Source organism: Thermosynechococcus sp. HN-54, from assembly GCF_023650955.1.
Lineage (GTDB): Bacteria > Cyanobacteriota > Cyanobacteriia > Thermosynechococcales > Thermosynechococcaceae > Thermosynechococcus.
In genome coordinates, this window is the sequence record NZ_CP098039.1 from 2,179,144 (window position 1) to 2,291,577 (window position 112,434).

Here is a 112,434-nt window from a genome sequence, read left to right on the forward strand (position 1 = left end):
CCCCATGGAAAATTGCCCGCCAGCGGAACCTACTGATTCAGCTCACTCTGATGCTGACACCGCAACTCATGGGCTTAAACGAGGCCTTGGCTCATCAGGGCAAAATTCTTGAGCAAGTCGTCACCCTCGTGGATCGCGGCGAGCTAAAAGTGGTTGTGGATAAAACCTTTCCCTTGGGGGCGGCGGCCGATGCCCATCGCTATCTCAGCCAACGCTTGGTGCAGGGTAAGGTGGTACTCATCCCATAGGTGGGAATTTGTTGATGGTGGCTCAGATCCTTGCCGCCCTTGTCATAGGGCTGGAACAGGCTCAAGGGGTGCCGGCACTGCTCAGCCAAACGCCCCCCAGCGATCTCTATCGCACCTGCCGCGTCTTTAACGGACGCCTGAGTTATTGTGGGCGTTGGTTTACGGGGGAAGCGGTGCTGCCAGAACCTCGGCGCTAACCTATTCTGGCGAAGAGGAGGGATACAATTCCGGTGGCATTGGCTCTGGTTGCAGGCTAACGGTTTGCCGGCGATCGCCGCGTTGAATCTCCAAAGTAAGGGTCTGCCCTGGTTTTGTTTGCTCGACCACGCTTTGCACCTGTTGGGGGGTAGGTTGGTTCAGATCGTTAATCTTGGCAATCCAGTCTCCCGGTCGGAGGCCCGCTCTGGCTGCAGGGGAATTGGGGGCAATGCCCACAATCAGGGTGCCTTGGCTTTGGTTGAAGCCCCAGTCGGGCTGATCCTGACGGATTTGAGCGGCCAGTTCGGGGGTCAGTTGCACCATGCGAATCCCCAAATAGAGATGCTGGGCGCGACCCGTAGTAATAATCTGCTCGGCAATGCGATAGGCCGTATTGATGGGAATGGCAAAGCCCAGACCCTGAGCTTGGGAGATCACGGCCGTATTCACCCCCACCACTTGCCCGGCGGCATTGAGGAGTGGCCCCCCCGAATTACCGGGATTAATGGCTGCATCCGTTTGAATGAAACTCACCCGCTTATCGGCAGCACCAATCTCATTACTGGCACGCCCCGTGGCACTAATAATGCCAGCCGTTACGGTGTTACTCAGCCCCAAGGGATTGCCGATGGCGATCGCCCACTCACCGGGGACGAGGGTATCCGAATTCCCTAGCCGCACCGTGGGTAAATTGTCGGCATCAATTTGCACCACTGCCACATCCGTCAGCGCATCGGCACCCACCACTTTTCCGTCGTATTGGCGACCATCGGGCAGTGTGACTCGCACAGCACTGGCTCCCTCGACCACATGGGCATTGGTCATAATCTTGCCATCGGGGGTAAATATAAACCCAGACCCTTGCCCTTGGCGTACCGGCACGTCTGGTATCGGAAAAGGATTGAGAAAACCATCCTCTTGACTGCGGCGCAGTCGTAGGGTATCAATGCTCACCACCGCTGGCCCTGCCTCAGCCACGACTTTGGCAATGAAATTCTCAGCGGCATTGGTGCGCTCAGGCGTCGCAAGCGGCGGAAGAGATGCCCCTGTATTGGGGGTGGTGGGACTGCGATCGGGCAAACGCAAAGGGCACCCCGTCAGTACCCCAAGGGCGATCGCTATCCCTGCCAGACTCAACCGCATGCGAACCATACTCAACCCAACTCGGCATCAGATCTACTCTAGCCTTATCTTGAAAATAGTGATTTTGTCGAACGTTTGCTGCCATGCTGACTGTGATTAGCTACCTCGAACAGCCCATGACCTTTGAGAGTTTCTTTGGTCCAGTCACCCTTCAGCCCGGTCGCAATGAAAATGTGGATGAACGCCGCTGGCGCAACTGCAAAACCCACAATGCTGACCTGCAAGCCTTGATCAAGAAGGGACTGATTGTTGTCGAAGAAGTGGAATAAGCTAAACTGAGAAGGCAAAACTCCCCTCCCACCCCACGTTTTCAGACCCACGTGCCTGCATGAGCTACCGCATTGATCGTCAAACCTATGCCGAAACCTATGGCCCCACCGTGGGCGATCGCCTGCGGCTAGCGGATACAGACTTAATCATCGAAATTGAGCACGACTATACCCACTACGGCGATGAAGTCAAGTTTGGCGGTGGCAAAGTTATCCGTGACGGCATGGGTCAGTCTCCCATTAGCAACGGCGAAGGCGCCGTGGATGTCGTCATCACCAATGCCGTCATTCTCGATTGGTGGGGCGTGATCAAAGCCGATGTCGGCATCAAAGACGGCAAAATTTACAAGATTGGCAAAGCCGGCAACCCCTATACCCAAGACGGCGTAGATATCATTATCGGTCCCGGCACAGAGGCGATCGCCGGTGAAGGGAGGATCCTCACCGCTGGCGGGATTGATGCCCACATTCACTTTATCTGTCCACAGCAGATTGCCACCGCCATTGCCTCTGGCATTACGACCATGATTGGCGGCGGAACCGGCCCTGCCACCGGCACCAATGCCACCACCTGCACCCCAGGACCTTGGAACATTTACCGTATGCTGCAGGCGGCCGATGCCTTTCCAGTGAATCTCGGCTTTTTGGGCAAGGGGAATAGCAGTCAACCCCAAGGGCTGATTGAGCAAATAGAGGCAGGCGTTGTCGGTCTCAAGCTGCACGAAGACTGGGGAAGTACCCCTGCTGCCATTGACACCTGTTTGAGTGTTGCCGAAGACTACGACATTCAGGTGGCCATCCACACCGACACCCTCAACGAATCGGGCTTTGTCGAAGATACAATCGCGGCCTTCAAGAACCGCACTATTCACGCCTACCATACCGAGGGCGCAGGCGGCGGACACGCGCCGGACATCATCAAGCTCTGTGGTCAAGCCAATGTCTTACCCTCTTCCACCAATCCCACCCGCCCCTACACCATCAATACCCTCGATGAGCACCTTGACATGTTGATGGTGTGCCACCACCTCGACCCCAGCATTCCCGAAGATGTCGCCTTTGCTGAGTCCCGAATTCGCCGCGAAACCATTGCTGCTGAGGATATTCTCCACGACTTAGGCGCTTTTAGCATTATCTCCTCTGACTCCCAAGCAATGGGACGGGTGGGAGAGAGTATTATTCGCACGTGGCAAACCGCCCACAAAATGAAGGTGCAGCGAGGGCACCTCAGCGATCCCAATCAGCCGGGGGTGGATCATGACAACTTTCGCGCCCGCCGCTATGTCGCCAAGTACACGATTAATCCTGCCATCACCCACGGCATTGCGGAGTATGTGGGATCCGTAGAGGTGGGCAAAATCGCTGATCTTTGCCTTTGGAAGCCCGCCTTCTTTGGCGTTAAGCCGGAACTGGTGATCAAAGGAGGAATGATTGCCTACGCTCAAATGGGGGATGCCAATGCCAGTATTCCCACACCGCAACCCGTGCACATGCAACCCATGTTTGCTAGCTATGGGGGCTGCCGAACCGCCACATCGGTCACCTTTATGTCCCAAGCCGGTATTGCCAACAACCTCCCAGAACAGCTAGGCTTGCAAAAAACGGTGTTACCCGTACGCCACATCCGTCAACTGCGCAAAGCCGATCTCAAGCTCAATGACTACTTACCCCACATTGAAGTGGATCCCGAAACCTATGAGGTGCGTGCCGATGGTGAATTGCTCACCTGTGAACCCGCCACTGTCTTGCCCCTTGCCCAACGTTACTTTCTCTTTTAGACCATGACGGATGCGGTAGCTGCCCTCTTTCAACATGGGCAACAGGCCTTCGAGCGGGGCAACTATCAACAATCCATTGCCCTTTTAGGACAGGCGGCGGCGCTGGCGGAGGGAAATACGGTGCGATCGGGGGAAATTAGCCTCTGGTTAGTCACGGCCTATAGTGCTGCTGGCGATCAAGGGGCAGCCATCAGTCTCTGCCGTCAACTCCAACGACACCCAGATCATCACACGCGGCAGGAAAGTCGTCGCTTGCTGGCAATTTTGGAGGCGCCCCAACTAAAACGGCGGCGCGAATGGTACAGCGAAATTCCCGACCTATCCCATGTGGGCGATCGTGCCTACACGTCCCCCTACAGCCGCTCCCCCAAAAAGTACTCGGCTCCCACCCCAAAACCCCAAGAACAACCGCCCTCCGCTACTCCTTTACCGAATGCCTTCATCTGGCTTTCCCTCACGGGCTTGGGCGTGGTCACGCTCTTGGCCGCTTGGTTATAGTGACCTTCTCAAACTAACATTGGATGATGAAAAAGCTGCAAAAAGATACGATAGAGAAGAGAGATGTCCGCTAACGAGCGATCGCGAATGCCCCAAGGCCTTGAGTCAGAATTTCGGCAGCAGGTGGATCGCCTGCATTGCTTCACCGTTGTCATGCGCTGGAGTGTCGTCCTCTTTCTTTGGCTCACCGTGGGCACCTTGAGTCTCTGGGGCTTCCGTTATGAAATTGGTTTGATGCGGGAGCATTTTACTTGGGCAGCATTGCGCTACGGCATTCTCTTCAACCGGCTGCCAGCAATCGGTTTAGCCCTATGTATTGGCATGACCTTGAGCGTTCTCTACTGGCAGACCCGCAACATTTTCTGGGGCAGATCCCCCAAGTGGCAACAGCGACTAGAAAAACAAGTCCTGCGTATTCGCCAACAGGGAGAACGTCATCCCCTATGGTATTGGGTGTGCCGGCAGTAGCAGATCCGCAAGCAGCGCTGGCACAGGAAAAATAATCAGCAGCAGCAAGACCAAGGCCATCAACCCCAAGGCATCGCGCCAGTTATCCAATTCGCTGACATCATTGAGAGCTGGTTCATCAAAAGCAGGCATGAAGAAAAGGATCAGCGCCCAGACAAAAAGCCATGGTTGAATAAACGAGAGAATTAGCACAAGCAAACGGCTGACTTGGCCAATGATGGCACCGGCGCGATGGCCGTACATGGCATGAACAATGTGACCCCCATCCAATTGACCCACCGGCATGAGGTTTAAGGCGGTGACGACTAATCCCAGCACCCCCGCCACTGCCATGGGATGTAAGTGCAGCGCACTGTCACTTTTAAGGGCCGCCCCAAAAACCGCTTTGGCAATCAGGGCAAAGAGAATCGAAATGCGCGGACTAAACACCTGAGGATTGAGGGTTTGCTCAGAAGCATTGCTGGGCAGTTGCACGACCTCAGACTGCTGTAATCCCCAAACTAGAACTGGCAAAGTCACCACTAACCCGGCGATCGGGCCTGCCATACTGATGTCAAAGAGGGCACGGCGGTGGGGAACGGGCGATCGCATCTGGATAAAGGCACCCAATGTTCCTATTGCAAAGGGCAGGGGAATAAAGTAGGGCAGTGTCGCCTTCACACCGTAGTACCACGCGGTGGCAAAGTGTCCCAGTTCATGGATGCCCAAAATCAGCAGCAGACTCACACTGTAGGGCAACCCCTGCCAGAGCAAACTCGGATTGAGGCGCAGTTCCGCTGCCGTCAGATCAGGCGCCACGAGTGCCAAGCCAGCAACCGTTGTGGTGAGAAACGTCAAAGCCAACAGTCCAAGGCTGAGGCCAGGACGAAAAAGCTGTTGGGGCTGGGGCAGGCGATCGCGGGGAATCAAGGCAAAAAAGGGCTTATTACTCAAACCCACTTGAAACATGACCAGAAAGCGATCGCCAAAGCGTTGGGCGATATTGCGCTCCACGGTTTCATAGACTTGGTTGGCATCCCCGCGCATTTGCCCCCGGCAGATCACCGCCTGCGGACGATACTCAATTTGTTGCAGATAGTACATACCCCAAGGGAAACAGCTCTGCAATTGCGTTTCTTCATCCTGATTGAGGAGCTTGCCATTTTCCGTCGGCGTTGTTGTCAACGTCGGAGGGTTGGGTGGCGGAGCCGGCAAGGGAGGTTGCCCTCGCCGCAGGAGCACAAGGTAGAGCACCGAACTGGTGACAAAGATGAAGATCAGCCATCCCGAAGGCACAGGCCTATTCCCTAGGAGCAGCATCCAACCCGCAATAAAAAACGCCGGCAGCATTAGCACTAGCCACAGGAGCCACCAAGGGGTTTGACTGACACGCGCAGCACTCTGGCGGACAATCAACACCAAGATCAAACCCAATACAATAAGGGAAATCCATGTCATGATTTCGATACCTGTGGCTCAACAACAGAAACCGCCCCGCCTTGTATTGCCCATGGTCTATGGGTTTCCGCCCAACCGCGAGACGCTGGGAGGCACTGCTTATCTCATTGTAGAAAATGATGGCAATACCCTTATTGATTCCCCCCCTTGGACAGATAGCAGCCAAAATTGGCTCAGGGAGCAGGGTGGCGTTCAGCGCCTCATCCTTACCCATCGGGGGGCGATCGCCCACGTTCGTGAGATGCAGCGCACCTTTAACTGTGAAGTGATCATCCATGCCCAAGAAGCCTATCTCCTGCCCCAAGTGACGGTAACCCCGTTTAACCACCATCTAGCCATCAGTGAAACCCTCGAAATCCTCTGGACACCCGGTCACTCCCCCGGTAGCGCCTGTGTCTATTGGTCTGGCCAAGGGGGCGTTCTCTTTAGCGGTCGTCACCTACTGCCTACGCCTACGGGAGAACTGGCACCGATGAAAACGGCGACCACCTTCCACTGGCCGCGACAACTGCGCAGCGTTGAGGCATTAAAAGCCTTCTGTCGGCAGAAGTCCCTGAGTTATCTGTGTCCGGGGGCGAATATTGGTTTTCTGCGGGGGACACTGGCGATCGCCAACGCCCAAGCTGTCTTGCAAGAACTCCCCGTTGATAGCCTTTTGACTAACAAAGTTTAATGTTTCCTTAATTTCCCCATGAGGATAATACAGGTTCGGAAAAAGGAACTTGGAGAGATCGTTAAACCCCACTTATATCAAGACTTGTATCCTCTATAGTGAAGGTAGGTAGAGGGAATAAGCCCAAGTAATACCAAGGAAAACAAAAACAAAGTTAATTGTTGGTGCTGTTCTCTCTGTAAATCATCCCGTGGGCAATCTCAAACCTTAGTGAAACAGGAGGATAAGCGTATGGCACTCGTTCGTTGGGAACCATTCCGCGAAATCGATGCGCTACAACGCCAAATGAACCGTCTATTCGATGAATTGATTCCCTTGACCGAACGTCGCAGTGATTTTAGCTTCTTGCCGGCAGCTGAACTAGAAGAAACCCCTGATGCTTTGCTTCTAAAAATTGAACTGCCCGGCATGGATGCCAAAGACTTAGATATTCAAGTCACGGCGGATGCGGTCTCTGTCAGTGGTGAACGCAAATCTGAAAGCCAAAGCGAAAGCAACGGTATCAAACGCACCGAATTCCGCTACGGTAAATTCCAACGGGTCATTCCTCTGCCAGTGCGGATTCAAAATACCGATGTCAAAGCTGAATACAAAGATGGCATCCTGCACCTGACCCTGCCGAAAGCGGAAGAAGAGAAAAACCGCGTCGTCAAAGTGAACCTTGGCTAATCCGCCACGCTTTAGGCCCAACGGTCAAGGTTGTTGAACAGATGAAGATCCCCCAGTAATGGGGGATTTATTTTGGGGCGTCAGTAAATGTGAGAAAACAGCTAGGAGGCCAAGGCCACCTCAACCAGTTGTTGCAATTCACCACTTTGATATAGCTCAATGAGAATATCCGAACCACCAATGAACTCGCCATTGATAAACACTTGGGGAATCGTGGGCCAGTTGGAATACTCCTTAATCCCTTGGCGAATCTCAAAATCCTCAAGGACATCCACCGTTTCATAGGGGACACCGAGGGCATTCAGGATTTGCACCGCATTGTTAGAAAACCCGCATTGGGGCATGAGCTTGCTGCCCTTCATAAAGACAATGATTTTGTTGCTTTTGACGAGATGATCGATTTTGGCGTGGAGTTCGGGTGTCATTGTTGGCTTTCCCTCTTGAGTTCACAAGTTACAAAAGAAGAGCAATAGATTGCATTCTAAATCACTGGCGTTGTGCCCATTGCTGGGGGGTATAGGTCTTGAGGGCAAGGGCGTGGAGTTCATTGCTGGCCATGAGATCCTTGAGGCTGCTATAGACCAATTGGTGCTGCTGCACCAGTCGCTTGCCCTCAAAGGCGGCAGAGACCACTACAGCTTCGTAATGATCGCCCCCCCCAGTCAAATCCTGCACCTGCACAAAGGCATCGGGCAAGCTGGATTGAATTAAGGTGGTCAGTTGTTCAGGGGTAACCATAGATGATCGTCTATTCCTGACTGGAATTAAGAACCAGTTAATCTATCTCCTTTAGTCTATCGCTAAATGTTAAGTTGTTGAGGTCTGGAGGGGCTGACACTGACGGAGGGCACGCACCAAGTCTTCAAGGTTAATGGGCTTGCTCACATAATCATCCATACCGGCATCGAGACAAAGCTGGCGATCGCTCTCCATGGCATTGGCCGTCATCGCAATAATCCGCGGGCGAGGTTGGTTCAGCCGTTGAAATAGATTAATCACCTCACGGGTAGCCGTGACCCCATCCATCTCCGGCATTTGCATATCCATCAAAATCACATCATAGGGTTGTCGCTGCACGGCATCCAGCACTTCCAAGCCATTAGCCGCAATATCACCGCGATAGCCCAATTTTTCCAAAATCCGTAATGCCACCATCTGATTCACCTTATTATCCTCGGCAACAAGAATGCGCAGGGGCGGCAAATCCTGCTTCAGACTGTCAATGGACACGGTTTTGCTCTTGTTTGTCTTGGCTTCAACGGGTTTCGGCGTATGGCTAAAGAGATCATTGAGGACATTGTAGAGGGTGGACTGCTTTACTGGCTTACTAATGAGCGCATGAAACAATGGCGATTGATCTGCCCCAAGGGAATTGCCGAGGGAGGTGAGTAAAATCAGCGGAATTTCTGGATACGTCTTGTGAATTTCCTTGGCTAGGGTCAAGCCATCCATTTCTGGCATTTGCAGATCTAAAATGGCCACATCCAGAGGCGATTGCGTTTTCAGCAGTGTCAGTGCCTGCTGGCCATTCTCAGCAATCAGGGGTTTCATCTGCCATCCCTTGGTTTGCAACGCCAGAATTTGGCGATTGGTGGCATTGTCATCCACAATCAGCACCGAGCGATCTTTCACGAAGGATTCTTGATCCGTGCCGTGCGCCTCAGCATTAGGATTCAGGAGCAGCCGCACCGTGAAATAAAACACTGACCCCGTCTCCTTGATGGGAATGGATTCGTAGTGGGGTGGTGGGTTGCCGCCAACAATCAAGGGCGTGTTCTGAGTTTTGCTCTCTAACCAAATGCGGCCATTCATGCGCTCCACAAGGCGCTGGCAAATCGCTAATCCCAAACCGGTTCCCCCATAGTGGCGGGTAATCGAAGCATCCACTTGGCTAAAGGGTTTGAAGAGTCGCTGCATCCCCTCTGGGGTGATACCCACCCCCGTATCCTGAATGGCAAAGAGAAATTCATAGTAGTTGGGCAAAAACTCGTACTGATGGCTGGGCTGCCCCTTGAGATGGAGAATCACTTCGCCACTTTGGGTAAATTTGATGCTATTGCCAATGAGATTCACCAATACTTGCCGCAGCCGTCCCATATCGCCGATGACATGAGCCGGAATATCAGGATCAACATGAGCAAGTAGCTCAATGTGTCGCTCAACGGCACGACTGGCCATGAGGTCAAGAACATCTTCGACGCAATTGCGCAAATTAAAGGGATAGGCCTCTAGCTCCAGCTTGCCGGACTCAATTTTAGAGAAGTCAAGAATGTCGTTGATGATTGTCAACAGTGCATCGCCACTGAGGCGAATCGTGTTGAGAAACTCCTGCTGCTGCGGATTCAGAGGGGTATCTAGCAGTAATCCTGTCAAGCCAATGATCGCGTTCATGGGGGTGCGGATTTCGTGGCTCATCGTTGCTAAAAACTCACTCTTGGCACGGCTGGCATCTTCGGCCGCTTTGCGGGCTTCCTCTAGGAGTTCCTGCTGCTGTATCATTTGCGAGATGTCTTCCCATGTACCGACGAAATTCATTACCTTGCCGTCTTCGATGATGGGAATGACACGGGCATTCACCCAACGCACCCTACCGTCAGCGTAGGAGAGGCGAAATTGCTCATTGAGGAGCTGGTGTTCTTTTTGGCAGCGCTCCCAAGCAGCAAGCAGGCGATCGCGATCCTCGGGGTGCAGTCGTTCAACCCATTGTTCTTGGGCTTCGGCCGGGGTTTTAACCTCTAGGAGATCCAACAGTGCCTGATTCATGAAGGTACTCTTGCCATCGAGGTCAGCCGTAAAAATGCCGACGGGTGCCATTTCACTGACACTGCGAAACCGCACTTCACTGGCCTCAAGGAGTTGATGCAACTTAAGCTTGCGGCGATGATCCACTGTGATAATGGCTAGGCCTGCACCACTGGCTGCCCAGAGAATGAGGAATAAAAAAAGAAACTGTAAACTCAAGGGGCGCAACTGCCGCTCAATCACATTGGGCGCGATGTGGGAAATCACCCACAACCGATATTCGTTTTGATAGAGGGGCGTACGGCTCACGGGATCAGCAGAAATATGATGCGCCTTCAGAGGCAGTACCGAGCGATAGGCAAAGAGGCCATATTGACCAATAATGCTGCCCGTGGGTTGAGATTGCATCTCCTGCCACAATTCAGGGTAGAGATGCTGCACGGTGAGATGCTGCCGCTCGGGGTAGCGGAATCCCCATTCATGGCTGGTGCGCTCTGCTAAAATCCAGTAGCCTTGACTATTGGCCAAAAGGCAACTGCCATAGACGCCACGACACCCATTAATCAATGTGTTGAGTAGGTTGGCTGCACGATAACGGACAACTAAAAAACCCACCAGTTGTTGCTGGCGGGTATAAACCGGTGTGCCGACATAGAGAATCGGGTTTGCCGCTACGGAAGGTGCCTCATTTTGCTGAACTTCAATGTCAAAGGGCGAGATAAACACTTCGTTGCGCACCAATTGACGAATCACAGGCCAATAGTTCTGCAACAATTCTGGTTCTTGAGATGGGTGATTTACCCTAATGCCCAAGTTATGACCCAAAGCAAAGCTCAGTCTGATGTCACCGTTGGGGCTCAAAAAATACAGGCGATCGTAGGTGCGCTTTGAGAGCAGCCAATCTTGGACATCCTGCTCCATTTCCCGCAATTGTGCTGTACTTGATGAGTTGACCCCAAGATCATCGAAGCCATGGATTGTGGCGATGGTGAGAACATCGGTAATTAACGTGTCTAAGTAAGTGGTGAGGATGAGGCTGCCCCGCTCGACTTTGCTTTCTTCTCGCAGTTGCAGATCGCTGAGAATATCTTGGCGCTGGGCGAGGTAAATGGGAGCAAGAATTGCAACTAAAACTGCCGTTGCTGGAACAAAAAGTTTCAAGAAGTACTGCAACGGTGATTTGGCCATAGCGTAGTGGGCTATCTGCGGGGGAGAGAGGGGGGAAATTCAACAGGGGTAGAAGCCAATACAGGCTTTAACAAATAGTGTATCGTGAGGAATGGAGTTCATGTGTAGAGTCAGACCATGATTGAACCTTTGTTGTGTGGCATTGTTCTTGGCTTGATTCCGGTCACCTTGGCGGGTCTTTTCTTTGCGGCTTACCAGCAGTACAAGCGGGGCAGCCAATTTGAACTCTAGTGATTGACTAGAACCTTATTTTTGCGAACGTCACTCCATATGGCATTACCGATTGTTGCTGTTGTGGGTCGCCCCAATGTGGGCAAGTCAACACTTGTGAATCGCCTTGCCGGGGAACGGGATGCCATTGTCCACGATGAACCCGGTGTCACTCGCGATCGCACCTACCGACCGGCCTTTTGGCAAGATCGGGAATTTTTGGTCGTGGATACCGGGGGCTTAGTCTTTGATGACGACAGTGACTTCTTGCCCTTGATTCGCCAGCAAGCAGAACTCGCCCTTCAGGAAGCAACGGCAGCGATTTTTGTGGTGGATGGTCAAGCAGGGCCTACAGCACTCGACTATGACATTGCTGCGTGGTTGCGACAGCTTCCCGTACCTGTTTTAGTGGCAGTGAATAAATGCGAGTCGCGCCAAATGGGTCAGGTACAGGCGGCAGAGTTTTGGTCACTGGGTTTGGGCGAACCCTATCCGATCTCTAGTATCCACGGCAGCGGCACAGGGGAGTTGCTGGATCAGTTGATTACCTACTTGCCGGCAGTGGAAACGCTCCCCGAAGCGCCAGAAATTCAGGTGGCGATTGCGGGGCGTCCCAATGTGGGTAAATCTAGTTTGCTCAATGCTTTGATTGGGAGCGATCGCGCCATTGTCAGTCCCATTTCAGGCACCACCCGTGACGCCATTGATACGGTGATTGAGCACAACGGTACCCAGTATCGTTTCATTGATACCGCCGGCATTCGTAAGCGGAGTCATGTGGCCTATGGGCCTGAGATGTTTAGTGTGCATCGCGCCTTTAAGGCCATTCACCGCTCCGACGTGGTGCTCTTGGTTTTAGATGCCCTTGAAGAAATTACTGAACAAGATCAACGCCTTGCGGGTCACATTGCCGATCAGGGACGTGCCTGTGTGCTGATCATGAACAAGTGGGATGCTGTTCCCGAAAAAGATACCTATACAATCAATACCTATCGCGATCGCCTGTATCAGCGGCTGAATTTCCTTGACTGGGCAGATGCCCTCTTTGTCAGTGCCCATACCGGTCAACGCCTTGACAAAATTTTTGCAGCGGTAGATGCAGCGGTTGAACAGCATCGTCGCCGTGTCAGTACAGCGGTAGTCAATGAAGTCATTCAAGAAGCTCTCCGCTGGCATACGCCCCCCGCGACTCGCCAAGGTCGCCAAGGAAAAATCTACTACGCGACACAAGTGGCCACCCAACCGCCAACGTTTGCAATTTTTGTCAACGATGCCAAGCTCTTCAAGGACAACTACCGCCGCTACATTGAGGGGCAAATTCGCCAACAACTGGGATTTCGCGGTACTCCCATTCGCCTCCTCTGGCGCAGTAAAAAGCCCCGTGAAGCTGCCGAATTAGCAGTCCGCTAAGCCTGTCAGATTGACTGTTGATTATGAGAGTCGCTTCAGAACAGCCGATAGTTGATCACTGTAAACAATTCTGTAATTTTTTGGCGCTTGTAGGAATGCAGCAAGTGCCTGAGAGATCTTGCCTGTAAAGGGATCGACTGAAACTGCTAAGTAGTCATAATTTTGTAAATTACTCTCTTGGGGCTTCCATGTTGCAGGTGAGCCTGCGTCAATTACCTCGTTGCCAAAAGGAAAATTGAAGAGTCCATAGCTGCGAAGGCCTGCATTGAGAATCTTTTGATTCTTTATATTATCCTGTACCCATTCATAAATACGACTCTCATAATTCGATGGATAAAATAATATGCCTGAAAATCCAGGCAAGCCCCTAGGGGGGGTGTAATTAAGTACCTGTATTAGCAATAAAGCTATGCAGGTAGCTGTAATAGAGCCAATAGACAGATGACTAATTTTATTCGTATATTCATAGTTTACATGAAGGTGATTAAATAAATCATCAATTATAACCAATAAACTTCTAAACCTTTTATTAAAGAAAAACTCCATGAAAGTAACAATAAAGTAAACGATTAAGATAATCATTGTAATAATATAAACAAGGCCATGACGTAATTGTGGATGAAAGTAGATGGCCTCTCCAGCATAGTAACCAGCACTGTAAGGTGTAAGTATCCAAGCAATAAAGCAAATAATGTTTATTTGAACTAAATACTTGAAGCGTGTATTTCTAAATCGATTGTTAAAAATTAGGAAAATAAGAGATAAAGTAACGAGAACTGAGAATAATAGGAGCTTTCCATTCGGTGCTCTGTAAATTTCCAAATTAAGTAAATTTTTAGATATTGATAAATTTATGCCACTCTTAACAACATTATCTTCAAATAAGCTACCTAAAAGATATAAATTTCTGAGATACCAAAAACCGCTAATAAAAGCTATAGGTAGTATCCAATCTAGCATTAATTTATAAAAGAGTTTTAGATAAATTTTTATTTTCAGCCTTGCTGAGTAATTATTTATTAAGTTATGAATAGTGATTATAAAGACACCAGTAATGTAATAGACAGCGTTAGGTTTAATACCCAAAGCGCACCCAAAACTAATCCCTGACCAAAATAAATATGGGTATCTGAAAGAAACTTTTCTATTTTTAAGAGACTTTATCGATGCCCATGAACCCATCAAAACCCAAAAAGCTAAAGTAATGTCGTTTCGACCAACGTCAAATAAAATAGCTTGAGTATCATTTATAGAAAGATAAATGAACAAGAAAAACAAGAAAGCGAAATATATTGATAGGCTATATTTCCATTGTTTCAGATCATATAATATCAGCAGTGCTACGAGCAAAGTACCAAGATTTAATGCTAGAGATGTTAAGCCTAGAGCAGCATCCTGTTTTAGAGGAATTAGACTCCACAAATTAATTAATTCATTGCCACCGGGGTATTGACTAAAAGTATTTCCGAGTTTCCACAAACCCATGCTTTGTAAATAAGTTACAGCACTAGGCAGGTGATAAGTAACAACATCCCAACTCAGGGGATGAACAAATATAACCTGTAGATATAAATCATAAACTAATTGCCTAAAGTAAAATAAAAATAGAAAAGTTAGAATGATAATTATTATCCAACCTTTGTGATTTGGCACAGCATACTTTTGCAAAGGCGTAGTACGTATGCTCAATAACCTATTTTTATTGAAATTCAAAAACAGAGTGATTAAAATGAACAATCCTAAAGCGAGACTTCCTATAAATAAAAAGCTAGGATATAACAGGTTAATAGCTCCTAAAATTAGGGTAATAATAGTAATTTGAAAAAGAGCTAAGCTAATAAAAGCAGCCAAGCAGTTAAGCAGTTGCTGAGGGAAAAGAATGGTGCTTGCGATCGCGCTCGATAAGATGACTACCAATGAGGAGCCTAAATAGGTAATCATTGTGCCTGTTGTGGTTGTCGCTCAACTTTTTTCACCAAATTAAACTTCCCACTTTGGCCATCCTCACTCATCTCAATCTGGCCAACATAGAAGAAGCGTTGCAGCACTTCGCCTTCAGGGGTAAAGCGAATTTCGCCAAGGGGGGTTTCATAAACTCCCTTGAGAATCTCTTGATTCAAGGCCTGACGCAAATTTGCAAGGGGCAATTCTGACAGGTTCTTTTCTTGGGACAGTCGTGCCAAGGAGTCCGCAAAGACTTGAACCGCCGTAAAGGCTTGGGCACTAAACTGAGAGGGAGGTTGGCGGTATTTGGCTTCAAAAGCATTGCGGAACTTGACATTCATTGGGTCAGGATTTTCTGGATTATAGGCCTGCGCCACAAGAACCCCATTACAAAGGCGACGGCAGACAGGGAAGAGGTTAACGGTATTGACGCCATTGCCCCCCAAAATTAACCCTTGGTAGCCCAATTCCCGCAGTTGGCGAATGAGATTGCCGCCGTCGGCTGCTAAGCCCGAGATAACAATTAAATCAGGTTTGAGATTGAGGGTGGCATTGATTTGGGCTTGGAAGTTGGTATCGGTGGTTTGGGTCTGCTGGACGGTGACCAATTCAAGCTTGGGGTTCTCGCGAATGGCTTTTTGAAAAATCTCGGTTTCGGAGCGACTAAAGGCATCGTCTTGGGCAAAGAAGACAGCGACACGGCGGATATTGGGATTAATCTCAAGAGCTGCCTGAATGGCAGTGGGAGCGACCACATCAACGCCTGCGGAGACGCGACTAATAAAGGCACCAATTTCGGGAATGCCACGGGCTGTGTTGGAGGGAGCGACTACGGGGACACCGGCCTGCTCGGCGATGGGATCGGCACTAAAGGCTTGCTGCGAGAGGGTGGGTCCAACAATACCAATCACACGATCGCGATTGATCAAGGTTTGAAAAACATTCACTGCCCCCGCTTCATCACTGCCCGTATCCTGAATCACGAGCCGCAGCGTATGTCCCTTAATCTGTCCCGCTTGGTTGAATAATTCGCCGGCAACTTGTACGCCTTGGAGTGCCTCCTGACCATAAAGGGCAGCATTCCCAGTTTGAGCGAGCGCAATCCCAAGGGATAAGGCATTCTCATTTCCTGAGGGGGACTCGGTTGCGGTGCAGCTACTGAGGGCGATCGCCCCCCATGCGAGAAATAGCCACCAATGTCTGGCTGCCAATTAGACCCGTGCCTCCAAGGATTTCAGGTACTCCGTATTCACCCCCGACTCGCGCACAAGGGCAATTTTTCCCGTGCGGGCAATCTCCCGAATCCCGAATTTATTCAGCATTTGCACAATGGCCACCATCTTGCCGGGGTCACCGGAGACTTCAATGATCAGGGAATCATCCGATACATCTACCACCTTGGCACGGAAGATTTGTACCAGCTCAAGAATTTCAGAGCGAGTGCTGGCGGTGGCATTCACCTTCAGGAGCATCAGCTCCCGTTCCACACAGGGAATCGTGGTAATATCCTGTACCTTGAGGACATTGATCAGCTTGTAGAGTTGCTTGGTCAATTGCTCAATGATGGCATCATCGCCGGGCACGACCATCGTAATGCGGGAGACACCAAGTTGCTCGGCAGGCCCTACCGCCAAGCTCTCGATATTGAAACCACGCCGCGCAAATAAACCGGCAATGCGAGTGAGCACACCCGCCTCATCTTCCACTAAAACCGATAGGGTATGTTTCATAACTGGGATTGAATCTTGCTGCCATGCTGGGATGCTGATTCTTTCCAGTTTAACGGACAATCCGACACTCTGCGAAGAGGCGATGGGCAATGCGAAAAAGTTCCTGCCCCGTGTGCAAATAGCGATCGTCGTAACTGTGGCTAAATTGCTCTAGCTCATCGAGACCATCCACCAGTTGATTCAAACAGTAATAGAGGTGGGCTGCCACCTTAGCCACGGCAGCGGGGTTGGGTTGGGCTTGGAACGTATAGCGGGCGCGAGTGAGGGCGCGGCGACAGTCCTGCAAGTAAGCAAGGAAATGATCCATGAGGTCATCATCAAAGGGATCGGCAGCAAGAGCATCAATCTGGCAGGGGAGCGATCGCAAGACCGCTTCAATAATCCGACTCACGGGGGTGTAGGTCAGTAATAGCCATTGCTCTAGCTCGCGATCGGCAGCTTGGGAACGTTGAATATCCGGTTGCGATGTTTTTTGGTGAATACGGTGCTGGGCATCATAGGCCTGCCGACACTGCTCATCCCCAAGAATTTCATAGGCCGCATTAATAGCCGCCATCCGCTCATGGGTCGAGCGATCGCTGGGGTGGTAGTCGGGGTGATACTGCTTGACCAACCGCCGATAGGCGGCCTTGATCTCAGCTTGGGTAGCTGTTACTGCCACCTGTAGCGTTGCATAGGGATTGAGCTGGGACATGGAAATTGTGAGAAGACCTCCATCTTTAGGGTAAAGTGCTGATTTGGCGGTGTCGAGAAATGGTTATCTATGGAACTGCAAGAACGCCTTGGGGGAGCCAATATTTATCTTGTGGGCATGATGGGTGCCGGTAAAACCACCACGGGTCGGATACTGGCACAACGCTTGGGCTATCGGTTTGTGGATACGGATGCTGTGATAACAGAGTTTCGTCAACGCCCCATTCGTGAAATTTTTGCCCAAGAGGGGGAGGCTGCTTTTCGGGAGTTGGAACAACAGGTCTTGGCACAAGTCTCTAGTTACCATCATTTGGTTGTGGCCACAGGCGGTGGGATTGTTCTGAACCCGATGAACTGGAGTTATCTGCGCCATGGTATTGTTGTGTGGCTCCATGTTCCCCTTGCTGTGCTCTGTCAACGCCTGCGCCAAGATCAGGAACGTCCTCTTTTGCAGGCACAACCCCTTGAGGAACGGTTGAGTGAACTCCTACAAGCGCGTCAATACCTCTACGCGCAGGCGGATCTAGAACTGGCGATTACGGCTGAGGATACCCCGGAAACAGTTTGCGATCGCTTGCTGGAAACGCTACCGCGTATCTTGAAACCAATCGAACCATGCTAGAGGTTTTGGCTATTCTTTCAGCAGCAGCGGCCGGTGGGCTACGGCTGGCACTTCCCCTCCTGTTGATCGGTCTATTGCAGGGGGAACAACTGTGGTCACAGGTGCCTTTGTTGCGCCATTTTTCCCCCTATTGGGTGGTGGCTGTGTTAGCTGCTTGGTCGTTTCTGGAGATCTTCCTTTCCCGCAATGTCTGGGGCTACCGCTTGATTGTTCTTGTACAACTGTGCTTCAGCCCCCTTGTCGGTGCTCTCCTTGGCATGACCGTAGCAACAGCAACAGATACGCCCCAATGGCTCATCGGCACCTTCAGCGGTCTCTTTGCCTTGGTTCTGCAACTCGTGCAGGTGGGTTGGTTTTATCGGCTGGGGAAGTTGCCCCGTTGGGTAATTGTTGCCCAGGATATCCTCTGCATGCTGTTGATTTTCTTTGCCCTCAAGGCACCAAAGCAGGGCGGGTTGATTGCCCTACTCCTATTGTGGTTGGCCGTTCGCAGTGCCAAGGATTGGCAGCAACGACATCAGCGCTCTCGTCAGCAGCGGCGAAGTCTCTAAAACTTGTGCTAAAGTCGCTCTAGCGTGGCAGGAGGATGTGGATTTGAAACGACAGGTCTTCATGGCAACCGCAATGATTGGTGCAGCGCTCACGAGTCCTACCACCTTTGCCATGCCTTCCCCCATGCAGCAACTTGTGCAAACGAATGCTTGTCCTGGCTGTGATCTACGGAATGCGGATTTGCGGGGCTATAATTTGGCAGGTGCAAATTTACGCGGTGCCAATCTTGAGGGAGCCAACCTACAGGACACGAACTTGATGTTAGCCAATTTGGCAGCGGCAAATCTGAGTGGGGCGAACTTAACGGCAGCTTATCTCGAACGCACCAACCTAGAACAAGCGAATCTCAGCGGCGCTAACCTTAGCCGTGCCATCTTACGCCATAGCCGTGCCCGCCGTGCCAATTTCAGCAATAGCAATTTAACGGGATCAGATGTCCGCTATGGGGATTTTCGCCGCGCCAATCTCAACGGTGCCACTTTTGAGCAAGCCAATATGCAGTGGGCACGTTTAAACAATGCCACGGTCAGTCAAACCAACTTTAGCGATGCTTACCGTCCTCGCATGCCCTATCGCCTCAATCTCTACTAAGCGCTGGGGGTAGTGCTCATCAGTTCATAGGGAACCTTTGTGCCCCCAAGGCCACAGTAGCCGTTTACATTGCGGTGGAGATACTGCTGGTGGTAGGGTTCGGCAAAGTAAAATTCAGGGGCAGGGAGAATTTCCGTGGTAATCGTGCCATAACCTGCGGCTTTGAGGGCGGCTTGGTAGCGATCGCGACTGGCCTCGGCAAGGGCTTTTTGCTCAGGGGAATAGTAGTAAATACCGGAGCGATACTGCGTCCCCACGTCATTGCCTTGGCGCATCCCTTGGGTGGGATCATGGTTTTCCCAAAAGACCTTGAGTAATTCCTCATAGGTCACCTTCTGGGGATCAAAGACGACGCGCACGACCTCGTTGTGACCTGTCATGCCGGTGCACACCTCTTGATAGGTGGGATTGGGGGTATAGCCGCCAGCATAGCCGACAGCGGTAACATAGACCCCCGGCACCTGCCAAAACTTGCGCTCAGCCCCCCAGAAGCAGCCCATGCCAAACATGGCTAATTCCATCCCTTCAGGATAGGGAGGGGTCAGGGGGCGGCCGTTGACCAAATGCGCCTCTGGAACTGGCATTGGTTCTGCCCGTCCGGGCAAAGCAGCACTGGGGCTAGGCATTGTCAGCTTTTTGAATCCAAAGAATCCCATGACTGATGTCCACTCAATAGTTCACTACGCTTTTATATTCTGACGAGCTTTTGGTGACTCGTGCCAGAATTCACAGTCATCTCAAGTTCTAGTTTGCTGCTTGCTGACGCTCCCATTCCTGCAAAGGGCGCTGGAGGGCATTTTTAAGATCAAGGGGAACGAGGGTCACCGTCATTTTTTCGCGCGGTTCCGCTGGTGGGTCAATTTCCGCATAGAGCTTGAGGCCATCAAAGGTGGTGTCGCCTAGGAGTAAACGGTGCTGTTGACCATCTTTGAGGGTAATGTCCACTGTGGCCATGGGGGGCGCTAGGCCATAATCCGCAGCACGCTCAGCAGAGACTTGCAGCGAGCGATCGCGCTGACCAGTGGTTAACAGGTTTAATAGGAACACGACTGTCCCCTCTTCTGCGGGGGTTTGCTTCTCCCGATCAATCACCCAGTTGCCTGTCTCGAGCTTTTTCAGGTTCAGGCTGTAGTCAGGGGCGATAATTTTCAGTGCCACAACATCCCCTTCTTGAAAGCCAAAAAGCGGTTTTTTCGTCTCTGTATCAGTGCTATTCGGAGGAGGTAGTTGTTGCTCAAAGAGGTATAGACCGCCACCCAAAATGGCCGCCGTTGCTAAAAGAACTAGCGTTTTTGTGCGGATGCCCGTTGCCATTACCTATCAATTATAGGCTCATTGATAGGAGAGACCTTCAAGCCCCTTCGCGCAACTTATCCAGGACTGACCGATCTTCCAGTGTTGACGTATCCCCAACGACCTCTTGACCAGCAGCAAGGGAACGCAGGAGCCGCCGCATGATTTTGCCTGACCGCGTCTTGGGCAGCGCATCCGTAAAACGAATTTCCGCCGGCCGGGCCAAGGCACCAATTTCATTGACAACGTGCTGCTTCAATTCCTGTTGGAGCGCCTCGCTAGGGGTTGCCGACCCTTCAAGGATAACAAAGGCAACAATTTCTTCTCCCTTGATCTCATCGGGTTTGCCGACAACGGCTGCCTCAGCAACGGCAGGATGGGACACCAATGCCGATTCAATTTCCATCGTGCCCAAGCGGTGACCGGAGACATTGATCACGTCGTCCACCCGTCCCATCACCCAAAAGTAGCCATCTTCGTCCTTGCGGGCACCATCACCAGCAAAGTAAACGTACTGGCCATCGCGAGGCGGAATGTGTTCCCAATAGGTGCGGCGGAAGCGATCAGGATCTCCGTACACGGTTCGCATCATCCCCGGCCACGGGTGACGAATGACAAGATACCCGCCCTCATTGACCCCCACGGGGTTACCCTCCAGATCCACCACATCGGCAAGAATCCCCGGAAAGGGCTTTGTGGCAGAGCCAGGCTTCATGGGAATCGCTCCCGGTAGTGGTGTAATCATGTGGCCACCCGTTTCTGTCTGCCACCATGTATCGACAATCGGGCAACGCTCACCGCCAATGACCCGGTAGTACCACATCCATGCTTCTGGATTAATGGGTTCACCCACTGTTCCCAACAGGCGCAAAGAGGAGAGGTTGCGTGCTCGAGGCAAGTGTTCACCCATTTTGATAAAGGCACGAATGGCGGTGGGAGCCGTGTAGAAAATGGTGACCCCGTACTTCTCAATCACATCCCAGAAGCAACCGGGGTTGGAGGCGCGGGGTGCCCCTTCATACATGAGGGTGGTGGCACCATTGGACAGCGGCCCATAGACAATGTAGCTGTGACCCGTAATCCAGCCCACGTCCGCTGTACACCAATAGACATCGGTATCTTGGAGGTCAAAGACCCATTGGGTGGTGATGTGGGTGTAGAGGTTGTAACCCGCTGTAGTGTGGACAACGCCCTTGGGTTTACCGGTGGAGCCAGAGGTGTACAGAATGAAAAGTAAATCTTCGCTGTCCATGGGTTCGGCAGGACAGTCAGCGCTGACTCCCTTTTGCAGATCGTGCCACCAGTGATCGCGACCGGGCACCATGGTCACGGGCTGTTGAGTGCGCTGCACCACCAAGACATTTTCAACAGTGGGAACCGCTTGATGGGCTAAGGCTTTATCCACTTGATCTTTCAGGGGAACAATGGCATCTTTACGCCAGCCACCATCAGCCGTGACAACGAGTTTGGCTTGGGCATCAATCAGGCGATCGCGCAAAGCTTCGGCACTAAAGCCACCAAAGACCACTGAGTGGGGCGCGCCAATCCGCGCACAGGCCAACATGGCAATCGCTGCTTCCGGAATCATGGGCATATAGATACCCACGCGATCGCCCTTTTTCACCCCCAGTTGTTTCAGGACATTGGCAAATTGGCACACTTCGCGGTGCAATTGGGCATAGGTGAGGGTACGGCTATCGCCGGGTTCTCCTTCCCAGATCAAGGCCGCTTTATTCTTGCGCCAAGTTTTCAGGTGGCGATCCAAGCAGTTGTAGGTGATGTTGATTTTGCCATTGACAAACCATTTGGCATGGGGAGGCTGCCAATCCAAGACCTGATCCCAAGATTGAAACCACTCCAACTCCTGCTGCGCCAATTCGCCCCAAAAGGCAGCGGGATCGGCTTTAGCCTTTTCGTAGAGGGCATTGTAGGCCTCAAGGGAATTGATCCGCGCCTTGGCCACAAAATCAGCGGGGGGATAAAAAAGGCGGTTTTCCTGAAGAATGGATTCAATCGTGGGATGACTCATCCGTTTTATCCGTGGCAGCAAGATCTATCATAGGGGCGATCGCCCCCCTGCTGAAGAGTGTTACCGTTGAATCCAATCCAGACCGATTCCCCGCGCCATCATCGCTGCTAAAAAGGGAATGGCACTGAGAAAGGCCAGTTCAGCGCGGATCACCCACGTCAAACGCTGCACAGTTGGCAATTCAAGGGTGGGGGCTTTCTCTTCCCGCAGCGGTTTAATCCAAAGTAAAAATGAGATCGTCGGATACAGTGACAATAGCCCCACCAAAATAAACAAGCCCACTTTGAGGTGAAAGACGGGGTTGCCCAAGTAATACTCAGTACCTTTGCCAAAATAGAGCACCCGCAAAATGCCGGTGACCAGAACCGTAACGGCAGCCAGCCCATAGAGGGCATCGGTAATCACCAATCGCCAAGCCTGTTTAAGGTCTAAATCCTTGCGCAGGGTCAGGTGCTCGACCACAAGAGCAGCAAAAGCTACCATGAAGCTGAGATAGTGGAGATAGGCGATCGCGGCACTGCTCCAAAGGGCGTTCATCCGAAGTGTTCCTTGGCGAGTGATAGACTTTGCAAAAAGGGCTGTATTCATCCTAGGGGGCGGCTTCGGGATGCGCAAGCGCCAACCCCCACAGGTTTTTAGGCTTTAGCCACGGCGTAGATCTTTGGCCATAGAGCGAAAGAGGTCTAAGCTGGGATCACTGCGACGGCGTTCCTGTTCTTCTACGGGGGGCGTCACCACATCACTGACACTAGGTTCCGGTTTACCTTTGTTTTCTGCCTCTGGATTCACCTTTTCAATGGAGGAGACCAACTCCACTACTTCTACTTCTTCTTTGGCACCGCCGGTCGCAGGGAACGTTTTTTTTACAACCTTGGCGGTACGCATGTACTCAATGTTGCCGTAGGTCTTGGCTTCATCGGGATCGAGAAAAAAGTCTTTGCTGGGTTGCGCGTCAGCTTGCTTGCCCCGACGGAAAAGGCCATCAAAGAGTCCCATAGCGGAATTGCTACCTTTTGTGAAGAAACCGCTGATCAGTTTACAATAAAATCCCTAGGGGGAGCTATCTCAAATTCCGCAAATGAGTGGCGATCGCCAACCCTAGTGGCAATTTTTGTCCCCTAGGTTTTCCAAGACTTGAATCCTCATGGTACGTTAACGGTGGAAATGCCACAGGATGCAGGATCATGCACGCCAAAACCAAAGGGGAATCGCTTGTCCGCTTACTGGATGTGGGTAAGGCCTACCGTCAGCCCAACGGTCAGGTCATTAGCATTATGGAAAATATTAACCTTGAGTTGCGCACCGGCGAAATTGTTGCGCTTCTAGGGCCATCGGGATCCGGTAAGTCAACCCTGATGCGCATTATTACGGGTTTGGTTGCGCCTACGTCTGGGCAGGTCTTGTACCGCGAGCAACCAATGCAGGGCTTGAATCCGGGAGCCGCCATTGTCTTTCAAAGTTCGGCGCTCTATCCGTGGCTAACGGTTTTGGAAAATGTGGAATTGGGGCTAAAGGCTTTGGGAGAAGGCCCGCGATCGCGCCGCCGCAAGGCACTGCGGATGATTGACATCATTGGCTTGGACGGTTTTGAAAATGCCTATCCCAAGGAACTGTCGGGGGGAATGCGGCAGCGAGTGGGATTTGCCCGTGCCTTGGCGGTGGAACCGGAACTCCTGTGTATGGATGAGCCATTTTCCGCTTTGGATGTGTTGACAGCAGAGAACCTGCGCTTTGAACTTCTCGATCTGTGGCTCGAGCACAAAATTCCCACCCAGAGCATTTTGATTGTCACCCACCACATTGAAGAGGCGGTCATTCTCGCTGATCGCATTATTGTTTTGGGGAGCAACCCCGGCCGGGTGCGGGCTGATTTTCCAGTGACGTTACCCCACTATCGCGATCGCAAGAATCCCGAGTTTCAAGCTACCGTGGATCGCATCTATAAAATCCTCACCAATCCCCATGTGGATGAATTGGAGCAATTGGAACCTAAGCCAGCTACCCTGCCCACGAGTCAAGAACCGCGTTATCCGCTGCTACCCCATGTGCGCATTGGCTCGATCGCCGGTCTATTGGAACTCCTAGAACACCGCAAAGAAGACCTCTACCGCATTGCCCAAGAGCTGCAACTGGAGTTAGATGATATTCTGCCCATTGTGGAAGCTGCCCAGATGATGGAACTGGTGGAACTCAAGGAGGGAGATATCAGCGTGACCCCCATTGGCAACGCCTTTATTCAGGGGGACATTGACCAGCGCAAGCTGATTATTCGCCAACAACTCCTCAAGCATATCCGCCTTGTGCAGCAAATCCACACTTTCCTGATGGCCAAGCAAAACCACCGCATTCCCGAAAGTTTGGTGCTGGATATTTTAGAGCGGCACTTTACGCCGCAGGAGGCCGATCGCCAGCTCAATACAGCCATTGATTGGGGACGCTATGCCGAACTCTTTAGCTATGACGAACCAGCCAAGGAAATTTTCCTTGAAGTTAATGAACCGGAAGAGCCACTGCCCCTTGAGACAACTGCCGTTTGAGGATCTCCTACTGAGCTTGCTCTTGACTAAATTCCTCTAGGGCTTCCATCACGTGGGTGGCATACATCAAGGCAGGGCCGCCATCCATGGCCACAGTTACCATGAGGGTTTCCATGATTTCCTCAGGGGTTGCGCCCGCATGCAAAGCGGCACGGGTATGGAAGGCAATGCACCCGTTACAGTGCTTGGCGACCCCAATGGCTAGGGCAATCAACTCTTTGGTTTTGGTATCAAGGGCACCGGGGGTTGACGAGGCTCGACTTAAGCTATAAAAGGCCTTCATGGCATCGGGCATCGCTGCCGTTAGCTTTGCCGTGTAGGATTTGATGTGGTTAATTTGCTCGGTGTACATCGCTGTTCTCAAACACTTCGTGTTACGCCTATGATCGCCGCTGAACGAGGCTACCCGCCTGAAACTTCAACGTTTTTTCTCCTTTCTGTTTCCTGTGACGGCAAGAACCAGTTAGGGAATAAAATAACTAGGGCAATTTCAATGTGTGCCTATGCGGTTCTATTGGCTAAGTGCGGCAGGTCATCTGAGTATGATGTGCTTGGCAGTGGGGTGTCAAGCGGCAACGGTGCCGTCAGCGCCATCAGCACCAGTAGAAGTAGCTGCAACGGTTACACCCTCCCCTGTGGCTGTATCCCCCCTGTACACCACGCTCGATGAGTTTGGCCAGCCTCAGTTTCAAGTGGATGGGCGGAAACTGTTTCGCGATCGCCCCCTGCCCTCGCACCGCATTAGCACCGCCCCCATGAAGCTGCTGCAAGTGTTGCGGAGCACTCGCCAGTATTTTCAAGACTTTAGTGACACAGACCCCATTACCCAACGGGAGGGCATTCTGGCGATTAAGGGGGTGACGCTGCCCCAAGTTCTCGATACCCTAGACTTTATGATTGCGACGCTCACAGAGGATATTAGCCGCAAGCGTCCGATTCGTTTGCAAGACCCCGCGTTTATTAATCGGTACTTTCGCGTCATCCAATGGCTGCCCCACAACCCCCGCAATCCAAAGCAAACTGAGGAATTGCGCCTGACCAAGTACGCCGTATTTACCCATCGCGGATCACGCACCCGCACGGAGACGTACACTACGGCGCTTTATGCGCTGCCACCTCGTGTTCCCGATCAACCAGAGGAGTTATTCTATAAGCAACTGACAAAACAACAAGTCCTCGGAGGCATTTTTGAACCGGGTGGCTCCCTCTATGGCCGGGTGAAGCCTTTGGCCTACTTGACAAGGCAAGGGCTTGAGGATGCCCTGATGCAGGGGACGATTCTGGTGCAATTTACCGATGGCACTGAAGCCTTTTTCAATGTGGATCGCAATAATGGGATTCCCTTCCTCAAGGGGGTTGATCCCTACGAGCAGCAGCGCTACTGGTATTTTCGTCAAGTCTCTTCTCTCAAGGGGTATGGCAGCACCATTGAAAATAAAATCAATACCCAACCTGAAGTGACCTTTGCGGGGGATATCTGGAACATTGGTCTGGGGCGAGTCATCGTGGTTGAAGATACCCAAGGCGGGCAACCTCAACTGCGCCTCGGCGTGATTGCCGATACCGGGGGCGCCTTTATGCCCAATCTCTATCAGTTGGACTTTCTGGCGGGAATTTTTCCGAACCGTGCTACCTACCAAGCCGCTGCCCGTCGCATACCGAATTACGTCCGTGCCTATATCTTGATTAAGAAATAAGCCTAGCGCTGGCCAAGAAATTTATGGGTTTGGGGAATGACGCGCACCTGGGTCAGCTGTGTCTTCAACTGCGCTTGCCATTTGAGGACTTGGTCGGCAGTGGGTGGGGAGGTGTAGCGGCCAGTGCCCACAGGGGTGACAGGTTGCAGAAAGACAGGAATGTGGGGATTAACGCTGGCTACTAGGGTACCTAGGCGCTCTAAATCAGCAGGATCAGTGGTTTGGGCAATAATTACCTTGCAAAACACCTCAACAGGGGCGCGATCGCACAGGCGCAAAAAGGCGTCATGGGCTGACCAATGGCATTCACCGCTGACACTGGGGAGCTTGATGTCCATGCCGACACTATCGAGATAGGGAAGAATCAATTGGAGCGCCTCTGGATGATGTCCGCCAGTTTCGAGGTAGAGGGGCAGCGAGGTATTGGCTTTAAGCAGGGGCAACCATTGTGCCAAGGTGGCGGCATGGAGGAGGGGTTCACCCCCAGTCAAGCTAATGCTGTCATGGATCGGGGGGGTGTTGAGCTGCTCCACTGCTTTGAGGATCTGAGCGGCACTGACTGGATTGGGAATCCTTTGAAAGGAGCGATCGCCTGCTCGGGTCTCAATCAGGGCATGGGCGGGAACAAACCATGTGTGGGCACTGTCACAATAAGTACAGCGCAAATCACAACCCGCCAAGCGGATGAAAATCTGCCGACACCCTACGTTGGCGCCTTCTCCTTGAATGGCTGAGAAGATCTCCACTAAGGGAAGCGTGATCTGCACAAAGGAGAAATGATCGTCTTTTACAGAAATCACAGGGGATGTGCAAGCCTGATCACAATCGGGCCTTCTTTCCGATAGTACCTTAAAGATAGTTAGCGTGTTCAGTAGGTAAGTGCTATGTCTGCCCACCGTTTTGGCCTTTCGTGGCTGCTTGTCGGTACCTTGGCCATAGGGATGAGTGCCCTGCCAGTGATTTTGCCATCGTTACCTGCTGTTGGCCAAAATTCCCCTAGCGAAGCCAGTGAGTTCGATCGCTACATGCAGCGGGGGTATCAACTCACCGCCAAACGCGACTATCAATCCGCCTTGGTGAATTTCCGCCGTGCCCTCAGTCTGCGCCCCGGTAACCGCTATGCCCTCACGGCGATTAGTAATGTAGAGGCCTATATTGCTCGCGATCGCTATGCTGCTCAAAGGAACCGTCTCACATTTGTGCCTACGAATCGTGGGATGCCAGGGCAACGGATTGCAGGTGCCACCCGCTTTGGGGAATGTACGCAAGGTTCGCTAACTAAAATTGTCGCCCTTGTGCCCGATAATAACTTGGGTATGACGGCTGCGGCGAATCCCAGTCTCTTTTTCTTTGTCCCCCAAAGCACGGCCAAATCGGCGGAACTGATGCTGCTCTCAGAAGCTGGCGAGCTGCTCCTCACCCAACAAGTGCCCCTGAATGGTAAAGCCGGCATTTTACCCGTAACGGTGAATGCCAGTAAGGCGAAGCTACAACCGGGACAAAAATACCAGTGGATCTTTTCCCTTACCTGTAAGCCCAATGAACCCGATGCCAATCCCTTTGTGACGGGGTGGATTGAGCGCACGGAGCTAGATAGCAACCTTGCCCAAGTGATCACCACAATGCCGCCGGCTGAGCGACTGCCCCTTTTGGCCACCAATCAACTCTGGAATGATACGCTGGCAACGCTGGTGGAATTGCAGCAACGCAACCCAAACGACCCCACGATCAAACAGCAGTGGCAGGATGTGCTCAAGAGTGCAGGGATTGATCCGCAAATTGTCAATATGCCGCTGTTGCAGTAGATTCCCCTGTGCCGGTATATCGGGCGGTTGGCTGACGACAAACCCTGCATAAAGTTGCACTAGGATAGAAAGTAGCCTGCATTCACAGGAGCGTGCGCCATGCTAAGGATGCCTCGATCGCCCTTCTCTATTTGCACAACTAGTCTTGTACTCCTTGGCGCGATCGCCCCCCTTCCTTTGACGATGTCTGCTGCCATGGCACAACGGGCAGCGGGTGATATTCTGATTGTTGGCAATTCCCCCTATGACTGGGGGCGCAACCAGCGCTACTGGAATCATTTGCTCAATCTCGCCGGCGCAACGGCAGCCGCCTCCACGCCCACGACGCCAGACAACAATCAAGAAGTCGATCCAAAAGTTCTAGAACAACAGCTCCTGCGCAATATTCGAGCTGGTCAGCCCCAACTCCAGCCTGTGCTCAAGTTACCAGGCTCCTCGGTTGTCACAGGCACGGTGACCAACAATAACCGCCAACCCGTAACCATCCAATCCGTTAATTATGAAGTTGTGGGTCCCAATGGCGAAATTCTGCAAACGGGTGCCGCGACTCCTGAACCAGCAACAGTGGCTCCCGGTCAGACAGTGACGTATCAGCAAATGCTCCCTACGGTGCCGCCAGATATTGGGGCACGGGTGCGGTTGAGCCGGCCAGCGGTGCTGCTCCAAGGGGGTGTCTAGTCCCTTTCGTCTCGGTATCACGGGGGGGATTGCCTGCGGTAAATCTGTGGTGGCCGCCTATTTGCAGCAGCAGTATGGCGTGCCCATTGTTGATGCCGACCAGTTAGCCCGTCAAGCGGTTGCTGTAGGCACACCCATTTATCAAGCCATTGTTGATCGCTATGGCGCTGAGATTTGTCGTAGCGATGGTACCCTCGATCGCCCCCGTTTAGGGGAAATTGTCTTTGCCCAACCCGAAGAACGCCGCTGGCTAGAGGCGCAAATTCATCCTTGGGTCATTGCCCAGATGCAGCAAGCCATTCAAAAGTGTGATCAGTCCCTGATTACCCTCGTAATTCCCCTCTTGTTTGAAGCCCACCTCGAAGGGTTAGTGGATCACATTTGGGTCGTTGCCACCACACTTGGACAGCAGTTGGCTCGCCTTCAGCAACGGGATGGTCTCTCTGAAAAGGCAGCCGCCCAACGCCTAGCCAGTCAACTGCCCCTAGAGGAAAAAACTCGGCGGGCAGACACGGTGCTCTGGAATACCGGTTCTCTTGAGGAACTTTACCGTCAGGTGGATCAGGCCTTTTCCCTACTGGGCAGAAATGGCAAGGGAAGTTAGCCCCATGGTCACCTGTTGCAGAAAACTTTCTGGATTGATCGGCAAAGGAATGTAGCGATCGACCCCTTGGTAATTGCCCTTTGACCCCAAAATGAAAATCTTCAGTTGCTCAGGGGTACAGCGTTGCCGCAACTGATCCACCAGCTCCTGCAAATCCCCAGAGCTAAAGGGTTCGGCCAAAAGCACAGCAATCGGAGTCAGTGCCAGTAACCGTTCCACTTCACCATCCACCAGCCAAATCACTTGATAGCCTGCGGTGGTCAAAATAGAACAGATCAGGGTGGCAGTGGCCTCATCCTCACTCACGAGCACAATTCGCCCCTCAGGTTCGACCAGTACATCCGTTGTTGCCAGAGGCGGCACATCCAGCTTGAGTTTCGGGGGTTCTGGCAGAGGGTCTGAAGCGATTGCCGGCAGCCCCACTGTGAACGTACTGCCTTTGCCTTCGGTGGAGTCCACATCAATCCAGCCATGGTGCAGATCCACCCACTGCTTGGTGAGGGCTAACCCCAAACCCGCCCCAGTATAGGCACGGCCAAAGGAGCTATCCAACTGCTGAAACTTCTGAAAGAGTAAGGGTTGCAGGTGTGCAGGGATACCGATGCCATTGTCCTTCACTTGGAAAATCAGTTCATCCTCTTTCCACCATGCCCGCAGGATCACTTCCCCCATGGCAGGCGTGAACTTAATGGCATTGCTGAGCAGGTTAATGAGAATTTGCTGGATGCGGCGATAGTCTCCCCAAAAGCGATCGCGACTAGGGGGAATCATCAGTTGGTGGTGCAGGTTGACCTGATGGCGATGGGCTTGGGGTTTGACGACTTCAATGCAATCCGTACACAGTTGCCGAATCGAAAAGGCGCTACGATGCAGGTGCGATCGCCCCAGTTCCGCTTCCGACAAGTCGAGAATGCTGTTAATCAACTCCAGCAGGTGCGTGCCGCTTTCATGGATAATTTCTAGGTACTCTCGCTGCTTTTCCGTCAACGGGCCAAGAGGCCAGCGCAAGAGAGTGGCCGAAACCCCAATGACGCAGGTAAGAGGCGTCCGCAATTCATGGCTCATGGTTGCTAGGAAGTCATTTTTAATGCGGTGGGCGGCCTCCATGGCACTCAGGGCTTCCCGCAGGGCTTGGGTGCGTTCGTTGACCCGCTGTTCGAGGGTGGCCTTCTGCTGTTGCAGCTCGCTGTAGAGTTGCGCTTGGTAAATGGCAATGCTGAGGTGTTGACTCAGATGGGTGAGAAACTCAATTTCTTGGGGGTGCCACTGGCGGGGGCGATCGCACTGGTGGGCAATGAGCACTCCCCAGAGCTTGTCTTGGACGATGATGGGCACAATTAACCAAGCCTTGATTTGCCAGCGCTCAGCAAAGGATTGAAGACAGGGCACCCCAGTGTAGAACTGCTCAATGTCGCTAACCACAATGGCCTCGCCATGACTCAAGCGCTGATAGCTACTGCTGGGTAAAGCGGACCACTGCCAACATTCATCCCATAGCCCTAGGACGGATGGAATGCTCCCATCGCGGCAGGACTCATAGGTAATTTGCCCGTGCAATTCCCCTTGGGTCTGACCAAATTGCCCCACCAGCAACCGATCCACGTCCAAAAACTCGCGAATGCGATCCACGGCTGTTTTCAAGAGTTCAGGTAGCTCAAGACTCTGGCGAATTTGGGTTGTCACCTGATGCAGCAGCCGTTCTTGGGCTTGGCGTTCATTGAGAGCAGCGGTCACCAAGGGTTGACAACTTTGACACTGATTAGCTGTTTCTTCGCTGAGAACATTCATCAGGGAGAGAGCCAAATCTGCTGGCAACAGCGGTTCCTTGGCGGTCAAGGGGGTCAGTTGCTGCAACACTGCCCGAATCAGGGGACGGTGGCTCAGGAGAGTCTGACTGCGGATTTTGCGGAGAAAGCGAGCGATCGCGGGGGGATGGGTGATAAGTTCAATGCGGTAGGCACCGAGTTGAGGCGTGGTTTCTGCTTGCAGCAGTAGGGCAAAGGTTTCTGTCACCAGTACTAAAAAAGGAGGCTCATCGCTAGGGGAGGCAACAATATCCTCACGGCTAAGGATAGTGGCTCCTCGGCGACTTGCTTCCGCTAGCAGTACCGTCGCCATTCGTTCATAGAACCAAGCTGGTAAAATCCGATCAAAAATGGGCTGAGGCATAGTAAGTTGAATTCGAGCCTTGATCGTTTCATCGCACCCAATGGCTTTACCCTGTTGAAAGCAATCGCAGTCGGTTGTTTCCATTATTGTCAGTTGTATCGGTTCACAGCGAAGGATAGGAAAAGCCCACGGGTTTCTTTAATAATCTCGACCAGAAGATGCATCGAATCCTTACATTAAGTAATCCGACTGTTGCCACAGATAACGAAAATGTTGCATTTCTACAGCAAAGCAGTGCCCCTATTGTTATCTTAACGGCAGCCGATACAGACATTGCCCTTCTAGCTCAAGCGTACAGTCAACTGCCCAAGGACTTTCCAGATCTACGACTAGCAAACCTGCTTCATTTACAAGCGGCAGCAGCCATTGATGACTATGGCGATCGCGTCCTAGCCAAGGCCGATGTTGTTGTGATTCGCCTCTTGGGGGGACGGGGCTATTGGAGCTATGGCCTCGAGGTGGCGCAGCAAATGGTCAACGATCGCAGGGGGCAGTTGATCTTGCTGCCGGGGGACGATCGCCCCGATCTAGAACTCATGAGTTTGTCTAGTTGGCCGCTGCCACAGGTGAATCGCCTCTGGCAATACTTCTGCGAGGGAGGACAGGAAAATATTCAGCGTGCCCTAGAGTTCATTGGCCACTACGGTTGCAGTTGGGGTCAAGCCCCGCCACCCCCCCAAAGGATTCCCCGCTGGGGCACCTATCCCATTCAAGGGAACGTAGCCACCGATTGGCCGCAGGTGGGAATTCTCTTTTACCGTGCCCATTACTTGGCGGGCAATACTGCGGTCATTGATGCCCTCGCTCAGGCCTTGATGCAGCGGCAGCTGGCACCTGTCCCCGTGTTTGTCTCCTCGCTGCAAGACCCGGAAATTCAACGGGAACTGCTGGCGGCATGGCAGGGTAGGGTGGAACTGATTCTCAATACCACGGGGTTCGCGATCGCCAAGCCCAACGAGGTCAATTTTTGGCAGCAGTTGGATGTCCCAGTTTTACAAGTGATTCTCAGCAGTAGCACCTACGGAACTTGGCAAGAACATCCCCAAGGGCTGACGCCCCGCGACCTTGCCATGCACGTGGTTTTGCCGGAGGTAGATGGGCGCATCATTACCCGTGCGGTGTCCTTTAAGGCGGTGGCGCAAATTCAACCCGACGTGGAAACAACGGTGACCACCTACGCCGCGGCGGGCGATCGCCTGCACTGGGTCAGCGATCTAGCAGCCAACTGGCTGAAACTCCGCCGCAAAGCCCCCCATGAGCGCCGCATCGCCCTGATTTTGGCCAATTACCCCTGCCGCGATGGTCGCCTTGCCAATGGCGTCGGTCTCGATACCCCCACCAGTACCGTGGAACTGCTCAAGGCACTTCAGGCGGCTGGCTATAATCTGGGTACTGAGCCTCTGCCCAAGGATGGCGATGCCCTGATTCAGCACCTCAGCCGCTACCGCACCAATGATCCCGAAGGCAATCAGTGGCGGCTGCCCCGCTACACCCTCCCCCTTGAGGCCTACCAGCGCTATGTTCAGGAATTGCCAAAGGCAGTACAGGAGGCGATTAACCAACGCTGGCGATCGCCCACCACCGATCTACCCATTGCCGGTGACTGTTGGGGCAATATTTTTGTTGGCGTTCAACCCAGTCGGGGCTACGATCGCGACCCCAGTTTGAACTATCATGCTCCCGATTTGGAACCCACCCCAGAGTATCTCGCCTTTTACTTTTGGCTACGCCATATCTTTGGGGCGGATGCCATTGTCCATGTGGGCAAGCACGGCAATCTAGAATGGCTCCCCGGCAAAGGGATTGCCCTCAGTGCCACCTGTTTCCCCGAAGTTGCCCTTGGCTCTGTGCCCCACTTTTACCCTTTTATTGTCAATGACCCTGGCGAAGGTGCCCAAGCGAAACGCCGTGCCCAAGCCGTGATTTTGGATCACCTGACACCGCCCCTCACCCGTGCTGAGCTGTACGGCGGCCTAGAGACCCTTAGCCACTACATTGAGGAATACTACGCTGCTGAGCAGTTCGATCGCCCTCGCTTGAGTGTGCTGCGGCAGCAGATTGAAACCCTCGTCAAAGAACTGGATCTGGATCAAGAAATTGGTGCGCCGAATCCTGAGGAAACCTGGACGGCGTGGCTGGCGCGCACCGATGGCTACCTCTGCGATCTGCGGGATGCCCAGATTCGTGATGGCCTGCACATTCTTGGCCAATGCCCCCAAGGACAGCAACTGCGAGATCTGATGGTGGCGATCGCCCGCACTCCCAGTTGCCAACACATAGGTCTCACTCGTGCCTTAGCAAAGGATCAAGGGGTTGATTTAGACCCCCTGACCGCTAACCCAACCGATCCGAGTCCTGTACGCGGATATCGTTCCGTTGGCGAGTGGCAAAACGCTCTTGAGGAAGCCGCAGCAAAACTGGTGGAGGGTTTACTGAAGGGCACCCCCGATCTCCCCTGTGGGTCTGCCACGCGGCAGGTACTGCATTGGATGCGTACGGTGCTCTACCCTGCCCTGCAACAGACGCGCCAAGAAATTGACCACTTTCTCCATGGCTTAAATGGCGGCTATGTCCCCAGTGGGGCTGCCGGTGCTCCCAGTCGCGGTCGTCCTGATGTCTTACCCACCGGTCGGAATTTCTATGGGGTGGATTTGCGTGCGGTGCCTACGGAGGCTGCTTGGGCATTGGCAGAGCGATCGGCGGCAGCACTCATTGAACGCTATTGTCAAGAGCAGGGAGAATTTCCCCGTACCCTGGGTCTCTCGGTATGGGGCACCGCGACGATGCGCACGGGGGGCGATGATATTGCCCAAGCCCTTGCCCTCTTAGGCGTGCGACCTGTCTGGGAGGGCGCTTCACGACGGGTCGTGGATCTGGAGGTAATTCCCCTGTCACTGTTGGGACGACCACGTGTGGATGTGATGCTGCGGATTTCTGGCTTTTTCCGCGATGCCTTTCCCAACCTGATTGCTCTTTTTGATGAAGCGGTACAGCGGGTGAGCCAGTTGGATGAACCCGCCGATCAAAATCCGTTGGCTGCCCAAGTGGCTAAAGAAACGGCCTATTGGCAACAGCAGGGTCTCTCCTTGAAACAAGCTCAACAACGGGCACGCTTTCGCATCTTTGGTTCCAAACCCGGTGCCTACGGCGCTGGGCTGCAAGGACTCATCGAAGCGCAAAACTGGCATGGGGATGCGGATCTCGCCCGTGCCTACATCCACTGGAGTAGCTATGCCTACACCGGGGAAGCCCACAGTCACAATGCTGCCGAAGCCCTAGAGCAGCGGCTGAGTCAACTGCAAGTGGTGCTGCAAAATCAAGACAACCGTGAGCATGACCTGTTGGACTCCGATGATTATTACCAGTTTCAGGGGGGCTTGACCGTTGCCGTGCGATCGCGATCGGGGCAGCAGCCCACGGTTTACTTTGGTGATCACTCCCGACCAGAGCAGCCGAAAATTCGCACGCTCCAAGAGGAACTGCTGCGAGTCTATCGCTCCCGCGTGATTAATCCCAAATGGCTAGCAGGGATACAGCGCCATGGCTACAAAGGTGCTTTTGAAATGGCCGCCACAGTGGATTATCTCTTTGGCTATGCCGCCACGGCTCGCTGTGTACCCGACTATGTGTTTACGGGCATCGCTCAGACCTATTTGCTCGATGCGCAAATGCAAGCTTTTGTTGCCCAGCATAACCCTTGGGCCCTGCGGGACATGGCCGAGCGGCTCCTCGAAGCAGCCCAACGTCAATTGTGGCAAGCAGCTGATCCGCAGATCTTAGACCGCCTGCAGGCGATCGCCCTTGAGGCCGAAGGTTTAATTGAAGGCAAGTTTTAAGGGTTTAGATTTAATACAGCAAAATCAGGCGCAGCACCCGCGCCACCGCTGCCACCAAGCAGACAATCACCAACTGCCCCGGCAAGGCAAAAAGCGAATACTGCTCTAGTAGCTCCACCAAAGGTTGACTCAACTGCCCTGCAAGAGCCAGACCACCGAGGTAGAAAGCACCGCAGACATGAATGAGCACCAGTCCCGCTAGGCCACTCAAGGCCAGCCATTCTAAACTCACTTGCTTGTGGGGGCGAAAGGCCAGCCAACCACAGACCCAAGCCCCCGGCACAAAACCCAACAGGTAACCAAATGTCGGTTCACGCCAATAGTCCAGACCCCCGCCTTGGGAAAAAACCTGAAACCCGCTGAGACCCAGAATCAAATAGGCCACCTGTGAGAGAACTGCGGCTTGCCGTCCCCCCATACAGCCGACCAAGAGAACCGCTGCTACTTGGTAGGACACGGGTAAGGAGTACACTGGAACCGCTGCCCATGAACTCGGTAAAACAAATTGCCCCTCCTCATTGAGGAGGTTGGGGATGGCGATCGCCGCCTCCATAAAGGTTCCGGCCACGGTTAGGAGGAGTCCTAAAATCGCCCACAGAAATTCATCGAGGGGTGACACGTTGGTTCTCAAGAGCGCTGCAACACATTCGGCGTGACTGATGGGGTCGGACTGGTATAGCGAAACGTGAGATCCGTATCCCCCATCATAATAATGTCCCCATGGTGTAGCACTCGCTCCTCCGACAGGGGTGTACCGTTAATTAATGTGCCATTGCGACTATTGTTGTCACGGATCAGGTACACTAGGGCGTTGCCCCGCGGGCGTAGTTCAATGGTTGCCTGGTGCCGTGAAATAAACGGGTCATGGATAATAATGTCACAGTCACTAGCACGACCAATTTTCCAGAAAGCTTTGCCTGCGAGGTGATATTTACCGATCACCGTGCCTTGGGAGCGGACAATCAGCCATGCTTGCTTGTCAGTGTCTGAGAACTGAGTCATTAGAGAGATATGGGCAATGGTTTAGATAACTAATGCATCGGGGCAGGAAATTACAATCTGTCCATCTCTATCTTAGTAAAGTTAAAAAATTTTTCATGGTGATGAGCGAACACAAAGCAAAATTTCAGGGTATCTACGGATAACTTCCCTCACTACTTATGGTTTGATTAGACTATAGATAGTTTTCAATCAATTGTTATCTGTACTGATCAGGAATTGCTCAGGATAAGCAACGAGTAAAGCCCTGTTTTCAGGTAGTAAAACTTTAGTGTTTTGGTTGAGTTCCCTGTTTTCAAAAATTAATTTACCGCTGATTACTAATGTCTGATACTGTTAGTTACTTACATTCTAGGACTGGCCGTGAAAAACAACTTTCAGCATCCCCAAAATATCACAGTCATTCATGAGCACACCAGTAACCCAATCTCCCCTTTTACCCAGCAACTGAAGCTGCGGCGATCGCTCCTTGCCAATCTGTTAGTACTCGCAGCTGGGTGTGGCATCCTTGCCTTTGCGGGAATCTTTCTCTATCGGCATTTAACAACCGTTCGCAGTCGTGACGCAGTCATTAATGGCGTCATTGTGAACGTACGTACCCCTGAAGAAGGAACCCTAGAGGAACTCAAGGCACGGGTGGGCGAGTTTATCGAACCCACAGACGCTCCCTTAGCCCTCCTAAAAAATGACTACCTTAGTCAGGGCAATCTCAAGGAAGTTGAAAAATGGCTGGAACGGCGGCGCGGCGAACTAGAAGCGGCTCAGGCAAAACTGGCTCAGTTGCAGGGACTCCTTGCTTCTGCCCAAGGGGATAACCGCAATCAACAACTCCTTGAGGTGGAACAAACCCATCGCCAAGTGGCGGCTGCCCAAGCGGAATTGGGGGCTGCTAGAGCAAATCTGGCTGATGCCAAGGCACGCTATCAATTAGCAAAAATTAACTACGGCCGCTTTAGTCAGTTGGCGCAGCAGGGAGCCGTTCCCCAAGCCCAAGCAGATGCTGCCCTGACGGAATTACAGCAGAGCCAAGCCCAAGTGGCTGCTCGCCAACGGGAAATGGAGGCTGCGGCTCGCAAGGTAGAGGCTCTTCAGGCCGATGCTCGCGCTGCTGAATTGGGACTGACCCTGCGCAACACCCGCAGCAACTATGACCCCCGCCTACGACTTCAAGAGTTACAAATTCAGATTGGGGAACAGCAAGCAATTGTCCAAGGGCTGAAACGAGAAATCGCAGCTCAACAACAACAGGTTGCCCAAGCCCAGCGCGAGGTTGCTCAGCGAAAAGTGGTGAAGGTGAAAGCTCCCCTTGCCGGCTATGTTTGGCGAGTGGATGCGCGGCCGGGGATGTTTCTCGGTAAAGGAGATCAGATTTTGCAGTTGCTAGATTGTCAGCGGCGTTGGATCGATGTGTTTGTGGATGAACAATCGCTGCGGCTAATCCATCCGGGCACTCGGGCAAAAATTGAACTCTATGGGGGCAAAGGAAAAGTGCTTCAGGGCACAGTCACCAACATTCGCTCTGGCTTGGGTCGCCTCAATCCAGGGGATGATCAGGTGATCCCAATTCCTGAAAACTATCCGCGTCAAAGTCAAGTGCGTGTCGAGCTAGATCTAGATTCTGAACACGATTGGGGTGAAGGTAACTTTTGCTATGTGGGCTACACGGCACGGGTGACCTTTCAGATTAGCCCCTAGGCTTTTATACCTATCCTAAAGGATGCTCAATCCTTCATAGTTGCCTTTTATCTAGGCAATAAGGGATATTGATGCAACTTTATTCTTGACCCTGTGAAGTGCAGTACCGTTCATAGATAAGATTAAATCTAATTAGTCTTGTCCATAGGCATAAGCGGGGTTTATGTTGCAATCATTTGCGGACACAGTATGGCTCGTTCCCCTCTACTCGCTGGCGGGAATGGTGCTGTCCTTGATTTGGTCACCGGGGATTACTCGGAAAACCGGACCTCGTCCAGCGGGCTATTTGAATATCTTGCTCACGTTTTTCTCCTTTGTTCATGCACTGTTGGCCACGGTAGCGATCGCCAACCAACCGCCGCAGTATTTACATTGGACGTGGCTGGATGTGGCGGGTCTGCACTTTGACATTCCCGTCGAGATTTCGATTTTGACCACCACCGCCCTCATGCTGATCACGGGCTTGAACCTCATGGCTCAGGTTTTTGCCATCGGCTACATGGAGATGGATTGGGGCTGGGCGCGGTTCTATGCCCTGTTGGCGCTCTTTGAAGGGGGGATGGCAGCGCTTGTGCTCCTTGACTCCCTCTTCTTTAACTACGTTGTCCTAGAAATTCTCACCCTTGCCACCTATTTGCTCATTGGCCTTTGGTTTAACCAGCCTTTGGTGGTGACTGGTGCCCGCGATGCCTTCCTCACCAAGCGGGTGGGAGACTTGGTGCTCCTGATGGGGGTGTTGGGGATTTATCCCCTTGCTGGCTCTTGGAACTACGACGATTTAGCGGCTTGGGCAGCTACGGCTCAGGTGAATCCCACGCTGATTACGCTGATTTGTCTGGCTTTGATTGCAGGACCAATGGGGAAATGTGCCCAGTTTCCGCTGCACCTGTGGTTGGATGAAGCGATGGAAGGCCCGATTCCCGCTTCGATTCTCCGGAATGCCATTGTTGTGGCTACGGGGGCGTGGGTACTGGTGAAGCTAACGCCCGTCCTGACTCTTTCGCCTGTGGCTCTGACGGCTCTGCTGGTGATTGGCAGTGTCACCGCCTTGGGGGGAACTCTGATTGCCATTGCCCAAGTGGATATTAAGCGTGCTCTGTCCTATTTGGTTAGCGCCTATATGGGCTGGGTATTTATTGCTGTCGGTCTTAAGGAGCCGGGCTTAGCCTTTGTCTTTATCCTTACCTATGGAGTGGCAATGGCACTGTTAATGATGAGTATTGGTGCCATTATCTGGAATAGCATTACTCAAGATTTGCGCCTGCTAGGTGGGCTGTGGTCACGGCGCCCCATTTCTGGCATCTCGTTCCTCGTTGGTTCAGCAGGACTACTGGCCTTGCCTCCCTTGGCGGGCTTTTTGCCCCAGGCGGAATTGCTGGATACCGCCTTTGCCCGACTGCCTTGGGTCGGGGTTGTGCTGCTGCTGGTAAATACGTTTGCTGCCTTTAGTCTAGGTCGCACGTTCTGTCTGATTTGGGGCGGTGAAGTCAAACCGATGACGGCGCGATCGCCCGAGGTCTTTTGGCCGATGATTTTGCCGATGACCGTTGATCTGGGGCTGGTGCTGCACTTGCCTATTCTCATGTGGCGCTTTGATTGGGTGATTTGGACCCATCCTTCGTTGACCACCGCCGTTGCCCTGACCGTAACTGCTCTTTTAGGCTGGGGTGCAGCCGCATGGGTCTATCTCGGCAAAGCAATTCCCAAACCGGTGCAGTTTCCCCTACCGTCGGTACAGGATCTGCTGGCCTACGATTTCTATACGCCGAAGCTCTACAGGGCCACAGTGGTGGGAGCAGTGGATATGATTTCCCGCATTACCGCTTGGTTTGATCGCACGTTTGTGGATGGCACTGGTAATGCCTTTGGCGTGGTGACGCTCCTAGGGGGCGATCGCCTGAAGTACAGTACAACAGGTCAATCCCAAGCTTATATCCTCACCATCTTGATGGGGGTCGCCATTCTGGTGATTGCCATTTGTTGGCCACTGCTGGCTTAGTGCTCCATTCCTTGAGGTTCTTGCCCTATGCTGACGCTGTTAATTGTTTTGCCCGTTATCGGTGCGCTGCTGATGCCGCTGCTCCCGGAGCGATCGCTGCGTTCGGTTGCTTTGGTTAGCGCCGGTGTCACCTTTGCCCTGTCCCTCTGGATGCTGACGCAGTTTGATGTCCAGCAGACCGCACTCCAATTTAGGGAATTTGTGCCGTGGCTGTCGCCCTTGGGATTGAACTATTCCCTTGGTGTGGATGGGTTGTCCCTACCGCTGATTGTCTTGGGGACGTTCTTGACCCTTGTGGTCGTGTTCACAGGTGAAAAAAGTGCCCATCGCCTCTTTTATGCCCTTGTCCTCCTCGCCAATGCAGGGGTTACCGGTGCTCTGGCCGCCCAAAATCTGCTCCTGTTCGTTCTTTTCTACGAACTTGAGTTGGTTCCCTTTTACCTGTTGATTTTGATCTGGGGTGGGCAACGCCGCGAACAGGCCGCCATTAAGTTCCTCATCTATACCGCAGTTTCGGGCATTCTTGTCCTTGCTGCCTTTTTGGGGATGGGCTGGCTCACCCATGCTCCTAGCTTTGATTATCAAGATATTCAGATTGGCGGATTGGCACCCACGACCCAAGGCATTCTGCTGTTGCTGTTGATCTTGGGCTTTGGCATCAAAATGCCCTTGGTGCCCCTCCACAGTTGGTTGCCCGATGCCTATGTGGAAGCTTCAACCCCGACAGCGATTCTCCTTGGGGGGGTACTGGCGAAGCTGGGGACCTATGGCTTGGTGCGTTTTGCCCTAGGCTATTTTCCAGAGGCTTGGGGGCAGTTTTCTAGCCTCTTTGCGATCATGGCGGCGGTGGGGATTACCTATGGTGCCCTTGCAGCCATTGCCCAAAAGGATATTAAACGGATGGTGGCCTACAGTTCGATTGGCCACATGAGCTATGTCCTGCTAGCGGCAGCAGCCCATACCCACCTCAGCATGGTGGGGGCGATCGCCCAAATGATTAGCCACGGCTTGATTCTGGCGCTGCTGTTCTATTTAGTGGGTGTCATTGAAGCCAAAGTGGGCACCCGTGAACTGAATGTGCTCAATGGTTTGCTCAATCCGCTGCGCGGTCTACCCACGACCAGTGCCCTCTTGATCTTGGGCGGCATGGCCAGTGCCGGTATCCCCGGACTGGTGGGCTTTGTGGCTGAATTTCTCATCTTCCAAGGCAGCTACGGCACGTTCCCAATTCCCACCCTGATTGCGGTTGTTGGGACTGGTTTGACAGCCGTTTACTTTGTGATTTTGATTAATCGCACCTGTTTTGGCCGCCTTGACAATGCGACGGCCTACTACCCCCGAGTGGTTTGGTCAGAAAAAATGCCCGCGATTGTCCTGACCCTGTTGATTCTATTCTTGGGCGTGCAGCCCACGTGGCTGGTGCGTTGGAGTGAAACCACTAGTGCCCAGATTGTTGCGGCAATACCGAGTGCAACTGAAATTGTGGCCAGTTTACCCCAATAGTTAGGAGAGTATCCCAATGGTTCAAGCGATCGAGCGCCCCAGTTCGGCAAAACTGCCCCCGCTGGATCACCCCCTAGCCGATATTATTTACCGCCTCGAGGCGGGGGGGGCCCTCATTCCCGACACGCCAGTGAACCTGATGAAGATCATCGGCATGTACAAAGCCTATTCGATTCCGATGGACTTCTACTGGCGGGATTTGCTCTACCTCGGCGAGCGGGTCTTTATTAATCCCTTCCCCTTTTTCAAATATTTCCCGACCAAGGAATACTTTGATCTGCCCAACCACTACGCCGGCGATACAGCGGATCTGCGGATTTGGCGCGGTCCCGCCCATGCCCACCCCGAACTGATGGCCTTCATCGAGAAAGGGGAAATCGGGAAGATGCCTCGCCTGCTGCACCACCTTTGGCACGATCGCATCAATATGGAGTTTTCCGAAGATTTGGCGCGAGCCATGATGTGGCACCGCATGGGGGGTGAGCTAGACATTTACCTTGACTCTGAGGAGTACAAAGCCGCCGCCGATAAGGCCATTCGCGCCTACTTCAAACGCAACCCGCTGATGCTCGGGCTATACAAGCTCTTTCCCGACCTCTTCTTGGAGCAGGCTCGCCAAGCCACGTACATGAACGTGCTGGGGCTATTTTGGGAAGTGATGGCACCCGTCTTCTTTGAGATTAGCGATCGCTACGACGAGGGCAGCATTACCAGCGTCAAGGATGCCATGAACTTCTTGGTCAATGGGATTTTTGCGATCGCCGGTCGCCCCATTTACCACCATGTCTATATTGATGACGAGGTGCATGTCCTTGTGCCCAAGGAAAAGGGCTTTATGTGGCTCTATGAAGCGGCCTTCCCCTATGTGGAAGCGGTCTTTTACCGCACGGCGCCCTTCCGCGGCACCAAGTCCTACAATGCCCAAGCCAATCAGGTGCCTACTGATCAGGTGGACTTCCACTATGGCATCCTCTTTGCGGATAAATTCCCTGTGGGGACGGCGGGGATTCCACCCACGTTGCTCCACCAAGACATGTATCACTTCCTTCCCCAATACCTGAAGGATTACTTCCACCAGCACTGTCGCGGTGAGGATGATATTTTGGTGCAGTTGGGGATTGCCTTCCAGCACTCTATGTACACGGTGACCTCTGCCGTTTTGCAAGCAACCCGTGCCGCCTTCTACTATCCTTTGGATGATCCGAATCCCGAGCACCTAATGGCAAACCGCCGCTTCTTTGTGGCGCAGATGGATCGCTTTATTCGACCCCAGTACGGGATTGCTGAAGCCTGCAAGATCCGCAATGTTCAAGATCCCAATTACTTATAGGGAGTTGTAGGACGCAAGGGGAAGGGAGTGCGTCTCTTCCCCCTTTTTGCTAGGCTGGAACCAAAGTGAATTTTTGTAACGAGGTGTCATCGCTGTGGCCAACGTCGAAATCTATACGTGGTCTCGTTGTCCTTTTTGTATTCGGGCAAAGCAATTGCTGACGCGCAAAGGGGTGAAATTTACCGAGTACGTCATTGATGGCGACGAAGCTGCCCGTGCAGCAATGGCTCAACGTGCCCATGGCCGGCGATCGCTCCCGCAAATCTTTATTAACAACGAACACATTGGTGGCTGCGATGATCTCTATGCCCTAGAGGCACAAGGAAAACTGGACGCCCTGTTGCAAGCGGCAGCTTAATGACGGTGGATATTGCCTTTATTATTGACCCGATCGCCAGCCTTGACCCTGGCCACGATACCAGTGTGGCCTTGATGGAAGCAGCGCAAGCGGCAGGCGCACAGGTGTGGGTAACGGAAATTTCCCAACTGCTGATCCGCGAAGGTCAAGTATGGGCGGCAGTTACCCCGATTCAGTTATCGCCCGTGCAACTAGTGGCTGGCCAGTGGCAGATTCCCCAACCTTGGTTTCAGACGGGCGCAGTCGAATGGCGACCCCTCAATACTTTTCGAGCGGTGTGGATGCGCAAAGATCCCCCCGTGAATACTGCTTACCTCTACGCCACGTACTGTCTCGATTTAGTTGATCCACAAACCACCCTTGTCCTCAACTCCCCAGCGGGGTTACGCCATGCCAATGAAAAGATGTATGCCCTGCAATTTCCGAGTGTCATTCCCCAAACCATTGTGACAGGGGATAAGCAGCGCATTCGTGAATTTGTGCAGCAGCAGGGCATGGCGGTGCTCAAGCCCTTAGGGGGCAAAGCGGGGGAAGGGATTCTCTTTTTGCAGGCGGGCGATCGCAACCTCAATTCAATGATTGAAATTAGTACCCAACGCGGACAACTCCCCGTGATGGTGCAGGAGTATCTACCCGCGGCCAAGGAGGGGGACAAACGGATCATTCTCCTCAATGGGGAACCCATTGGTGCTGTGAATCGGATTCCCACAGGGGATGAATTTCGCGGCAATATGGCCACGGGGGGACGGGTGGCCGCCGTCGAAATTACAGAGCGCGATCGCCAGATTTGTCAAACCTTAGCCCCTGCCCTGCAGCGTGATGGTCTCTACTTTGTGGGGATTGATGTCATTGGTGGCTATTTAACGGAGGTGAATGTGACCAGCCCCACCGGTGTTCGCGAGATCGATCGCCTCAATGGTACTTGCCTTGGTCAACAGGTGATGGCTTGGCTATTAGGTTAACATTGAGTCATGCTTAACCACTCAAGGGATGTGATCCAAGCCAGTAATCAAATTTTTATTTTTATAAAGCAATATGGTTCACAGCAAAGAACGTGCCCCTAGAAATAGAACAATTACGTTGACCGAACAAGAACAAGCAAAGTATCGACAGCGACTCCTACGATTGAGTCATCCTGTAAGTTTACCAGAAATCATTAACCGCACAATTAACCAAGATATATTTGAAGCAGTTAAATTTTTGCCAAGCCAATTTGTTGACCTTCTCTTTATTGATCCGCCCTATAATTTGAATAAAGTTTTTAACTCGATTAGCTTTAAGAAAAAGACTTTAGACAATTACACCAACTGGCTAGATGCTTGCTTATCTGCTCTTGAAAAGATACTAAAGCCAACTGCTTCCATTTACATTTGCTCTGATTGGGAATCCTCAATTGCTGTATTTGCGGTTATTAAAGATCGTTTTCAAATCCGCAACCGAATTACATGGGAGCGCGAGAAAGGACGTGGGGCAAGCAAGAATTGGAAAAATGCCTCTGAAGATATATGGTTCTGTACGGTTTCTAACGACTACACATTTAATGTTGATGCTGTTAAGTTAAAGCGCAAAGTCATTGCTCCTTACAGGGTGAATGGAAGTCCAAAGGACTGGCAAGTTACCGAAGAAGGCAACTATCGCCTGACGCATCCTTCTAACCTGTGGACAGACCTAACTGTACCCTTTTGGTCAATGCCAGAGAATACAGACCATCCTACCCAGAAACCGGAAAAGCTACTTGCCAAGGTGATTTTAGCGAGCTCTAATCCCGGAGATGTGATCTTTGATCCCTTCCTTGGTTCAGGAACAACCTCTGTTGTTGCCAAGAAGTTGTGTCGGCGTTTTTTGGGCGTTGAGCTAGATGAAATCTACGCTTGCATTGCTGAGAAGCGTCTTGAAATGGCTGACTTAGACTCTTCCATCCAAGGCTATGCAGATGGTGTGTTTTGGGAAAGAAACACATTGAATGAACAAGAACGTTCAACTCAGAAAAAACAGCACTGTGAAAATGGTCAGCCACCTCATCAGCAGGAGCTTTTTTCACTAGGAGAGATATAAGTATCGATGAAAAGAAGACATATTTTCTATAGCGATCAGATCAGCCAGATTGAAGACAACATTAAACAACTCTTGAACTCACAGGAAAACTTTTTATCTGATGTAACAGTGAATAGTCCAAGAGCGGTTGGCGATGCTATTCAGGAAATTCTGGCAAATCATCTACAAGATGTTCTTGGGGAAGATGTGTGCAAAAACTATTCAGCACAGTTTGCCCGCAGAGCAATGGCTGACTTAGCCTTTGAGGATGATCAGGAATTTTACTATGTTATTGATGTAAAAACTCATAGACTAAGCACAAAGTTTAATATGCCCAACTTAACTTCTGTAGAACGGCTGGCTCGTTTCTATGAATCAGATGAAAATGTTTTTGCAATTTTGATGATTGCATATGAAGCTCAAGGAACTCGCGTAGAGGTTGAGAGTGTCAACTTTTTGCCAATAGAGTTCTTAGGTTGGGACTGTTTAACAATTGGTGCTTTGGGTTGGGGGCAAATTCAGATTGCGAACTCTAATGCCATAACAATTAACCGTGGCTACTCGCGTAAGCAGTGGATGCTTGAGTTGTGTGATGCATTGGCTGAATTCTATCCCCGTGAAATGAGCAAGATTGAGGAGCGGTTGAAATACTTTACAAAGGTTCGGCAGCTTTGGCTTGATCATAGCGATTAAAGCTCTTGCCATCATAAACTCCGCAAGGGTACTGCAACTATAGAGATTAAGCATCATAAACCAAGCTGCAACACAGGGCGATCGCATGCTAGAAAAATAAGCCAATCCTTCGCCGATAAAACTTCGGAGGAGAGACTTCTTCTCCTTGAGCGCTCACCAAGAAACTGTTCAACCCCAAGTCAATGCCAGTGGCGCTTTTGATCTCGGATTTATCCTTGGGAACAGGCGTAGGTACAGTCTTGTCTTCTAGCGTGACACACACATAGCAGCCATCCGCTTTCTGGACGACAGTACAGGTTTTGGGCGTAAATCCCTCTGGCAAAGTGATGGTCATCTCGCCTATCTTGCTCAGCTTGATGGTCTGTCCCGTGATGTGCACACCCGTTTTTGGACAGTTGACTCTTGGGAACGTGAATGAGCGGAGTTCCCCTGCTTTCTTAAACTTGAGTGTGCCACCCCGTTTGCCAGTGGCATCAGGAAATAGCCAACGCTGTCATGCCTTCTCTAACCTGAGTCAGTTCTGTTGTTGTACCTCATGATAAATCTCCTTGTATTCAGGAAATAATTCTTTCGTCTGTTTCAGTTGTGCCAATTGAGAATAGTAGTTTGGACATTCAGGAATCTCACCAATGGGTTGAGAGACCAAAGAGCATCGGTCAATGAAGCAGCGAGTGCGATGTAACCAATCGAGTCTTTGTCGCCAGCAGGAGTTCCAGTGTCGCCGCCGCGGCTCTAGCCACTTTAAGAGTAGGGCTTCTTGGTGGTTGTTCGGTTGGATGCGGTACTCGTAGGTGAGAACCATGCTGTCGATTATCGTCTGCGTCTCAAGGACAGAACTGCAATTCCCCGTACCCCTAAGCTACGCTATCGTGGCAGTACCCTTGAGAAGTTTATGATGGAACCATGACTCCCTCGCTCGCCCCCTTGCCAGTGCCTGAGTATCCGTTTAACCTGCCTAGGGCACAAAGCGCAGGAATTTTTTCTTGCCCACTTGCAGTACTTGGTTGACATAGGGTTCGGGTGCGGTGAGGGTAAAGTCCACATCGGTAATTTTTTCACTGTTGAGGCGAACGCCACCCCCTTGGATTTGCCGCCGTGCTTCGCTGCTACTAGGGCAGAGCTTGGTGTGACTGAGTACATAGGTCAGCTTCACAGGAAACTGAAACTCCCCCAGAGAATACTCTGGAATCGATCCCGCCTGTGCTGTTTGCCCTTGGGTGACGATCGCGGCTAGTTCTGCTTGGGTTTGTAGGGCGAGATCGCGCCCATGGTATTGACTCACGACTTCTAGGGCCAAGGCCTTCTGGCGATCGCGGGGATGGGTGGGCAAACTATCGAGGGGCAAATCCGTGAGCAACTCAATGTATTGGTTCACCAAGGCATCGGGAATTTTTTCGAGCTTGGAGTACATACTGGCTGCCGACTCCGTAAGCGCCACATAGTTGCCAAGGGACTTGGACATTTTCTGTACTCCATCGGTGCCCACTAGAATCGGCATCAGCAGGCCAAACTGCACCGTTGGCAAGCGAAAGTGACGCTGTAAATCGCGACCGACAGCAATATTAAACTTTTGATCCGTCCCTCCCAACTCGACATCTGCCGCTACCGCCACTGAATCATAGCCCTGCATCAGTGGATAGAGAAACTCATGGAGAAAAATGGGTGTTTCCTTAGCGTAGCGTTCGGCAAACCCCTCCTTGGCTAGCATTTGGCCGACAGTCATCGTTCCGAGTAGCTCAAGGATTTTCCGCAAGTCCAGTTTGGCGAGCCACTCCGAGTTGTAGCGAATTTCTAAGCGGCCGGGGGTCTCAAAATCCAAAATGGGCTTCACCTGCTCAAGGTAGGTTTGCACATTGGCTGCCACCTCCTCAGGGGTAAGTTGTTTGCGCACTTCCGACTTCCCTGTGGGATCGCCAATTTGAGCCGTAAAGTCACCAATAATCAGCACGGCACAGTGCCCCGCATCCTGAAACTGCCGCAGTTTGCGCAGGACAATGCTATGACCGAGGTGAATTTCACTGCCCGTAGGGTCAATGCCAAACTTAATTCGCAGCGGGCGCTCCGTTTGCCGCAAATAGACCCAGAGATTTTCTTCGGGTTTGGTGGAATCAGGGACATGGGGAAACGTTTCGACAACGCCGCGCTGCAGCCGTGCAATTGTGGCTTCAAGGTCTGAAGACATCACTTGATTGGGGATTGGATTAGGCATTGGATTTGGGCAAGGACATTTTCTGGTCTAGGATGGCTATGATAGCAATCAATTGCGATCGCGCGGCAATTTTGCCATCCCCTACTTTTATCCCAATAAAAAAATCATATACGAAGCAAAAAATAACTGGCGTGAGGCAGCGACTGTCGTGTCCACCACTACCCTTGGCAAACACCCCTCCCAAACCCGCCCCCAAGATGAAAACTTCTGGCGTGGGGTACTGCGAATTGCTAACCGCACCTTCCTTGTGGGGATGACCTTTGGCTGTGCGGCTATCGGGGGGGGACTGCTGGGCTTGGCGATTAGCTTTCGGAATCTGCCCGATGTGCGATCGCTGCGGGGCTACATTCCCAGTGAAACAACGCACATTTATGATGCCAAGGGCACCCTCCTCGTGAGCCTTCACGATGAAGAAAACCGTGAAGTCGTTCCCCTCAACGAAATTTCGCCCAATCTGAAGCTGGCTGTGATGGCGATCGAAGACAGTAGTTTTTACCAGCATCGAGGGATTAACCCCATTGGCATTTCCCGCGCTTTGATGGTGAACCTTGCCTCAGGGCGAACGGTTCAAGGGGGTTCCACGCTGACAATGCAATTGGTGAAGAATTTATTTCTCTCCCAAGATCGCTCCCTTAGCCGCAAAATTGCTGAAGCCGTGTTGGCCATGCGCCTAGAGCAGATCTTCAGCAAAGATGAAATTTTGGAGATGTACCTCAATCAGGTCTATTGGGGACACAACACCTACGGCGTACAGACAGCGGCTCAGAGCTACTTCAAGAAAAATGCCGCAGATCTCAGCCTTGCCGAAGCGGCAATGATGGCCGGCATTATCCAAGCCCCAGAGGCCTACAGCCCCTTTGTGGATTTTCGCTTGGCCAAGGAACGACAGCAATTGGTCTTGGATCGGCTGGTGGAGTTGGGTTGGATTACCCCCCAAGAGGCTGCTGCCGCTGCTCAAGAACCCATCAAACTGGGGGAAATTACCTCGTTTCAGCGCAGCCGTAGTCCCTGGATTACGGATGCTGTGTTGCAGGAGTTGACCCGCCAATTTGGTCGTGAAGCGGTCATCCGTGGGGGAATGCGGGTACAAAGTAGTCTTGATGTCAAGGTGCAAGCAATGGCCGAAGAGGCAATCCAGCGCGGCTATCAAACCCTACGGGGCAGTGGTGTGCGTGCCGATCAGTTGGCCTTGGCGGCGGTGGATCCACGAACGCACTATGTCAAAGCCCTTGTCGGCGGTGTGGACTACAACCGCAGTCAGTTTAATCGCGCCACCCAAGCGATGCGGCAGCCGGGGTCTGCCTTTAAGCCCTTTATCTTTTATGCTGCCTATGCCAGTGGCAAATACACGCCCGATTCTGGAATTAGCGACTCACCCGTCAGGTATCGTGATGGCGATGGTTGGTATGTGCCACGGAATTACGATGGCTCCTTTATGGGTGGGATGTCGATGCGCATGGCGTTGGCCATGTCCCGCAATATTCCCGCGATTGTTCTTGGCCAAGAGGTGGGCATTGAGCGGGTCATTGAAGTTTGCCGTACCCTTGGCATTACCAGTCCAATGTTGCCGGTGGTTTCTCTGCCCTTAGGCGCTGTGGATCTGACGCCCTTGGAAATGGCAGCTGCCTACGCCACATTTGCCAACAATGGCTGGCAATCCCCAACCACGACGATTATTCAAGTCACCGATAACAACGGCCATTTGCTCTTGGATCACACACCGCGTCCTAAACTCGTGCTTGACCCTTGGGCCGCTGCCGCTATAAACAATACGATGCAGAGTGTGATCACCAGTGGGACAGGGACAGGAGCTAACATTGGCCGACCCGCTGCCGGGAAAACAGGCACCACCTCTTCTGAGCGGGACATTTGGTTTGTCGGTTATGTCCCTCAACTCTCAGCCGCCGTTTGGGCAGGGAATGACAACTATGCGCCCTTAGGACAGGGGGCAACGGGGGGTGGCTTCATGGCACCCATTTGGCGGGATTTCATGAGTCAGGCGCTCAAGGATGTGCCCGTCGAAGACTTTACTCCAATGTCGAAGTTCCAGCGACCCAAGCCGCAACGGCAAACAAATTAAAAATTGGTTTTTGAACTTGGTTCTGCGCCATTGAACCCATTGATGATTGCTTGGATTGTGCTTGGGCGTTGCAACTAATTTGCAGAAAGTTCAGTAAAACTATTGTAATTATTCTCAATAAGTTGCGGTTGTTGCAAATGACACTTGTTGTCGGCTATCATGCAAACCAATATCGGCAGATCAAGCGAATCTCCTATGCCACTTTATACAGCAGCAGCCTTGAAGGCAGAACTGAATGAGAAGGGTTGGCGGTTGACGCCACAGCGAGAAACCATTCTCAATATTTTCCAGAATCTGCCTAAAGGCAATCACCTGAGCGCTGAAGACCTGCACCATGAGTTGCGCAAACAGGGGCACTCCATTAGTTTATCCACTGTGTATCGCACTGTGAAGTTGATGTCGCGGATGGGTATTCTGCGGGAGTTGGAACTTGCCGAGGGACACAAGCACTACGAACTCAATACGATGTCTCCGCATCACCATCACCACATGGTGTGTGTGCAATGCAACCGCACGACCGAGTTTGATAATGACTCTATTCTCAAGCAGGCCTTGAAGCAAACGGAGAAGTATGGTCTGCAACTGATTGATTGCCAACTGACGATCTATACCATTTGTCCAGAGGCGTTGCGGCGTGGCTACCCCGGCTTGCCGGAAAACTGGGTCTGTAGTAGCGCGATCGCCCACGGCACAGAACCCCCCTCGCGGGGTAAATAAGGAATGCGACAAATGCTAGCGATCGCCCTTGTTGGCATAGCCGCTTTCACCCCTCAGAGCCTAGGGGTTGAGTTTCCTGATGGTCGGGTGGCCTTTGATCAGCCGCCCATTTTTGTTGAGGCCAATACCCGCTATCCTCAAGTGTGGCTGACGAATACCACCTACAACTTCATTGTGCAGCTGCCGACCACCGCCGGCGAACCCCTTGCCCGTCTTGACATTCAGCAACTGCCCGGCATTGAGACGATTTACTTTTTGCCCCAACGTACCCGTGCTTTTATCGGCGAGCGCTCCCGCCAGCCGATTTCCTTGGGCGAGGTGACCTTTGATGGCAATTCAGCCCGCCTCAACGTAACGTTTGATCCCCCTGTGCCACCGGGGTCGTACCTGCGGGTGGAGGTAGCTCCTGTGCGCAATCCCCAATGGGATGGAACCTATCTTTTTGCGGTGACGGCCTTTCCCCGCGGGGGCGATCGCGCCATGGGTCAACCTATCGGTACAGGGCGCTTACAGTTTTACCGCAATTCAAATTTTTTCTGAGGTGACAGCTTTTGCTACACTACCGCCTCCCCTTCAGCCGGGCGATCGCCTTGCCGTCGCCTTTCCCAGTGGTGTCCTCCGCCAAAGGGAACCTTTTTGGCAGGGAGTGGCCTGTTGGCAAGCTCAGGGCTATGAGGTGATTGTGGATGAGGCGGCCTTTGCAGGCTGGGGCTACCTTGCGGGTTCCGATCAACAGCGGCGCGATCGCCTGCGGCACTTATTGCAAGACGATTCTATTAAGGGCATTCTCTGCGGGCGGGGTGGATTTGGGGCGACTCGTCTGTTGGAGCAGTGGCAGTGGCCAGCGGTATCGCCGAAATGGCTGATTGGTTTTTCGGATATTACAGCTCTGCTGTGGAGCTATGCTGCCCAAGGGGTGGCCGGTGTCCATGGCCCAGTACTCACTACGCTAGCGGCAGAACCCCTTTGGAGTCAGCAGCGGCTTTTTGATCTGGTGCGGGGCAAACCCCTAGAGCCGCTGTTGGGAACGGGTTGGGGAGGCGGTGTGGTGCAAGGTCGCCTCTTAGTGGGGAATTTAACAGTCGCGACTCATCTACTGGCCACCCCTGATTGCCCACCTTTTGAGAATGTGATCTTGGCCCTAGAGGATGTGGGTGAAGCCCCCTATTGCATTGACCGCAGATTGACGCAGTGGCGCCGCAGTGGTGTGTTGCATCAGATTAAGGGGATTGCCCTCGGTCGTTTTAGTCGCTGTGAGGATCCGACCACCCAACCCAATTTTCGGGTGGTTGAGGTTTTGGGCGATCGCTTAGGGGATTTGGGAATTCCGATTGTCAGTGACTTGCCCTTTGGGCATGAGGGAGTTAATGCCGCCTTACCTGTGGGGGTCGCAGCAGAGTTGGATGGCGATCGCGGCTCTTTGCGGGTATCACTATAACAAAGAATAAAAAACAGAACCCTGATCCACAAGTCACCGAGATTGGCAAAAACTAATCCCACCCATAAGCAGAAGCCGATCGCTGGCAAACAATGAAATGAAAGTCTGAGTGATAAGATATGGGGGATTCCATCAAGGCGCGTAAAGAGTTATGGATTTGGTGACACTGGCCGGACAGCTCAATGCAGGCACCATTTTGCCGGAAACCATCGTGGTCGTAACGCTACTGGTCGTCCTCTTAGCAGATTTGATTCAGGGACGCCAAGCCGATCGCTGGACACCCTACTTGGCGATCATTGGGTTAGGGGGGGCAATCGCCACAATGATTCCCCTGTGGACGCAGCCCGACACCGTCAGTTTCTTTGGCAGCTTTATCTCCGATCACCTCAGCCTGTTTTTCCGCGGACTGATTGCCCTTTCAGCCTTGGGCACCATTCTCATGTCCATTCGCTATGTTGAGCAAACGGGCAGTTCCCTCGGCGAATTTATGACGATTCTGTTGACGGCCACGGTGGGTGGCATGTTCATTGCCGGCGCCCAAGAGCTGGTCTTTATCTTTGTGGCGCTAGAGACCCTAAGTATTGCCTCTTATCTGCTCACCGGCTACACAAAACGCGATAGCCGCTCCAACGAAGCCGCCTTGAAATATCTCCTGATTGGTGCGGCCAGTTCTGCCATTTTCCTCTATGGTTCGTCACTGTTGTATGGCCTCTCTGGTGGGCACACCCAATTGCCAGAAATTGCCCAAGCCCTCTCTGCGGAATCCTTGGGTCTGGTGGTGGCCTTAGTGTTTGTTATTGCCGGCATTAGTTTCAAAATCTCGGCGGTGCCCTTTCACCAATGGACACCCGATGTTTATGAGGGTGCCCCTACGCCTGTGGTTGCCTTTCTCTCCGTTGGCTCCAAAGCAGCTGGGTTTGCCCTTGCCATTCGCTTTTTGACCTTGGCCTTCCCCAGTGTGACTGATCAGTGGCAACTCATCTTTACGGTGCTGGCCATCCTCAGCATGATTCTCGGCAATGTGGTTGCCCTTGCCCAAACCAGCATGAAGCGGATGCTCGCCTACTCTTCCATCGGTCAGGCGGGATTTGTGATGATTGGGTTTGTTGTTGGCACGGAGGCAGGTTATGCCAGTATGCTCTTTTACCTGCTGGTGTACCTCTTCATGAACCTTGGTGCCTTTACCTGTGTCATTCTCTTCTCGCTGCGCACCGGCACCGATCAAATTAGTGAGTATGCGGGTCTCTATCAAAAAGATCCGCTGCTGACCCTAGGACTAAGCCTATGCCTGCTTTCTCTGGGAGGCATTCCCCCCTTGGCCGGCTTCTTTGGCAAAATCTACCTCTTCTGGGCAGGTTGGCAGGCGGGTGCCTATGGTCTCGTCTTGCTGGGTCTATTGACGAGTGTGATCTCGATTTACTACTACATTCGTGTCGTCAAGATGATGGTGGTCAAGGAACCCCAAGAAATGTCCCTCGCTGTGCAAAATTATCCACAGATTTCTTGGTCAACCTTTGGCATGCGTCCTTTGCAGGTGGGTCTGGTCATGACCGTTATTGCTACCTCCTTGGCAGGAATCCTCGCCAATCCCCTCTTCAACTTGGTGAATACGGCAGTGTTGGATGTGCCCCAAGTAGCTAATCAACCAATGGCCACAGAGATTGCCTACCAAGGGATGCTACCAGCAGAAAAATCTTAAGGATGATTTCACCGTGATCCCGAAGCTCTCTTCCTAGAATTTAAGGGGAAGCAATGCTAGGACAAATGACAGTGAAGGAACTGGCCGCACGCCTTGCTACAGAGGTAGAGACACTCCAACTGATTGACGTGCGCGAACCCGCAGAGTGGGACATTGTTCACTTACCACCCTTCACGCTGTTGCCCCTAAGTGAATTTCCCCAGTGGTCTCCCCAAATTCGTCAACTATTTGATCCAGATCGGGAAACCTTGGTCCTCTGTCATCATGGTGTGCGCTCTGCCCAAATGGGGTACTGGCTCATTCAGCAGGGCTTTCGCAATGTCAAGAACATTGTGGGTGGTATTGATGCCTATGCTGCGGCAGTGGATCCAAGTCTTCCCCGTTATTAGTTGATTGTCTTGGGAGAGTTTTCATGACGTTGAAAGTCGGTATTAATGGCTTTGGTCGCATTGGTCGCCTAGTGCTACGGGCAGGTCTTGTCTACGACAATATCGAGTTTGTCGGTATTAATGATCTCGTGCCAGCGGATAACCTTGCCTATTTGTTTAAGTACGATTCCACCCACGGAATTTACCCTAGCAGCGTCAAGGCCACAGCTGAGGGCATTGAAATTGATGGTAAGTTTATTCCCTGTACCGCCATTCGCAATCCAGCGGAACTGCCCTGGGGATCGGTTGGCGCTGACTACATTGTTGAATCTACGGGTCTCTTTACTGGCTATGAGGGGGCGGCTCAGCATCTCCAAGCCGGTGCCAAACGAGTCGTCATCTCAGCGCCCACCAAGGATGCCGATAAGGTGAAAACAATTGTTGTGGGTGTGAATGATGCGACCTTTGATCCGACGGTAGATGTAATTGTCTCCAATGCCAGTTGTACGACAAATTGCTTGGCACCAGTCGCCAAGGTATTGCACGAAACCTTTGGTTTAGCTGAGGGCTTAATGACAACAGTGCACTCTGTCACGGCAACTCAACCCACAGTCGATGGACCGAGCAAGAAAGACTGGCGCGGCGGCCGCGGTGCTGGCCAAAATATTATTCCCGCTTCTACCGGGGCTGCTAAAGCGGTGACACTGGTGTTGCCCGAACTCAAGGGCAAGTTGACGGGCATGGCCTTTCGCGTACCCACGCCCGATGTGTCGGTGGTAGATTTGACCTTCAAAACCGAGAAGGCGACGAGCTATGAAGAGATTTGCGCCGCCATGAAGGCAGCCGCCGAGGGGGAACTCAAGGGCATTCTTGGCTATACCGAAGAGGCTGTTGTCTCCAGTGATTTTATTGGTGATGGTCGCTCCAGTATCTTTGATGCCACGGCGGGTATCCAACTCAATAGCAATTTCTTTAAGGTGGTGGCGTGGTACGACAACGAGTGGGGCTATTCCTGCCGCGTGGTGGATTTACTAAAAATCATGGCTGCAAAGGATGGTCTGCTCTAGCGACCCAAGTCATGGAGACTGTGGATGACTTCACAACAGCGCTGAGTCACGGCTTCTAGGGCAGCGCGATCGCCAGAAGCTGGTGGCGGAATGGGGGCGCCAATGCGCACCGTAATGGGAACAGGTCTTGGGAATCCACCTTTTTTCAGGATCTCTTGGGTTCCCCAAAGACATACGGGCAACAGAGGCGCTTGGGCTTTGGCAGCAATGAGTGCTGCCCCTAGTTTCGGGTCATCAATACGGCCATCCTTGGTGCGAGTGCCCTGCAAAAAGACCCCCACGGCCCAACCTTGGTCTAGGGCGTTGAGGGCAGCCTGTAATGCGCGGCGATCGCCCGCTCCCCGTTTCACGGGATAGGCACCATACCACCGAATCAATGTCCGAAAAATGGGAATTTTGAACAATTCCTCCTTAGCCATCCAAGCCACGGGACGGCGCACACAGTTGGAGATCAGGGGCGGATCAAAGTAACTGGCATGATTGGCCACCACCACCAATGGCCCGCGCAACGGCACCTGATGGGCTCCATAGATGCGCCCCCGAAAATAGGTGTGCAGCAGTGGACTCACCACTGACCATTTGAAGAGATGGTAGAGAATCAAGCTAATCAACGGCTCGCGATCGCGACTCACACTAGGCTCTCCAAACTAGCCATCGTTGCCACACTGGTGACGTTGATCTCTGGGGTGGTGCGTTTCACCAAACCGGCCAGTACAGTGCCAGGGCCGATTTCGAGGGCGTGGGTTACTCCCGCAGCTGCAAGGGCATGGCAAGTCTCTACCCAACGGACAGAACCCGTCATCTGCGATCGCAAGCGTGCCTTGATCACTGCTGCATCCGTTGTCGGTTCAGGTTCGACATTGTTCAAGACGGGAAAGATCGCCTCGTGGAAGGTGCACTCCTCCAGCAGCGTGGCAAACGTGGCTGCCGCCTCTGCCATCAAGGGGGAGTGAAAGGCACCACTCACATTCAAGGGAACTGCCCGCTTCACTTTAATTTTGCCTAGTACCGCGTCCACCGCTGCCGGCAGCCCCGAAATCACCACCTGCCCCGGATGGTTATCATTGGCCAGAACCACATTGGGGGTGCTGGCGATCGCCTCTTGCAACTGCTCGCGGTCAAAGCCAATTAAGGCCACCATCTTACCGTCCCCCGCGGCATTCATCAGTTCGGCTCGCCGCTGCACTAACTTCAGTCCTGTTGTAAAGTCAAAAACCTCCGCCGCATAGAGGGCAGCATATTCGCCAAGACTATGCCCCGCGACAAAGTCCGCCTTTGCCCCCCGTTCCTTGAGGGCATCCACCAAGAGGCTCTCGACGATAAACAAACTGGGCTGGGTATAGAGCGTTTGATCTAAATTGCCGACACGACCGGCACAGCAGTCAATCACCGACCAGCCCAAGACAGCCGCTGCCTGTTCACACCGTTCCTTGGCAGGGGGATAGGCCGTCAGCAAATCCGCCATCATTTCTGGATGTTGCGACCCTTGGCCGGGAAATAACCATGCTGTTTTTGTCATCGGCAGTGCTCAACTCAAACCGCAATCTACTTTACCCGATTTGGGATGTCCGTTATACTAGAAAATTGTCGAGAAAAATCTGCTCCTTTTATCTCCATAGGCTGACATGATTAAACTGCGTCTCAAACGCTACGGCAAAAAACGCAACGCCACCTATCGGATTGTGGCGATGAACAATACCGATCGCCGCGATGGGCGTGCCCTTGAAGAGCTGGGCTTCTATGATCCCATCCGTGGTGAGGTGCGCCTCAAAGAAGAAGCGATCAAGCGGCGTTTGGCGCAGGGTGCACAACCCACAGACACAGTGCGGCGCCTCTTTGTCAAGGCGAATCTTCTCCCCGAAACCGCCAAAAAATAGGCAATGGCTGAATCGGCTGCCCCCAACTATGCCGCCCTCATTCGCTTCCTGCTTGAGCCGTTTATGGAGGCGCCGGAAACGCTACGGCTGCATGCAGAATTCTCTCCTGCTACCTCTCGTATTTGGGTACGTCTGGCATTTGCGGGCGAGGATAAGGGGCGGGTCTATGGGCGAGGAGGGCGCAACCTTCAGGCTATTCGAGCCGTGTTACAAGCGGCGGCTCAAGCTGCGGGTCAGCAAGTTTACTTAGATGTCTATGACGATACCAAAAGTACGCCTAAAATAGATCACCATAGAGGCGATCGCCCACGGCGATCCCATCGTCGTTCTTATCCATCATCAAGGAGGCAAAGTTAGCGCGTGTCTGAAGTGCGTTTAGGTGAAAACGAATCCATTGAGTCCGCTCTACGGCGATTTAAGAAAAAAATTCAAAAGGCGGGCATTCTTTCGGAAGTCAAACGGCGTGAACGCTATGAAAAGCCCAGCCTGCGCCGCAAACGTAAACAGGAGGCTGCCCGCAAGCGCAACCGTTAAGCCTTGGGTATGACCACGAGGGAAAGCCTCACCATTGACCTCCACAGTATTGAGAGTGCGATCGCCCTTGTCGGTGAGCAAGAAGCCAACCTGCGCATCTTTGCCGCCCAAACAGGGGCGACCCTTGTTTTAAGGGGGCGTGATCTCTGTATCACGGGAACGCCAGCCCAAATCCAACTCTGCCAACAACTGATTCAAGACCTCGGTACCCTTTGGCGCGAGGGTAAGCCTGTTTCAGGCGTGGATATTCTGACCGTCCGCCATGCCTACGATACGCAGCAGCGGGAAGCCCTCCAAGAACTGCAACAGGATATTCTTGCGCGCACCCGTCGCGGTGACATTATTCGCGCCAAAACCTTTCGCCAGCGCCAGTATGTCCAAGCGATTCGCAACCATACCTTAACGTTTGGCATTGGACCAGCGGGCACCGGCAAAACCTTCTTGGCCACTGTCCTAGCCGTCCAAGCGCTATTGTCAGGTACCTATGAGCGGTTGATTTTGACACGGCCTGCAGTAGAAGCGGGTGAGCGGCTCGGCTTTTTGCCGGGAGATTTACAGCAAAAAATTGATCCCTATTTGCGCCCCCTCTACGATGCCCTCTACGAGCTAGTGGAGCCGGAGAAAATTAGCAACCTAATGGAGCGGGGGGTGATTGAGGTGGCGCCCTTGGCCTATATGCGGGGTCGTACTCTGAACAATGCCTTTGTCATCCTCGATGAAGCCCAGAATACCACCCCTGCCCAAATGAAAATGGTCTTGACCCGCATTGGTTTTAACTCCTGCTTGGTGGTGACGGGGGACTTGACCCAAACCGACTTGCCGGAGCATCAAATCTCTGGTCTTAGCGTGGCCACAAAGATTCTCAAGGATGTGGAGGGCATTGCCTTTTGCTACTTAACGAAGGGGGATGTGATTCGCCATCCTCTCGTTGAGCGCATTATTGATGCCTACGATCGCCATGAGCAAGCCTTGCTGACTAAGCCAAAAGAGCGCGCATCTGGGCGTAGCGATCGCTCAGATAAGGCCAATTAACCACTTGCCACCACGCCTCTAGGTACTGATCGCGACGGTTGCGATAGGTCAGGTAATAGGCATGTTCCCACAGATCGTTGCCCAAGATCGGCACTTGCCCTTGCATCAGCGGAGAATCTTGGTTCAGTGTGGTGGTAATGGCCAAATTCCCTTGGGGCGTCAGCACAAGCCAGACCCAGCCACTGCCAAAGTGCTTCAGACCCGCCTGCTGAAACTGGGCTTGAAATTCTGAGAATGAGCCAAAGGTGGCTGCAATCGCTGTGGCCAACTCACCTGTGGGTTCACCACCGCCGTCAGGACTCATGCTCTGCCAAAAGAGGGAATGGTTGGCATGGCCGCCACCATGGTTGCGCACGGTTTGTTGGATGGCGGTGGGTAGTTGGCGAATGTGGCGCAGTAGCTCTTCAATGGGAAGACCGTGCCATTGACGATAGGGTGCCAGTGCCTTGTTGAGGGTGTTGACATAGGCCGCATGGTGTTTGTCGTGGTGTAGCTGCATCGTCTCCGCATCAATCACTGGCTCTAGGGCATCGTAGCCGTAGGGCAAAGGCGGCAGCGTATAAATTTCTAACGGCTCACCTTCAGCCACGGCTGGGCGCGATCGCAACCAGAGTGTAGCCGTACCAGCCACCAGTAGGCTGAGGGTTTGACGACGAGTTAGGCGCATAGCGAGTACACAACATCTTCTCGCTAATCGTACCAAGGCAGGATCATTCTTGGCGCAGCAGGAGCTGTTGGGCTTGGCTGGGCGTCAGGAGCTGGCCATCCACTTCAATTTGTAGCACCTTGTTAGAGGATGGTTGCAGCGTCGTACTGGCCTCACGGCGGTCTTTAGAACGCCACTGATTTTGCCAAAGGCGATTCATTTCTGAGGATTCAAAGCCGGTAGTTGGTGAAATCGGATTAAAGATTGGGGGTAGGGGAGTCGCCAACGTGGCCAAGGGATAACATATCCCCAGAAACACCACGCTCAGCAACAGTGGACGAGTCATAAGATCAATACCAGAAGTGTTGAATTCTGCAACAAAACTTAACATCCTAAGTGACAAGTAGCTCTGGCTGCCAATCAAAGCTCCAATGCACTATCGAGCAGCGGCGACTCAGTTCCAGTTGCAAATATCGCAATTTGTCTAATAGCTTCCTGCCAAAGTATTCAGGTATCTCCATTAGCTCTAAAATTAAGTACCCAATCAAAACCATATAAATCTGATTTATCACCCCATTCAAACTCTTCGTAATCAGCTTGTCTAATGATAAATGCATCTTTAGAAACTTCCATAAGTTCTCAATCCCCCACCGATGCCGATACAGCTCACTCACTTCCTCATCACTTAGATGCATTAGATTCGTCGCAATACGAAACTCTGTTCCATGCTCATCAAAAAATTGAACCACTCGGTATCTCTCATGATTGAGCTTCATTCTCATGTTATTCTTGATACGCACAACAAATAAACACTTCCTCTCACTCAGCCGCTCTAAAAATCTCCAACTCGCAAACCCTCTATCCATGATGGCAACGGCATTCTCAGGGATCATTTCTAAAATCTCGTCTTGAAAGCTTAGGTCATGTCTCTCCCCAAAAGAGACTACTGCCTTACCCAGGATGTTCTCTGTTAAATCAAATCCTGTAATTAACTTCACTTGATGGTATTTGTAGAACCAAAAGAGCTTACTCGTCAGGGTAATGACGGTTGAATCAATAGGAAACAGCATCAGACTTGAACAACGATGTCTCTTGCGAGCTTGAGACATGAGATGAGTGTAAATCCTCTCAAATAAGGTGGTTGTTCGAGTTTTGTTCGCCTTGGAAAACGTGGACATATCCACTGTAATCCCCGAATGATTCAAGCGATAAAATAAGGCTCTCATGCTGGTTAATCCTTGGTCGAGAATGTAGGTCAACCAGATTTTGAAGAACAATTGAGAGTTGAGGACGGGGTAGTCGCAAGGGCTGAGCTGCTTGAGAATAGACTTGACAAGAACTGAAAAAGATGCCATAGTAAGCTGATTAATTTTTCTTCTTTTGAGGGAAGAATACGACATTTCTTCCCTTTTTTCTAGCCTCTTAAACTATCTTTCAACACTTCTGGATCAATACCTCTTAGGAGCGATCGCAAATAATTTTTACAGTAGTCTTCTTCTAAGTATTTGTTTTTTTCACCAAGGTTAGCCTTAATTCTTATTATATCCTCTGGGACTAAAGTCCTTTTTGGTTTTTTTCCCCTCGCACTGAAGCGTTGAGGCTACCAAGCTTCTCTATTGTTTCCTAAGTCATGATGGTAGGGCGTACACACCTGTTTTTTGGCAATTATCAATCCAGAATGACACAGGCATACACCCCTGAAGATGTTTGGCGATTATTAGCAGAGCTAGTGGAGGCTCAAAAGGAAACGGATCGGCTTTTTCAAGAGACTGAACGGCGATTTCAGCAGCTTGAACAGCGATTTCAGGAAATGGATCAACGTTTTCAAGAAACAGATCGGCGGTTCCAAGAGACTGAACGCTTATTGCGAGAAGAAGCACGGCAGCTCAACCAAACAAATTGGCAAACTGGGCAATCGCCTTGGGGAGTTTGTAGAGTGGCAAGTACGCCCAGCCGTGTTGCGCTGATTTCAGAGTCGGGGAATTACTGTTTCTCAACTCTACAGCGATGTGATTCTTCAAGACGGCAACGAGAGTTTAGAAATTGATCTGTTGGTGGTCAATAGGGATGAAGCCGTTCTCGTCGAAGTGAAAACAAAACTCGGCCAAGGGGATGTTGATGAACATTTAGAGCGGATCGCGAAATTTCGCCGTCTAGCTCACCAGTATCGTGACACAAAACTCTTAGGCGCTGTGGCGGGGATGATTGTGCCGCCCGAGGTAGCTCGCTACGCTTATCGGCAAGGCTTGTTTGTATTGGCGCAGTCAGGCGATGGGGTGACAATTCTCAACGACCCGCAGTTTCAGCCCCGTGCGTGGTAGGGTTCTGAAAAATGGGCTATAAACCTAAAATGCTGTCGATGAATGAGATTTCAAAAAACTCACAAAAAACTTAGAAAAAAGTGATGGGCGTGATTCGCCGATACAAAACTTTTTCCAGTGTGAAAACTCTTGGGCAAAAAAATTGTGGTGCAGCCCCATATCCCCTACTTGATTCGACGGAGGAAGCAAGGTGGAGAAAGAGGTCCGTCCCACACATTTGTGACCTAGGCAGCGCGTTTGACCAAGGAGCGAATGACGTTGTCTTTCATCATCAATAGGCGAGAGGCTTGCAACAGTAGCTCACGAGCTTCCTGAAGGCTCATGGCACTCACTTGCTCCTCCATCACCCGCATTTGAAACTCCTGTTCAAAGCTCAGGTCAACATTCAGTTCGGGAAAGCGTTGCTCCATAAAACGTACTCCTTACTCCATGTTATCGGGCATACGTGTTAAAAAATATAACAAACACATTGACAAAGTTACCACTCAATGGATATCACTCGTGCAAAGGATAAAATGTTCAGCATGAACGATTTCACTAAATTCTTGATCGGTTTCACAAACGAGACCTGATAGACTGAGCTAAAACTCAGGTTCGATGATGAGGACGGCAAGATGCGGTTGGCAGACGTAGCTGAACGGTTTGGGGCAACCCTCGACTGTCCAGAGCAGGGCGATCGCCCAGTGTTGGGGGTAGCCCCCTTAGAAACAGCAACAGCCACGGATATTTCTTTTTTAGCCAATCCTAAGTACACCGCTCTATTGCGAACCACGGAAGCGGCTGCTGTGTTTGTCCGTCCCGATTTTCAAGGGGAAGCGGCCTGTCCCCTGCTGCGAGTGCCCCATCCTTACCTTGCCTTTGCCAAATGCATTGAATGGTTTTATCCCCAACCCAAACCTACGGCCAAGATTCACCCCACAGCCATTTTGGGTGCCGACGTGGTGTTGGGAGCGGATGTGACGATTGGTGCTTATACAGTGATTGGCGATCGCGTGCGCATTGGCGATCGCACAGTGATTGATAGTCATTGCACCCTCTACGACGATGTGGTGATTGGCTCAGATTGCCGTATCTACAGCCACTGTGCCCTGCGAGAGCGGGTACAATTGGGCGATCGCGTCATCTTGCAAAACAGTGTGGTTCTGGGTAGTGATGGCTTTGGCTATGTGCCTCTGCCGGATGGTCGCCACTATAAAATTCCCCAAGTGGGCACCGTGGTCATTGGCAATGATGTGGAAATCGGTGCCGGCACAACGATTGATCGCGCCACCCTTGGGGAGACCACTGTGGCGAATGGCACGAAAATTGACAACCTGACGATGGTGGCTCACAACTGCACCATTGGTGAAAATGCAATTCTCTGTGCTCAAGTCGGCTTAGCGGGTTCGACCCACATTGGTAATCATGTCGTTCTTGCGGGGCAAGTGGGGGCAGCGGGTCACTTAACGATTGGCGATCGCACCATTGTCTCCGCCAAATCCGGCATTAGTAGCTCTGTCCCCCCAGATAGTCGCATGGGCGGGATTCCAGCAATGGATCAAACGCTTTACCTCAAGGTCTCAGCCGCAGTCAAGCAATTGCCAGATCTCCTCAAACGGGTTCGCAAATTGGAAGCCAAGGTGGCAGAAGCAGATCAACCGTCTAGTCACCCTCTATAGTGGAACTAGGGGCTAGGATCCTAATTCCTAATCGTTCATGGTCATCATTGAGGGTGGGGGGAGGATCAATCCATCACATGAGTTTGCGACACTCAGTTTATGACTCCGCCAGCAGCTATTCGACTACTCCCCAGTGATCAAGAATTGTTCCAAGCGCTCCTTGGCTACCATGAATTGACGACCAAGGAAGAAAAACAGGCGGCCTTACTGTCCTTGCTCCAGTGCGATCGCGCCCAAGTGATTGTCAAAAGTCTTGCCGAAGCTGCCTTTCCCCAAACAGCCTTTAACTTTGCTCTCTGGATGCTCAACCATGACTTGGTGACACTGGATTGGCTCTACGACATCACCTACCGCATTTCCACCCAAGGGTGCCAAGAAACGATTGATCTGCGCTTGCTCTACAGCAGCCTCAAACACTTAAGTCCGGGGGACGCAGCTATTGTCTTGGGTCAAACCGATGCTGCCCTTAAGGCTATTCGCCTTGATGACTTGGATTTAGCAACCTTGGTTACGACATTGGAACCGGGGGTAGCCATTAGTTTGCTCTCTTGGTTTGTTACCTTTAAGAAAATCACCACGGTGGATCTGGAATACATCAGCCAAATTGTCCAAAAGGTGAAACCCACCCCCGAACCGCCCCAAGAGACCACGGAGATTCACTCCCAGCCCCTCGTCCCCGAACCCCATATCATTGAAGTCACCCTTGAGGACAAACTGCTGGACTTAAATTTGCAATTGGGGGGCACAGAAACAGAGATATTGCCGAAAGTTTTGGATCGCTTTTTATTTCGGCGCACCCGTGACGATAAGGTGGTCTATCGCCCAAATACGCAAGTGGTTCGCCTAGCCTGTGCTGGGGAAGAACGCCGTGACATCCCAGTGCCGGTGCGTAGTGCCAAAACATGGCCACCCGGAGTTTATGTGATTTATCGTGAGGGGGAGTCAGTGCAACTGATGCGCCTACCGGATAATGAGTTCTATGAAATTTTGCCCCTTGGGCCTGATCCCTATCTACGTGCGGAAACCATCGCCCGCATGGTCAAGCAAGGTCAGCCCTAGGTATAGACGGGTAGCGTGAAATGAAAGCAACTGCCCTTACCGGGTTGAGAGTCCACCCAAATCTGGCCGTAGTGCATACGGATAATCTGGCGGCAAAGGGCAAGACCAATACCATAGCCTTCAATGGTGCGATCGCGATCAAGGCGAACCGTCTCCCCAAAAATTTTCTCCTGCTGCTCAATGGGAATCCCAGGACCGCTGTCACAGACGGTGACTTGCACCTTTTGGGTCATGCGGTGAAATGCACTCAGGTGAATCTTGCCCCCTTCGGGAGTGTATTTACAGGCATTGTCTAGCAGGTTGACGAGTACTTGACGAATGCGATCGCCATCGCCATAGACCAAGGGTAAATCCAAGGGAATATCGGTGGTAAAGTGCTGCTTTTTACGTTCAAAATTGAGGCGCACATCCTCAACAATTTCTTGGCAGAGTTGTCGCAGATCGAGTTGCCGCGCCATAATTTGTAGTTTGTCTTGGGGCCCGCGCGCCGCTAAGAGTAAATCCGTAATCAGTTGTCCCATCATCTGGGTTTGACTGCGGGCATGGTGAAACAGGCGTTGGATGTCCTCAATATGGAGTTGCTGACTACTCTCTTCTTGAAGGTTGGCTTCTAGGGTTTCAAGGGCAATCCCAACCGCAGTGAGGGGGTTACGCAACTCATGGGCCAGCAAGCCAATAATCCGATCTTTGAATTGCAGTTGTTCCGCAAGGCGATCGCGCTCTTGACGCAGTTGGAATAGCTCATCTTTGAGGCGACCCAGTTCCATAGAACAATCCGACTGTTCCGCTGCCGACTTTTGCATATCCGCTTGGAGGCCAAGGGCAACTTCCCGCTGCCAGCGCGGCCACCAATAGTCTACCTTTTGCAGCAGCTTGCGACCGGCGAGGGTTTGACGCGGTTCAGGACGGACTTTAATCAAGGCAGGCGTGGCAACCAGCCTGTACTCCTCTAGAAGATAGGGTTGCTCACCAATGGGCACCACTTTTAATTCAAAGCTAAAGTTGGAGGGTAGTTGCTGAATGTGGGCTTGAATGGCAGCGGTTTCCTCTTCATCGCCCGGACGATTGGCAACAAACAGGAGCAAACTGAGCGGCGGTGTCGTTTCTTGGGTAGAACTGGCATCCGCAGACGCTTTCATTGAATCACCGGTGAGTATTCTCAAGGGCAATGAATGGCGCTTCCTCTCTGGGAAACACGACAAAGATTAACTAAATGTTAGCGGATTCTCTCCCGCAACCCAACCTAGGATTGCTGGCCATCGCGGCGACCCAGTTCGTAGATCGCGCCCCCAATGGTTGCCATCAGGCCTAAGCTCAAGGCCCAACTTTGACCCAAGCCAATGCTACAGAGAATAAAACAACCTGTCCCCACAAGAATAAAGGGAATTAGCCCCACCATCCCTGCCCAGAATTCGGCACTTTGGTTCGCTTCGCCGCCAAGCCACGTCACTAAGCGCTGCATCAAGGCCTGTCCCGTGGGATAAAACCCCCAATAGAGGGCGATCGCCCAAAGACCAGAGCCAGCAATCGCAATGGGAGAGAGAGAAACCTGCTGCAAATTCGGAATCATAGAACTCCTTGGAAGAGTTTGGGATCAAACATTTCCCGCAAAGATAAGTAATACGGTGTCAACACACTTGTATCATGCTCAGCGGCACGGGTTTGTATTTCCTTACCCAAAAGGTGCACCATTTGAAACACCAGCTCCCATGTTACGTTCAGGCAGGGATAGAGCATTAGACAGAGGGGAAAAAGCTCCCGTTGCAGTGCGTCAAGACTTTGCTCCAAAAGACAGACCCAAAGGTAGATTTGGAACATCTCGACATCGCGAATGCTGGAAACACGTACACTGGCTTGGGTCAAAGAGCCACTAAAACAGCGGTGCTGGGGGTTGAGTTGGGCGACGCGGTCACAAATGGCGGTGGCGATTGCCGTGCTCTGGGGCAACAGATGACGCACTAAAGCCAATGCCGGATCATTGTAGTCGTAGTTGGCTGCTGCGTTATAGGCACGGTGCAAGGGCATGTAGAGGTGATCATCAATGACCTTGAAGAAACTGCTGAGAATAGGGCGTTGGCTGAGGGGTGCCACCTCCAGCAACAGAACCCCCGTGTGGTGAAACTGCATGCTGACAAAGCCAATCACCCGCGGATCGACGGCGGTATAGCGGCTGCGAATCTCACTAATGACACTAGCCACCTTAGCCGTCATTTGCTGCGTGCCCTTGCCCGCTGCGTAGAGCTTGAGCGTACGCTGGTAAATGTCATGAATGTCCTTGGAGATGCTCCAAGGATCGACGATTTCTGCGGGGATGCCATGGCGAATCATCTCCCCCGCCAAAAACCCTTCCGTGCGCTGCCAAGCCTTAACACTGGCATTGCGCAATTCTGCCAAGAGACGGGGGGCTACCACTGCCGGATCATCCTCAACAAGGGCGGTGGTGGTGAGCTGGGTGATGTAGCGTTTTGCCCAAGCCTGTGCCAGACTGCTCAGGGAACCAGTATCGGGAGCGATCGCGCTCGATCCATTAGTGGCATTGAACATGAGCACCTCCGCCATCTTGAACAGGGCTATAAGCAGAATTGATATTAAGAATTGTAACTTGTTTTAAGCTGATTCTGCCACACTGAGTCACGAACGATCGTTGACCACAACTGCCGATGCCATTAATCTGCCCTATAGCAGCAACACCTTTGGAGAAATTGGATGGACTGGCAATCCTTTGCCGTGAGTTTTGCAATTGTTTTCCTCTCAGAACTGGGAGACAAGAGTCAACTCGTCGCAATTACGTTGGGGAGTAATGCCCGCTCCGCTACCGCTGTCTTTCTAGGCGTGGCTTCTGGCTTGGTGTGTACGACGTTCTTCGGTGTGCTTTTGGGCAGTGGCATTGCCACATTGGTGCCTGTAAAGGTTGTGAAGGCGATCGCTGCCATGATGTTTGCCTTTCTGGGGTTTTATTTGCTCTCTCAAACACCGGCTGACAGCCTTGACAAGGAGCAAATTTGATTATAACCAAAGGATTGATTATCATAGTGACTACAGGTTAGCAAATGGATAACCCTAAAACTGCGATTTAACCGCAATAGGCTACTTAGGTAAGCAAAATCTACTGTTTGAATTTTATTTTTTAGGATAACGCCGTGTTCACGTCTCCTGCTCCCAGTCCCCTACCCCCGATTCGTTCCCTTGAGGATGCGATCGATCGCTGTCAGCGCCTAGGATTGCGCCTCAGTCGGCAGCGGCGTGCCATTCTGGAGCTGCTCTGGGATGCCAAGGATCACCTCTCGGCGCGGCAGATTTACGATCGCCTGAATCAAGCGGGCAAAGACATTGGCCATACCTCTGTGTACCAAAACCTCGAAGCCCTCTCTGAGCATGGCATTATTGAGTGCGTTGAACGCGCCGATGGTCGTCTCTACGGCAATATCAGCGATAGTCACAGCCATGTCAATTGTCTCGATAGCCAAAAAATTATTGACGTTCACGTCGAGCTACCCCCCTCCCTCATTGCTGAGATTGAAGCAAAAACTGGCGTGAAAATTGTTGACTATCGCATTGATTTTTACGGTTATCAAAACACTGAGCCGAGTGCCCAAGGATAGCTGCCGTGGCCAATCCCCAACATCTTCAGCTTCTCAAGCAGGGGGTTACCGCTTGGAATCAATGGCGGGAACAAAACAGCGAGATTCGTCCTGATCTAGGGCAGGCTGATCTAACGGGCGCCAATCTCGAGCTATACAACCTCACAAATGCCAATCTCGATCAGGCCAATTTGGCAGGTGCGGATCTGCGCAATGCCTTACTCAAGGATGCCTACATGGCTGGAGCAAACCTCTACATGAGTGACCTGATTGAGGCGGATTTGCAGGGCGCCTGTTTGCAGCGGGCTACCTTAGCGGGTGCTGATCTCTACAAGTCAAACATTGCCATGGCCGATCTGCGCCAAGCCAACTTGGTGGGCACCCTACTGCGGCGAGTGAGCCTAGTGGAAGCGACCCTTGCCTATGCCAACCTCACCCGTGCCAATCTCTTTCAGGCCAACCTGCACTTAGCCGATCTCAAGAGCGCAATTTTGCAAGAGGCGATTCTCGAAAGTGCTAGTCTCATTGAGGCGAACTTTGAATATGCAGTTCTCATTGCGGCCAAGATGTCGAAGGCCAATGCCCGCCGTGCCAACTTTAAGGGGGCAAACCTCTACAAAGCAGAAATGGACGGCATGGATCTACGGGATGCGATTCTCGATAAAGCTTAGAACCAACAACTTGTGCAAAGGCAAGGTTCAGGCTACGTTAGAGGTGAATCATCCTCGCCTATTGCAACTCGAAAGGAATGCCTGTGACTAAAAGCATCCGTAATACAGCACGTATGGTTCTTGGTGTGATTTTTGGGATTATTGGGCTTGTCGGCTTCATTTTACCCCTAGTGCCAGGAACGCCTTTTTTGCTGATAGCGGCAGCTTGTTTTAATTCCATGGAACCAGAGGAGACCTCTAGCGTTAGTTCCCCAAGAAATGAATCGCCCCCAGTGGCATGAAATACTTTTTCCTCACAGAGGGGTGGCAGATTGGCCGCGTGTGGGAACCCCAAGGCCTCTGGGATGAGCAAGCGTGGCGACGAGCGCCGGTAATCACCCGTACCTGCCTCTACATCCTAGAGGGAGAGGAAAAGCTCTGGCTGTACCAAGTGGAGGAGAGGGTACTCATGGTGGAAGTCAAGCCGAGTCATCCTGATCCCGCCTCGACCATTGGCCAAGTGGTACTGAAACGCCTAATGAGTGCGGAGGATGTGCTGACGTACCTGTGCACCACGCCTGCTATTTGCGAAATTCAAGTGGATAGAACCTCTGGTCCGCTGACGGGCGATCGCCCCTAGCGAGTGTTAAGTCCTTGGTACAACTGGGTAAAGAACTTGATCAACGCTAGCTTCAGTGCTGCCTGTTTGGGGTAAACTAGTTCGATGTCGTTGCCAACCGATGGAAACGCAGTCGGCAACTCAACCCTAGACTTTCGTGATTGACCAATTGTAAGGTGTCCTTTGGTTGCAAACTCCGCTGCCTGCCTTGATGGCAAATCCTTAGCCCAGTTCATTGAACGCCAGTTGGCTGATCATGTGCGGACGTTTCAAGCCCAGTGGGGGCGATCGCCCGGGTTGGCCGTGTTGCGGGTTGGCGATGATCCCGCCAGTGCAGTGTATGTCCGTGCCAAAGAACAGGCCTGTGGCCGCGTCGGGATTCAATCCTTTGGTGCCCATTTACCGGCCACCATTACAGAAGCGGATTTATTGGCCAGAATTACTGAGCTAAATCAGGACGAACGGGTGGATGGCATTCTGCTGCAATTGCCCCTGCCGCCCCACCTTGATCCCCGTCCCCTGCTATACGCGATTCATCCGGATAAAGACGTGGATGGCCTGCATCCCGAAAATCTGGGTCGGCTAGTGCGCGATGAACCGGGACTGCGCAGTTGTACCCCTGCTGGAGTGATGCAGCTTTTGGCCGCCTATGGCATTGATGTTGCAGGTCGCTCGGCAGTGGTCGTGGGTCGCAGTATTTTGGTTGGCAAGCCCCTCGCGCTGATGTTACTCACCGCCAATGCAACGGTGACGATCGCCCACTCGCGCACCCGTGATCTCGCCAGTGTCACCCGTAGTGCTGAGATTTTAGTCACGGCGATGGGACAGCCGCGGCGGATTACTGCCGACATGATTCGGCCGGGAGCAGTGGTCATTGATGTCGGGATTAATCGCATTCAACGCCCCGACGGTAAATCGAGTCTCTGGGGCGATGTGGACTATGAGGCTGCCTGTGCTGTGGCCAGTTATATTACCCCTGTTCCGGGGGGCGTCGGTCCGATGACCGTTGCCATGTTGTTGCACAATACTGTATGGAGCTATTGTCGCCGTCACAATTGGCACAAGCCCCTGCTCTCGTTGACCTCTATGCCGCCTGCACGCCGAGGAGATGTTCATGATTTCCGCTGATCCCCCCCAAGTTCATCAAGCTGACGCGTTTGATCTCAAGGCCTATCTCAAGGAACGGCAAGCCCTTGTGGAAGCGGCACTCGAAGCCTCGATTCCGGTGGCTTACCCGGAAAAAATTTACGATGCGATGCGCTACTCACTGATGGCGGGGGGCAAGCGGCTGCGGCCAATTCTCTGTTTGGCCACCTGTGAGTTGATGGGGGGCACTGTGGAAATGGCGATGCCGACGGCCTGTGCCCTAGAGATGATCCACACGATGTCGCTGATCCACGATGATCTGCCGGCTATGGACAATGATGACTACCGTCGCGGCAAGCCCACAAATCACAAAGTCTATGGCGAAGATATTGCCATTCTGGCGGGGGATGGCTTACTGGCCTATGCCTTTGAATATGTGGTGGAGCAAACGAAAAACGTGCCTGCAGAATATCTGCTGAAAATTGTGGCGCGGTTGGGGCATGCGGTGGCAGCAACGGGATTAGTGGGTGGTCAAGTGGTGGACTTGGAGTGTGAAGGGCAGCCCAACATTGGTTTAGAAACGCTGCATTTTATCCACTCCCACAAAACGGGGGCACTACTGGAGGCCGCTGTGGTTTCTGGGGCATTACTGACGGGGGCGAATGAATCTGATGTGGCCCGCCTGTCGCGCTATGCGGCAAATATTGGCTTGGCGTTCCAGATTGTGGATGACATTTTAGACATTACTTCCACCCGCGATGTCCTCGGTAAAACCGTTGGTAAAGATGTGGCCGCCCAAAAAATGACGTACCCGCGCCTGTGGGGTCTGGAAAAATCCCGCCAAGAGGCTGAACGCTTGGTGGCAGCGGCGAAGGCAGAGTTGGCTGTATATGGGTCAGCCGCCGTTCCTTTGCAGGCGATCGCCGACTACATTACCAGCCGCAGTCATTAACGATCCCGAAGTGGGTTAGGATGGGCGCAGAGTTTGTCCTTGTCCGTAACCATGATGGACGGTCTTCGTGAGCTACTGGCTAACCATGTCCTCTGGGTCGCCCTTGCCGCCAGCGCGATCGCCCAAATGCTCAAGTTACTGATTGACATTGCCAAACACCGCAAGCTCAATTTCCGCGTTCTGGTGGAAACGGGGGGGATGCCCAGTTCCCATTCCGCCCTTGTTACTGCTCTGGCGACTGGGGTGGGGCTGCAGCGGGGCTGGGATAGCATTGAGTTTGCGATCGCCGTTGTCTTTGCCTGTATTGTCATGTACGATGCGGCGGGGGTTCGCCAAGCGGCTGGCAAACAAGCCCGCATTCTCAATCAAATTGTTGATGAATTTTTCCAAGAAGGGCACGAATTAGCCGAAGCGCGCCTCAAGGAGTTATTGGGGCACACCCCCATTCAAGTCATTGTTGGTTCCGCCCTTGGGGTGGCGATCGCTTGGCTAGCGCTCTAAGGTTTTGCCCAGCGGTTATCGCCCTGTCTCGCGACCATAGCGATCCTCAAAGCGGACAATATCATCTTCGCCAAGGTAGGCTCCCGACTGTACCTCGATCATTTCAAGGGGAATTTTCCCCGGATTGGCCAAGCGGTGCACAGCGCCCACAGGGATATAGGTGGACTCATTCTCCGTCAGCAGAAACGTCTTGCCATTGCAGGTAACCTCCGCTGTGCCACTGACGACAATCCAATGTTCCGCGCGGTGATGGTGCTGTTGCAGCGAAAGACTTGCCCCCGGCTTGACCGTAATCCGCTTCACTTGAAAGCGATGACCCGTGTCAATGGAGTCGTAGTGTCCCCAAGGGCGATAGACCACGCGATGATTGTAGGCCTCACTGCGCTTTTGGGCTTGCAGTTGCTCCACCACTTGTTTCACCTGTTGTGCCGCTTCCTGATGGGCAATGAGAACGGCATCAGCGGTTTCTACAATAATCAGGTTTTCCACCCCCAGTAGGGCAACCAAGCGGTTTTGACTATGGACAAAGCAATCTTTGCTGCCATAGGTGAGGACATCGCCACGGCAACTGTTGCCAAATTCATCCTTGGGTGTCACCTCCCAGAGACTCGACCAAGACCCCACATCACTCCATCCGCACTCTAGGGGAACTACTGCTGCTTTTTGCGTCTTTTCCATCACCCCATAGTCCACCGATAGACTGGGACACTGACTCAAGGGTGCTTTTGCCAAGCGGATAAAGTCCAAATCCTCCTGCCCCTCCCGCAGTGCCAAGCGGCAATAGTGCAAAATGTCTGGCTGCTGCTGTGCCAATTCTGCTAAGAAGCTCTGGGCGCGGAAGAGAAACATACCGCTATTCCAAAGGTAATGGCCATCCGCCAGATAGGCCTCTGCCCTTGCCAAATCGGGTTTTTCCACAAACTCTGCCACCCGATAGGTGTGGGCATCACTGAGAGCTTCCCCCCGCCGAATGTAGCCGTAGCCTGTATGGGGAGAGGTGGGCGTAATACCAAAGGTCACTAACCAGTCCTTGGCGGCGGGTGCAAGTGCCCGTTGTAGCCCCTGCTGAAAGGCGGCAACATCCTGAATCAAATGATCCGCTGGTAGCACCAAAAGAATGGCATCGGTGGCGAGGACTTCTGTGACATAGAGCGCAGCAAGGGTAATCGCAGGAGCCGTATTGCGCCCCAAGGGTTCGAGCAAAATCCGCGTTGGTGTCACCCCTAGCTCTTGAAATTGTTCTGCTACCAGGAAGCGATGGGCTTCATTGGCGACAACGACGGGGGGGTGAATTTGGGGTAAACCCTGCAAGCGTTGCCACGTTTGTTGTAGCAGACTCTGCCCTTCGGCAGTTAAGCGCATAAACTGCTTGGGATGGGCTTGGCGCGATAATGGCCAAAGGCGACTGCCGGCTCCCCCCGATAGAATCACTGGAATACAGTCCATCCAAGGTTCCCCTCAGGTAATGCGACGCTTAAGCGTAGTGTATCGCCAAAGAACTTCGTCTTAGTTCAGACCCCTGTTCTTTCTGTTGCTTATTTTCTTGGGGCTACTGTTTTGGCTTTGGCGGTGCCCGATGAATGGCAGTGAAGGGCTGAGGTGGCGTTTCCCCTTGGTTAAGGTTTGGCAATTCGATTCATCAAGAGACTTAAAGCCCTTGCCGATTCTCCTTAGGATAGAATGTGGGCTGATCAGCGTTAGGGTTTCCTATGGCAATTAAAAAGGGAGATTTGGTAAAGGTCGTTGCTGAAAAGTTGGCCAACAGTGTTGAGGCGTTGGCCAGTGATCATCGCTATCCCCCCTATCTGTTTGAGGGGCGGGGCGAGGTAGTGGAGATTCGCGGTGACTATGCGCAGATTAAATTTCCAGTGCCCACCCCTACAGTTTGGCTGCGCCTTGATCAACTGGAGGTCGCCAAATAACCCCAATTAGTCCCAATTAGTGTCTCCTGCTAGTCTGTGAGCCAGTGAAGAGCACCAGTGTTAGCAATTTTCAGCGTGTCTGGATATGATGGAGGCAATGCTGTTGCTTAACATTTGGTAATGTTAGTTCAACCTTCGCAACCTCAACGCTGGTTTCAGTGGCTCAAGGAGACGCTCCTTTTTGGGCAAGAACCCAGTGGCGAACTCTTAGCCATTTTGCTGGTGTATTTTGTCCAAGGGGTGTTGGGCTTAGCACGGCTGGCCATTAGCTTTTTCTTTAAGGATGAATTGGGTTTGTCGCCGGCGCAAGTGGCGGCATTGATGGGTGTGGCTGCGCTGCCTTGGGTAATTAAGCCGGTGTTTGGCCTCATTTCTGATAGCCTACCGCTCTTGGGATTTCGCCGCCGCTCCTATCTCGTCCTGTCTGGGCTGCTCGGCTGTGGGGCGTGGTTGAGCTTGGGGACGTGGGTGGCTACCCCTTGGCAGGCAACGGCGGCAATTTTGGCGGCGTCGATCGCGATCGCCCTCAGTGATGTGATTGTGGATTCACTGGTGGTGGAACGGGCACGCCAAGAATCTCCCACCGAAATGGGAACGCTGCAATCTTTGAGTTGGGCCGCCACTGCTTTGGGGGGCATCCTCACCGCCTACTTCAGTGGTCAACTGTTGCAGTGGTTTAGTCCGCGTACGGTGTTTCAAATTACGGCGGTGTTTCCGCTGCTGGTATCGGGGGTAGCGTGGGCGATCGCCGAAGCACGAGTGACGGTTCGCCCCCAACTCAGTCAAACATGGCAGCACATTAACCGCGTGCGCCAAGCCATGATGCAAAAACGCATTTGGTTGCCCGTTGCCTTTCTCTTCCTGTGGCAAGCCACCCCTGGCTCAGAATCCGCCTTCTTTTTCTTTACAACCAATGAACTGGGCTTTCAGGCTGAGTTTTTGGGACGGGTGCGCCTTGTCACTAGCATCGCCTCCCTCTTAGGGGTGTGGATTTTCCAGCGCTACTTGAAAACGCTGCCCATTCGTACCATTTTTTTCTGGAGTACGATTCTCTCAGCGGTTTTGGGACTCTCTAGCCTGATTTTGGTCACCCATCTGAATCGCCAATGGGGCATTAGTGACCAGTGGTTTAGCTTGGGGGATAGTTTGATTTTGGCCGTCATGGGGCAAATTGCCTTTATGCCGGTACTGGTCTTGGCAGCGCGGCTATGTCCGTCGGGAATTGAGGCCACCCTCTTTGCCCTGCTGATGTCCATTAGCAACCTTGCCAATCTGGTCTCCCATGAGTTGGGGGCACTGCTGACCCACTGGCTAGGGATTACCGAGCATCATTTCGATCGCCTGTGGTTGCTAGTGCTCATTACCAACCTGAGTACGCTATTGCCCCTACCGCTGTTGAACTGGTTACCGCAGCAGGTGTCACCGCCCACGTCTTCATCCAATGTCAGTGTTGAATTGGAGCCAAGTGTGTCATGACTGGAGTCTTAGATTGCCCCTATACGATGGCGGATTGGCGGGGGGGGACGGAATCCCTCACCCAAGAGTATGACTATTGGATTGATGATGTCGAAGGCACGGTGCCAACGGATTTGGTGGGCACCCTCTACCGCAATGGCCCTGGCCTCTTGGAGCGTGGGGGTGTTCCTTTAGCCCATCCCTTTGATGGCGACGGCATGATCTGCGCTTTTCGCTTTGAGAATGGCCGGGTGCATTTTCGCAACCGCTATGTGCGCACCGCCGGATTGTTGGAGGAAGAAAAAGCCAATCGGCTTCTCTATCGCGGTGTCTTTGGTACCCAAAAGCCGGGTGGGTGGCTGCCCAATTTCCTTGATACTCGTGTCAAAAACATTGCCAATACCCACGTGATCTATTGGGCTGGCAAATTACTGGCGCTGTGGGAAGCCAGTCTGCCCCATCGCCTCGACCCGGTGACCCTAGACACGATTGGACTGGACAATCTAGAGGGTCGGCTCAAAGATAGCGATGCCTTTGCTGCACATCCCCGCTTTGACCCGCAGATGCAGCGGCTAGTGAACTTTGGTGTCAAGCCCGGCCTGAGCACCCGCATTACGCTCTATGAATTTGATGCCAGTGGTCAGTGTGTCTCGCAACCCGTCTTTCACATTCCAGGCTTTGCTTTTATCCATGACTTTGCCTTGACCGCCAATTACGCCATTGTTTTTCAAAATCCGGTGCAGTTTAACCCCTTGCCCTATCTATTGGGACTGCGGGGGGCAGCGCAGTGCATTCAGTTTAATGCTCAGGAACTGACGCGGGTTTGGCTGCTGCCTCGTCGCGGTGGCACCCCTCAGATGTTGACGATGCCCGCCTGTTTTGTCTTTCACCATGCCAATGCCTATGAAGTGGGGGATGAGATTCATCTGGAGTCCATTGCCTATAGCCACTTTCCCAATCTGGAACCGGGCATGGATTTTCGGGAGGTGAATTTTGCCGCGCTGCCCTCAAGCCTGCTGTGGCGAATTCAATTGAACCCGAAAACCAAGGCGGTGGACTGGCAAGTGGTGAGCGATCGCCCCTGTGAATTTCCTGTGGTGCATCCTGCCAAAGTGGGACAACCCTATCGCTACATTTATCTGGCGGCCGGGCATGATCCGAAAATCAATGCCCCTCTCCAAGCGCTATGGCGGTGCGATCGCCAGACGGGTGAGGAACAATTTTGGTCAGCAGCGCCGCGAGGATTTGTCAGCGAACCCATTTTTGTCCCCCGTGGTCTGCAAAAAGGTGACTTTCTCTGGCAAGGGGCGCAAGGGGAGGAGGAGGGCTGGCTCTTGCAGGTGGTCTATGATGCCAGTTGCCACAAATCACAACTGCTGATCTTTGATGCGGCGGCCATTAGTGCTGGGCCTGTGGCACGGTTGCGCTTGAAACACCACATTCCCTACGGTCTTCACGGTTCATTTACCACAGCAGTCTAGGCAATGGGTATCGAAATTGAGCGCAAGTTCCTTGTCACAAGCGAAGAATGGCGATCGCTAGCCACTAGTGTTTCCCATTTTGCCCAAGGCTACCTGTCAACGGTTCCCGAACGAACGGTACGGGTGCGTCTTGCGGGCGACGAGGCATGGCTCACGATTAAGGGCAAAGCCAGCGGTGGCCAACGCCGCGAGTATGAGTATGCTATCCCCGTTGCTGATGCAAGGGAACTCCTTGAGGAATTGTGCCTACAACCGATCATTAAGAAAAATCGCTATCGCATCCCAGCGGGTGATCTGTGTTGGGAAGTGGATGAATTTACTGGGGCCTGTGCCGGCCTAATTTTGGCAGAAATTGAATTGCCCTCCCCCGACTATCCTCTGACTTTACCCCCGTGGATTGGCCTTGAGGTCACCGATGACCCCCGCTATACCAATGCCTACCTAGCGGAGCACCCCTATCAGGAGTGGGCAACCTGAATTCCTGAGATTCGATAGGATACAAAAATATCGCCACGGCTTCCCTATGCTTGCTCGGATTCGCCAGATTACCCAGACCCTCACCCCCCGTCTCATTGAAATTCGTCGCCATCTGCACCGCTACCCCGAATTGAGTGGCCAAGAACATCAAACCGCTGCCTATGTAGCTGGCGTGCTTTCCTCCGCAGGCTTGATGGTGAAACAGGATGTGGGGAAGGTGGGGGTGATTGCCGAGTTGGTGGGGAATCCCAAGGCGGATCGATTACTGGCCATTCGCACCGATATGGATGCCCTGCCGATTCAAGAGCGCACGGGGCTGGAGTTTAGCTCGAAACATGTGGGGGTGATGCACGCCTGCGGTCATGATGTCCACACCACCGTTGGCCTTGGGACGGCGATGGTTCTAGCGGCCTTGAAGGAAGAGTTCCCCGGACGGGTGCGGTTTATTTTTCAGCCCGCGGAAGAAATTGCCCAAGGGGCGAGTTGGATGATTGCCGATGGCGCCATGAAAGAGGTGAGTGCCATTTTGTCACTCCATGTTTTCCCCTCAATTCCAGCGGGAGAGGTGGCGGTACGCTATGGGGCGCTGACGGCAGCCGCCGATGATATTGAGCTAACCATTTTGGGAGAATCAGGGCATGGTGCCCGCCCCCATGAAGCCGTGGATGCGATTTGGATTGCCGCCCAAGTGATCAGTGCTCTGCAACAGGCCATTAGTCGTACCCAAAATCCGCTGCGGCCAGTGGTGGTTACCTTCGGCAAGATCCAAGGGGGACGAGCACCGAATGTCATTGCCGATCAGGTGACGCTTCAGGGAACGGTGCGATCGCTCCACCCGGAAACCCGTGCTACCCTCCCTACTTGGATTGAGCAAATTGTTGCCAATGTCTGCCATGCCTATGGTGCCCGTTACAAGCTCCACTATCGGCGGGGGGTGCCAGGGGTCGAAAACACCCCCTACCTGTCGCAATTGCTAGCAGAGGCGGCGACTGATGTGGTAGGTACCCCCCATGTGCATATTTTGGCGGAGCCGTCCCTCGGCGCCGAAGATTTTGCCCTGTACCTAGAACATGCACCGGGAGCCATGTTTCGCCTTGGCGTCGGGTTTCGCGATCGCCCCAACTATCCCCTGCATCATCCGGAGTTTGATGTGGACGAACAAGCTATCCCCGTGGGCGTGATGACCCTTGCCTATGCCGCCTGCCGCTATTGGCAGATCCCTTATTAATGACGGTTGGCATGATAGAGCATACCTAGGGCGATCGCACTGACAATGACCTTGGGTAGCCAGCTGGCCACGATGGGCGACACCGCTCCCCCTTCTCCAAAGGCGGTGAACATAAAGGCGCTGACATAATAACCAAAAATAATCGCCACACTCAGGCCAAAGGCACGTCCCTGTCCTTGGCGGGGAAAACTGCTCCCCAAAACAGCGCCAACAACTGCAAAACTCAAGCACAAAAAGGGGAGGGAGAGTTTTTCCTGCAACTGCACCCGCCACTGCCGCAGGCGCTTGACATCCCCACTTTCTGCCAAAATTTGCAGGTAGCGATACATTTCACGGCTGGTCATAAACTCTGGTGCCCGTGTTTCCATGGCCAAATCAAGGGGGGTGCGAGGATAGGCAAACGTTCGCTCTGAAAATGTTTCTGCCATCTCATAGTCGCGATCGCCCTGCAGGCGATGGTAGGTTCCCTGACGGAACAGCCATGCAGAGCCTTGCCACATTGCTTCTTGAGCCGTGATAATTTCCCGCAGTTGTCCCTGCTCAAAGTTCAGTACCGTTACCCGACCCATCACCTGACCATCAAATCCGTGGGCAAAAAAGAGTTGCTGAAGCTGTCCCTCGGCAAAACGGCGGTAGAAGATATTGCGGGTCTGAAACGGGGGTTGGGGGCGTTGAATTGCGACTTCCAAGGTCTGGATGGCACGGTAGGCCATGGGGGGAGCCACCAGTTCATTGAGGGCAAAGGTCAAGACCAAGGCACAGAACCCCGCTAAGAGCGCTGGTCGCACCAGACGCAACGGACTCACCCCACAGCTTTTGCACGCAATCAGTTCACTGCGGCGGGAGAGCTGACTATAGGCGAGGAGCGAACCAAAGAGCATCGCCATGGGAATGCCCAGCACGGCAAAGGTGGGCAAACGCAGAAAAAAGACTTGAATGGCGCTGAGAATCCCCAGATTGTGCTCCACCATGTTGCGAATGAGGTAGAACACGGTGCCAATCACGGCAGCGATCGCCGTAAAAATGCCAAAACCAAAAACAAAAGGACGGATCATCTCCCGCAGGATATAGCGATCCAACAGGGAGAATCGCGGCTGCCAAGACATCTGTTGCAGTGGTCGGGCGATCGCCAGCATCATCTATAGCCCCAAGCAGGGTTTCGCCAACTTCCAATAACGAAAGAAGCGCTTCAAATCGGCATTGGCAGGTAACGTGACGAAGGGTTCTGGCTCTAGAATCTCTAGCGGATAGGCCAACTGCTGACAAATGGTGCGAAAGCGAGGGCTAGGACTGGCCATAGTGACCACGCGATCGCCCCCGTGCACCTCAACAAAGGCATTCACCAAGGGAGCCACCTCACCACGGTACATCTGCAGCGGTAGATCAAGCAGGCACTCATAGAGAAACACCAGCCGCTTCAGGCGAATTTGCCACTCCTTGAGTAGCGCTACATCCCATACAAAAATGGCCGGCGCGTTGGGATAGCGGTCAAAGATGGGCGCCTTGGGGTCGAGGCAGTCTCCATGAACCCAAAGAATTGGCTGCCCCATTAGCGTTGCATGGCCTCTTTTTTCAACTGTTTGCTATCCCGCTGCGCTGCTGCTGCCAAGTCCGCATCCAAGAGGGTCTGACCCGTGGCCGCTAAATAGACATCATCCAGACTTGGTCGCGACTGCGCCAAGCTAAAGAGGGGTAATCCCGCTTGATCCAGTGCTGTTCTAATTGCTTCAATTGCCACCGCGGCTTCAGTAACAACAAGATTGAGAGAATTGCCCTGATTGGCATTAATGAGCACCGATTTCACACAGTCCAATTGACTGAGCAGGGCTTGAGCCATTTGTGCCTCTTGACGCGGTGTAAACTCCCGCACCCGCAACGTCACGCGATCGCCCCCAATATTGGCTTTGAGTTCTTCAGGAGCACCACTGGCAATGACGCGCCCCTTATCGAGAATTGCTAAGCGATCGCTGAGCAGATCCACTTCCTCAAGATAGTGGCTGGTCAAGATGATCGTCAGTCCCTGAGCCTTGAGATGCCGCAGCACATCCCAAATCACTTGGCGACTTTCAATGTCGAGGCCTACGGTGGGTTCATCCAAGACAAGAACTTGGGGTTGGTGCAGCAGTCCCGCCGCGAGATCAAAGCGTTTGCGAATACCACCAGAGTAGGTACCACACTGGCGATCGCGCCATGCAAGTAAATCCAACCGTGCCAGCACCGCCTCAATGCGCTCTGGAATCAGGCTACGGGGAATGTGGTACAGGGCCGCCTGCAATTCTAGAAATTCCTGGCCCGTAAGGATTTTATCCAGCGCTACCTCCTGAGCCACATAGCCCAATTTTTGGCGCACCAAATGGGGTTGGTGCAGTACCGATAGGCCACAGACTTCCAACACCCCCGCATCCGGTCGCGAGAGGGTACATAGACAGCGCAGTGTTGTCGTTTTCCCTGAGCCATTCGGCCCCAGCACCCCAAAAATTTCCCCTTGATGGGCGCTAAAGGAGACATCGGCCACCGCTGTAATGGCACCGTAGGACTTCTTCAGATGTTCGACCTTTACCGTGGCTGTCATGGTCATTCACTCTGTGTGCGATTCCCTTAACATTTTGACAGATATTTCTCCTTGCTTTGGTGCGCGTGCTACAACAGCAACTAGAGCCTATTGGGTGGGTTTCCCATGGCCACTGCCGAAACTGCGCCGATTGCCGAAGTCATGCACCTGACGGGCGATCGCCTGCGACTGCGGATTCAAGAACTGAAAACGGATGCTGCCTTTCGCGATTCCCTAAGTGCTTATCTGAAAACCCTCCAAGGGATCAAGTCTGTTCACGTTAACCCCCTTGCCGCCTCAATTACCATTGAGTATCACCTCGAACAAATCACGCCCCTACAACTGCTGGCTGCGATTCAATTTTGGGGCGAGGTCCAGATCATTGGCCAAGGCAATAAGGGCTTGCAAAACCTTACCCGCGCCTTTGATCTCGAACCCGAAGAGGTAGGCAATAAACTCACCTCCATGGGCGGATTTCTCATGGGCGGCTACGTGGGCGATATTCTCGGTGGCATGGTGGGGGGAACGGCGGGTGGCCTCTTTATGGGGCCTGCGGGTGCGGTCATGGGGGTGCAAGTGGGCACCTTTGTTGGCGGTGTCATCGGTGCGCGACTGGGGATGGAAGCCACTGAGCAAATCACCCAACTGCAATTTACTGCCCTTGAGGAAACTCCGGAACGGGTCGCGAAAGCCTTGGAGATTCGCAGCGGTGACGAAATCGGGGGTACAGCCGGTGAAATTGCTGGCGGCTTGGCGGGGCAAGTGGTTTTGGGGCCTGTGGGCGAAACCGTCGGGCGCGTAGTGGGCAATATGGTCGGTTCCCAACTGGGGGAAGATCTCGGGCGACAGTTGGCGGCGCCATCCCCTGAGGAACCTCCTCCCCCATCCCTGCATCTTTTCCTAGAGTGGTGGGTTAAAACCAGTCAAGCCTTTACTAAGGAAACGCTATTGGCGACCCTCGGTGGCATGGTGGCACGGGCAATTCTGGGGCCTCAGGCGGAAGCTGAGGGCATCCGAGCCGGTACCCGCATTAGCCGTCATCTCGATATGCAACTGTCCAACACCGCAGCAAAGGAGAAAAAAGTATAATCCTAAGGTAATGGCCTATGGATGATGTCCAGCGCGACAGGAGCGAACTGATGCTCGATACAATTTTACTCCTCATTATCGTCGTGATGGGAATTGCCGTTGGCTTCAACAGCATTGACCTCCTCCCAGAAACGGTTCTTGCTCAAGTGGCCAATGTACGGGGATTGCAGTGGGTCATGGCTGGCTTTGGCGCCATCGTTGGCATTGCCCTTGGTTTATTGTCGCAGTCCCTTTACCATCGTCTCGAGCGCAGCATCCGCCAATTGCCCCCAGAAACGCTCCTGTCGCGGGCTGTGGGTCTTGTGGTGGGGCTGCTCTTGGCCAACTTGATGCTGGCACCGATTTTCCTGTTGCCCATTCCCAAAGATTTTTCGTTTGTTAAACCCCTGATTGCTGTTCTCACCAGCATTGTCTTCGCCTATTCGGGAACCACCTTGGCCGATAGCCATGGACCTGCGCTCCTGCGGTTGATTAACCCCAATGCCGTGGCAAGCACGCTCCTAGCGGAAGGGATGCTCAAACCAGCCCGTGCCAAGGTGCTGGATACCAGTTGTATTATCGATGGGCGGATTGAGGCTCTGTTGAATCTGGGGGTGCTGGAAGGGCAAATCATTGTGCCCCAGTTTGTCCTTCAAGAATTACAACTGATTGCCGATGCAGGGAATGAGCAAAAGCGGATTCGGGGGCGGCGGGGGCTCGATGTTCTCAATCGTCTCCAAGCCAGTTTGGGCGATCGCATTGTCATTCACTCCGCAGACTACCCAGAATTAACGACGGTGGATGCCAAGCTGGTGCGCCTGTGCCAAGAGATCAATGGCACCCTTGTCACCAATGATTTGAATCTGAACAAAGTTGCTCGCTTCCAAAAAGTGGATGTCTTTAACGTCAACGAGTTAGCTCAAGCCCTGCGCCCCATCTATCTCCCCGGCGATACGCTGGAGCTGAAAATTCTCAAGGAAGGGAAAGAACCGGCGCAAGGGGTGGGCTACCTTGAGGATGGCACGATGGTGGTTGTCGAAGAGGGCGTGGATCACATTGGCGATCAATTGTCAGTGGTTGTCACCAGTGCCCTGCAAACCTCGGCAGGACGGATGATTTTTGCCCGCCTGCAAATGCCAACGATGGCCTAAATTTCCTCTTGTTCTAGGGGGTCTGCTTATGGCCCATGAGCCGCCCAAGCACGTTTCACCCCCCCAACTGGTTTCACCGTGGGTCTGGGGTCTGTTTGTTTTCAGTATCCTATTCCTCTTTGGTGTGCTGCTGGCGACGGTGTGGCGACCGACGCTCTTTCCCATTGATTTGGTCAATCCAGATCAGCTGCGGCCGCTACCCGACCTCTTGCAGATGCCCAGCGATGAGATGAGTGGGTGGTGGCCGATTGTGCTTGCGGGCATGGTGGCGATCGCCCTCAATTTTATTCCCAGCAATAACGTTAGCCGCCTGATTATTCGCTTCATTGTCATTCTCTTTGGCTGTCGCTACTTGGTGTGGCGCGGCTGGGTCACGCTCAATGATGCCCACTGGTTGAGTTTTGTCGCGAGTGTGGGGTTCTATGGCCTTGAGGTACTCTACTTTTTCACCTATCTGCTCTACTTTTATCAAACGGCTTGGCTGACGACTGCATGGCGATCGCGACAGGCAAATTACTATCAGCAGGCGGTTCTCAGTGGCGAATACTGCCCCAGTGTGGATATTTTCATTCCCACCTATAATGAGCCTCCCTATATTTTGCGGCGGACGATTGTGGCCTGTCAGGGGATCAACTACAGGAATAAAAGTATCTATGTCCTCGACGATGGTCGGCGATCGGAAATTGCCGATCTCTGTCAGCAGCTAGGGGTCAACTACCTCACCCGCCCCACCAATGAGCACCGCAAAGCAGGCAACCTCAACCATGCCCTGAAACACACCAGCGGTGAACTGATTGCGGTTTTTGATGCCGACTTTATTCCTTTTCAGAACTTTTTGACTCGCACGGTGGGCTTTTTCCAAGATGATCAGGTGTCTATGGTGCAAACCCCCCAGCACTTTTTTAACCCTGACTACCACTCCCAAAACCTTGGCATTGAGTTTATGATGCCCGGCGATATGGAGTATTTTTTCGGCTTTATTCAGCCGGGGCGGGACTTTGGCAACGCCATCATTTGCTGCGGTACCTCCTATGTGGTGCGGCGCCGTGACCTAGAAGCCGTAGGGGGGTATTACACCCGCTGTGTGGTTGAGGATTTCCAGACGGGGACAAAGATGCAAATTGCTGGCTACCGCCTGATTTATCTGAACGAGATCCTCAGCATGGGGGAATCTCCCCGCAACTTTCAGGATCATTTGGAACAACGGCTGCGGTGGCTTCAGGGGAATATGCAGATCTATTTCTGTGGCGATGATCTGCCCATCTGGTCAAAGCTCTCTTGGTTTCAGCGCAGTTGTCACGTCTCGCTGCTATTGCACAACATCAATCCCTTTATCCGCACCTGCTTTCTCATTGGCCCCTTTTTGAGCCTAATGACCGGTATTTCCCTGACGGTAGCCACGTTTGGTGAGTATCTCTTCTATGCTCTGCCCTATACACTGCTGACGATCGCCACCTTTAGCTGGGCCACCGAAGGGCGCTATTTTTCCGTCTGGGGTGAGGTCTATGAAGTCACCTTTGCCTTTCCGGGAATGGTGCAACTGATTAAAATTTTCCGCAATCCCTTTGGCAAAATTGGCAGTATTGTCACCAACAAGGGTACGCTCTCCAATCGCAAACGCTTGAATTTACGCTATACATGGCCGCTGGCAGCCTTTGTAATTGCTGTGGGGGTGGGGATTTCTATCCGCTATGGGGGTTACTGGCTCCATATCTGGCCACCGATGGAGTATGAACGGGCGGGGCTAGAGGTAATGTTGGCTTGGACTATCTATAATGCCTTTACTGCCTTGATTGCGGTTTTGTCCTCTATTGATCAGCCCACCCGCCGTCAGAGCGATCGCTTTCCCGTTTGCACCGTCTGTCGTTTCCAACTGGGGGATCAAACCTACTGGGGCTATACCCGCGATGTCTCAGAGACCGGTGCTGCCCTATTGCTGACCGCCGGGCGTTTTGTCGAGACCCAGGGAGATCCGGTAGGCACACTGACCTTTTTGGAGCAGGACTTTACTGTGACCGCAGCAGTTGTGCGTACCCGTGCAGAAGAAGAGCGGTGCTGCATTTACCTACGATTTTTAGAGGTCAGTGATGAGGCGCAGCGGCGATTGGTGCAGTTACTCTATGGGGGTCTGACCTGGTGGCACAAACCGAAAGCGCCCCATGGCTTGGATGCCTTTTGGGCAATGTTGATTCGTTTATTTGATTTTCGATCGCTCCTTAGCCTCTACAGCAATAACTGACCGATAGGCTCACGACTCAAAAATTTGCCCTAGGGGACAGGCAATAGGGGAGACGTTAACGTATCCTCCCCAGACGTAGTCACAATATTATTCAGTCTAAATAGATCAGGAGCCTTCTATGCCAAGCGTGAGTTTACTGCGGGCAACATCCTATGACCTTGACCGTCTCAGTGCGTCTCTTGAGGAACTCCTAGCCCCCTTGGGGGGAATGGCGGCGATCGTTCAACGGGGCGATCGCGTGCTGCTCAAGCCGAATTTACTCACCGGCGCACGGCCAAAACACGAATGCGTTACCCGCCCAGAGCTAGTCTATTGCGTTGCCAAAATGGTACAGGCGGCCGGCGGAAAACCCTTTTTAGGCGATAGTCCTGCCTTTGGCTCGGCATTGGGGGTCGCTCGCAACAATGGCTACTTGCCCTTTATTCAAGAATTAAACTTACCCGTCATTGAATTCCATGGCGATCGCTACGCCACCGCCAATCCAGAATTTGCCCACCTGCGCCTGAGCAAAGAAGCCATGGCCGCCGATGTCGTCATTAACCTCCCCAAAGTTAAATCCCATGTGCAACTCACTCTCACCCTTGGGGTCAAGAATCTCTTTGGCTGTGTTCCCGGCAAAATGAAGGCATGGTGGCATATGGAAGCGGGTAAAGATGCCGATCGCTTTGGCCGCATGCTTGTCGAAACCGCACGGGCGATCGCCCCCGACCTCACGATTGTGGATGGCATTATCGGCCATGAAGGCAACGGCCCCAGTGGGGGAACGCCGCGACCCTTGAATGTTTTGGGTGCCAGTCGTGATGTTTTTGCCCTCGATCGCGCCCTTGTGGCTATCCTGAATGTGAATCCTGAGCGCATTCCTACCCAACGGGCCGCCACCGCCCTTGGCTACAACTATGACCTCAGTGAGATTGCGTTTCCCTTGGCACAGCCCCATGAATTGGCGATTCGCGATTGGCAACTGCCGCAGCAGATGATGCCGATTGACTTTGGCGCACCGCGCGTCCTCAAATCCACCTTCAAACATCTCTATATTCGCTGGATCAAAGAACCTCTCACTGCCTATAGCCAAAAGGCCTAAGTTCTCACGAGGAACAGCCTTTGATAAGCTAAGGAAATGCAGTTGGGGAGAACCGTCCTTGAGCTTTGATTACGATCTCGTCATTATCGGTGCTGGTGTGGGAGGACATGGGGCTGCCCTGCATGCCGTCAGTGTCGGTCTGAAAACGGCTATTGTCGAAGCCGCAGAAATGGGGGGCACCTGCGTCAATCGCGGCTGTATTCCCTCAAAGGCACTCCTTGCGGCAGCCGGACGGGTACGGGAACTGCGCCAAGCCAGTCATTGGCAAGCCCTCGGGATTCAACTGGGGCAAGTGAGTGTGGATCGCGCTGGTGTTGCTGCCCATGCCACCAATCTGGTGCAAAAGATCCGCAGTGATCTCACCAACAGTCTCAAGCGTCTCGGTGTGGATACGCTCATTGGCCGAGGGAAAGTGGCGGGTTCCCAAAAAGTGAGCATCAGCACCCCCACAGGGGAAAAAATTGTTACCGCCAAGGACATTATCCTTGCCACGGGGTCAGTGCCTTGGGTGCCCCCCGGTATTGAAGTGGATGGCAAAACTGTCTATACCAGTGACGATGCCATTAAGCTGGATTGGTTGCCGCAGTGGGTGGCGATTATTGGCAGTGGCTACATTGGCCTAGAATTTGCTGATATTTACACCGCCCTTGGCAGTGAAGTAACCATGATTGAGGCTCTGGATCAACTCATGCCCACCTTTGATCCAGATATTGCCAAACAGGCACAGCGGGTCTTGATTGCCCCTCGCGACATTGAAACCTACAGCGGTACCCTAGCCAAGCGGGTGATTCCCGGTAGCCCAGTGGTCATTGAATTGGCGGATGCAAAAACCAAAGAAGTGGTGGATGTGCTAGAGGTGGATGCCTGTCTTGTGGCCACGGGTCGGATTCCCGCCACCCAAGATATTGGCCTAGAGAGTGTGGGTGTCAGCACCGATAAGCGTGGCTTTATCCCCGTCAATGAGTATTTGGCGGTAACGAAAAAAGGGAAGCCCGTTCCCCACCTGTGGGCGATCGGGGATGCCACAGGGAAAATGATGCTGGCCCATGCTGCTTCGGCGCAGGGGATTGCCGTTGTTGAAACAATTGTTGGGCGGCCGCGCCAAGTGGATTATCGCAGTATTCCTGCGGCGGCCTTTACCCACCCGGAAATGAGCTTTGTCGGCTTGACCGAACCCCAAGCCCGTGAGCTAGGGGAAAAAGAAGGCTTTGAGGTGCAGGTGGCACGTACCTACTTTAAGGGCAACTCCAAGGCACTGGCGGAAACGGAAACCGATGGCCTAGCCAAGGTGATTTTCCGTGCGGATACAGGGGAGCTACTGGGGGCGCATATCTTTGGTCTCCATGCCTCGGATTTAATTCAAGAGGCCGCCAATGCCATTCGCGATCGCCAGACAGTGAGCCACTTGGCCTTTAATGTTCACACCCATCCGACCCTCTCGGAGGTGCTCGACGAAGCCTTTAAGCGTGCCCACGAGATGGTGACCCACCGCTGAACTTGCTACGATAAAGTTTGGAGTCTTTCAGGAGTGGGTGATGACACAGGCCACACAGCCCGCCAAGGGAATCATGATGACCGAAGCTGCCCTCAAGCACGTGCTCGAACTCCGCGACAAGCATGGTAAGGATTTGTGTTTGCGGGTCGGCGTCAAAGGAGGTGGCTGCTCCGGGATGTCCTACACGATGGACTTTGAAGACCCTGCCAATATCCGTCCCGATGATGAAGTCTTTGACTACGATGGCTTCAAGGTGGTCTCAGATCCCAAGAGCATGCTCTACATCTATGGCTTGGTCTTGGACTACAGTGATGCCCTCATTGGTGGTGGCTTTAAGTTCACCAATCCCAATGCCACCCAAACCTGTGGCTGTGGTACCTCATTTTCTGCCTAAGGAGTCCTGCCCTTGACCACATCGCAACCTGTGAGTGACGTTGAACGACAGTTTGAGGCAGCGATCGCCCGCTACAAAGAAGGGGCACCTGCCTCGGAGTTAATTCCGACTTTCAAAGACATTTGCCAGCGTGCTCAAAAAAGTAGCTCCGCTTGGACGTGCTTGGCGTGGCTCTATCTTCTCGATGACAAGCCCCAATCGGCTCTAAAGGCAGCTCAAAAAGCGGTCAAGCTCAATCCTGAAGATCCGCAAGCGCGGATTAACCTTGCAGTGGCGATGCTGGAAACAGGGCAAAAAGGCGTTCGTCCTCACATTGAATTGGCGCAAACCGTTGTTGCCGCTGTGGCTGAGTTACGCCAAGAGGTCATTGATAACTTTGCCGACGGCCTGAAACGCAAACCCGATTGGGAGAGCCTTGCTCGCGTCAAACAGTGGGTACTGGGGGGGTAGTTATGGCACGGCTGCGGGAAGTGATCAATTGGCTCCTCGTTGCTGATACCTTCTTTGTCCTTGCCAGTTTTGGCTGGTTTGTGGTTGCCCTTATCGGGCGCTCTTTAGAGCTACCCCTTGGGTTTGACCTTTGGATCAGCCTCTGGGAACCCCTCTTTATGCCAGCCATCGGCATCTTGATGGCGGCTGCACTGATCAACGGTGCCCTGAGCTATGTGCAAAACCGCTGGCTACTCCGCTCTGTGGGCAATGACTTGCGATCGCGGGATTAGTCTCTAAATGTGCTCTGCTTCTACATCTACGGTGGTGGTGATGTTGGGCGATCGCCGATGCTTAACCCAATCCACCAGCAATTGCGTTATCTCACTGGCAAGAATCACCATGACGGTGACATCGTCCAATTGACCAATGATCGGCACTAAATCGGGTGAAATGTCCAAAGGACTGAGCAAATAGATCAAGCTGGCAGCAATAATAAACCAGCGATATTTAGGATGCCGCAATATATTCCGATACCAGTTGTAGAAGCCACCCATGGAGTATCAACCTTGAACCCTGCTCCTATTCTGGCATAGGGATTAAACTGGCCTAGGTGGGGAAAACCGTCCCCGGCTAATCAAAGTAAAAGAGCGTCACCACCTTATGCTGCTCTTCCGCCAGTTGACAGGTTTGCAGCAGCGTGTGGCTATCGTGGAAAGCAAAACAAATCAGTTGCTGGCAGCGGGAAATAATTTCCTGATTACACAGAGAACTGGCTTCCGCAAGGGGGAGATGATCGTTTTCCGGCTTTTCCACCAAGTGCATCACCTTATCCAGTTGTTGGCGGGACTCGCGAGGCTGGCGCTCTAGACTCTGAGGCAAGATCACCGTCAGCAAATTCGGGTCTGCTCGCATTGCTCCGCGAATAGCAGCCGCATTGGTTCCCACAGCACCTGAGGTCATCAAGCGGTTACCGGCCAGCACGAGGGCATAGCTCATCATTTCAATAAGGTGCTGATGGGTAATGGGAACATGACGCGAGCCAAGGAGCGCAATCCGTTTGGGGCCAGAGTCTTGGATTGTCGCTAATTCCTGCAAAAACTCATCAATTTGGGGGGAATCAATGCCCGGAAGATTAGTCGCCTGCGTCAAGAGAGTGTCTCATGTGCTACGGAACGACGCTATTTTAGCATTTTGGTCTTCAATTCTAGTAGGGGTCAATCCAGTTACCAACTGCCCGAAGCCCCCCCACCTGAGGAATGCCCACCCTCATCATCACTGCGGCTCGAGTAACTGTCATCATAGCTGGAGTAACTGCGGTAGCGATCGTCATCATCGTAGTAAGAGGGGCGAGAGCGATACTGAGGCTGCGGACGGTTTCCTGAAAAGAGATTGAAAATAAACTTGACGATCGCAAAAACAATGATGAAGGGAATCAAAATAATCAGGCCGACAATGATAATGACGATAAAAATCCCCGTGATAATGTTGCCAGCGGGAGTGCTCGCGTAAGTTGAAGTTGAGGGAACGGTGCTGCCAGAGGTTGTCAATTGATGCGTACCTAATTCATTGAGCAAGGCGCGCACCCCATTCATGATCCCCTGTGCCATCTGACCCCGGCGAAAATCCGGCAGCATATAGCGATCAATGACGGTTTGCATACGCGGGTTCCAACCGCTGCCATAGGCACTGCCCAATTGAATTCGCACCTTCCGATCGCCGGGAGGAACCAACATCATCACGCCATCATTGCGCCAACGGCTACCCACACCACGATGGTTAAATAAATCCGTGGCAAAGGCTTCAAAACTCGGGTGTTGGTTGCTGTAATCTCGATAGGAGGGAATGGTTACCAGCAGGACTTGCTGATTGGTGCGTTGATGAAACGCCTGAAGTTCCGAACGAACCTGTTCTCGCTGGGGATAATCTAAAACCTTAGCTAAATCGTTGACGTAGGTATCGGGTAAATCAGGGAAACGCACATAGGCTTGAATAGGCGACGGCGCAAGCGTCAAAATCAAACCAGCCACCACAGAAAGGATCAGCAACAAAGGGCGGTTTCGCCAGCGCAAAGTAATCATTTTTTTGAAGAGAGTGCGTCTTGGCTCACAGTATAGCTTTTCTGCTCAAAAAAATTCACAAAATGTGTGTATTGATGACTAATTTATCACTAAGTTTAGTTTAAGAATAGATTAATTATTTAATTATTTCTGATAGATAATTGAGGCAGGCACTTGTCTTAGAGCACTAGAGAAATTGACAGGGTTGACGAATTGCCTGTGCCAATAACTGCCGATACTCGCGATCGCTGACGATATAAGCCCCAAAGCGCTCAAGATGGGGATTTTGCAGTTGGGCATCAAACAGCAGAAAGCCGCGACGCCGCAGATGTTCCACTAGTCTCACCATCGCCACTTTTGAGCCGTCGGGGATGCGATAGAACATGGACTCACCAATAAATGCGCCGCCAATAACAATACCGAGAATGCCCCCTGCGAGTTCATCGCCCTGCCACGTTTCAAAACTCACCGCCCAACCCGTGGCGTAAAGCAGATGGTACACCTCCTTGAGACGGGGCGTAATCCATGTACTCGGGCGATCGGCACACCCATCGACCACGGCAGCAAAGTCTCGGTTAATCGCCACTTGAAAGCGATTTTGATTGAGCACCCGCTGCAAAGACTTCGGATAGCGAAACCGCTCATCCAAAGGAATCAGTGCCCGCTGGCGACTGGTGTACCACTCTAGGTCATTGTCCTCCCCCATCAGAAAGTAACCTTGGGCGTAGCCTCCCTCAATAATGGTTTTGCGTACCCACGCTGCCTCAGGGATATGCATACTGATACTCTGAACAATAGAAGCCTGACATTACTTAGATGGATTTAGATGAATGTTGCCTATGCTACTCCCATCTTCGGCTGTGACGACAACCATAAGCCGTTACTGGCGCTGGTGTGTGGCATTGCTACTGGCGATTTTGTGGATTCTGCTGACGCCGACGGGGGCGATCGCCGAAGATTACACCAAAGAAGCCCTGATCAACATGGATTTTTCCGGACGGGATCTGCGGGGTTCGGAATTTACAAAAGCCAACCTCTTCCACAGCAACCTCAGCCACACCAATCTTCAGGGGGTGAGCTTCTTTGGCGCCAATATGGAAACGGCTAACCTTGAAGGTGCCGATTTACGCTACGCCACGTTGGATACTGCCCGCCTCGCTAGGGCCAATCTCACCAACGCCATCCTTGAAGGCGCCTTTGCCTTTAATACCAACTTTGACGATGCCATTATCACCGGTGCTGACTTTACCGATGTGGAACTGCGCGAAGATGCCCAGCGCAAGCTCTGTAAGGTTGCCAGTGGCACCAATCCCGTGACGGGGCGCAAGACTTGGGAGACACTCCACTGTGAAGACTTTGCGTCTTAATGCGTCTCCAGTTTACTCAAGGGACGATGATCCCCAAGGGCGATCGCCCATGTCGGGAATTCTGATAAAGTATTACAAAAGTTAAGATTTATGACTAGAGTTTTTCATGAACGTTTTTATTGTTGGCGGTACGGGTACCCTAGGGCGGCAAATTGTGCGCCGCGCCTTAGATGAAGGACATCACGTCTATTGTTTTGTCCGCAGTCCAGCCAAAGCCACGTTTCTGCGGGAATGGGGCGCCACCATTCTCCAGGGAAACCTCTGTGCTGCCGACAGTATTCTTGAGGCATTGAAGTACGCCAAAGCTTCGGTGGTCATTGATGCTTCTGCCACTCGCCCCACTGATACACTGACGATTGAAGCAGTGGATTGGCAAGGCAAGGTCAACTTGATTCAGGCTGCCCAAGCGGCTGATATTCAACACTTTATCTTCTTCTCGATCATGGGAGCGCAGGATTATCCCCATGTGCCCCTGATGCAGATCAAACACTGTACCGAAGACTTTTTGCGCGAATCGGGACTAAACTACACGATCCTGCGCCCCTGTGGCTTCTTTCAAGGTTTGATTGGCCAGTATGCAATTCCCATTTTGGAGAACCAATCAATTTGGGTTCTAGGGGAATCCACGGCCATTGCCTACATGGATACTCAGGACGTGGCCAAGTTTGCTGTGCGGGCGATTGATCGGCCAGCCACCTATGGCAAAACCTTTGATCTAGCGGGCACCCGTGCCTGGACAGCAGATGAAATTATTAAGCTGTGTGAAAATCTCTCAGGACAGGAGGCGAAAATTACTCGCTTGCCCATTGGCGTATTGCGAGCGGCTCGCCAAGCCACCCAGTGGTTTCAGTGGACATGGAACATTAGCGATCGCCTCGCCTTTACGGAAGTGATTGCCAGTGGTCGCGTCTTTAATGCCCCAATGGCGGAGGTCTATGAGACATTTGGCCTCGATCCCAGCGAAACCCTGACCCTTGAGGCCTATTTACAGGACTATTTCACCCGAATTCTGCGTAAACTCAAAGAATTGGATTACGAAAAAGCCAAACAGAAAAAATCTGGACGCAAAAAACGCAGTCCTTTTAAGTCCACCCCCTAGGAGTTGCTGTGAAGGCGGGGATCATCTACAACGAAGGCAAACCCCTCGCGGTTGAATTGGCCACCCGTGTCCGCCAAATTTTAGAACTTGAGGGCTGGGAAGTGCACATGGCCACGGGGATTGGTGGCATTCTTGGCTATTCCCGTCCCGATAGTCCCGTCTGCCATACCCCCATTGATCAACTGGTGCCCCCCGGCTTTGATGCCTCTATGGCTTTTGCTGTCGTTCTCGGCGGCGATGGCACGGTGCTTTCCGCCTTTCGGCAGTTGGCCCCCTGTGAGATTCCGCTGCTCACCATCAACACCGGACACTTGGGCTTTCTCACCGAGGGCTACGTCGCCGATTTAGAACCTGCCCTTGATCAAGTGCTGCGCGGCGACTACACGATTGAAGATCGCACGATGCTCACGGTTCAAGTCCTCCGCGATCAAACTGTCATTTGGGAAGCCCTCTCCCTCAATGAAATGGTGATCCACAAGGAACCCCTCACGGGGATGTGCCACTTTGAAGTGGATGTGGGTGCCCATGCCCGTGTTGACATTGCTGCCGATGGCCTGATTCTCTCTACGCCGACGGGTTCTACGGCCTATGCCCTCTCAGCAGGGGGACCCGTGATTACCCCCAGTGTCGCTGCCCTGCAATTGGTGCCGATTTGCCCCCACTCTTTGGCGTCTCGTGCCCTTGTTTTTGCCAATAGCGAACCTGTGTGGATCTATCCTGCGAATCCCTTCAAGCATCTGATTCTTGTCGTGGATGGGAATGCAGGCTGTTACATTCAGCCAGAGGATCAAGTCTTTGTTCAATGTGCTCCCTACCGTGCTCGCTTCATTCGCTTGCGATCGCCAGAATTCTTCCATGTGCTGCGGCAAAAGCTGGGCTGGGGATTACCCCACGTCGCCAAACCGCGGCCAAAAGAGAAACCGAAGGAGAGCGACAATTCCTAGGAACCAGAAGTGACCAATGACGACGGCAGCGGAACGGATTCAACAACTACGGCATCTGCTTCAGCGGGCGAGCTACGCCTACTATGCCCTCGATCAGCCGATCATGGAGGATGCCGTCTATGACCAGTTGTATCGGGAACTTCAGGAACTGGAAGCAGCTCATCCTGAGTACATTACCCCCGACAGTCCCACCCAGCGGGTGGGAGAGGCTCCTGTCAGCCAGTTTGTCAGTGTCAGCCATCGAATTCCCCTCTATAGCCTCGAAAATGCCTTTACCTTTGCCGATATGGTGGCGTGGCAGGAACGCTGGCAACGCTATTGGTGTAGCCTACGGCGAGAGGAGCCAATTCCCGCGGCGGAATATGTCTGCGAACTAAAAATGGATGGCGTGGCCCTTGCCTTGACCTATGAAAAGGGTTTACTAGTGCGGGGTGCCACTCGCGGCGATGGCCAACGCGGTGAGGACATTACCAGCAATGTGCGGACGATTCGCACGATTCCCCTGCGGCTAGCCGTAGAGAATCCACCGCCAATCGTTGAAATTCGCGGCGAAGCTTTTTTGCCTTTGGAGCGATTCCATCAACTGAACCAAGAACGCCAAGCCCAAGGAGAGGCTCCTTTTGCCAATCCCCGTAATGCAGCGGCCGGTACCCTCCGTCAACTGGATCCGCGGATTGTTGCCCAACGCCAACTGGACTTTTTTGCTTATGCACTGCATTTGCCCGAAGGGGGTAGCGTTCCCTTGGGTGAAGCACAAGAAGGAGAACCCCAATCCCAGCGGCAAGTGCTCAATGCCCTACAACGTCTCGGCTTTCGGGTCAATCCCCACAATGCTGACTGCCCTGATCTAGAAGCTGTGAAGGCCTACTACGACCACTGGCAAACGGCACGCCACCAATTGCCCTATCTCACCGATGGCATTGTGGTCAAGCTCAATGATTTAACGCTGCAACAGACCCTTGGGTTTACGCAAAAGTTTCCTAGAGGTTGTATCGCTTGGAAGTACGAACCAGAGCAGGCCATTACCGATGTGGTGGCAATTACGGTTCAAGTGGGACGCACGGGTGCCCTGACTCCTGTGGCTGAACTGGTACCCGTCCAACTGGCCGGTACAACTGTGTCGCGGGCAACACTCCACAATGCAGACTACATTGCTGAATTGGACTTGCACATTGGCGATAAGGTGGTGATCCACAAAGCGGGGGAAATTATTCCAGAGATTGTGCGGGTCTTTCCCGAATTGCGACCGGCAACCGCACAACCCTTCACCATGCCCACTACTTGTCCCGAATGTCATCAGCCGGTGGTGCGCCCTGCCAACGAAGCCCTGAGTCGCTGTGTCAATCCTCGGTGTCCAGCAATTCTGCGTGGCCAAATCCTCCACTGGGCTAGTCGCGATGCTCTAGATATTCAAGGGTTGGGGGAAAAACTAGTCCAGCAATTGGTGACCAAGGAACTGGTACGTACCCCTGCGGATCTCTATCGCCTCACGGCCGAACAACTCTTGAGTCTAGAGCGCATGGGTCAAAAGTCCGCTGATAAACTTTTGCAAGCCATTGCCGACTCGAAACAACAACCTTGGCCACGGGTGCTCTATGGTTTGGGGATTCGCCACGTCGGCAGCGTTACTGCCCAAGTTCTCGCTAGCCACTTTCCGCGGGTGGAGCAACTAGCAGCAGCGACAGTAGCGGATCTTTGTGGGCTACATGGCATCGGTGCAGAAATTGCCCAAGCGGTTCACGAATGGTTCCAAGATCCAGACCATCAAGCCCTCATTGCCGATCTCAAAGCCCTAGGACTCCAACTGGCTGAGGCGACAGCTCCCGCACCAACCACAGGGCAATCCCTTGCCGGCAAACGCTTTGTGATTACAGGCACCCTGCCCACCCTCACCCGTGAACAAGCTAAAGCACTGATCCAAAAGTACGGCGGCCAAGTGAGTGAGAGTGTCAGTCGGCAAACAGATTATGTGGTGGTGGGCGAAAAAGCGGGCAGTAAATTGCGGCGCGCGCAGGAATTGGGGATTCCCTGCATCAATGAAACAGAACTTGTAGAAATGTGTCGTTAGACAAAAAATCAGTGGGAGTACGGAGCCACACCCCTCAAAAATCTTTTAGCCTAAAAAGTGTGGCTGCTCAATGTCTAGAATTCAAGCATGATAGGGGGCAATTCGCTGATCTATGGTTTCTGTCACGCCGTCTCGCGCTAGTGGGGGTGCCAATGCCATGACCCCTGCCCAAGGCTACAAGCATCAGTTACACCACACCCATCCCACGCGCACCAATCATTACAGTCTCCGGGATTATCTTCAATTTGATAGCCAACGCGGGAGCATTACCGATTGGTACGATCAGCGGGTAACCCTAGTGACAGAAGATTTTGTTATTGGCTTAGTGGAAGGCCTTGAAGAGGAAGTCGGCTCCGCCTCTGCTTTGGTGATGTACAGAATTGGCGAAGAGTGGGGCAAGCGGGATGCTGTGCTCTTCAAGCAACACTTTGAGCAGGAGTATCAGCGGGAGCTGCGCAAGTCCGCCCTGACATTTATCTTGGAGGCGTGGTGGTGGCCATTTACCACTCAGGGCGGGGGTAACTGGGAAGTGGATCTCACGGAGCAAAAGAATGGTTTTATGTTCATTAATATCTTTGACTCCGTGGTGGCGCGCTCCCTTGGGGATGTGGGTAAACCCGTGTGCTACATCTACGCGGGTCTCTTTGCCGGTTTCTTTACAGGACTCATTCAAAAGCCCCTCAGCTGTATCGAGTTGCAGTGCTATGCCATGGGGGAAACCTACTGCAAGTTTTTGGTTGGTAAGCAGGATCGCATTGATGCTGCCGCCTTCTGGCAAAACGAGGGAGCCACGGCACGGGATATTGAAAAACGTCTGCGCCAAGGGGAGCTGGTGAAACGATAAGCCACAGGTGAGTGTGTTCATTTATTTTCTAGCGAGGGTTGCCCTATGTTCCGTCAGTTGAATCACTTAACCGTTGTCGCCGATGGTCGCTATGCCCGGCCGGAGGAATTAAATTTTCTGCGGGAGTACTTGGCCTCGGTGGAGACTCGCATCAGTGCCTACGAAAAAATCCGCGCTGAGGCGGAAATGATGGCGGATAAAATTCAATCCATGCAAAAGGCAGAAAATCCCCGCTGTTTTCATTTGATCAATGGCGATCGCTCAGAAATTTGCCGTCGTGACTTGGTGGATACAATTCGCCTATGTGCTTCGGCAATGCTCTTTTCCGAGTTGGATTTGCTGCGGGATAACTTCCTGCTCTGGTATCGCACCATTGTCAAATCCTTTAACTACGAGGTGTCTTCCTCCTCCACCTATGGCAAGTACCTGCCGAACATGACGAAGCAACTGCTCACGCCCGAAGAACAACGGGTGATGCAGCCTGTCCTTGCCCTCGGCAGTTCAATTTTGTCAGAATAGAGTTGTTGTGGGGTAGGACTTATGCTGCGTCAATTGGAAAAACTCAGCCTTGAGGCGGACGGTCGCTATGCTAGTGCCAAGGAACTAGAATTTCTCAGAAATTATCTAGCAGCAGCGGAGCAGCGCATCAGTGCCTACGAAAAAATCCGCGATGCTGAGGAGAAAATCCTTGATCAGGTGGAGCAGCAACTGCGCGCCAAAAGTCCCCACATCTTCCGTAAGGGCAACCAAGACTATTCGGCGGTGTGTCGGCGCGATCGCAAGCATGTGCTGCGCCTAGCGGCAGCGGCCATGTTATTTGCCGATCTCGATGCCCTGCGGGATGGCTTTTTGCTGTGGTACCGCACGATTATCAAGGCCTTCAAGGACGAGAAGGTGGCGCAAGTGACGTACCAAGTCCTGCCCCAAGCGGTCAATCAAGTGCTCTCGGGCGAGGAAACACCGTTAGTGCAGCCTGTGATGGCACTTACCCAGTCCATCCTAGGGGAATAGACTCCCCCCACTCAGCAGTGTGGCAAAAATGCGCTAGCCTAGAAGCACCGATTGCACGGGGCAATTTATCACTCCTGCGATCGCCTTTGGCGTACCATTGGTATTCGCCGCTATAGTATTACTAAGATTCATTGGGATACACAAAGGCATGACCATATCGGCGCAATTGCTGCAACGGGCAGATTTGATCGGTACACAGGTAATTACCCGTGATACTGGTCGGAAGTTAGGCGTCATTAATCAAGTTTGGGTCGATATTGACCAGCGGCAAGTGGTGGCCTTGGGGGTACGCAATACCCTCTTTACAGGGGAGCAACGCTACATTCTTCTCGACAGTATTCGCCAAATTGGTGATGTCATTCTCGTTGAGCACGATGATGATGTCACTGAGGCTCTCAATACCTACAACTACAGCACACTGATTGATAGTGAGATTGTTACTGAAACCGGCGAAGTGCTGGGTAAGGTACGGGGCTTTAAGTTTGATCCCGAAACGGGCGACATTACAGATTTGATTTTGGCTTCCATTGGCTTGCCTTGGATTCCGGCTCAACTAATTAGCACCTACGAGTTGCCCATTGAGGAAATTGTCAGTACCGGGCCGGATCGCATTATTGTCTTTGAGGGGGCAGAAACCCGCCTACGGCAGTTGACAGTGGGTCTCTTAGAACGGGTCGGCTTGGGGGCACCCCCTTGGGAAAGCGACGAGGACGAGTACTATCAACCCGTTACGCCGAGCAGTAATCAATTGCCCTCCGGGGCGCGATCGCCCGTCTATCCACCTCAACGCAGCCGCAATGACTATCAAGAGGACTGGGAAGCTGCCCCCCGTCGTCGCCGGCGTCAACCGGAATATGTGGACTATGAGGAGGAGGCGTATGAGTACGAGGAGCGACCTCGCCAAGTCAAGCCTCCAGCGAAGGCGATGCCCGTAGAACTGCCGGAGTCCGAACCGACTGCAGACCCGTGGGAAGAACCACAACCCATTCGCCTCGAACAGCGGCAAAAGCAAGAGGAATACGATCACGAATAGTCGGGGATAGTCCGCAATGGCCTATACCCCACTGGCCACAGTACTTCAGCACTGGCAGCAGGCTCCTGAATGGCAGCAGCCCCAGCGGTTCTTGCGTCTCTTGGAGCAGTGGCCGCAGCTGGTGGGGTCAATTGTGGCCGAACATGCTGTTCCTGTGGAACTCACAGGGCAAGGGGTTTTGCGTGTGGCCGTTGCCAGTAGTACATGGGCGCAGCATCTGATGTTCTCGCGATCGCGCCTCATGGCCAAAATTCAGCAGACCCTTGGCATTGCTCTCACCGATATTCGCTTTTCCAATCGCGACTGGCGCCGCCGCCCTCAGACCACAACAGAGGAGGCGTTACCGCAGGTGGGTCAGCTTCCCAGCGTATTACCTGCAGCCACTCCCCAAGAGGCGTTTCAGCGCTGGCAAGCTCAAGTCCGCCAGCGATCACGGGACTATCCCCTCTGTCCCCGTTGTCAGTGCCCCACTCCCCTCGAAGAATTGCAGCGCTGGGGACGTTGTGGCCTGTGTTATACGCGAGCGCTCTAAATACCAGCGCCGTTGAGAAACTCTTCAATGGGGCGATCGCTGAGGCGGCAGGCTTGGCCTTGGGAGGCTGGCAAATCTCCTTGAACAAGAGCAGGCACCTTTTCTTGCTCCCGCTGTTGCAGCATCTGCACCTGTTTTTCTAGCAGTTCAATGCGATCCAAGAGATAACGAATCGCCTCCGCTTCGGAGTCAGGGAGTTGGCCGTGTTCCAAGGGAGCAATTTTGGCACCTGTGCGATAGACAATTCGCCCCGGAATGCCAACGACCGTACAGTCTGAGGGGACATCCCGCAGCACCACTGACCCTGCCCCAATGCGAACATTATCGCCAATGGTGAGGTTGCCCAAAACCTTTGCGCCAGCGCCGACAACCACGTTTTCACCAAGGGTGGGGTGCCGCTTTCCCGTTTCTTTACCCGTACCACCGAGGGTCACTCCCTGATAGATCAAGCAATAGTCACCAACAACGGCTGTTTCACCAATGACCACTCCCATGCCGTGATCAATGAAAACGCCCTTGCCAATCGTAGCGCCGGGGTGAATTTCAATACCCGTGAGGAGGCGGGCGATGTGGGAAATGAAACGGGGGACAAAGGGAATCCCCCGCCGCCACAGCCAGTGGCTCAAACGGTGCAGAACAATAGCCTGAAGTCCAGGATAGCAAAAGACAACCTCTAACCAATTGCGGGCAGCGGGATCCCGCTCAAAGATAATTTGGAAATCTGCTTTGAGGGTGCTGAGCACACGCGGCTCCTTGGCAGTGATGCAACTTATACACCAGTTTCGATCTTAGCGGATTTTGCCGAGGTTCCAGCAAGCAGGCCTCAGGAGGCCACCAATGAGGAGGGTTGCGATCGGCGGCTGCGTTGCAGACCATACTCAAGGGCTTCGGCAACCGCTTGGTAGGAGGCTTCAATGATATTGGCAGAGACACCCACCGTTGCCCAGCGATCGCGCCCATTACTGGATTCTACCAGCACCCGTGTTTTGGCTGCCGTGCCAGCATGGCCATCTAAAATCCGCACCTTGTAGTCCGTCAGGTGAAACTCGGCAATCTCTGGATAGAAGGACATCAAGGCCTTGCGCAGCGCCTGATCTAATGCTGAGACAGGACCATTGCCCTCCGCCGCTGTGAGCATCTCCTCCCCATTGACCTCAACTTTAACTGTGGCCAAGGATTGGCTGCGAATGGTTGCTTCTAAGTGGCGTGAATCCGTGCGGCAAAAGACATCAAAGCCCTTGAGGGTAAACGGTCGCTGGCGTTGTCCGAGTGCCTCCTGAATGAGTAGTTCAAAGCTGGCCTCAGCCGCTTCAAATTGATAGCCTTCGCTTTCTAGCTGCTTGATTCGCTCCAAAATTGTCCGACTCAAGGGATTCTGGCGATCCAACTCAAAGCCCAGTTCACTGGTTTTCGCCAAGATATTGCTGATACCGGCCTGCTCAGAAATGATAATGCGCCGTTGATTGCCCACTAAATGCGGCTCAATATGTTCGTAGGTACGGGGGTTACGTTGCACAGCACTGACATGGATTCCCCCCTTGTGAGCAAAGGCCGACAGCCCCACATAGGGCGCGTGATCATCGGGGGCAAGGTTGACAATTTCACTCACATGGCGGCTAACTTCGGTTAGTGTCGCCAACTGCTCTGGGGTAACACAGTCATAGCCGAGTTTCAATTGCAGGTTGGGAATCAGCGTACACAGATTAGCATTGCCACAGCGTTCGCCATAGCCATTTATCGTTCCCTGCACCATTCGCACCCCCGCTTGAACCGCCGCAAGGGCATTGGCTACGGCTGTACCAGCATCATTGTGGGTGTGAATGCCCAAGCAATCCAGCGCACCGAAATGCTCGATTACCTCAGCCACCACCGCCCGAATTTGATGGGGCAGACAACCGCCATTTGTATCGCAGAGAACCAACCAATCGGCACCCGCCGCTAAAGCGGTTTCAAGGGTTTGCAGCGCATAGTCAGGGTTGGCGAAGTAACCATCAAACCAATGCTCAGCATCGTAGATCACCCGCCGTCCATGGGATTTCAAGAACTGAATGGAATCGGCAATCATGGCGCAGTTTTCTGCCAAGGTGGTCTTGAGACCTTCGGTGACGTGCAGATCCCAAGATTTGCCAAAAATCGTTACCCAGCGGGTACCGGCCGCTAGAATCGGCTCAAACATCGGCTCTTCTGCGGCTTTGCGTCCAGGCCGACGGGTGGCACAAAAGGCAACCACTTCTGCCTGTTGGAGGGGCATTTCCTGCAACTGCCAAAAAAACTGTACGTCCTTGGGATTGGCGCCCGGCCAACCCCCCTCAATAAAAGGAATGCCGAGGCGATCCAGTTGACGGGCAATCCGCAGCTTATCCTCAAGGGAGAGGGAGAGGCCTTCCCGCTGGGCGCCATCACGAAGGGTGGTATCGTACAGCCAAATTTTCACCGTGCGGACTCTCCCTTGGGACGCTCATAGTCATTGGCATAGGCTTGCAGCAAAGAACTGACTTGAGTAAAGACCTCTTTGCCGGAGGTTTTGCCAATGGCCGATCGCTCCGGATGAAATTGCGGCCGTGCCATGCTGTGGTTAATGGCCTCTTGGACTTGGGTACGAATTAAGTCCATCAACTCTTCTTCGGCACGCTGGCGTTGATATTGTGCTCCCTCTTCAGTCGTGGCATAGAGTGGGGGCAGGCGGTTGAGGGCATAGGCGGCAATGTCCCCCAAATCCAAGGCGCAGTCTTGCTCCGCTTCAATGGCGGCAATGCGGGTAATGGCTTCTGTGAGCACCAGTTCTTCCATAACGTTGATAAACTGCTTGCGGGGAACCGCCACCACTTGACCCGTCAAGAGAGCACCCATGAGGCGATCTAAGGCCATGTAGTCTTCCACAGAAAGTTCGGTGGCTTTGTCGCAAATGCGTCCTACTTCTGCCTCTTGGGTTGGTGTCAGATAGCCATTGCGCAGTGCTTGTTCAACAATCTCTTGAATCCCCATACGTGTTTCCGCCGTAATTGCTGTAGGGGCATTTCCCCCACTCAAATTTAGTATATGCTGAGGAACTGCCAAGGACAGGGACAATTTTGCGTTTTAGGATTCAGGATAGGCATGGGCGATCGCTCGCTTTGTTCTCAGGTCTGAATCAGCAGCAGATGCCTTTTCACAAGGATCGAAGAGGCTCAAGAGAGTCAAATCTGCGGTAGCAGAAACTGTCGTCACCTTGAGATACCTCACCCATAGTGTAGAAAAGAACCGTCGGGTAACGATAAGAACTGTTGCAAACAGCCACCAACGACTGCAAAATCTTCATACTTGTATAGCCAAGTGGTAAAATTGTTATAGGAAGTAATTAATGACGAGCAGTTGCTCACGTTAGTTTAGTTTCCCCGCTGGCGGTCTATGGTAATTTGGCTATCGTCTTTTGTACACGCGGTAGAGCCATTGCGAGTGCCGATTTGTTTTTGTGCTGCATGGTTACTAGTAGCAACTTTGGCGTGGACGATGTGGCAATTTACACAGGAGGGGCTGACGATCGCTCGCCGCTTGCATCAAATTCCCTGTGCCCGCTGTCGCTTCTTTTCAGGAGACTATCGGCTAAAGTGCTCACTGCATCCCAATTGGGCAGCTACCGAAGCCGCCATTCAATGTCCCGACTATCATTTTGAATAGACATTTTGAATAGAACGCTGAAAGACCCAATTCATTCCTAGAGGCAGTTGGAAGAGAGATCACTTTGTTAACACAGTATCCACAATTGGTCATCTCAACAGAGGCCAGCACCTATATTGTCCCTCTTACCGAAGGAAATTCATGGGTGATTGGTCGAGGCAAAGACTGCACAATTGTTTTGGCGGATCGCTGGGCTTCGCGTCGCCACGCCATGATTCAGCGGCTGGATAATGATGATTATTATCTCATTGATTTGGGGAGTCGCAATGGCTGTGTGCTGAATGGTCAAATGATTCAGGTGCCAACACTCCTGAAAACGGGCGATCGCTTTGTTATTGGCAAAACAACCCTCGAATTTCGCACCGATGAGGCGGTTTCCACCACGCCGCCGGACGCTCCTGTTGCCCTTCAGCCCACCATTCTGATTATTCAACCCCCCGGCATTCAGGGACAAATTTGGCAAGAACTGCTGCGGAGTCAGGGTCTAGAAGTGATTGTTGAATCGGGGCAAATTAACAGTCGCCGCATTATCAGTGATTTGGTAACCCTGATGCAGCGCAACCCAGATCTCTTGCTCCTTGACTCCCAACTAGAAACACCGGATATTGGCAACCTCTTGAACTGGATCAAGGCAACCTATCCCAAGCTGCGCAGTTTCATTATTGACCGCTACGACAACCACATTTCCCCTATGCAGCGACAATGGGCAGTAGAACATGGAGCAATTGATTGGTTACCGGCTCTGCCCGATGAAAATTTGACGATGTATGGTGCTGAAATTGCCGCTCACCTGCGCCGGATTCTCAAGGCCTTGGGGCGCAACAAACTAGAGCAAGACAAGCTCGCAGTTGCCCTTTTGAATCTGCAATTAGCGACAAATGATGATTTACCCTCCCAGTTGCTCAGTGAGTATGTGAATCGCCCGCCGTCTCCTCCGCAATAGTTGGCAGTTGATCCACTTGGAAATACTGGTGAAAGCGCTCAGTGACTTGGAGGATGTAGGAGCGACTTTGGCTATCCCGCCGCCGCTGAATAAAACCAAGGGTGAGGAGTTCTTGAATGTGCTGGTAGGCGCTGGAGCCACGCATCTCAATCACCTCAGTTTGCCGAATTGGCTCCCGCAAGGCAATCAGTGCTAGGGTGCGCTGTGCTGCAACTCCCAATTCAACAGGGACAAGGGACTGAACCAGTTCTTGAAAAGCGGGCTTGAGTTGCAGGCTGTATTTATCGTCAATTTGCACAATTTCAAGGGCGGTTTGGCGATGGGCATAGTCGTTGAGTAGCTCAATCAGTGCCAGTTCAACGGCCTCAGGAGCAGTGGCGGCGAGGGTTGCTAGTTCAGCAAGGGTCAGGGGCTGCGCCTTCAGGTATAGAATGGCCTCTACCCGCATCGCTAATGTACGCAGGTCAGTGTCCCCTTGCATAGGCTATTGCCAGCGGAACAGGGCAGCTCCCCAAGTCAAACCAGCACCAAAGCCAGCGGTGGCAATTAAGTCTCCGGGTTGAATATGCCCCTGTTGAATTGGAGCCGCAAGGGCAAGGGGAATCGAGGCGGCGGAGGTATTACCACACTGACCCACATTGCTAATCATTTTCTCCTGAGGGATGCCTAAACGCTCAGCCACAGCATCAAGGATGCGTTGATTTGCCTGATGCAACACCAGCCAGTCAATTTCCTCAACCGTACACCCCGCGCGGTGCAGGGCTTTCTCAATGACTTCGGGAACTTGGGTGACGGCAAAGCGATAGACTTCACGCCCATTCATGGCAATGGGAGCAAATCCCCCTTGGGCGATCGCGAGATTATCCCCTAAGGTCTGGGGAGTACCAGCAAAGGCAAGGGTAAGGTGCTCGTTGAGGCGGCCATCACTGCGCAATTCAAAGCTGAGGAGCTGATCAGCATCGCTGGCTTGCAAGACCATCGCGCCGGCGCCATCGCCAAAGAGAATGCACGTCCGGCGATCGCCCCAATCCACCCAGCGAGAGAGAATATCCCCGCCAATGACAAGGGCACTGCGGTAGGCACCCGTGCGCAAATACTGAGACGCCGTAACCAAGGCAAAGAGAAAGCCAGAACAAGCAGCCGTTAAATCAAAGGCCACAGCATTTAGCGCCCCAATGCGAGTTTGCACCAAGCAGGCGGTGCCAAAGAGATCATCGGGCGTAGAGGTAGCCAAGATGATCAAATCTACTGCTGTGGGTTCTAGGCCGGCCATCTGTAGGGCTGCGCCCGCCGCTTCGCTGGCCAAATCCACAAGGCGCTGGTCAGGAGCTGCCACGTGCCGTTCTTGAATGCCCGTACGGGATTGAATCCACTCGTCAGAGGTATCCACAAGGGCACTGAGGTGGGCATTGGTCAAGCATTGACGGGGGGTTGCCGCGCCCACGCCGCTAAATTTAACGCCCTGCACAGTCACTAAGCCTGATCCTCAACGGCAACGGCATGCTGATAACAGGCCTGAATCCGCTCTGAAACACGATGATCCACTGCTTCCTTGGCTAAACGAATGGCATTAAAAATCGAGGGCGCTTGGGAACTGCCGTGGCTAATGATACAGATGCCATCCACCCCCAACAGCAAACCACCCCCATGTTCCGCATGATCAATCCGCTGCTTAATTTTGCGGAGATTGGGACGCAGCAGTGCCGTACCCAGTTGCCCCCGCCAGCCCCGAGGTAGCTCTTCGCGGAGAATTTGGACGAGGACGCTACCCAAGGATTCAGCAAATTTAAGCAGAACGTTGCCGACAAAGCCATCACAGACGACGACATCAAATTGTCCCGACAGGACATCGCGGCCTTCGGCATTGCCCAAAAAAGAGATTTGGCGATTTTGCCGCAGGAGTTGATGCGCCTTGAGAGCGAGATCATTGCCTTTGCAGTCCTCTTCACCAATGTTGAGCAAGCCCACCTTGGGATCTTCGACATCCAAGACGTACTGGCTGTAGATCGAACCCATGACCGCAAATTGCTCAAGGTATTTGGGGCGGCAGTCCACATTGGCACCGACATCGAGGACAAGAACGGATTTACCGGGGATAAGGGTGGGTAAGACTGCACCAATGGCGGGGCGATCAATGCCGGGGAGTCGGCCCAAGCGCAATAGTGCCGCAGCCATCGCTGCTCCTGAGTGACCAGCAGAAACAACCGCATCAGCCGCACCTGCTTTGACCATATCCATCGCCACGTTAATTGAGGCCTTGGGTTTCTTTTTCAGGGCGGTCAGGGGTTCTTCCCCCATTTCCACAACATCACTCGCTTCGACAATTTGGGGCTTGGCTGTGGGGGCATGTTCATTGAGGTAGCGCTGAATGGGCACCGGATCACCCACAAGGAGAATATCGGCATCTAATTCTTCACTGGCTCTGAGGGCACCGGCAACAATCTCATCGGGAGCATAGTCACCCCCCATGGCATCCACAGCAATCCGTGCACGAGTCATTGGCTGAACTCTTACGAGAAAATCCTTCAGAATTCTAGCAGATGACAGCGCTTTTCCTAAGAATGGCGAACACTGAACACGATGAGGGGCAGTTTAGGACAAGCTTCTACGGATAGAATCCCAGATCGGTGCCTGTGCCATTGTGGACATGGGCCAGTTGTTCATACTTGCGCGCATGCTGGCGTAGATCGGCGGCTTCAGTGTCACTCACTTCTCGCACCGCTTTAGCGGGAATGCCCACAACCAAAGAGCGTGGGGGGACATCTTTGCTGACCACTGCTCCTGCACCGACAATACTGCCAGCTCCGACTCGAACGCCATTGAGAATCACGGCGCCAATGCCAATTAAGCAGCCATCTTCAACGGTTGCCCCATGAATGACCGCGCGATGCCCGACAGTCACTTCTGCACCGAGAATCGTGGGTTGTCCCGGATCGCCATGGAGGATGGCACCATCTTGAACGTTGGTGTGGGCACCAATCTCGATGTACTCCACGTCACCGCGTAACACAGCGCCATACCAAATGCTACAGCCTTCACCCAAGCGGACATCGCCAACAAGGGTGGCATTGGGGGCAATAAAGGCAACGCGATCGCGAGCAACGGGGGGCCAAAAAGCACTAGGGGCAGTGATTACCATGGTTTATTCCAAGCATCAAAAAACTAAACGACAGTTTCCAAGCTCGGCCTAAGGATTCGGGGGTTGTGGTGTCGTGGGTGCTGGTGAGGGCGTGACGGCCTCGGGGGTGGGAGGCAGGGCTTCCTCGCGGGGGGGACGACGCTCGGGCACCGGTAGATGGAAAAAGATCGCAACCATTACGGCTAAGCTAGCGGCGCCAATACCCAAGGGCATCAGTTGTTTGCGCAAAGGCACCGCAGGGGCGATCGCCCGCCGGGGGAGGGAATGGAATGTTGGTATCAGGGTAGGCAGTGTTTGGCTATCACTACAGAGCTGATCTAGCGCCTCTACTAAATCCGCCAGTTGCAGCCAAGTGAGCTGGACTTCTAGGGTTTCGGCGGGTGACTCTGCATTCTCTTCGGGGGACGCTTGCAGTAGCTTGCGCGGAATATGGAGGGATACTTGATTAAAGGCCTGAATCTCGACCTGAATCGGGTACTGGGGCGATCGCCGTAACTTGACACCACTCAACCACGTTTGCGCCGCTGCGGGCACACTATTGAGCAACGCCACAAGGAATTCTTTCCCGCCCTTGACCCGCTGATTCTGGCCAATAATTTCCCACTCGCAGAGGGTGACAATATCCAACTGCTCTGGGCCGGCTTGACCACTTAGCCCTTCAATTCGCAGTGTGCAATTGGGCAATGAATACTGGCGTTGCAGCAGCATTAACTCACTTCCCCGTCAAATAAACTAAACCAGAGGCGTTCCATGCCCTTTGTGCCTGCACAGAGCAGAAGTTGTGCCAACAGCTTTAGACCCAACTCATTGAGGGCTTGGTTATTTTTGTAGAGAAAGAGACCCGATCGCTGGAGGTTCATGCGTTTGCGAAAATGGCGGCGAAAGCGATCTAAATACTCCGCCAAGGGGGCATAGGTTTCTGGGGGCAAATTTTGCGCCTGCAATTGATCCAACACCAAAAGTAAATGCCGCAGGATTGCCGTTTGCCGCCGCGCCACTTGCACAACGACTGCGGTGAGTGCCTTTGTTTCTGCCAAGGGCAAGGGGGTACGCTGGGTAATTTGGCGAAAGGGATTGGTGCAGCGAATTTGCCAAAATACGACCCGATTGGGGATCATCACTTGCAGTTGCAGATCCCGCAGCACTTGCAGCATCAACTCGGAGGCATGCAAATCAACGCACTCTAGGGCAAGCAACAATAAATCCAATTGCCAACGTGCCCGCCGAGGACACACACTCACCCCTTGGGGGTCGGGCAGTGCTGCCAACATCGGGGGTAATAGCTCAACTTCAGGGGATTCGATTGTTGCTGGCATTGAGTTTGCCGTTTCCATAGACCCTAGAACGCTTACTATACAGCAATAGTGACAGCAGTCATGTTGAAATAGGCCTAGATGATCTTAGCCGTTTCTCCGATGACGACGGCTGCTTATCTCTATGTTGCCCACTACACTGATTTTTCGAAAAGCAGGCTAGACTTGAGGGGAGCCACATGATTGTGAGGTTGCAATGAGTCAAGAGATTCCCCCCCCAGAAGCCTATGTGGTGCTTGGACTAGCTCATTGTTTTGTGCAAGTGGAGGGAAAACTCCAGCCCGTAGAGGTGATTGAGCCGATTCCCTCAGCGGCTTTGGAAGCCTTGCTCCATGGCTTGCCCACTTCCTATAGTGAAGCCCATGCCCTCACCTATGGTACTGCCCAAGACCTGCAGCAGGTGCAGCAGCAGTTTCCCCCCAGTGCCCATCTATGTGATGACTATGGCGATCGCCTAGCAGCAGCCGTACGTACCTACATTGCCCGTCCCCAAAGTACCCGCCACATTCCCCTTGGCGAAACCTATCGCAACTTTAATACCTCTACTGAACGCAAGCGGGTGCTGAACTCTGAACGCATTGTCACTGCTGCCGATAACGTCAAACAACACGCCTATACGCACCAAGTCCTCTAACTTAAACTCGTTGTTTTGATTCACCAAAGGAATGACTATGGTCAGTGACGTACAGCCTGCTCCCTCAACCTCCTCTGAGACCTCTCCTGAAAATTGGGTTGAGATTATTGAAACTGTCATTTCTGGCCTTCACCAAGGGGAAGCCCCCCTCGTTGGCCAAACGGACAGTGGCAAGATTTGGATGTTTCGCTACGGTAGTGCTGAGGTCTTTGTGCAGTTGAGTGGCCACACGGAGGAGGACTTTCTCACGATTTGGTCACCGGTGTTGCCCCTGCCTGTAACGGATGAATTGGCACTCTATCGTAAACTGCTGACGTTGAACTGGCTCACTACCCTCGAGGCACACTTTGCCATTGCTGAGGGACAGGTTCAAGTCGTGGCTACCCGTACCCTAGGGGGCATTAGTGCGGGTGAAATTGCCCGCTTGATTACGATTGTGGCGACACTAGCGGATGATTACGATGACGCCCTCAAGGCTGAATTCAAGGGCTAATGAGGGCTTTCATATCCCGTACTGCTTGCACCATACCCACAAGAACAGCCCGGCTAATAATCGTGTGGCCAATATTGAGTTCTTCAATCCCTTCAAGGCGGGCGATCGCCCCCACATTGGTGTAGGTCAGCCCATGACCTGCATTCACCCGCAAGCCCAATGATTTTGCCTGTTGGACACCATGAGCTAAAATTACTAATTCCTGCTGTTGCGCCGCTTCCCCCTTGGCTTCGGCATAGCGACCGGTGTGCAGTTCGATAAATTGAGCCGTGGTTTTGGCGGCGGCTTCCAGTTGGGCAGGATCCGCGTCAATGAATAAACTCACAGGAATTCCTGCTCCTTGAAGGGTTTTCACCACTTGGGTCAAGGGTTCCTGCTGACCCACCACATCTAGTCCCCCTTCGGTGGTGACTTCTTCGCGCCGCTCGGGTACCAATGTCACGTAATCTGGGCGAACGTCAAGGGCGATCGCCACCATTTCGGAGGTGGCAGCCATCTCTAGGTTCAAATGGGTGCGTACCGTTTGTCGCAGGAGGCGCACATCCCGCTCTTGAATATGGCGACGATCTTCGCGCAGATGTACGGTAATGCCATCAGCTCCCCCCAGTTCTGCCAAAACAGCTGCGGCTACGGGATCGGGTTCAACCGTGCGCCGGGCTTGGCGAATCGTTGCCACATGATCAATGTTGACCCCTAGGGTTGCCACTGCGATCGCTCCTTGTCGGAATAGAAGCTCAACCTTTCGGATAATACACCAAGGCAAGGCTTCATGTCGGTTGTCCAAGCTGTCCATTTGCAACCTTTTGGGGCAATCGATAGACTAACCCCGTAGGAGAGACAGGACAGTTGCCGATGACTTGGCGAGTACTCCGACGGCGGACTTTTGGCTGGTTTTATCCTTGGCGAGGCGTGGATTGGCTGCTGCTGGGGGCTGTTTGGGCAACGACTGTCATTGGGGCGGTCTTCATTCACAGTAGTCAACTGCACCTAGAGGAAAACGATAGTCTCCAGCATTTATTAGTGGGGGGGATTGGTACGATTCTTGCCCTGATCCTTGCCCGCGTCCCGGAATCGGTCTTTATGGGCAGTCATTGGGTCATCTACGGCCTTAGTTGTGCCCTGCTGCTGGCGGTTGATCTCGTGGGGGTAGAGGCCAAGGGAGCAGAGCGCTGGTTGGCGATTGGCGGCTTTAACCTGCAACCCTCGGAGTTTGCCAAAATTTCCCTCATTCTTACCCAAGCGGCACTGTTGCACCGCATTTCAGGCCACTCCCTGAAGGGAATTCTGAGTGTGTTTGCAGCCACCGCACCCCCCTTTTTCTTGATTTTGACGCAGCCGGATTTGGGCACGTCCCTTGTTTTCATTGCCATTACATTGACGATGCTGTACTGGGCGAATACGCCCGGCAGTTGGATTGTCTTGATGCTTTCCCCTTTGGTGGCGGCGATTCTCGTTGCCCTGCCTCTGCCCTACCAACTGAATCTCCTCATCTGGTTGGTGTGGACACTAGCGATGGCAGTCGTCGCTTGGCGGAGCTTGCCCTTGGGTTGGGTCGGCGGATTGGGGGGACTGGTGCTTAATTTAGGGGGGGCTGGCTTGGGGCAACTGCTTTGGAGTGTGCTCAAGGATTATCAGAAAACCCGTATTCTCATGTTTCTTGACCCCGACAAAGATCCCCTTGGGGCTGGCTACCACTTGATTCAATCGCGGATTGCCATTGGTGCCGGTGGCCTTTGGGGGCGAGGTATTTTTCAAGGCACTCAGACCCAGTTGGGGTTTATTCCCGAACAGCATACGGACTTTATTTTTTCGGCGATCGCTGAGGAGACGGGGTTCATTGGCAGTTTAGTTCTCCTATGCCTCTTTTGGTTAATTGGTTTGCGCTTATTGCAAATTGCCAATAGTGCAGG

The 112,434-nt window shown here is 52.7% G+C and carries 124 protein-coding genes and 1 pseudogene (2 of these 125 cut by a window edge); 76 read left to right on the plus strand and 49 right to left on the minus strand.

The window, feature by feature from the left end:
• Both NBE99_RS10585 and NBE99_RS10590 read left to right on the plus strand, forming a co-directional pair.
• A protein-coding gene (locus tag NBE99_RS10585) for a zinc-dependent alcohol dehydrogenase family protein (protein ID WP_250682034.1) crosses the window boundary here: on the plus strand, positions 1-248 show its final stretch. The gene continues 766 nt to the left of window position 1, outside the view; the window shows 248 of its 1,014 coding nt (coding positions 767-1,014); the start codon falls outside the window, past its left edge; the stop codon is at positions 246-248.
• 14 nt (positions 249-262) lie between these two features.
• Complete coding sequence (locus NBE99_RS10590; protein ID WP_250682035.1) at positions 263-445, plus strand: hypothetical protein; 183 nt, start codon at positions 263-265, stop codon at positions 443-445.
• Between the two features lies 1 nt (position 446).
• Here the strand turns inward: NBE99_RS10590 and NBE99_RS10595 are convergent, their stop codons facing one another.
• Complete coding sequence (locus NBE99_RS10595) at positions 447-1,598, minus strand: trypsin-like peptidase domain-containing protein (protein WP_250682036.1); 1,152 nt, start codon at positions 1,596-1,598, stop codon at positions 447-449.
• Positions 1,599-1,672: 74 nt separating this feature from the next.
• Here NBE99_RS10595 and NBE99_RS10600 point away from each other — a divergent pair, with 74 nt between their 5' ends.
• The 4 genes from NBE99_RS10600 (at position 1,673) to NBE99_RS10615 (ending at position 4,602) form a co-directional block, all read left to right on the plus strand.
• Entirely contained in the window at positions 1,673-1,858 is a 186-nt protein-coding gene (locus NBE99_RS10600) for a hypothetical protein (RefSeq protein WP_250682037.1), read from the plus strand.
• Between the two features lie 59 nt (positions 1,859-1,917).
• Positions 1,918-3,636: an urease subunit alpha gene (gene ureC, locus NBE99_RS10605; RefSeq protein WP_250682038.1), complete on the plus strand. Its 1,719-nt coding sequence runs from the start codon at positions 1,918-1,920 to the stop codon at positions 3,634-3,636.
• Positions 3,637-3,639: 3 nt separating this feature from the next.
• Positions 3,640-4,134, plus strand: coding sequence for a hypothetical protein (locus NBE99_RS10610; protein WP_250682039.1), 495 nt, complete (start codon positions 3,640-3,642; stop codon positions 4,132-4,134).
• Positions 4,135-4,197: 63 nt separating this feature from the next.
• The gene (locus tag NBE99_RS10615) at positions 4,198-4,602 is read left to right on the plus strand and encodes a hypothetical protein (protein ID WP_250682040.1); all 405 of its coding nucleotides are present in this window, start codon (positions 4,198-4,200) and stop codon (positions 4,600-4,602) included.
• Here NBE99_RS10615 and NBE99_RS10620 read toward each other — a convergent pair.
• Positions 4,576-6,039 (minus strand): site-2 protease family protein, encoded by a 1,464-nt coding sequence (locus NBE99_RS10620; RefSeq protein WP_250682041.1) that lies wholly within the window; start codon positions 6,037-6,039, stop codon positions 4,576-4,578. The two genes, NBE99_RS10615 and NBE99_RS10620, sit on opposite strands and share 27 nt — an antisense overlap.
• On the opposite strand from NBE99_RS10620, the gene NBE99_RS10625 reads away from it, so the two are divergent.
• Both NBE99_RS10625 and NBE99_RS10630 read left to right on the plus strand, forming a co-directional pair.
• A complete protein-coding gene (locus tag NBE99_RS10625) occupies positions 6,038-6,712 on the plus strand; it encodes an MBL fold metallo-hydrolase (RefSeq protein WP_250682042.1) in 675 nt (224 codons plus the stop codon). The genes NBE99_RS10620 and NBE99_RS10625 overlap by 2 nt on opposite strands.
• A gap of 231 nt (positions 6,713-6,943) precedes the next feature.
• A complete protein-coding gene (locus tag NBE99_RS10630; protein WP_250682043.1) occupies positions 6,944-7,381 on the plus strand; it encodes an Hsp20/alpha crystallin family protein in 438 nt (145 codons plus the stop codon).
• Between the two features lie 101 nt (positions 7,382-7,482).
• Here NBE99_RS10630 and grxD read toward each other — a convergent pair whose 3' ends face one another.
• The 3 genes from grxD to NBE99_RS10645 all read right to left on the minus strand — a co-directional run bounded on the left by grxD (position 7,483) and on the right by NBE99_RS10645 (position 11,311).
• Positions 7,483-7,806 carry a Grx4 family monothiol glutaredoxin gene (gene grxD, locus NBE99_RS10635; RefSeq protein ID WP_181496364.1) on the minus strand — a complete coding sequence of 108 codons (324 nt, stop codon included), beginning with the start codon at positions 7,804-7,806 and terminating at the stop codon, positions 7,483-7,485.
• 61 nt (positions 7,807-7,867) lie between these two features.
• Positions 7,868-8,119 carry a BolA family protein gene (locus NBE99_RS10640; protein WP_149817589.1) on the minus strand — a complete coding sequence of 84 codons (252 nt, stop codon included), beginning with the start codon at positions 8,117-8,119 and terminating at the stop codon, positions 7,868-7,870.
• A 69-nt stretch (positions 8,120-8,188) separates the two neighbouring features.
• Positions 8,189-11,311 (minus strand): response regulator, encoded by a 3,123-nt coding sequence (locus tag NBE99_RS10645; protein ID WP_250682044.1) that lies wholly within the window; start codon positions 11,309-11,311, stop codon positions 8,189-8,191.
• 117 nt (positions 11,312-11,428) lie between these two features.
• On the opposite strand from NBE99_RS10645, the gene petG reads away from it, so the two are divergent.
• Positions 11,429-11,542 (plus strand): cytochrome b6-f complex subunit V, encoded by a 114-nt coding sequence (gene petG, locus NBE99_RS10650; RefSeq protein WP_181496367.1) that lies wholly within the window; start codon positions 11,429-11,431, stop codon positions 11,540-11,542.
• 39 nt (positions 11,543-11,581) lie between these two features.
• On the plus strand, positions 11,582-12,931 hold the full coding sequence (der, locus tag NBE99_RS10655; protein ID WP_250682045.1) for a ribosome biogenesis GTPase Der: 1,350 nt from the start codon (positions 11,582-11,584) through the stop codon (positions 12,929-12,931).
• Between the two features lie 21 nt (positions 12,932-12,952).
• On the opposite strand, the gene NBE99_RS10660 is transcribed toward der, so the two are convergent.
• From NBE99_RS10660 to NBE99_RS10675, 4 genes are read right to left on the minus strand one after another with little or no spacing between them, the layout of a single operon-like run.
• Positions 12,953-14,872, minus strand: a complete 1,920-nt coding sequence (locus NBE99_RS10660; protein WP_250682046.1) for a hypothetical protein — start codon at positions 14,870-14,872, stop codon at positions 12,953-12,955.
• Entirely contained in the window at positions 14,869-16,086 is a 1,218-nt protein-coding gene (locus NBE99_RS10665) for an ABC transporter substrate-binding protein (RefSeq protein ID WP_250682047.1), read from the minus strand. Before NBE99_RS10665 ends, NBE99_RS10660 begins: the two co-directional genes overlap by 4 nt.
• Complete coding sequence (gene ilvN / locus NBE99_RS10670; RefSeq protein ID WP_250682048.1) at positions 16,087-16,605, minus strand: acetolactate synthase small subunit; 519 nt, start codon at positions 16,603-16,605, stop codon at positions 16,087-16,089.
• Between the two features lie 49 nt (positions 16,606-16,654).
• Positions 16,655-17,299, minus strand: a complete 645-nt coding sequence (locus NBE99_RS10675; protein WP_250682049.1) for a J domain-containing protein — start codon at positions 17,297-17,299, stop codon at positions 16,655-16,657.
• A 69-nt stretch (positions 17,300-17,368) separates the two neighbouring features.
• Between NBE99_RS10675 and NBE99_RS10680 the strand changes: the two genes are divergently transcribed.
• The 3 genes from NBE99_RS10680 to NBE99_RS10690 all read left to right on the plus strand — a co-directional run bounded on the left by NBE99_RS10680 (position 17,369) and on the right by NBE99_RS10690 (position 19,063).
• Positions 17,369-17,920, plus strand: coding sequence for a shikimate kinase (locus tag NBE99_RS10680; protein WP_250682050.1), 552 nt, complete (start codon positions 17,369-17,371; stop codon positions 17,918-17,920).
• Positions 17,914-18,471 (plus strand): DUF4126 domain-containing protein, encoded by a 558-nt coding sequence (locus tag NBE99_RS10685; protein ID WP_250682051.1) that lies wholly within the window; start codon positions 17,914-17,916, stop codon positions 18,469-18,471. The genes NBE99_RS10680 and NBE99_RS10685 overlap by 7 nt, the downstream gene beginning before the upstream one ends.
• Before the next feature lie 61 nt (positions 18,472-18,532).
• A complete protein-coding gene (locus NBE99_RS10690) occupies positions 18,533-19,063 on the plus strand; it encodes a pentapeptide repeat-containing protein (protein ID WP_250682052.1) in 531 nt (176 codons plus the stop codon).
• On the opposite strand, the gene msrA is transcribed toward NBE99_RS10690, so the two are convergent.
• From msrA to NBE99_RS10715, 5 genes are all read right to left on the minus strand, one after another.
• On the minus strand, positions 19,060-19,719 hold the full coding sequence (gene msrA, locus NBE99_RS10695) for a peptide-methionine (S)-S-oxide reductase MsrA (RefSeq protein ID WP_250682053.1): 660 nt from the start codon (positions 19,717-19,719) through the stop codon (positions 19,060-19,062). The genes NBE99_RS10690 and msrA overlap by 4 nt on opposite strands.
• An 88-nt stretch (positions 19,720-19,807) precedes the next feature.
• Positions 19,808-20,377 carry a DUF4340 domain-containing protein gene (locus NBE99_RS10700; RefSeq protein WP_250682054.1) on the minus strand — a complete coding sequence of 190 codons (570 nt, stop codon included), beginning with the start codon at positions 20,375-20,377 and terminating at the stop codon, positions 19,808-19,810.
• 37 nt (positions 20,378-20,414) lie between these two features.
• Entirely contained in the window at positions 20,415-22,385 is a 1,971-nt protein-coding gene (gene acs, locus NBE99_RS10705) for an acetate--CoA ligase (protein ID WP_250682055.1), read from the minus strand.
• A 60-nt stretch (positions 22,386-22,445) separates the two neighbouring features.
• On the minus strand, positions 22,446-22,922 hold the full coding sequence (locus NBE99_RS10710; protein WP_250682056.1) for a DUF2214 family protein: 477 nt from the start codon (positions 22,920-22,922) through the stop codon (positions 22,446-22,448).
• Between the two features lie 105 nt (positions 22,923-23,027).
• Positions 23,028-23,381, minus strand: coding sequence for a hypothetical protein (locus tag NBE99_RS10715; RefSeq protein WP_250682057.1), 354 nt, complete (start codon positions 23,379-23,381; stop codon positions 23,028-23,030).
• A 188-nt stretch (positions 23,382-23,569) separates the two neighbouring features.
• On the opposite strand from NBE99_RS10715, the gene NBE99_RS10720 reads away from it, so the two are divergent.
• Complete coding sequence (locus tag NBE99_RS10720; RefSeq protein ID WP_250682058.1) at positions 23,570-24,922, plus strand: AAA-associated domain-containing protein; 1,353 nt, start codon at positions 23,570-23,572, stop codon at positions 24,920-24,922.
• Between the two features lie 7 nt (positions 24,923-24,929).
• Here NBE99_RS10720 and NBE99_RS10725 read toward each other — a convergent pair whose 3' ends face one another.
• Positions 24,930-25,274: a carboxymuconolactone decarboxylase family protein gene (locus NBE99_RS10725; RefSeq protein WP_250682059.1), complete on the minus strand. Its 345-nt coding sequence runs from the start codon at positions 25,272-25,274 to the stop codon at positions 24,930-24,932.
• Positions 25,275-25,425: 151 nt separating this feature from the next.
• On the opposite strand from NBE99_RS10725, the gene NBE99_RS10730 reads away from it, so the two are divergent.
• A complete protein-coding gene (locus NBE99_RS10730; protein ID WP_250682060.1) occupies positions 25,426-26,619 on the plus strand; it encodes a hypothetical protein in 1,194 nt (397 codons plus the stop codon).
• 2 nt (positions 26,620-26,621) lie between these two features.
• Here NBE99_RS10730 and NBE99_RS10735 read toward each other — a convergent pair whose 3' ends face one another.
• Entirely contained in the window at positions 26,622-27,419 is a 798-nt protein-coding gene (locus NBE99_RS10735) for a 7-carboxy-7-deazaguanine synthase QueE (protein WP_250682061.1), read from the minus strand.
• A gap of 84 nt (positions 27,420-27,503) precedes the next feature.
• On the opposite strand from NBE99_RS10735, the gene NBE99_RS10740 reads away from it, so the two are divergent.
• The 3 genes from NBE99_RS10740 (at position 27,504) to coaE (ending at position 29,706) form a co-directional block, all read left to right on the plus strand.
• The gene (locus NBE99_RS10740) at positions 27,504-28,424 is read left to right on the plus strand and encodes a DUF928 domain-containing protein (RefSeq protein WP_250682062.1); all 921 of its coding nucleotides are present in this window, start codon (positions 27,504-27,506) and stop codon (positions 28,422-28,424) included.
• Positions 28,425-28,523: 99 nt separating this feature from the next.
• Positions 28,524-29,102, plus strand: a complete 579-nt coding sequence (locus NBE99_RS10745; protein WP_250682063.1) for an FxLYD domain-containing protein — start codon at positions 28,524-28,526, stop codon at positions 29,100-29,102.
• A complete protein-coding gene (coaE, locus tag NBE99_RS10750) occupies positions 29,095-29,706 on the plus strand; it encodes a dephospho-CoA kinase (RefSeq protein WP_250682064.1) in 612 nt (203 codons plus the stop codon). Before NBE99_RS10745 ends, coaE begins: the two co-directional genes overlap by 8 nt.
• Here coaE and NBE99_RS10755 read toward each other — a convergent pair.
• Positions 29,677-31,875, minus strand: a complete 2,199-nt coding sequence (locus NBE99_RS10755) for a GAF domain-containing hybrid sensor histidine kinase/response regulator (protein WP_250682065.1) — start codon at positions 31,873-31,875, stop codon at positions 29,677-29,679. The two genes, coaE and NBE99_RS10755, sit on opposite strands and share 30 nt — an antisense overlap.
• 158 nt (positions 31,876-32,033) lie before the next feature.
• Here NBE99_RS10755 and cobN point away from each other — a divergent pair, with 158 nt between their 5' ends.
• Positions 32,034-35,711 (plus strand): cobaltochelatase subunit CobN, encoded by a 3,678-nt coding sequence (gene cobN, locus NBE99_RS10760; RefSeq protein WP_250682066.1) that lies wholly within the window; start codon positions 32,034-32,036, stop codon positions 35,709-35,711.
• Between the two features lie 10 nt (positions 35,712-35,721).
• On the opposite strand, the gene NBE99_RS10765 is transcribed toward cobN, so the two are convergent.
• Both NBE99_RS10765 and NBE99_RS10770 read right to left on the minus strand, forming a co-directional pair.
• Complete coding sequence (locus tag NBE99_RS10765; RefSeq protein ID WP_250682067.1) at positions 35,722-36,330, minus strand: biotin transporter BioY; 609 nt, start codon at positions 36,328-36,330, stop codon at positions 35,722-35,724.
• Between the two features lie 8 nt (positions 36,331-36,338).
• On the minus strand, positions 36,339-36,713 hold the full coding sequence (locus tag NBE99_RS10770; RefSeq protein WP_250682068.1) for an FHA domain-containing protein: 375 nt from the start codon (positions 36,711-36,713) through the stop codon (positions 36,339-36,341).
• A gap of 360 nt (positions 36,714-37,073) precedes the next feature.
• Here NBE99_RS10770 and NBE99_RS10775 point away from each other — a divergent pair, with 360 nt between their 5' ends.
• The 8 genes from NBE99_RS10775 (at position 37,074) to NBE99_RS10810 (ending at position 46,322) form a co-directional block, all read left to right on the plus strand.
• A complete protein-coding gene (locus tag NBE99_RS10775) occupies positions 37,074-38,405 on the plus strand; it encodes an HlyD family secretion protein (protein WP_250682069.1) in 1,332 nt (443 codons plus the stop codon).
• A gap of 163 nt (positions 38,406-38,568) precedes the next feature.
• Positions 38,569-40,404: an NAD(P)H-quinone oxidoreductase subunit F gene (locus NBE99_RS10780; RefSeq protein WP_250682070.1), complete on the plus strand. Its 1,836-nt coding sequence runs from the start codon at positions 38,569-38,571 to the stop codon at positions 40,402-40,404.
• Between the two features lie 27 nt (positions 40,405-40,431).
• Complete coding sequence (locus tag NBE99_RS10785) at positions 40,432-41,907, plus strand: NADH-quinone oxidoreductase subunit M (protein WP_250682071.1); 1,476 nt, start codon at positions 40,432-40,434, stop codon at positions 41,905-41,907.
• Between the two features lie 16 nt (positions 41,908-41,923).
• Positions 41,924-43,237, plus strand: coding sequence for a CO2 hydration protein (locus NBE99_RS10790; protein ID WP_250682072.1), 1,314 nt, complete (start codon positions 41,924-41,926; stop codon positions 43,235-43,237).
• Between the two features lie 94 nt (positions 43,238-43,331).
• On the plus strand, positions 43,332-43,595 hold the full coding sequence (gene grxC, locus NBE99_RS10795) for a glutaredoxin 3 (protein WP_250682073.1): 264 nt from the start codon (positions 43,332-43,334) through the stop codon (positions 43,593-43,595).
• Positions 43,596-43,600: 5 nt separating this feature from the next.
• Complete coding sequence (gene gshB, locus NBE99_RS10800; protein ID WP_250683721.1) at positions 43,601-44,557, plus strand: glutathione synthase; 957 nt, start codon at positions 43,601-43,603, stop codon at positions 44,555-44,557.
• A 73-nt stretch (positions 44,558-44,630) separates the two neighbouring features.
• A complete protein-coding gene (locus NBE99_RS10805; RefSeq protein ID WP_315897264.1) occupies positions 44,631-45,650 on the plus strand; it encodes a DNA methyltransferase in 1,020 nt (339 codons plus the stop codon).
• 6 nt (positions 45,651-45,656) lie between these two features.
• The gene (locus NBE99_RS10810; RefSeq protein ID WP_250682075.1) at positions 45,657-46,322 is read left to right on the plus strand and encodes a hypothetical protein; all 666 of its coding nucleotides are present in this window, start codon (positions 45,657-45,659) and stop codon (positions 46,320-46,322) included.
• 88 nt (positions 46,323-46,410) lie between these two features.
• Here NBE99_RS10810 and NBE99_RS10815 read toward each other — a convergent pair whose 3' ends face one another.
• On the minus strand, positions 46,411-46,656 hold the full coding sequence (locus NBE99_RS10815; protein WP_250682076.1) for a hypothetical protein: 246 nt from the start codon (positions 46,654-46,656) through the stop codon (positions 46,411-46,413).
• Positions 46,657-46,836: 180 nt separating this feature from the next.
• Positions 46,837-47,124, minus strand: coding sequence for a helix-turn-helix domain-containing protein (locus NBE99_RS13360; RefSeq protein ID WP_315897265.1), 288 nt, complete (start codon positions 47,122-47,124; stop codon positions 46,837-46,839).
• Here NBE99_RS13360 and NBE99_RS10820 point away from each other — a divergent pair.
• Complete coding sequence (locus NBE99_RS10820) at positions 47,083-47,229, plus strand: hypothetical protein (RefSeq protein ID WP_250682077.1); 147 nt, start codon at positions 47,083-47,085, stop codon at positions 47,227-47,229. The genes NBE99_RS13360 and NBE99_RS10820 overlap by 42 nt on opposite strands.
• A gap of 48 nt (positions 47,230-47,277) precedes the next feature.
• On the opposite strand, the gene tyrS is transcribed toward NBE99_RS10820, so the two are convergent.
• Positions 47,278-48,504 carry a tyrosine--tRNA ligase gene (gene tyrS / locus NBE99_RS10825; RefSeq protein ID WP_250683722.1) on the minus strand — a complete coding sequence of 409 codons (1,227 nt, stop codon included), beginning with the start codon at positions 48,502-48,504 and terminating at the stop codon, positions 47,278-47,280.
• Between the two features lie 175 nt (positions 48,505-48,679).
• Here tyrS and NBE99_RS10830 point away from each other — a divergent pair, with 175 nt between their 5' ends.
• From NBE99_RS10830 to gap, 7 genes are all read left to right on the plus strand, one after another.
• Positions 48,680-50,611, plus strand: coding sequence for a transglycosylase domain-containing protein (locus NBE99_RS10830; protein WP_250682078.1), 1,932 nt, complete (start codon positions 48,680-48,682; stop codon positions 50,609-50,611).
• A 195-nt stretch (positions 50,612-50,806) separates the two neighbouring features.
• A complete protein-coding gene (locus NBE99_RS10835) occupies positions 50,807-51,328 on the plus strand; it encodes a transcriptional repressor (RefSeq protein ID WP_181494752.1) in 522 nt (173 codons plus the stop codon).
• A gap of 3 nt (positions 51,329-51,331) precedes the next feature.
• On the plus strand, positions 51,332-51,868 hold the full coding sequence (locus NBE99_RS10840; protein ID WP_250682079.1) for a DUF2808 domain-containing protein: 537 nt from the start codon (positions 51,332-51,334) through the stop codon (positions 51,866-51,868).
• A 1-nt stretch (position 51,869) separates the two neighbouring features.
• Positions 51,870-52,766: an LD-carboxypeptidase gene (locus NBE99_RS10845; RefSeq protein ID WP_250682080.1), complete on the plus strand. Its 897-nt coding sequence runs from the start codon at positions 51,870-51,872 to the stop codon at positions 52,764-52,766.
• 151 nt (positions 52,767-52,917) lie between these two features.
• Positions 52,918-54,465 (plus strand): NAD(P)H-quinone oxidoreductase subunit N, encoded by a 1,548-nt coding sequence (locus NBE99_RS10850; protein WP_250682081.1) that lies wholly within the window; start codon positions 52,918-52,920, stop codon positions 54,463-54,465.
• A 65-nt stretch (positions 54,466-54,530) separates the two neighbouring features.
• Positions 54,531-54,854, plus strand: a complete 324-nt coding sequence (locus NBE99_RS10855) for a rhodanese-like domain-containing protein (RefSeq protein WP_250682082.1) — start codon at positions 54,531-54,533, stop codon at positions 54,852-54,854.
• Between the two features lie 23 nt (positions 54,855-54,877).
• Entirely contained in the window at positions 54,878-55,900 is a 1,023-nt protein-coding gene (gap, locus tag NBE99_RS10860; protein ID WP_250682083.1) for a type I glyceraldehyde-3-phosphate dehydrogenase, read from the plus strand.
• Here gap and NBE99_RS10865 read toward each other — a convergent pair.
• Together NBE99_RS10865 and fabD are read right to left on the minus strand one after the other, a co-directional pair.
• Positions 55,897-56,532: a 1-acyl-sn-glycerol-3-phosphate acyltransferase gene (locus NBE99_RS10865; protein ID WP_250682084.1), complete on the minus strand. Its 636-nt coding sequence runs from the start codon at positions 56,530-56,532 to the stop codon at positions 55,897-55,899. The genes gap and NBE99_RS10865 overlap by 4 nt on opposite strands.
• A complete protein-coding gene (gene fabD / locus NBE99_RS10870) occupies positions 56,529-57,419 on the minus strand; it encodes an ACP S-malonyltransferase (RefSeq protein ID WP_250682085.1) in 891 nt (296 codons plus the stop codon). The genes NBE99_RS10865 and fabD overlap by 4 nt, the downstream gene beginning before the upstream one ends.
• Before the next feature lie 106 nt (positions 57,420-57,525).
• Between fabD and rpsP the strand changes: the two genes are divergently transcribed.
• The 4 genes from rpsP to NBE99_RS10890 are packed head-to-tail and all read left to right on the plus strand — an operon-like array spanning position 57,526 to position 59,343.
• Positions 57,526-57,777, plus strand: a complete 252-nt coding sequence (gene rpsP / locus NBE99_RS10875; RefSeq protein ID WP_250682086.1) for a 30S ribosomal protein S16 — start codon at positions 57,526-57,528, stop codon at positions 57,775-57,777.
• A 3-nt stretch (positions 57,778-57,780) separates the two neighbouring features.
• Positions 57,781-58,134: a KH domain-containing protein gene (locus NBE99_RS10880; RefSeq protein WP_250682087.1), complete on the plus strand. Its 354-nt coding sequence runs from the start codon at positions 57,781-57,783 to the stop codon at positions 58,132-58,134.
• Between the two features lie 3 nt (positions 58,135-58,137).
• The gene (rpsU, locus tag NBE99_RS10885) at positions 58,138-58,311 is read left to right on the plus strand and encodes a 30S ribosomal protein S21 (RefSeq protein WP_015126245.1); all 174 of its coding nucleotides are present in this window, start codon (positions 58,138-58,140) and stop codon (positions 58,309-58,311) included.
• A 9-nt stretch (positions 58,312-58,320) separates the two neighbouring features.
• Entirely contained in the window at positions 58,321-59,343 is a 1,023-nt protein-coding gene (locus NBE99_RS10890; RefSeq protein WP_250682088.1) for a PhoH family protein, read from the plus strand.
• Here NBE99_RS10890 and NBE99_RS10895 read toward each other — a convergent pair.
• From NBE99_RS10895 to NBE99_RS10905, 3 genes are read right to left on the minus strand one after another with little or no spacing between them, the layout of a single operon-like run.
• Positions 59,288-60,010 (minus strand): superoxide dismutase, encoded by a 723-nt coding sequence (locus NBE99_RS10895; RefSeq protein ID WP_250682089.1) that lies wholly within the window; start codon positions 60,008-60,010, stop codon positions 59,288-59,290. The genes NBE99_RS10890 and NBE99_RS10895 overlap by 56 nt on opposite strands.
• 43 nt (positions 60,011-60,053) lie before the next feature.
• A complete protein-coding gene (locus tag NBE99_RS10900) occupies positions 60,054-60,335 on the minus strand; it encodes a hypothetical protein (protein ID WP_250682090.1) in 282 nt (93 codons plus the stop codon).
• A 46-nt stretch (positions 60,336-60,381) separates the two neighbouring features.
• The gene (locus tag NBE99_RS10905) at positions 60,382-61,344 is read right to left on the minus strand and encodes a transposase (RefSeq protein WP_399371026.1); all 963 of its coding nucleotides are present in this window, start codon (positions 61,342-61,344) and stop codon (positions 60,382-60,384) included.
• A gap of 323 nt (positions 61,345-61,667) precedes the next feature.
• Here NBE99_RS10905 and NBE99_RS13365 point away from each other — a divergent pair.
• Positions 61,668-62,310, plus strand: a pseudogene (locus tag NBE99_RS13365) (hypothetical protein).
• Positions 62,311-62,534: 224 nt separating this feature from the next.
• On the opposite strand, the gene NBE99_RS10920 reads toward NBE99_RS13365, so the two are convergent.
• A complete protein-coding gene (locus NBE99_RS10920) occupies positions 62,535-62,720 on the minus strand; it encodes an NblA/ycf18 family protein (RefSeq protein WP_024125509.1) in 186 nt (61 codons plus the stop codon).
• Positions 62,721-62,924: 204 nt separating this feature from the next.
• Here NBE99_RS10920 and lpxD point away from each other — a divergent pair, with 204 nt between their 5' ends.
• Entirely contained in the window at positions 62,925-63,968 is a 1,044-nt protein-coding gene (gene lpxD, locus NBE99_RS10925; protein WP_250682093.1) for a UDP-3-O-(3-hydroxymyristoyl)glucosamine N-acyltransferase, read from the plus strand.
• A 99-nt stretch (positions 63,969-64,067) separates the two neighbouring features.
• Positions 64,068-65,027: a hypothetical protein gene (locus tag NBE99_RS10930; protein ID WP_250682094.1), complete on the plus strand. Its 960-nt coding sequence runs from the start codon at positions 64,068-64,070 to the stop codon at positions 65,025-65,027.
• On the opposite strand, the gene NBE99_RS10935 is transcribed toward NBE99_RS10930, so the two are convergent.
• The 3 genes from NBE99_RS10935 to NBE99_RS10945 form a co-directional block, all read right to left on the minus strand.
• Complete coding sequence (locus NBE99_RS10935) at positions 65,024-66,166, minus strand: histidine kinase (protein WP_250682095.1); 1,143 nt, start codon at positions 66,164-66,166, stop codon at positions 65,024-65,026. The two genes, NBE99_RS10930 and NBE99_RS10935, sit on opposite strands and share 4 nt — an antisense overlap.
• A gap of 104 nt (positions 66,167-66,270) precedes the next feature.
• Complete coding sequence (locus tag NBE99_RS10940; RefSeq protein WP_250682096.1) at positions 66,271-66,597, minus strand: hypothetical protein; 327 nt, start codon at positions 66,595-66,597, stop codon at positions 66,271-66,273.
• The gene (locus NBE99_RS10945; RefSeq protein WP_250682097.1) at positions 66,594-67,571 is read right to left on the minus strand and encodes a hypothetical protein; all 978 of its coding nucleotides are present in this window, start codon (positions 67,569-67,571) and stop codon (positions 66,594-66,596) included. Before NBE99_RS10945 ends, NBE99_RS10940 begins: the two co-directional genes overlap by 4 nt.
• A 162-nt stretch (positions 67,572-67,733) precedes the next feature.
• On the opposite strand from NBE99_RS10945, the gene NBE99_RS10950 reads away from it, so the two are divergent.
• The 7 genes from NBE99_RS10950 (at position 67,734) to NBE99_RS10985 (ending at position 72,416) form a co-directional block, all read left to right on the plus strand.
• Positions 67,734-68,033, plus strand: coding sequence for a TMEM165/GDT1 family protein (locus NBE99_RS10950; protein ID WP_250682098.1), 300 nt, complete (start codon positions 67,734-67,736; stop codon positions 68,031-68,033).
• A gap of 134 nt (positions 68,034-68,167) precedes the next feature.
• On the plus strand, positions 68,168-68,629 hold the full coding sequence (locus NBE99_RS10955; protein ID WP_250682099.1) for a Fur family transcriptional regulator: 462 nt from the start codon (positions 68,168-68,170) through the stop codon (positions 68,627-68,629).
• A 5-nt stretch (positions 68,630-68,634) separates the two neighbouring features.
• On the plus strand, positions 68,635-69,279 hold the full coding sequence (locus tag NBE99_RS10960) for a pentapeptide repeat-containing protein (RefSeq protein ID WP_250682100.1): 645 nt from the start codon (positions 68,635-68,637) through the stop codon (positions 69,277-69,279).
• A gap of 277 nt (positions 69,280-69,556) precedes the next feature.
• On the plus strand, positions 69,557-69,898 hold the full coding sequence (locus tag NBE99_RS10970) for a hypothetical protein (RefSeq protein ID WP_250682101.1): 342 nt from the start codon (positions 69,557-69,559) through the stop codon (positions 69,896-69,898).
• Positions 69,899-70,060: 162 nt separating this feature from the next.
• Positions 70,061-71,005 (plus strand): bifunctional methylenetetrahydrofolate dehydrogenase/methenyltetrahydrofolate cyclohydrolase FolD, encoded by a 945-nt coding sequence (gene folD, locus NBE99_RS10975; RefSeq protein ID WP_250682102.1) that lies wholly within the window; start codon positions 70,061-70,063, stop codon positions 71,003-71,005.
• Positions 70,992-71,915 carry a geranylgeranyl diphosphate synthase CrtE gene (gene crtE, locus NBE99_RS10980; RefSeq protein ID WP_250682103.1) on the plus strand — a complete coding sequence of 308 codons (924 nt, stop codon included), beginning with the start codon at positions 70,992-70,994 and terminating at the stop codon, positions 71,913-71,915. Before folD ends, crtE begins: the two co-directional genes overlap by 14 nt.
• A 51-nt stretch (positions 71,916-71,966) precedes the next feature.
• Positions 71,967-72,416 carry a divergent PAP2 family protein gene (locus NBE99_RS10985; RefSeq protein WP_305879898.1) on the plus strand — a complete coding sequence of 150 codons (450 nt, stop codon included), beginning with the start codon at positions 71,967-71,969 and terminating at the stop codon, positions 72,414-72,416.
• A gap of 15 nt (positions 72,417-72,431) precedes the next feature.
• Here NBE99_RS10985 and NBE99_RS10990 read toward each other — a convergent pair whose 3' ends face one another.
• On the minus strand, positions 72,432-73,862 hold the full coding sequence (locus tag NBE99_RS10990; protein WP_250682104.1) for a mannose-1-phosphate guanylyltransferase/mannose-6-phosphate isomerase: 1,431 nt from the start codon (positions 73,860-73,862) through the stop codon (positions 72,432-72,434).
• A gap of 263 nt (positions 73,863-74,125) precedes the next feature.
• On the opposite strand from NBE99_RS10990, the gene ndhO reads away from it, so the two are divergent.
• The 5 genes from ndhO (at position 74,126) to NBE99_RS11015 (ending at position 78,979) form a co-directional block, all read left to right on the plus strand.
• Complete coding sequence (ndhO, locus tag NBE99_RS10995; RefSeq protein ID WP_181494778.1) at positions 74,126-74,338, plus strand: photosynthetic/respiratory NAD(P)H-quinone oxidoreductase subunit O; 213 nt, start codon at positions 74,126-74,128, stop codon at positions 74,336-74,338.
• Between the two features lie 120 nt (positions 74,339-74,458).
• Entirely contained in the window at positions 74,459-75,814 is a 1,356-nt protein-coding gene (locus tag NBE99_RS11000) for a folate/biopterin family MFS transporter (RefSeq protein WP_250682105.1), read from the plus strand.
• Positions 75,811-77,274 (plus strand): carotenoid oxygenase family protein, encoded by a 1,464-nt coding sequence (locus tag NBE99_RS11005; protein WP_250682106.1) that lies wholly within the window; start codon positions 75,811-75,813, stop codon positions 77,272-77,274. The genes NBE99_RS11000 and NBE99_RS11005 overlap by 4 nt, the downstream gene beginning before the upstream one ends.
• 3 nt (positions 77,275-77,277) lie before the next feature.
• Positions 77,278-77,751 (plus strand): CYTH domain-containing protein, encoded by a 474-nt coding sequence (locus tag NBE99_RS11010; RefSeq protein ID WP_250682107.1) that lies wholly within the window; start codon positions 77,278-77,280, stop codon positions 77,749-77,751.
• A gap of 46 nt (positions 77,752-77,797) precedes the next feature.
• Positions 77,798-78,979, plus strand: coding sequence for a M20 family metallopeptidase (locus NBE99_RS11015; RefSeq protein ID WP_250682108.1), 1,182 nt, complete (start codon positions 77,798-77,800; stop codon positions 78,977-78,979).
• Here the strand turns inward: NBE99_RS11015 and NBE99_RS11020 are convergent.
• Genes NBE99_RS11020 through NBE99_RS11030 form a run of 3 tightly spaced genes read right to left on the minus strand, consistent with a single transcriptional unit; the run spans position 78,976 to position 81,551 of the window.
• On the minus strand, positions 78,976-80,118 hold the full coding sequence (locus tag NBE99_RS11020; protein WP_250682109.1) for an LptF/LptG family permease: 1,143 nt from the start codon (positions 80,116-80,118) through the stop codon (positions 78,976-78,978). The two genes, NBE99_RS11015 and NBE99_RS11020, sit on opposite strands and share 4 nt — an antisense overlap.
• Positions 80,119-80,529: a hypothetical protein gene (locus NBE99_RS11025; RefSeq protein ID WP_250682110.1), complete on the minus strand. Its 411-nt coding sequence runs from the start codon at positions 80,527-80,529 to the stop codon at positions 80,119-80,121.
• A complete protein-coding gene (locus NBE99_RS11030) occupies positions 80,529-81,551 on the minus strand; it encodes an ATP-binding cassette domain-containing protein (RefSeq protein ID WP_250682111.1) in 1,023 nt (340 codons plus the stop codon). Before NBE99_RS11030 ends, NBE99_RS11025 begins: the two co-directional genes overlap by 1 nt.
• 105 nt (positions 81,552-81,656) lie before the next feature.
• On the opposite strand from NBE99_RS11030, the gene NBE99_RS11035 reads away from it, so the two are divergent.
• The 8 genes from NBE99_RS11035 to NBE99_RS11070 all read left to right on the plus strand — a co-directional run bounded on the left by NBE99_RS11035 (position 81,657) and on the right by NBE99_RS11070 (position 89,680).
• Entirely contained in the window at positions 81,657-82,619 is a 963-nt protein-coding gene (locus tag NBE99_RS11035) for an HMA2 domain-containing protein (RefSeq protein ID WP_250682112.1), read from the plus strand.
• Between the two features lie 50 nt (positions 82,620-82,669).
• Entirely contained in the window at positions 82,670-83,749 is a 1,080-nt protein-coding gene (locus tag NBE99_RS11040; RefSeq protein WP_250683725.1) for a PIN/TRAM domain-containing protein, read from the plus strand.
• A 28-nt stretch (positions 83,750-83,777) separates the two neighbouring features.
• Complete coding sequence (locus NBE99_RS11045) at positions 83,778-85,988, plus strand: glycosyltransferase (RefSeq protein ID WP_250682113.1); 2,211 nt, start codon at positions 83,778-83,780, stop codon at positions 85,986-85,988.
• A 118-nt stretch (positions 85,989-86,106) separates the two neighbouring features.
• On the plus strand, positions 86,107-87,069 hold the full coding sequence (locus tag NBE99_RS11050; protein WP_250682114.1) for a DUF362 domain-containing protein: 963 nt from the start codon (positions 86,107-86,109) through the stop codon (positions 87,067-87,069).
• Positions 87,070-87,127: 58 nt separating this feature from the next.
• Positions 87,128-88,564, plus strand: coding sequence for a dihydrolipoyl dehydrogenase (lpdA, locus tag NBE99_RS11055; RefSeq protein WP_250682115.1), 1,437 nt, complete (start codon positions 87,128-87,130; stop codon positions 88,562-88,564).
• Positions 88,565-88,604: 40 nt separating this feature from the next.
• The gene (locus tag NBE99_RS11060) at positions 88,605-88,958 is read left to right on the plus strand and encodes an iron-sulfur cluster assembly accessory protein (protein WP_250682116.1); all 354 of its coding nucleotides are present in this window, start codon (positions 88,605-88,607) and stop codon (positions 88,956-88,958) included.
• A 12-nt stretch (positions 88,959-88,970) separates the two neighbouring features.
• Complete coding sequence (locus NBE99_RS11065) at positions 88,971-89,408, plus strand: M48 family metallopeptidase (protein ID WP_250682117.1); 438 nt, start codon at positions 88,971-88,973, stop codon at positions 89,406-89,408.
• Between the two features lie 2 nt (positions 89,409-89,410).
• Positions 89,411-89,680, plus strand: coding sequence for a hypothetical protein (locus NBE99_RS11070; protein WP_250682118.1), 270 nt, complete (start codon positions 89,411-89,413; stop codon positions 89,678-89,680).
• Positions 89,681-89,683: 3 nt separating this feature from the next.
• Here NBE99_RS11070 and NBE99_RS11075 read toward each other — a convergent pair whose 3' ends face one another.
• From NBE99_RS11075 to aat, 4 genes are all read right to left on the minus strand, one after another.
• Positions 89,684-89,944, minus strand: a complete 261-nt coding sequence (locus NBE99_RS11075; RefSeq protein WP_250682119.1) for a YkvA family protein — start codon at positions 89,942-89,944, stop codon at positions 89,684-89,686.
• Positions 89,945-90,020: 76 nt separating this feature from the next.
• Complete coding sequence (locus NBE99_RS11080) at positions 90,021-90,539, minus strand: DNA recombination-mediator protein A (RefSeq protein ID WP_250682120.1); 519 nt, start codon at positions 90,537-90,539, stop codon at positions 90,021-90,023.
• A 74-nt stretch (positions 90,540-90,613) separates the two neighbouring features.
• Positions 90,614-91,438 (minus strand): YgcG family protein, encoded by an 825-nt coding sequence (locus NBE99_RS11085; RefSeq protein ID WP_250682121.1) that lies wholly within the window; start codon positions 91,436-91,438, stop codon positions 90,614-90,616.
• Between the two features lie 196 nt (positions 91,439-91,634).
• Positions 91,635-92,225 (minus strand): leucyl/phenylalanyl-tRNA--protein transferase, encoded by a 591-nt coding sequence (gene aat, locus NBE99_RS11090; protein ID WP_250682122.1) that lies wholly within the window; start codon positions 92,223-92,225, stop codon positions 91,635-91,637.
• A gap of 52 nt (positions 92,226-92,277) precedes the next feature.
• Between aat and NBE99_RS11095 the strand changes: the two genes are divergently transcribed.
• The 9 genes from NBE99_RS11095 (at position 92,278) to NBE99_RS11135 (ending at position 100,345) form a co-directional block, all read left to right on the plus strand.
• Positions 92,278-92,814: a pentapeptide repeat-containing protein gene (locus NBE99_RS11095; RefSeq protein WP_315897266.1), complete on the plus strand. Its 537-nt coding sequence runs from the start codon at positions 92,278-92,280 to the stop codon at positions 92,812-92,814.
• 106 nt (positions 92,815-92,920) lie between these two features.
• Positions 92,921-93,913, plus strand: coding sequence for an NAD(P)H-binding protein (locus NBE99_RS11100; protein ID WP_250682124.1), 993 nt, complete (start codon positions 92,921-92,923; stop codon positions 93,911-93,913).
• Between the two features lie 8 nt (positions 93,914-93,921).
• Positions 93,922-94,857 carry an NAD(+) kinase gene (locus NBE99_RS11105; protein WP_250682125.1) on the plus strand — a complete coding sequence of 312 codons (936 nt, stop codon included), beginning with the start codon at positions 93,922-93,924 and terminating at the stop codon, positions 94,855-94,857.
• A 16-nt stretch (positions 94,858-94,873) separates the two neighbouring features.
• Positions 94,874-96,925, plus strand: a complete 2,052-nt coding sequence (gene ligA, locus NBE99_RS11110; RefSeq protein ID WP_250682126.1) for an NAD-dependent DNA ligase LigA — start codon at positions 94,874-94,876, stop codon at positions 96,923-96,925.
• Positions 96,926-97,037: 112 nt separating this feature from the next.
• The gene (locus NBE99_RS11115; RefSeq protein WP_399370522.1) at positions 97,038-97,769 is read left to right on the plus strand and encodes a V4R domain-containing protein; all 732 of its coding nucleotides are present in this window, start codon (positions 97,038-97,040) and stop codon (positions 97,767-97,769) included.
• 45 nt (positions 97,770-97,814) lie between these two features.
• Positions 97,815-98,288 carry an allophycocyanin gene (locus NBE99_RS11120; protein WP_250682127.1) on the plus strand — a complete coding sequence of 158 codons (474 nt, stop codon included), beginning with the start codon at positions 97,815-97,817 and terminating at the stop codon, positions 98,286-98,288.
• 21 nt (positions 98,289-98,309) lie between these two features.
• Positions 98,310-98,780, plus strand: coding sequence for an allophycocyanin (locus tag NBE99_RS11125; protein ID WP_250682128.1), 471 nt, complete (start codon positions 98,310-98,312; stop codon positions 98,778-98,780).
• 148 nt (positions 98,781-98,928) lie between these two features.
• A complete protein-coding gene (locus NBE99_RS11130) occupies positions 98,929-99,813 on the plus strand; it encodes a PRC-barrel domain-containing protein (RefSeq protein ID WP_250682129.1) in 885 nt (294 codons plus the stop codon).
• Between the two features lie 16 nt (positions 99,814-99,829).
• Entirely contained in the window at positions 99,830-100,345 is a 516-nt protein-coding gene (locus tag NBE99_RS11135) for a DUF721 domain-containing protein (RefSeq protein ID WP_250682130.1), read from the plus strand.
• Here NBE99_RS11135 and cysE read toward each other — a convergent pair.
• The 3 genes from cysE to NBE99_RS11150 form a co-directional block, all read right to left on the minus strand.
• Positions 100,342-101,088 (minus strand): serine O-acetyltransferase, encoded by a 747-nt coding sequence (gene cysE, locus NBE99_RS11140; protein ID WP_250682131.1) that lies wholly within the window; start codon positions 101,086-101,088, stop codon positions 100,342-100,344. The two genes, NBE99_RS11135 and cysE, sit on opposite strands and share 4 nt — an antisense overlap.
• A gap of 80 nt (positions 101,089-101,168) precedes the next feature.
• A complete protein-coding gene (gene cimA / locus NBE99_RS11145; RefSeq protein ID WP_250682132.1) occupies positions 101,169-102,779 on the minus strand; it encodes a citramalate synthase in 1,611 nt (536 codons plus the stop codon).
• On the minus strand, positions 102,776-103,330 hold the full coding sequence (locus tag NBE99_RS11150) for a late competence development ComFB family protein (protein ID WP_250682133.1): 555 nt from the start codon (positions 103,328-103,330) through the stop codon (positions 102,776-102,778). The genes cimA and NBE99_RS11150 overlap by 4 nt, the downstream gene beginning before the upstream one ends.
• Before the next feature lie 504 nt (positions 103,331-103,834).
• On the opposite strand from NBE99_RS11150, the gene NBE99_RS11155 reads away from it, so the two are divergent.
• Both NBE99_RS11155 and NBE99_RS11160 read left to right on the plus strand, forming a co-directional pair.
• A complete protein-coding gene (locus NBE99_RS11155) occupies positions 103,835-104,002 on the plus strand; it encodes a hypothetical protein (protein WP_250682134.1) in 168 nt (55 codons plus the stop codon).
• Between the two features lie 64 nt (positions 104,003-104,066).
• Entirely contained in the window at positions 104,067-104,945 is an 879-nt protein-coding gene (locus NBE99_RS11160; protein ID WP_250682135.1) for an FHA domain-containing protein, read from the plus strand.
• On the opposite strand, the gene scpB is transcribed toward NBE99_RS11160, so the two are convergent.
• The 6 genes from scpB to NBE99_RS11190 form a co-directional block, all read right to left on the minus strand.
• Positions 104,905-105,426: an SMC-Scp complex subunit ScpB gene (gene scpB / locus NBE99_RS11165; protein ID WP_250682136.1), complete on the minus strand. Its 522-nt coding sequence runs from the start codon at positions 105,424-105,426 to the stop codon at positions 104,905-104,907. The two genes, NBE99_RS11160 and scpB, sit on opposite strands and share 41 nt — an antisense overlap.
• 3 nt (positions 105,427-105,429) lie before the next feature.
• On the minus strand, positions 105,430-106,419 hold the full coding sequence (locus tag NBE99_RS11170) for a beta-ketoacyl-ACP synthase III (protein ID WP_250682137.1): 990 nt from the start codon (positions 106,417-106,419) through the stop codon (positions 105,430-105,432).
• The gene (plsX, locus tag NBE99_RS11175) at positions 106,419-107,444 is read right to left on the minus strand and encodes a phosphate acyltransferase PlsX (RefSeq protein ID WP_250682138.1); all 1,026 of its coding nucleotides are present in this window, start codon (positions 107,442-107,444) and stop codon (positions 106,419-106,421) included. The genes NBE99_RS11170 and plsX overlap by 1 nt, the downstream gene beginning before the upstream one ends.
• 106 nt (positions 107,445-107,550) lie before the next feature.
• Positions 107,551-108,084 carry a gamma carbonic anhydrase family protein gene (locus NBE99_RS11180; protein WP_250682139.1) on the minus strand — a complete coding sequence of 178 codons (534 nt, stop codon included), beginning with the start codon at positions 108,082-108,084 and terminating at the stop codon, positions 107,551-107,553.
• A gap of 48 nt (positions 108,085-108,132) precedes the next feature.
• Positions 108,133-108,792: a DUF4335 domain-containing protein gene (locus NBE99_RS11185; protein WP_250682140.1), complete on the minus strand. Its 660-nt coding sequence runs from the start codon at positions 108,790-108,792 to the stop codon at positions 108,133-108,135.
• A complete protein-coding gene (locus NBE99_RS11190) occupies positions 108,792-109,400 on the minus strand; it encodes a DUF3038 domain-containing protein (protein WP_225901665.1) in 609 nt (202 codons plus the stop codon). Before NBE99_RS11190 ends, NBE99_RS11185 begins: the two co-directional genes overlap by 1 nt.
• Positions 109,401-109,593: 193 nt before the next feature.
• Here NBE99_RS11190 and NBE99_RS11195 point away from each other — a divergent pair, with 193 nt between their 5' ends.
• Entirely contained in the window at positions 109,594-110,031 is a 438-nt protein-coding gene (locus NBE99_RS11195; protein ID WP_250682141.1) for a hypothetical protein, read from the plus strand.
• A 37-nt stretch (positions 110,032-110,068) separates the two neighbouring features.
• The gene (locus NBE99_RS11200) at positions 110,069-110,524 is read left to right on the plus strand and encodes a YbjN domain-containing protein (RefSeq protein WP_250682142.1); all 456 of its coding nucleotides are present in this window, start codon (positions 110,069-110,071) and stop codon (positions 110,522-110,524) included.
• On the opposite strand, the gene NBE99_RS11205 is transcribed toward NBE99_RS11200, so the two are convergent.
• Entirely contained in the window at positions 110,514-111,230 is a 717-nt protein-coding gene (locus NBE99_RS11205; RefSeq protein WP_250682143.1) for a pyridoxine 5'-phosphate synthase, read from the minus strand. The two genes, NBE99_RS11200 and NBE99_RS11205, sit on opposite strands and share 11 nt — an antisense overlap.
• Before the next feature lie 146 nt (positions 111,231-111,376).
• Here NBE99_RS11205 and rodA point away from each other — a divergent pair, with 146 nt between their 5' ends.
• On the plus strand, positions 111,377-112,434 hold the 5' portion of the coding sequence (gene rodA / locus NBE99_RS11210) for a rod shape-determining protein RodA (RefSeq protein ID WP_250682144.1). Its footprint extends 211 nt past the window's final position; only the first 1,058 of its 1,269 coding nucleotides appear in the window; it begins with the start codon at positions 111,377-111,379; the stop codon falls past the right edge of the window.

Coding starts and splice junctions, on each gene's coding strand:
- NBE99_RS10590 (WP_250682035.1), top strand. CDS start 263: ATGGTGGCTCAGATCCTTGCCGCCCTTGTCATAGGGCTGGAACAGGCT.
- NBE99_RS10595 (WP_250682036.1), bottom strand. CDS start 1,598: ATGGTTCGCATGCGGTTGAGTCTGGCAGGGATAGCGATCGCCCTTGGG.
- NBE99_RS10600 (WP_250682037.1), top strand. CDS start 1,673: ATGCTGACTGTGATTAGCTACCTCGAACAGCCCATGACCTTTGAGAGT.
- ureC (WP_250682038.1), top strand. CDS start 1,918: ATGAGCTACCGCATTGATCGTCAAACCTATGCCGAAACCTATGGCCCC.
- NBE99_RS10610 (WP_250682039.1), top strand. CDS start 3,640: ATGACGGATGCGGTAGCTGCCCTCTTTCAACATGGGCAACAGGCCTTC.
- NBE99_RS10615 (WP_250682040.1), top strand. CDS start 4,198: ATGTCCGCTAACGAGCGATCGCGAATGCCCCAAGGCCTTGAGTCAGAA.
- NBE99_RS10625 (WP_250682042.1), top strand. CDS start 6,038: ATGATTTCGATACCTGTGGCTCAACAACAGAAACCGCCCCGCCTTGTA.
- NBE99_RS10620 (WP_250682041.1), bottom strand. CDS start 6,039: ATGACATGGATTTCCCTTATTGTATTGGGTTTGATCTTGGTGTTGATT.
- NBE99_RS10630 (WP_250682043.1), top strand. CDS start 6,944: ATGGCACTCGTTCGTTGGGAACCATTCCGCGAAATCGATGCGCTACAA.
- grxD (WP_181496364.1), bottom strand. CDS start 7,806: ATGACACCCGAACTCCACGCCAAAATCGATCATCTCGTCAAAAGCAAC.
- NBE99_RS10640 (WP_149817589.1), bottom strand. CDS start 8,119: ATGGTTACCCCTGAACAACTGACCACCTTAATTCAATCCAGCTTGCCC.
- NBE99_RS10645 (WP_250682044.1), bottom strand. CDS start 11,311: ATGGCCAAATCACCGTTGCAGTACTTCTTGAAACTTTTTGTTCCAGCA.
- petG (WP_181496367.1), top strand. CDS start 11,429: ATGATTGAACCTTTGTTGTGTGGCATTGTTCTTGGCTTGATTCCGGTC.
- der (WP_250682045.1), top strand. CDS start 11,582: ATGGCATTACCGATTGTTGCTGTTGTGGGTCGCCCCAATGTGGGCAAG.
- NBE99_RS10660 (WP_250682046.1), bottom strand. CDS start 14,872: ATGATTACCTATTTAGGCTCCTCATTGGTAGTCATCTTATCGAGCGCG.
- ilvN (WP_250682048.1), bottom strand. CDS start 16,605: ATGAAACATACCCTATCGGTTTTAGTGGAAGATGAGGCGGGTGTGCTC.
- NBE99_RS10675 (WP_250682049.1), bottom strand. CDS start 17,299: ATGTCCCAGCTCAATCCCTATGCAACGCTACAGGTGGCAGTAACAGCT.
- NBE99_RS10680 (WP_250682050.1), top strand. CDS start 17,369: ATGGAACTGCAAGAACGCCTTGGGGGAGCCAATATTTATCTTGTGGGC.
- NBE99_RS10685 (WP_250682051.1), top strand. CDS start 17,914: ATGCTAGAGGTTTTGGCTATTCTTTCAGCAGCAGCGGCCGGTGGGCTA.
- NBE99_RS10690 (WP_250682052.1), top strand. CDS start 18,533: ATGGCAACCGCAATGATTGGTGCAGCGCTCACGAGTCCTACCACCTTT.
- msrA (WP_250682053.1), bottom strand. CDS start 19,719: ATGGGATTCTTTGGATTCAAAAAGCTGACAATGCCTAGCCCCAGTGCT.
- NBE99_RS10700 (WP_250682054.1), bottom strand. CDS start 20,377: ATGGCAACGGGCATCCGCACAAAAACGCTAGTTCTTTTAGCAACGGCG.
- acs (WP_250682055.1), bottom strand. CDS start 22,385: ATGAGTCATCCCACGATTGAATCCATTCTTCAGGAAAACCGCCTTTTT.
- NBE99_RS10710 (WP_250682056.1), bottom strand. CDS start 22,922: ATGAACGCCCTTTGGAGCAGTGCCGCGATCGCCTATCTCCACTATCTC.
- NBE99_RS10715 (WP_250682057.1), bottom strand. CDS start 23,381: ATGGGACTCTTTGATGGCCTTTTCCGTCGGGGCAAGCAAGCTGACGCG.
- NBE99_RS10720 (WP_250682058.1), top strand. CDS start 23,570: ATGCACGCCAAAACCAAAGGGGAATCGCTTGTCCGCTTACTGGATGTG.
- NBE99_RS10725 (WP_250682059.1), bottom strand. CDS start 25,274: ATGTACACCGAGCAAATTAACCACATCAAATCCTACACGGCAAAGCTA.
- NBE99_RS10730 (WP_250682060.1), top strand. CDS start 25,426: ATGCGGTTCTATTGGCTAAGTGCGGCAGGTCATCTGAGTATGATGTGC.
- NBE99_RS10740 (WP_250682062.1), top strand. CDS start 27,504: ATGTCTGCCCACCGTTTTGGCCTTTCGTGGCTGCTTGTCGGTACCTTG.
- NBE99_RS10745 (WP_250682063.1), top strand. CDS start 28,524: ATGCTAAGGATGCCTCGATCGCCCTTCTCTATTTGCACAACTAGTCTT.
- NBE99_RS10755 (WP_250682065.1), bottom strand. CDS start 31,875: ATGCCTCAGCCCATTTTTGATCGGATTTTACCAGCTTGGTTCTATGAA.
- cobN (WP_250682066.1), top strand. CDS start 32,034: ATGCATCGAATCCTTACATTAAGTAATCCGACTGTTGCCACAGATAAC.
- NBE99_RS10770 (WP_250682068.1), bottom strand. CDS start 36,713: ATGACTCAGTTCTCAGACACTGACAAGCAAGCATGGCTGATTGTCCGC.
- NBE99_RS10780 (WP_250682070.1), top strand. CDS start 38,569: ATGTTGCAATCATTTGCGGACACAGTATGGCTCGTTCCCCTCTACTCG.
- NBE99_RS10785 (WP_250682071.1), top strand. CDS start 40,432: ATGCTGACGCTGTTAATTGTTTTGCCCGTTATCGGTGCGCTGCTGATG.
- NBE99_RS10790 (WP_250682072.1), top strand. CDS start 41,924: ATGGTTCAAGCGATCGAGCGCCCCAGTTCGGCAAAACTGCCCCCGCTG.
- NBE99_RS10805 (WP_315897264.1), top strand. CDS start 44,631: ATGGTTCACAGCAAAGAACGTGCCCCTAGAAATAGAACAATTACGTTG.
- NBE99_RS10810 (WP_250682075.1), top strand. CDS start 45,657: ATGAAAAGAAGACATATTTTCTATAGCGATCAGATCAGCCAGATTGAA.
- NBE99_RS10815 (WP_250682076.1), bottom strand. CDS start 46,656: ATGACCATCACTTTGCCAGAGGGATTTACGCCCAAAACCTGTACTGTC.
- NBE99_RS13360 (WP_315897265.1), bottom strand. CDS start 47,124: ATGGTTCTCACCTACGAGTACCGCATCCAACCGAACAACCACCAAGAA.
- tyrS (WP_250683722.1), bottom strand. CDS start 48,504: ATGTCTTCAGACCTTGAAGCCACAATTGCACGGCTGCAGCGCGGCGTT.
- NBE99_RS10835 (WP_181494752.1), top strand. CDS start 50,807: ATGCCACTTTATACAGCAGCAGCCTTGAAGGCAGAACTGAATGAGAAG.
- NBE99_RS10840 (WP_250682079.1), top strand. CDS start 51,332: ATGCGACAAATGCTAGCGATCGCCCTTGTTGGCATAGCCGCTTTCACC.
- NBE99_RS10850 (WP_250682081.1), top strand. CDS start 52,918: ATGGATTTGGTGACACTGGCCGGACAGCTCAATGCAGGCACCATTTTG.
- NBE99_RS10855 (WP_250682082.1), top strand. CDS start 54,531: ATGACAGTGAAGGAACTGGCCGCACGCCTTGCTACAGAGGTAGAGACA.
- gap (WP_250682083.1), top strand. CDS start 54,878: ATGACGTTGAAAGTCGGTATTAATGGCTTTGGTCGCATTGGTCGCCTA.
- fabD (WP_250682085.1), bottom strand. CDS start 57,419: ATGACAAAAACAGCATGGTTATTTCCCGGCCAAGGGTCGCAACATCCA.
- rpsP (WP_250682086.1), top strand. CDS start 57,526: ATGATTAAACTGCGTCTCAAACGCTACGGCAAAAAACGCAACGCCACC.
- NBE99_RS10880 (WP_250682087.1), top strand. CDS start 57,781: ATGGCTGAATCGGCTGCCCCCAACTATGCCGCCCTCATTCGCTTCCTG.
- NBE99_RS10890 (WP_250682088.1), top strand. CDS start 58,321: ATGACCACGAGGGAAAGCCTCACCATTGACCTCCACAGTATTGAGAGT.
- NBE99_RS10895 (WP_250682089.1), bottom strand. CDS start 60,010: ATGCGCCTAACTCGTCGTCAAACCCTCAGCCTACTGGTGGCTGGTACG.
- NBE99_RS10900 (WP_250682090.1), bottom strand. CDS start 60,335: ATGACTCGTCCACTGTTGCTGAGCGTGGTGTTTCTGGGGATATGTTAT.
- NBE99_RS10905 (WP_399371026.1), bottom strand. CDS start 61,344: ATGGCATCTTTTTCAGTTCTTGTCAAGTCTATTCTCAAGCAGCTCAGC.
- NBE99_RS10920 (WP_024125509.1), bottom strand. CDS start 62,720: ATGGAGCAACGCTTTCCCGAACTGAATGTTGACCTGAGCTTTGAACAG.
- lpxD (WP_250682093.1), top strand. CDS start 62,925: ATGCGGTTGGCAGACGTAGCTGAACGGTTTGGGGCAACCCTCGACTGT.
- NBE99_RS10930 (WP_250682094.1), top strand. CDS start 64,068: ATGACTCCGCCAGCAGCTATTCGACTACTCCCCAGTGATCAAGAATTG.
- NBE99_RS10935 (WP_250682095.1), bottom strand. CDS start 66,166: ATGAAAGCGTCTGCGGATGCCAGTTCTACCCAAGAAACGACACCGCCG.
- NBE99_RS10940 (WP_250682096.1), bottom strand. CDS start 66,597: ATGATTCCGAATTTGCAGCAGGTTTCTCTCTCTCCCATTGCGATTGCT.
- NBE99_RS10945 (WP_250682097.1), bottom strand. CDS start 67,571: ATGTTCAATGCCACTAATGGATCGAGCGCGATCGCTCCCGATACTGGT.
- NBE99_RS10950 (WP_250682098.1), top strand. CDS start 67,734: ATGGACTGGCAATCCTTTGCCGTGAGTTTTGCAATTGTTTTCCTCTCA.
- NBE99_RS10970 (WP_250682101.1), top strand. CDS start 69,557: ATGAAATACTTTTTCCTCACAGAGGGGTGGCAGATTGGCCGCGTGTGG.
- crtE (WP_250682103.1), top strand. CDS start 70,992: ATGATTTCCGCTGATCCCCCCCAAGTTCATCAAGCTGACGCGTTTGAT.
- NBE99_RS10985 (WP_305879898.1), top strand. CDS start 71,967: ATGATGGACGGTCTTCGTGAGCTACTGGCTAACCATGTCCTCTGGGTC.
- NBE99_RS10990 (WP_250682104.1), bottom strand. CDS start 73,862: ATGGACTGTATTCCAGTGATTCTATCGGGGGGAGCCGGCAGTCGCCTT.
- ndhO (WP_181494778.1), top strand. CDS start 74,126: ATGGCAATTAAAAAGGGAGATTTGGTAAAGGTCGTTGCTGAAAAGTTG.
- NBE99_RS11000 (WP_250682105.1), top strand. CDS start 74,459: ATGTTAGTTCAACCTTCGCAACCTCAACGCTGGTTTCAGTGGCTCAAG.
- NBE99_RS11005 (WP_250682106.1), top strand. CDS start 75,811: ATGACTGGAGTCTTAGATTGCCCCTATACGATGGCGGATTGGCGGGGG.
- NBE99_RS11010 (WP_250682107.1), top strand. CDS start 77,278: ATGGGTATCGAAATTGAGCGCAAGTTCCTTGTCACAAGCGAAGAATGG.
- NBE99_RS11015 (WP_250682108.1), top strand. CDS start 77,798: ATGCTTGCTCGGATTCGCCAGATTACCCAGACCCTCACCCCCCGTCTC.
- NBE99_RS11020 (WP_250682109.1), bottom strand. CDS start 80,118: ATGATGCTGGCGATCGCCCGACCACTGCAACAGATGTCTTGGCAGCCG.
- NBE99_RS11025 (WP_250682110.1), bottom strand. CDS start 80,529: ATGGGGCAGCCAATTCTTTGGGTTCATGGAGACTGCCTCGACCCCAAG.
- NBE99_RS11030 (WP_250682111.1), bottom strand. CDS start 81,551: ATGACAGCCACGGTAAAGGTCGAACATCTGAAGAAGTCCTACGGTGCC.
- NBE99_RS11035 (WP_250682112.1), top strand. CDS start 81,657: ATGGCCACTGCCGAAACTGCGCCGATTGCCGAAGTCATGCACCTGACG.
- NBE99_RS11040 (WP_250683725.1), top strand. CDS start 82,670: ATGCTCGATACAATTTTACTCCTCATTATCGTCGTGATGGGAATTGCC.
- NBE99_RS11045 (WP_250682113.1), top strand. CDS start 83,778: ATGGCCCATGAGCCGCCCAAGCACGTTTCACCCCCCCAACTGGTTTCA.
- NBE99_RS11050 (WP_250682114.1), top strand. CDS start 86,107: ATGCCAAGCGTGAGTTTACTGCGGGCAACATCCTATGACCTTGACCGT.
- NBE99_RS11060 (WP_250682116.1), top strand. CDS start 88,605: ATGACACAGGCCACACAGCCCGCCAAGGGAATCATGATGACCGAAGCT.
- NBE99_RS11070 (WP_250682118.1), top strand. CDS start 89,411: ATGGCACGGCTGCGGGAAGTGATCAATTGGCTCCTCGTTGCTGATACC.
- NBE99_RS11075 (WP_250682119.1), bottom strand. CDS start 89,944: ATGGGTGGCTTCTACAACTGGTATCGGAATATATTGCGGCATCCTAAA.
- aat (WP_250682122.1), bottom strand. CDS start 92,225: ATGCATATCCCTGAGGCAGCGTGGGTACGCAAAACCATTATTGAGGGA.
- NBE99_RS11095 (WP_315897266.1), top strand. CDS start 92,278: ATGTTGCCTATGCTACTCCCATCTTCGGCTGTGACGACAACCATAAGC.
- NBE99_RS11100 (WP_250682124.1), top strand. CDS start 92,921: ATGAACGTTTTTATTGTTGGCGGTACGGGTACCCTAGGGCGGCAAATT.
- ligA (WP_250682126.1), top strand. CDS start 94,874: ATGACGACGGCAGCGGAACGGATTCAACAACTACGGCATCTGCTTCAG.
- NBE99_RS11115 (WP_399370522.1), top strand. CDS start 97,038: ATGGTTTCTGTCACGCCGTCTCGCGCTAGTGGGGGTGCCAATGCCATG.
- NBE99_RS11120 (WP_250682127.1), top strand. CDS start 97,815: ATGTTCCGTCAGTTGAATCACTTAACCGTTGTCGCCGATGGTCGCTAT.
- NBE99_RS11125 (WP_250682128.1), top strand. CDS start 98,310: ATGCTGCGTCAATTGGAAAAACTCAGCCTTGAGGCGGACGGTCGCTAT.
- NBE99_RS11130 (WP_250682129.1), top strand. CDS start 98,929: ATGACCATATCGGCGCAATTGCTGCAACGGGCAGATTTGATCGGTACA.
- NBE99_RS11135 (WP_250682130.1), top strand. CDS start 99,830: ATGGCCTATACCCCACTGGCCACAGTACTTCAGCACTGGCAGCAGGCT.
- NBE99_RS11150 (WP_250682133.1), bottom strand. CDS start 103,330: ATGGGGATTCAAGAGATTGTTGAACAAGCACTGCGCAATGGCTATCTG.
- NBE99_RS11155 (WP_250682134.1), top strand. CDS start 103,835: ATGTGGCAATTTACACAGGAGGGGCTGACGATCGCTCGCCGCTTGCAT.
- scpB (WP_250682136.1), bottom strand. CDS start 105,426: ATGCAAGGGGACACTGACCTGCGTACATTAGCGATGCGGGTAGAGGCC.
- plsX (WP_250682138.1), bottom strand. CDS start 107,444: ATGACTCGTGCACGGATTGCTGTGGATGCCATGGGGGGTGACTATGCT.
- NBE99_RS11180 (WP_250682139.1), bottom strand. CDS start 108,084: ATGGTAATCACTGCCCCTAGTGCTTTTTGGCCCCCCGTTGCTCGCGAT.
- NBE99_RS11185 (WP_250682140.1), bottom strand. CDS start 108,792: ATGCTGCTGCAACGCCAGTATTCATTGCCCAATTGCACACTGCGAATT.
- NBE99_RS11190 (WP_225901665.1), bottom strand. CDS start 109,400: ATGCCAGCAACAATCGAATCCCCTGAAGTTGAGCTATTACCCCCGATG.
- NBE99_RS11195 (WP_250682141.1), top strand. CDS start 109,594: ATGAGTCAAGAGATTCCCCCCCCAGAAGCCTATGTGGTGCTTGGACTA.
- NBE99_RS11200 (WP_250682142.1), top strand. CDS start 110,069: ATGGTCAGTGACGTACAGCCTGCTCCCTCAACCTCCTCTGAGACCTCT.